Source organism: Nioella sp. MMSF_3534 (genome assembly GCF_030732985.1).
Lineage (GTDB): Bacteria > Pseudomonadota > Alphaproteobacteria > Rhodobacterales > Rhodobacteraceae > Nioella.
In genome coordinates, this window is the sequence record NZ_JASHJX010000011.1 from 1 (window position 1) to 89980 (window position 89980).

Annotated in this window: 91 protein-coding genes; 36 read left to right on the top strand and 55 right to left on the bottom strand. The window is 64.4% G+C overall.

Annotated elements, in window-relative coordinates; translation table 11 throughout:
• A partial coding sequence (locus RBB16_RS06420) for an NAD(P)H-hydrate epimerase (RefSeq protein ID WP_306045375.1) occupies positions 1-655 on the bottom strand: 655 nt, incomplete at its 3' end.
• A 188-nt stretch (positions 656-843) separates the two neighbouring features.
• Between RBB16_RS06420 and RBB16_RS06425 the strand changes: the two genes are divergently transcribed.
• The 4 genes from RBB16_RS06425 to RBB16_RS06440 all read left to right on the top strand — a co-directional run bounded on the left by RBB16_RS06425 (position 844) and on the right by RBB16_RS06440 (position 3684).
• Positions 844-1182 carry a P-II family nitrogen regulator gene (locus RBB16_RS06425; RefSeq protein ID WP_127560277.1) on the top strand — a complete coding sequence of 113 codons (339 nt, stop codon included), beginning with the start codon at positions 844-846 and terminating at the stop codon, positions 1180-1182.
• A 50-nt stretch (positions 1183-1232) separates the two neighbouring features.
• Positions 1233-2639 carry a type I glutamate--ammonia ligase gene (gene glnA, locus RBB16_RS06430; protein WP_071692064.1) on the top strand — a complete coding sequence of 469 codons (1407 nt, stop codon included), beginning with the start codon at positions 1233-1235 and terminating at the stop codon, positions 2637-2639.
• A 146-nt stretch (positions 2640-2785) separates the two neighbouring features.
• Positions 2786-3235, top strand: a complete 450-nt coding sequence (locus tag RBB16_RS06435) for a YbjN domain-containing protein (protein WP_306045377.1) — start codon at positions 2786-2788, stop codon at positions 3233-3235.
• A 26-nt stretch (positions 3236-3261) separates the two neighbouring features.
• Complete coding sequence (locus tag RBB16_RS06440; RefSeq protein WP_306045378.1) at positions 3262-3684, top strand: hypothetical protein; 423 nt, start codon at positions 3262-3264, stop codon at positions 3682-3684.
• A gap of 39 nt (positions 3685-3723) precedes the next feature.
• Here RBB16_RS06440 and RBB16_RS06445 read toward each other — a convergent pair whose 3' ends face one another.
• From RBB16_RS06445 to RBB16_RS06500, 12 genes are all read right to left on the bottom strand, one after another.
• The gene (locus tag RBB16_RS06445) at positions 3724-4293 is read right to left on the bottom strand and encodes a hypothetical protein (protein ID WP_306045380.1); all 570 of its coding nucleotides are present in this window, start codon (positions 4291-4293) and stop codon (positions 3724-3726) included.
• 25 nt (positions 4294-4318) lie between these two features.
• Positions 4319-4915: a hypothetical protein gene (locus RBB16_RS06450; RefSeq protein WP_306045381.1), complete on the bottom strand. Its 597-nt coding sequence runs from the start codon at positions 4913-4915 to the stop codon at positions 4319-4321.
• A gap of 74 nt (positions 4916-4989) precedes the next feature.
• The gene (locus RBB16_RS06455) at positions 4990-5730 is read right to left on the bottom strand and encodes a hypothetical protein (protein ID WP_306045382.1); all 741 of its coding nucleotides are present in this window, start codon (positions 5728-5730) and stop codon (positions 4990-4992) included.
• A 95-nt stretch (positions 5731-5825) separates the two neighbouring features.
• Positions 5826-6023 carry a hypothetical protein gene (locus RBB16_RS06460; protein WP_071692070.1) on the bottom strand — a complete coding sequence of 66 codons (198 nt, stop codon included), beginning with the start codon at positions 6021-6023 and terminating at the stop codon, positions 5826-5828.
• A gap of 73 nt (positions 6024-6096) precedes the next feature.
• Positions 6097-6789, bottom strand: coding sequence for an SMC-Scp complex subunit ScpB (gene scpB, locus RBB16_RS06465; protein ID WP_306045383.1), 693 nt, complete (start codon positions 6787-6789; stop codon positions 6097-6099).
• Positions 6779-7582, bottom strand: a complete 804-nt coding sequence (locus tag RBB16_RS06470; protein WP_306045384.1) for a ScpA family protein — start codon at positions 7580-7582, stop codon at positions 6779-6781. The genes scpB and RBB16_RS06470 overlap by 11 nt, the downstream gene beginning before the upstream one ends.
• 131 nt (positions 7583-7713) lie before the next feature.
• Positions 7714-8715 carry a glycoside hydrolase family 3 N-terminal domain-containing protein gene (locus RBB16_RS06475; RefSeq protein ID WP_306045385.1) on the bottom strand — a complete coding sequence of 334 codons (1002 nt, stop codon included), beginning with the start codon at positions 8713-8715 and terminating at the stop codon, positions 7714-7716.
• A 6-nt stretch (positions 8716-8721) separates the two neighbouring features.
• A complete protein-coding gene (locus RBB16_RS06480) occupies positions 8722-9690 on the bottom strand; it encodes an SPOR domain-containing protein (RefSeq protein WP_306045386.1) in 969 nt (322 codons plus the stop codon).
• Positions 9691-9813: 123 nt separating this feature from the next.
• Positions 9814-11544 (bottom strand): arginine--tRNA ligase, encoded by a 1731-nt coding sequence (gene argS / locus RBB16_RS06485; protein ID WP_306045387.1) that lies wholly within the window; start codon positions 11542-11544, stop codon positions 9814-9816.
• Positions 11545-11822: 278 nt separating this feature from the next.
• Positions 11823-12218, bottom strand: a complete 396-nt coding sequence (locus RBB16_RS06490) for a hypothetical protein (RefSeq protein WP_306045388.1) — start codon at positions 12216-12218, stop codon at positions 11823-11825.
• 58 nt (positions 12219-12276) lie between these two features.
• Positions 12277-13419 carry a deoxyguanosinetriphosphate triphosphohydrolase gene (locus RBB16_RS06495; protein ID WP_306045389.1) on the bottom strand — a complete coding sequence of 381 codons (1143 nt, stop codon included), beginning with the start codon at positions 13417-13419 and terminating at the stop codon, positions 12277-12279.
• A gap of 93 nt (positions 13420-13512) precedes the next feature.
• Entirely contained in the window at positions 13513-14952 is a 1440-nt protein-coding gene (locus tag RBB16_RS06500; RefSeq protein ID WP_306045390.1) for a hypothetical protein, read from the bottom strand.
• 176 nt (positions 14953-15128) lie between these two features.
• Between RBB16_RS06500 and RBB16_RS06505 the strand changes: the two genes are divergently transcribed.
• Both RBB16_RS06505 and RBB16_RS06510 read left to right on the top strand, forming a co-directional pair.
• Positions 15129-15458, top strand: coding sequence for an iron-sulfur cluster assembly accessory protein (locus tag RBB16_RS06505; RefSeq protein ID WP_193600204.1), 330 nt, complete (start codon positions 15129-15131; stop codon positions 15456-15458).
• A 96-nt stretch (positions 15459-15554) separates the two neighbouring features.
• On the top strand, positions 15555-15959 hold the full coding sequence (locus RBB16_RS06510; protein WP_306045391.1) for an STAS/SEC14 domain-containing protein: 405 nt from the start codon (positions 15555-15557) through the stop codon (positions 15957-15959).
• Between the two features lie 5 nt (positions 15960-15964).
• Here the strand turns inward: RBB16_RS06510 and RBB16_RS06515 are convergent, their stop codons facing one another.
• Together RBB16_RS06515 and RBB16_RS06520 are read right to left on the bottom strand one after the other, a co-directional pair.
• The gene (locus RBB16_RS06515; RefSeq protein WP_306045392.1) at positions 15965-17221 is read right to left on the bottom strand and encodes a hypothetical protein; all 1257 of its coding nucleotides are present in this window, start codon (positions 17219-17221) and stop codon (positions 15965-15967) included.
• A 27-nt stretch (positions 17222-17248) separates the two neighbouring features.
• A complete protein-coding gene (locus tag RBB16_RS06520; RefSeq protein ID WP_306045393.1) occupies positions 17249-17377 on the bottom strand; it encodes a hypothetical protein in 129 nt (42 codons plus the stop codon).
• Between the two features lie 144 nt (positions 17378-17521).
• Here RBB16_RS06520 and xth point away from each other — a divergent pair, with 144 nt between their 5' ends.
• Complete coding sequence (gene xth, locus RBB16_RS06525) at positions 17522-18304, top strand: exodeoxyribonuclease III (RefSeq protein WP_306045394.1); 783 nt, start codon at positions 17522-17524, stop codon at positions 18302-18304.
• A gap of 64 nt (positions 18305-18368) precedes the next feature.
• Here xth and RBB16_RS06530 read toward each other — a convergent pair whose 3' ends face one another.
• The 5 genes from RBB16_RS06530 to ugpB all read right to left on the bottom strand — a co-directional run bounded on the left by RBB16_RS06530 (position 18369) and on the right by ugpB (position 23525).
• On the bottom strand, positions 18369-19376 hold the full coding sequence (locus tag RBB16_RS06530) for a glycerophosphodiester phosphodiesterase (protein WP_306045395.1): 1008 nt from the start codon (positions 19374-19376) through the stop codon (positions 18369-18371).
• Positions 19345-20397 carry a sn-glycerol-3-phosphate import ATP-binding protein UgpC gene (locus tag RBB16_RS06535; protein ID WP_306045396.1) on the bottom strand — a complete coding sequence of 351 codons (1053 nt, stop codon included), beginning with the start codon at positions 20395-20397 and terminating at the stop codon, positions 19345-19347. Before RBB16_RS06535 ends, RBB16_RS06530 begins: the two co-directional genes overlap by 32 nt.
• Positions 20398-20407: 10 nt before the next feature.
• A complete protein-coding gene (gene ugpE, locus RBB16_RS06540; RefSeq protein ID WP_071691457.1) occupies positions 20408-21259 on the bottom strand; it encodes a sn-glycerol-3-phosphate ABC transporter permease UgpE in 852 nt (283 codons plus the stop codon).
• Positions 21259-22140: a sn-glycerol-3-phosphate ABC transporter permease UgpA gene (gene ugpA, locus RBB16_RS06545; protein ID WP_127560233.1), complete on the bottom strand. Its 882-nt coding sequence runs from the start codon at positions 22138-22140 to the stop codon at positions 21259-21261. Before ugpA ends, ugpE begins: the two co-directional genes overlap by 1 nt.
• Positions 22141-22220: 80 nt before the next feature.
• Positions 22221-23525, bottom strand: coding sequence for a sn-glycerol-3-phosphate ABC transporter substrate-binding protein UgpB (gene ugpB / locus RBB16_RS06550; RefSeq protein WP_306045397.1), 1305 nt, complete (start codon positions 23523-23525; stop codon positions 22221-22223).
• 160 nt (positions 23526-23685) lie between these two features.
• On the opposite strand from ugpB, the gene RBB16_RS06555 reads away from it, so the two are divergent.
• Both RBB16_RS06555 and RBB16_RS06560 read left to right on the top strand, forming a co-directional pair.
• The gene (locus RBB16_RS06555; RefSeq protein ID WP_306045398.1) at positions 23686-24606 is read left to right on the top strand and encodes a LysR substrate-binding domain-containing protein; all 921 of its coding nucleotides are present in this window, start codon (positions 23686-23688) and stop codon (positions 24604-24606) included.
• Positions 24607-24704: 98 nt separating this feature from the next.
• Positions 24705-25703, top strand: a complete 999-nt coding sequence (locus RBB16_RS06560; protein WP_306045399.1) for an AraC family transcriptional regulator — start codon at positions 24705-24707, stop codon at positions 25701-25703.
• Here RBB16_RS06560 and RBB16_RS06565 read toward each other — a convergent pair.
• Together RBB16_RS06565 and pcaQ are read right to left on the bottom strand one after the other, a co-directional pair.
• Positions 25700-26569, bottom strand: coding sequence for a ribokinase (locus RBB16_RS06565; protein ID WP_306045400.1), 870 nt, complete (start codon positions 26567-26569; stop codon positions 25700-25702). The two genes, RBB16_RS06560 and RBB16_RS06565, sit on opposite strands and share 4 nt — an antisense overlap.
• A 103-nt stretch (positions 26570-26672) precedes the next feature.
• Positions 26673-27608: a pca operon transcription factor PcaQ gene (gene pcaQ / locus RBB16_RS06570; protein ID WP_306045401.1), complete on the bottom strand. Its 936-nt coding sequence runs from the start codon at positions 27606-27608 to the stop codon at positions 26673-26675.
• A 96-nt stretch (positions 27609-27704) separates the two neighbouring features.
• Here pcaQ and pobA point away from each other — a divergent pair, with 96 nt between their 5' ends.
• The 6 genes from pobA to RBB16_RS06600 are packed head-to-tail and all read left to right on the top strand — an operon-like array spanning position 27705 to position 32324.
• Positions 27705-28874 (top strand): 4-hydroxybenzoate 3-monooxygenase, encoded by a 1170-nt coding sequence (gene pobA, locus RBB16_RS06575; protein WP_306045402.1) that lies wholly within the window; start codon positions 27705-27707, stop codon positions 28872-28874.
• A complete protein-coding gene (gene pcaD, locus RBB16_RS06580; RefSeq protein ID WP_306045403.1) occupies positions 28874-29662 on the top strand; it encodes a 3-oxoadipate enol-lactonase in 789 nt (262 codons plus the stop codon). The genes pobA and pcaD overlap by 1 nt, the downstream gene beginning before the upstream one ends.
• Positions 29655-30032: a 4-carboxymuconolactone decarboxylase gene (pcaC, locus tag RBB16_RS06585; RefSeq protein WP_306045404.1), complete on the top strand. Its 378-nt coding sequence runs from the start codon at positions 29655-29657 to the stop codon at positions 30030-30032. Before pcaD ends, pcaC begins: the two co-directional genes overlap by 8 nt.
• A 47-nt stretch (positions 30033-30079) precedes the next feature.
• Positions 30080-30808: a protocatechuate 3,4-dioxygenase subunit beta gene (gene pcaH, locus RBB16_RS06590; protein WP_306045406.1), complete on the top strand. Its 729-nt coding sequence runs from the start codon at positions 30080-30082 to the stop codon at positions 30806-30808.
• Positions 30808-31428 carry a protocatechuate 3,4-dioxygenase subunit alpha gene (gene pcaG / locus RBB16_RS06595; RefSeq protein ID WP_306045407.1) on the top strand — a complete coding sequence of 207 codons (621 nt, stop codon included), beginning with the start codon at positions 30808-30810 and terminating at the stop codon, positions 31426-31428. The genes pcaH and pcaG overlap by 1 nt, the downstream gene beginning before the upstream one ends.
• 56 nt (positions 31429-31484) lie before the next feature.
• On the top strand, positions 31485-32324 hold the full coding sequence (locus tag RBB16_RS06600) for a 3-keto-5-aminohexanoate cleavage protein (RefSeq protein WP_306045408.1): 840 nt from the start codon (positions 31485-31487) through the stop codon (positions 32322-32324).
• A gap of 191 nt (positions 32325-32515) precedes the next feature.
• Here RBB16_RS06600 and RBB16_RS06605 read toward each other — a convergent pair whose 3' ends face one another.
• The 14 genes from RBB16_RS06605 to RBB16_RS06670 form a co-directional block, all read right to left on the bottom strand.
• Complete coding sequence (locus RBB16_RS06605; protein WP_306045409.1) at positions 32516-34084, bottom strand: acyl-CoA dehydrogenase family protein; 1569 nt, start codon at positions 34082-34084, stop codon at positions 32516-32518.
• Positions 34085-34089: 5 nt separating this feature from the next.
• Positions 34090-34548 (bottom strand): DUF3237 domain-containing protein, encoded by a 459-nt coding sequence (locus RBB16_RS06610; RefSeq protein ID WP_306045410.1) that lies wholly within the window; start codon positions 34546-34548, stop codon positions 34090-34092.
• Positions 34545-35417: an amidohydrolase family protein gene (locus RBB16_RS06615; protein WP_306045411.1), complete on the bottom strand. Its 873-nt coding sequence runs from the start codon at positions 35415-35417 to the stop codon at positions 34545-34547. Before RBB16_RS06615 ends, RBB16_RS06610 begins: the two co-directional genes overlap by 4 nt.
• Before the next feature lie 12 nt (positions 35418-35429).
• Positions 35430-37247: a feruloyl-CoA synthase gene (locus RBB16_RS06620; RefSeq protein WP_306045412.1), complete on the bottom strand. Its 1818-nt coding sequence runs from the start codon at positions 37245-37247 to the stop codon at positions 35430-35432.
• A 5-nt stretch (positions 37248-37252) separates the two neighbouring features.
• Entirely contained in the window at positions 37253-37726 is a 474-nt protein-coding gene (locus tag RBB16_RS06625) for a MarR family winged helix-turn-helix transcriptional regulator (protein ID WP_071691440.1), read from the bottom strand.
• 4 nt (positions 37727-37730) lie between these two features.
• A complete protein-coding gene (locus RBB16_RS06630; protein WP_306045413.1) occupies positions 37731-38495 on the bottom strand; it encodes a crotonase/enoyl-CoA hydratase family protein in 765 nt (254 codons plus the stop codon).
• 9 nt (positions 38496-38504) lie between these two features.
• Positions 38505-39269, bottom strand: coding sequence for an SDR family NAD(P)-dependent oxidoreductase (locus RBB16_RS06635; protein ID WP_306045414.1), 765 nt, complete (start codon positions 39267-39269; stop codon positions 38505-38507).
• Positions 39270-39367: 98 nt separating this feature from the next.
• Entirely contained in the window at positions 39368-40858 is a 1491-nt protein-coding gene (locus tag RBB16_RS06640) for a TRAP transporter large permease (protein ID WP_371931220.1), read from the bottom strand.
• Positions 40859-40860: 2 nt separating this feature from the next.
• Positions 40861-41445 carry a TRAP transporter small permease gene (locus RBB16_RS06645; protein ID WP_306045416.1) on the bottom strand — a complete coding sequence of 195 codons (585 nt, stop codon included), beginning with the start codon at positions 41443-41445 and terminating at the stop codon, positions 40861-40863.
• A 69-nt stretch (positions 41446-41514) separates the two neighbouring features.
• On the bottom strand, positions 41515-42564 hold the full coding sequence (locus RBB16_RS06650) for a TRAP transporter substrate-binding protein (RefSeq protein WP_306045417.1): 1050 nt from the start codon (positions 42562-42564) through the stop codon (positions 41515-41517).
• Between the two features lie 214 nt (positions 42565-42778).
• Positions 42779-43999 carry a 3-hydroxybenzoate 6-monooxygenase gene (locus RBB16_RS06655; protein ID WP_306045418.1) on the bottom strand — a complete coding sequence of 407 codons (1221 nt, stop codon included), beginning with the start codon at positions 43997-43999 and terminating at the stop codon, positions 42779-42781.
• A 108-nt stretch (positions 44000-44107) separates the two neighbouring features.
• Complete coding sequence (gene maiA, locus RBB16_RS06660) at positions 44108-44758, bottom strand: maleylacetoacetate isomerase (RefSeq protein ID WP_306045419.1); 651 nt, start codon at positions 44756-44758, stop codon at positions 44108-44110.
• On the bottom strand, positions 44755-45453 hold the full coding sequence (locus RBB16_RS06665; RefSeq protein WP_306045420.1) for a fumarylacetoacetate hydrolase family protein: 699 nt from the start codon (positions 45451-45453) through the stop codon (positions 44755-44757). The genes maiA and RBB16_RS06665 overlap by 4 nt, the downstream gene beginning before the upstream one ends.
• Positions 45450-46487: a cupin domain-containing protein gene (locus RBB16_RS06670; protein WP_306045421.1), complete on the bottom strand. Its 1038-nt coding sequence runs from the start codon at positions 46485-46487 to the stop codon at positions 45450-45452. The genes RBB16_RS06665 and RBB16_RS06670 overlap by 4 nt, the downstream gene beginning before the upstream one ends.
• Before the next feature lie 104 nt (positions 46488-46591).
• Between RBB16_RS06670 and RBB16_RS06675 the strand changes: the two genes are divergently transcribed.
• Together RBB16_RS06675 and RBB16_RS06680 are read left to right on the top strand one after the other, a co-directional pair.
• Positions 46592-47059 (top strand): MarR family winged helix-turn-helix transcriptional regulator, encoded by a 468-nt coding sequence (locus RBB16_RS06675; protein WP_306045422.1) that lies wholly within the window; start codon positions 46592-46594, stop codon positions 47057-47059.
• A 68-nt stretch (positions 47060-47127) separates the two neighbouring features.
• A complete protein-coding gene (locus tag RBB16_RS06680) occupies positions 47128-48069 on the top strand; it encodes a formylglycine-generating enzyme family protein (protein ID WP_306045423.1) in 942 nt (313 codons plus the stop codon).
• 93 nt (positions 48070-48162) lie between these two features.
• Here RBB16_RS06680 and nadC read toward each other — a convergent pair whose 3' ends face one another.
• The 9 genes from nadC to RBB16_RS06725 form a co-directional block, all read right to left on the bottom strand.
• Entirely contained in the window at positions 48163-49011 is an 849-nt protein-coding gene (gene nadC / locus RBB16_RS06685) for a carboxylating nicotinate-nucleotide diphosphorylase (protein WP_306045424.1), read from the bottom strand.
• The gene (locus RBB16_RS06690) at positions 48984-50567 is read right to left on the bottom strand and encodes an L-aspartate oxidase (RefSeq protein WP_306045425.1); all 1584 of its coding nucleotides are present in this window, start codon (positions 50565-50567) and stop codon (positions 48984-48986) included. The genes nadC and RBB16_RS06690 overlap by 28 nt, the downstream gene beginning before the upstream one ends.
• 4 nt (positions 50568-50571) lie before the next feature.
• Positions 50572-51624, bottom strand: a complete 1053-nt coding sequence (nadA, locus tag RBB16_RS06695; protein ID WP_306045426.1) for a quinolinate synthase NadA — start codon at positions 51622-51624, stop codon at positions 50572-50574.
• 146 nt (positions 51625-51770) lie between these two features.
• Positions 51771-51974 (bottom strand): formate dehydrogenase subunit delta, encoded by a 204-nt coding sequence (locus RBB16_RS06700; RefSeq protein ID WP_306045427.1) that lies wholly within the window; start codon positions 51972-51974, stop codon positions 51771-51773.
• Positions 51964-52782, bottom strand: coding sequence for a formate dehydrogenase accessory sulfurtransferase FdhD (gene fdhD / locus RBB16_RS06705; protein WP_306045428.1), 819 nt, complete (start codon positions 52780-52782; stop codon positions 51964-51966). Before fdhD ends, RBB16_RS06700 begins: the two co-directional genes overlap by 11 nt.
• A gap of 5 nt (positions 52783-52787) precedes the next feature.
• A complete protein-coding gene (gene fdhF, locus RBB16_RS06710; RefSeq protein WP_306045429.1) occupies positions 52788-55688 on the bottom strand; it encodes a formate dehydrogenase subunit alpha in 2901 nt (966 codons plus the stop codon).
• Positions 55689-55784: 96 nt separating this feature from the next.
• The gene (locus RBB16_RS06715; RefSeq protein WP_306045430.1) at positions 55785-57302 is read right to left on the bottom strand and encodes an NADH-quinone oxidoreductase subunit NuoF; all 1518 of its coding nucleotides are present in this window, start codon (positions 57300-57302) and stop codon (positions 55785-55787) included.
• Positions 57299-57775, bottom strand: a complete 477-nt coding sequence (locus RBB16_RS06720; RefSeq protein ID WP_306045431.1) for a formate dehydrogenase subunit gamma — start codon at positions 57773-57775, stop codon at positions 57299-57301. The genes RBB16_RS06715 and RBB16_RS06720 overlap by 4 nt, the downstream gene beginning before the upstream one ends.
• Before the next feature lie 89 nt (positions 57776-57864).
• The gene (locus tag RBB16_RS06725; RefSeq protein WP_306045432.1) at positions 57865-58740 is read right to left on the bottom strand and encodes a LysR family transcriptional regulator; all 876 of its coding nucleotides are present in this window, start codon (positions 58738-58740) and stop codon (positions 57865-57867) included.
• A gap of 259 nt (positions 58741-58999) precedes the next feature.
• Between RBB16_RS06725 and RBB16_RS06730 the strand changes: the two genes are divergently transcribed.
• From RBB16_RS06730 to RBB16_RS06755, 6 genes are read left to right on the top strand one after another with little or no spacing between them, the layout of a single operon-like run.
• On the top strand, positions 59000-60301 hold the full coding sequence (locus RBB16_RS06730; RefSeq protein WP_306045433.1) for an amidohydrolase family protein: 1302 nt from the start codon (positions 59000-59002) through the stop codon (positions 60299-60301).
• A 36-nt stretch (positions 60302-60337) separates the two neighbouring features.
• A complete protein-coding gene (locus RBB16_RS06735; RefSeq protein ID WP_071691418.1) occupies positions 60338-61321 on the top strand; it encodes a BMP family protein in 984 nt (327 codons plus the stop codon).
• 13 nt (positions 61322-61334) lie between these two features.
• Entirely contained in the window at positions 61335-62693 is a 1359-nt protein-coding gene (locus RBB16_RS06740) for an amidase (protein ID WP_306045434.1), read from the top strand.
• Complete coding sequence (locus RBB16_RS06745) at positions 62690-64210, top strand: ABC transporter ATP-binding protein (RefSeq protein WP_306045435.1); 1521 nt, start codon at positions 62690-62692, stop codon at positions 64208-64210. The genes RBB16_RS06740 and RBB16_RS06745 overlap by 4 nt, the downstream gene beginning before the upstream one ends.
• Positions 64200-65243, top strand: coding sequence for an ABC transporter permease (locus tag RBB16_RS06750; protein WP_306045436.1), 1044 nt, complete (start codon positions 64200-64202; stop codon positions 65241-65243). Before RBB16_RS06745 ends, RBB16_RS06750 begins: the two co-directional genes overlap by 11 nt.
• Positions 65240-66181 carry an ABC transporter permease gene (locus tag RBB16_RS06755; protein WP_306045437.1) on the top strand — a complete coding sequence of 314 codons (942 nt, stop codon included), beginning with the start codon at positions 65240-65242 and terminating at the stop codon, positions 66179-66181. Before RBB16_RS06750 ends, RBB16_RS06755 begins: the two co-directional genes overlap by 4 nt.
• On the opposite strand, the gene RBB16_RS06760 is transcribed toward RBB16_RS06755, so the two are convergent.
• Entirely contained in the window at positions 66178-66834 is a 657-nt protein-coding gene (locus RBB16_RS06760; protein ID WP_306045438.1) for a GntR family transcriptional regulator, read from the bottom strand. The two genes, RBB16_RS06755 and RBB16_RS06760, sit on opposite strands and share 4 nt — an antisense overlap.
• Positions 66835-67093: 259 nt before the next feature.
• Between RBB16_RS06760 and RBB16_RS06765 the strand changes: the two genes are divergently transcribed.
• The 10 genes from RBB16_RS06765 (at position 67094) to RBB16_RS06810 (ending at position 79198) form a co-directional block, all read left to right on the top strand.
• A complete protein-coding gene (locus RBB16_RS06765) occupies positions 67094-68170 on the top strand; it encodes a Gfo/Idh/MocA family oxidoreductase (protein WP_306045439.1) in 1077 nt (358 codons plus the stop codon).
• A gap of 118 nt (positions 68171-68288) precedes the next feature.
• The gene (gene dctP, locus RBB16_RS06770; RefSeq protein ID WP_306045440.1) at positions 68289-69302 is read left to right on the top strand and encodes a TRAP transporter substrate-binding protein DctP; all 1014 of its coding nucleotides are present in this window, start codon (positions 68289-68291) and stop codon (positions 69300-69302) included.
• Positions 69303-69341: 39 nt separating this feature from the next.
• Entirely contained in the window at positions 69342-69905 is a 564-nt protein-coding gene (locus RBB16_RS06775; RefSeq protein WP_306045441.1) for a TRAP transporter small permease, read from the top strand.
• Positions 69902-71197 carry a TRAP transporter large permease gene (locus tag RBB16_RS06780; protein WP_306045442.1) on the top strand — a complete coding sequence of 432 codons (1296 nt, stop codon included), beginning with the start codon at positions 69902-69904 and terminating at the stop codon, positions 71195-71197. The genes RBB16_RS06775 and RBB16_RS06780 overlap by 4 nt, the downstream gene beginning before the upstream one ends.
• Positions 71198-71208: 11 nt before the next feature.
• Positions 71209-73101 (top strand): bifunctional sugar phosphate isomerase/epimerase/4-hydroxyphenylpyruvate dioxygenase family protein, encoded by a 1893-nt coding sequence (locus RBB16_RS06785; RefSeq protein WP_306045443.1) that lies wholly within the window; start codon positions 71209-71211, stop codon positions 73099-73101.
• Positions 73098-73979 carry a shikimate dehydrogenase gene (locus tag RBB16_RS06790; RefSeq protein ID WP_306045444.1) on the top strand — a complete coding sequence of 294 codons (882 nt, stop codon included), beginning with the start codon at positions 73098-73100 and terminating at the stop codon, positions 73977-73979. The genes RBB16_RS06785 and RBB16_RS06790 overlap by 4 nt, the downstream gene beginning before the upstream one ends.
• A gap of 12 nt (positions 73980-73991) precedes the next feature.
• Positions 73992-74804: a citryl-CoA lyase gene (locus RBB16_RS06795; protein WP_306045445.1), complete on the top strand. Its 813-nt coding sequence runs from the start codon at positions 73992-73994 to the stop codon at positions 74802-74804.
• A 299-nt stretch (positions 74805-75103) separates the two neighbouring features.
• Positions 75104-76027, top strand: coding sequence for a sugar phosphate isomerase/epimerase (locus RBB16_RS06800; protein ID WP_306045446.1), 924 nt, complete (start codon positions 75104-75106; stop codon positions 76025-76027).
• Positions 76008-77417 carry an aldehyde dehydrogenase family protein gene (locus RBB16_RS06805; RefSeq protein WP_306045447.1) on the top strand — a complete coding sequence of 470 codons (1410 nt, stop codon included), beginning with the start codon at positions 76008-76010 and terminating at the stop codon, positions 77415-77417. Before RBB16_RS06800 ends, RBB16_RS06805 begins: the two co-directional genes overlap by 20 nt.
• Complete coding sequence (locus RBB16_RS06810) at positions 77417-79198, top strand: thiamine pyrophosphate-binding protein (RefSeq protein WP_306045448.1); 1782 nt, start codon at positions 77417-77419, stop codon at positions 79196-79198. Before RBB16_RS06805 ends, RBB16_RS06810 begins: the two co-directional genes overlap by 1 nt.
• Before the next feature lie 58 nt (positions 79199-79256).
• On the opposite strand, the gene aroQ is transcribed toward RBB16_RS06810, so the two are convergent.
• From aroQ to RBB16_RS06825, 3 genes are all read right to left on the bottom strand, one after another.
• Positions 79257-79703, bottom strand: a complete 447-nt coding sequence (aroQ, locus tag RBB16_RS06815; protein WP_306045450.1) for a type II 3-dehydroquinate dehydratase — start codon at positions 79701-79703, stop codon at positions 79257-79259.
• Positions 79704-79790: 87 nt separating this feature from the next.
• Positions 79791-80168 carry a carboxymuconolactone decarboxylase family protein gene (locus RBB16_RS06820; protein ID WP_306045451.1) on the bottom strand — a complete coding sequence of 126 codons (378 nt, stop codon included), beginning with the start codon at positions 80166-80168 and terminating at the stop codon, positions 79791-79793.
• An 8-nt stretch (positions 80169-80176) separates the two neighbouring features.
• Positions 80177-80998, bottom strand: a complete 822-nt coding sequence (locus tag RBB16_RS06825; RefSeq protein WP_306045452.1) for a TauD/TfdA family dioxygenase — start codon at positions 80996-80998, stop codon at positions 80177-80179.
• Positions 80999-81147: 149 nt separating this feature from the next.
• Here RBB16_RS06825 and RBB16_RS06830 point away from each other — a divergent pair, with 149 nt between their 5' ends.
• Positions 81148-82071, top strand: a complete 924-nt coding sequence (locus tag RBB16_RS06830) for a LysR substrate-binding domain-containing protein (RefSeq protein WP_306045453.1) — start codon at positions 81148-81150, stop codon at positions 82069-82071.
• Here the strand turns inward: RBB16_RS06830 and RBB16_RS06835 are convergent.
• The 6 genes from RBB16_RS06835 to RBB16_RS06860 are packed head-to-tail and all read right to left on the bottom strand — an operon-like array spanning position 82052 to position 88242.
• Positions 82052-83737 carry a thiamine pyrophosphate-binding protein gene (locus RBB16_RS06835; RefSeq protein ID WP_306045454.1) on the bottom strand — a complete coding sequence of 562 codons (1686 nt, stop codon included), beginning with the start codon at positions 83735-83737 and terminating at the stop codon, positions 82052-82054. The two genes, RBB16_RS06830 and RBB16_RS06835, sit on opposite strands and share 20 nt — an antisense overlap.
• Positions 83738-83759: 22 nt before the next feature.
• On the bottom strand, positions 83760-84554 hold the full coding sequence (locus RBB16_RS06840) for an alpha/beta fold hydrolase (protein WP_306045455.1): 795 nt from the start codon (positions 84552-84554) through the stop codon (positions 83760-83762).
• Positions 84555-84557: 3 nt separating this feature from the next.
• Complete coding sequence (locus tag RBB16_RS06845; RefSeq protein ID WP_306045456.1) at positions 84558-85154, bottom strand: amino acid synthesis family protein; 597 nt, start codon at positions 85152-85154, stop codon at positions 84558-84560.
• A 34-nt stretch (positions 85155-85188) separates the two neighbouring features.
• The gene (locus tag RBB16_RS06850) at positions 85189-86223 is read right to left on the bottom strand and encodes an LLM class flavin-dependent oxidoreductase (protein ID WP_306045457.1); all 1035 of its coding nucleotides are present in this window, start codon (positions 86221-86223) and stop codon (positions 85189-85191) included.
• A gap of 10 nt (positions 86224-86233) precedes the next feature.
• Positions 86234-87709: an aldehyde dehydrogenase gene (locus tag RBB16_RS06855; protein ID WP_306045458.1), complete on the bottom strand. Its 1476-nt coding sequence runs from the start codon at positions 87707-87709 to the stop codon at positions 86234-86236.
• A complete protein-coding gene (locus tag RBB16_RS06860; protein ID WP_306045459.1) occupies positions 87709-88242 on the bottom strand; it encodes a flavin reductase family protein in 534 nt (177 codons plus the stop codon). Before RBB16_RS06860 ends, RBB16_RS06855 begins: the two co-directional genes overlap by 1 nt.
• Before the next feature lie 112 nt (positions 88243-88354).
• Between RBB16_RS06860 and RBB16_RS06865 the strand changes: the two genes are divergently transcribed.
• Together RBB16_RS06865 and RBB16_RS06870 are read left to right on the top strand one after the other, a co-directional pair.
• Positions 88355-89185 carry a LysR family transcriptional regulator gene (locus tag RBB16_RS06865; protein WP_306045460.1) on the top strand — a complete coding sequence of 277 codons (831 nt, stop codon included), beginning with the start codon at positions 88355-88357 and terminating at the stop codon, positions 89183-89185.
• 75 nt (positions 89186-89260) lie between these two features.
• The coding region (locus RBB16_RS06870) for an MHYT domain-containing protein (protein WP_306045461.1) at positions 89261-89980 on the top strand (720 nt) is incomplete at its 3' end.

The following is an 89980-nucleotide window of genomic DNA, read 5'->3' on the forward strand; positions in this document are numbered from 1 at the left end:
GCAGCCCGATATCGGCGACCACAACCGCCCCGCAGGCCGCCGGGCCGCTGGCCAGGTAGTGCCCCGGCCGGGCACGGTGGAAGGTCACCGTGAGGTCGGCATTGGGCAGTCCGGCCTCGCTGTCGACCAGCACGCGGCCGCTATCCATGCACAGCCCCGTGGGACTATCGACGGCAAGCTTGCGGCAGCTTCGCCCGCGATGCCCCATGCCGATCACCATGGGCGAAACGATCTCATGCGGCACCGGCCGGGTCAGGCCCGCGCCGAACACCGCATCGACAACCAGATCGGCCCGTGCCCCGGCAATCGCCTCGCCATCCCAGGGCCGCACCTCGCCAAGCGCCTGCCAACGGCTGCAATTCAGCGCGGCATCCGGCGGCAAGCGGTCGGGATCACCGAAAAGATGCAGCGTGACCGTCCAGCCCGCCTGATGCAGCAGCCGGGCAATGACGAACCCGTCGCCGCCATTGTTGCCGGGACCACAGAGCACCAGCGCCCGGAACGACCCCGCCCGAAGCTCGGGCCAATGGGCAAGCAGCGCCGCGACAACCCCTGCCCCGGCGCGTTCCATCAGCTCCTGTCCGGTGACCGGGCCGGTCTCCATCGCGGCGGTTTCCAGGCTCCGCATCTGTGCGGCGGTCAGCAGCTCGGTCATGCCGGTATGGCCCCTTGGCGATCATGAGTTTTCACAGTGCACATTTTTTGTGCGCATTGCGTTGATATTGGGCGGTCGCTGCGGATTCCCGGACAGCAAGCCCCCCTGTGTCACGCTACCCGATTGCGACCCCATCGGGAAAGTGGTGTCACGGGCCTGCAATACTCGGGCCAGAGGAGTCGGCAGACATGAAAAAGATCGAAGCCATCATCAAGCCGTTCAAACTGGACGAGGTGAAAGAGGCCCTTCAGGAGATTGGCATCCAGGGCCTCAGCGTCACCGAGGTCAAGGGTTTCGGACGTCAGAAGGGCCATACCGAGCTGTATCGCGGCGCGGAATATGTGGTCGACTTCCTGCCCAAGGTGAAAATCGACGTTGTCCTGTCCGATGACATGGTTGACGGCGCGATCGAAGCGATCGTGGACGCAGCCAAGACCGACAAGATCGGCGACGGCAAGATTTTCGTCTCGTCCGTCGAACAGGCGATCCGCATCCGCACGGGCGAAAGCGGCGAAGACGCTCTCTGAGCGGCGCTTTCCCCTTACCAACAGTCAACTACTCTCAAGGACACTTGGACATGAGCAACGAAAACGTTCTGAACCTGATCCGGGAAGAAGACATCGAATATGTCGATATCCGCTTCACCGACCCGCGCGGCAAGCTGCAACACGTCACCGTGATGGCCGATCAGGTCGATGAGGACTTCCTCGAAGAAGGGTTCATGTTCGACGGCTCCTCCATCGCTGGCTGGAAGTCCATCGAACAGTCGGACATGAAGCTGATGCCCGACACCGACAGCGCCTATATCGACCCGTTCTACGCGGAAAAGACGCTGTGCATTCACTGCACCGTGGTCGAGCCCGACACCGGCGAGCCCTATTCCCGCGACCCGCGCGGCACCGCGCAGAAGGCCGAAGCCTACCTGATCTCCTCGGGCATCGGCGACACCTCCTATTTCGGTCCCGAAGCGGAATTCTTCCTGTTCGACGACGTGCGCTTCTCGGTCGAGATGAACAAGGTCTCGTTCGAGGTTGACGCACAGGACGCGGCCTGGAACTCGGACAGCGAATACGAGATGGGCAACATGGGCCACCGCCCCGGCATCAAGGGCGGCTACTTCCCCGTGAACCCGACCGACGCGGCGCAGGACCTGCGCTCGGAAATGCTGTCCACCATGAAGCGGATCGGCATGAAGGTCGACAAGCACCACCACGAGGTGGCGTCCTGTCAGCACGAGCTTGGCCTGATCTTCGGCTCGCTCACCAAGCAGGCCGACGAGCTGCAGAAATACAAATACGTGATCCACAACGTGGCCCACGCCTATGGCAAATCCGCCACCTTCATGCCCAAGCCGATTTCCGGCGACAACGGCACCGGCATGCATGTGAACATGTCGATCTGGAAGGACGGCAAGCCGCTGTTCGCGGGCGACAAGTATGCCGACCTGTCCGACGAAGCCCTGTACTTCATCGGCGGCATCCTGAAGCATGCCAAGACGCTCAATGCCTTCACCAACCCGTCGACCAACTCCTACAAGCGCCTGATCCCCGGCTTCGAGGCCCCGGTTCTGCGTGCGTATTCGGCCCGCAACCGGTCCGGCTGCGTGCGTATCCCGTGGGCGGAATCGCCGAAGGCCAAGCGCGTCGAGGCCCGTTTCCCCGATCCGGCCGCCAACCCCTACCTGTGCTTCGCGGCGCTGCTGATGGCTGGCCTCGACGGGATCGAGAACAAGATCCATCCGGGCGAAGCGTCCGACAAGGACCTCTACGACCTGCCGCCCGAGGAACTGGCCGGCATCCCGACCGTCTGCGCAAGCTTGCGCGAAGCCCTGGAAAACCTGGAAGCCGATCACGACTTCCTGCTGAAAGGCGACGTGTTCACCAAGGACCAGATCGAGGGCTACCTGGAGCTGAAGTGGGACGAGGTCTACGCCTTCGAACACTGCCCGCACCCGATCGAGTACAAGATGTACTACAGCTGCTGATCGCGGCAGACAGAACAACGAAAAGGGCGCCCGCGTGGCGCCCTTTTGCTTTTCCGGTCCGGGTTCGGGAATTGCGTTTTGACAGGCCAGCGGTCCGGGCCTACCCTTGGCGTATTGAGTTTCACGTCATAGCCAGAGGATTGCCCATGAGACGCATGTTTGCCGCCACCGCCATAGCCATTTCACTCGCCGCCCCGGCCCATGCCCAGATGTTGGGCAACACCCCCCAGGATATCATGAGCGTCGCGCAAGGTTTCGGCCCGGCGCAGATGGAAGCCTCGAACAACGGTCAGCCGATGATGACCGGCACGATCGAGGGCAACAATTATGGCATCCTGATGTATGGCTGCGAGGACGGGGCCTGCGATTCCCTTCAGTTCTTTGCGACCTTCACCACCGAACGCAACGGGTTGACCCTGCTGAACCAGTGGAACGAGGATCAGCGGTTCGGCGCGGCCTATGTGGCCCGCAGCGGCAGCGTGATCCTGCATTGGAGCGTCAACATAGACTTCGGCGTCACCCGGCAGAACTTTGCGGACAGTTTCGACATCTGGCGGCTGACTCTGGCGGAGTTCAACAGCCACCTGACGCAGTGACACCCGAACACAAAGGGAGATCAGAGATGATGCGTATCTGGATTGCAGGGCTGGCCCTGCTGGCGACACCGCTGTCGGCACAGACCGCGCCGGGGGATCTTCTGGGTCAGGCGATGCTGCTTGGCCCGGCCCGGATGGAGGATGCGGGCGGCAGCCTGACCATCTTCGGCGAGGCTGGCACCGCAAGCTATGTCGCCATGGCCTCCGGCCCCGATTGCAGCAGCAGCGGCAGCAATTGCAGCACGCTCAGCTTTCAGGCCGTGGCCCCGCCGCCTTCGGGTGGCGACGCCGCAGCAGACTGGCAGGCCGCCGGTCTGGGGGGCAGCGTCAGCGTCGGCGGTGATGGCTGGCTTGTGCTGAGCCACAGTGCCCCTGCCGCCGATCCCGCCGCCGCGTTTCAGGCCTGGGGCGGGATGATGCAGGAATTCAGCGCCCGGTTCGGAAACTGAAGGATCGCGGCCCGGTCAGGGCCGCTTTCCCCTCTGGCCCTATGGGCAGGACTGGAACACGCCATCCACCGGCACCGTGGTCCAGCAGATGATGCCGCCCCAATGGAACCCGCCCGCGCCTTCCATGTCGCGCACCTCGAACCAGGGGTAGCCGTTCATCATCACGCCGGTATTGGCAACGATCATCAGGTCGTCGCCCTCCGCGAAGCTGCCGATGCGGTCATATTCCATGCCCGGCCCCACGCGCACATTGCCGCCCCAGGACCGCGCCTGCACCGGGAAGGCCCCGCCGCCCGCGCTGACCGTCTGGCAGACCAGCATCATGTCCTCGACCTGAAGCTCGGCCATATTGCCCTGCCCGCGCAGTTCCATATTGGGGCCCACATAGCGAAAGCCCGATCCGGTCGGCGCGGCTGTCAGCAGCGTGGCCGGGCTGGTGGCGCCACCGCCAGAATCCATGCCCATGGTAAAGCGGGCCTCTGCCCGGTCCGCCATGGCCGGATCAATGGTGACGATATAGCTGCCATCGCCAAGCGGACCGCAGTCGAACCGGGTTTGTGCAGCCGCTGGCAGGGCCAGCATCACCAACGCCGCAACGAGAGGGATCAAGCGCTTTCAGAATGTCCTTTTCAAGTCATTGATCGCAGGAGGGCAGCGCGCCATCCAGCGGTTCGAAACCGGGGCAAATATCTCCGCCCCACACATACCCTGCCGGCCCGGTCGGGTCGTAGAGTTCAAACCAGGGATATCCGTCGGTCTCGTCCTCCGAGCGGGACCGGAGGTAGAGCCGGGTTCCCGTTGCTATCTCAGCCAATACGGGCTGATCCGCTTCGGGGCCTGAATGCACGGCTCCGCCGACAGAGAGCGCTAAAGCCGGGTAGTCGCCGCGCGGGTGTTCCTGTGGCAGTTCAAGCATCGTACAGGGGAGGACCGTATCCCCAACCTGCAACGAAGTATCCTCGGCCGCGAGGTCCAGCGACAGATCACCCGCGTGATAGCGGATCTCGCCCGAGGCAGTCTCACCGATCCAGAGCATGTCATGCTCCCGCCGCGCGCCGTCATGGGCGGGGGGATAGAGAAACCGTGCCTCGGTCTGATTGGGCGACATCGGCCCCACACGGATATAAGGGGGCGACTGGTCGTCAATCATGCAGAAGAAATAGACGCGCGGGAAGGCCGCGGCGGGGCTGGCGAGCGCCATGGCAGCCGCCAGCAGGGCAAATCGAAACATGGTGAATTCCTTTTCCGTCATAAAACACGGAAAAGTTGCGCCGGAACCGGGCCCCGGCGCAAGGAGTTTCTGCCCTATTCAGTGGCTTCGCCATCTTCGTCCGCACCCACTTCGGGCTGCGGCTCCGGCTCGGCGGAAATGCCATCCTCGGGCGCACAGGGCCCGGCGCGCAGGTCATTGATCGTGGCCAGCGCCGCATCGGCGGCCTCCGGGTCCAGGGTGATCTGCATCGGCGCGACCAGCGGGTAGATCAGCTCACCCCGGTCGCCGCGCATCTGCAGCACATGGGTACGCGCCATGACGGGACCGAAATTGCCAAGCACCGCATCGGCCGAGAACATGCGCTGCGCGCGGGTGCGCAGGGTGCGGGCACCGTTGATCGCGTCGGGGTTTTCCTGATCGCCCTGTTCAGCGGCGGCGGTGCGCATATCCGAGAAGATGCCACCGGCGGTCTGGATCGCCTCCCACGCGGATTGCGAGGGCATCAGCATCACACGGGTATGGCCATTCACCGTGTCTTCGGCGGGCAGGATGCCGGTCAGCGGATCAAGGTCGCGCAGATCCATGCGCAGCACCTGAACGCCGACCGGGCCGCCCAGAGTATAACCCTGGTTGGTCATCAGCGTCTGCACGATCCGGCAGCCCTGAAGCTCCAGTTCGATGGCGGTATACTCCCCGGTCTCCTCGTTCACGATGACGCCGGGGGACGCGGCGCGGATCGCCAGTTCCTCGGGCGTGGGTTCCTGCTGAGCGAAGGCAGGTGCAGAGGTCAGAGACAGAAGGGCAATGGACAGGTAAAAATGGGGCCGGAGCATAAGGGATCTCTCCTGTTAGAAAGGCGCGGCGGCACAATGGCACGCAGCGCCCGAGGGCGCCAGCACCAATGCACCGAATAAACGATAGAAATAGGTCAGAGACGGGTCATCCGGCTGGCCAGCCGGGTTGCCTGACGCGCGCGCTGCGTGTTGCGCTGGATGGCCTGGCGCTGATCGGGGGTCATCTGATCGTCATCGCGGTTGCCGAAGGCGGCATTCACCCCGGCATCGACGCCGCGATTGATCACGCGCCGGAGCAGGCGGTTGAGGATCATGTTGATGATACGGTCCATGGGTCTGCCTCGAATCTGGTTGTTTTGTCCAGCCTGGCACGATTCCATGGCAGAATTGGGGCAATCCGGACGTTCAGGGGCCGAACATGTCCTCCTGCCCCGGACCTGGGTCCAGTGCATCGTCTTCACCGCTGTCATCGGGGCCGGGAAACATGCCGGGTGGCGGGCGGTTGTCCAGAAGGCCCGCTTCGCGCAGCTCTTTCAGGCCCGGCAGGTCGCGGGTGGTTTCCAGCCCGAAATGATCGAGGAACTGGGGTGTCACTACATAGGTCACGGGCCGGCCCGGCGTCATCTTGCGACGGCCGAAGCGGATCCACTCCATCTCGATCAGCTGGTCGATGGTGCCCCGGCTGACGGACACGCCCCGGATTTCCTCGATCTCGGCGCGGGTGCAGGGCTGATGGTAGGCGATGATGGCCAGCGTTTCGATGGCCGCCCGGCTGAGCTTGCGGGTTTCCACCGTCTCGCGGCTCATCAGGAACGAGAGGTCGGGCGCGGTGCGAATGGCCCAGGCATCGCCCACGCGGGCCACGTTGACCCCCCTGCCCTGATAGCGGCGGCGCAGCAGCACCATGGCCTCTGCCGCGTCGCAGCCATGGGGCATGCGGTCCTGCATGGCGCGGGTGGTCAGCGGCTCGCTCGACGCAAAGAGCATCGCCTCGACCATGCGTTCCTGTTCCGCGAGCGGCGGGGCCTGAAAGAGGCTGTCTTCCTGCTCCTCTTCAATCGGGGTGTCCCGCTCGATATCCGGGTCCTCAGCGGTCATCGGGGCCTCTTGCTTTCAGGTGGATCGGCGCGAATGTCTCGGTCTGGCGAAGGGTCGCCTTGCCCGCCTTCACCAGCTCCAGCGAAGCGGCGAAGGTCGAGGCGGTGGCAGAGCGGCGTTTCATCGGGTCGCGCCGCCAGCCATCGGGAATGAAGGTCGAGATATCGACCCAGTCCCCGGAAAAGCCGATCATGCCCCGCATCCGGTCCAGGGCCGCCTCCATGGTGAAGATGGATTCGCGGTCCAGCACGAAGGGGCGGAAATCATCGCGGGTGCGGGTGCGGGCATAGGCCTGCATCAGGTCCAGCAGCGAGGCGGTGAAACGCGTCCTGCGCGCGGTTTCCACCCGCTCGGGCAGGCCGCGCACGAAGCGGTCCTTGCCAAGCTGATCGCGCGCCATGATCCGCGCGGCCCGGTCGCGCATGGCTTGCAGGCGTTCGAGCTGGAAGGCCAGATGGGCGGCCAGTTCCTCGCCGGTCGGGCCCTCCTCGGCAGGGTCGGGGGGCAGCAGCAAGCGGGATTTCAGGAAGGCCAGCCAGGCCGCCATCACAAGGTAATCGGCGGCCAGTTCGATACGAAGCGAGCGGGCCTTTTCGACGAAGGCCAGGTATTGCTCGGCCAGTTTCAGAACCGAGATCTTGCGCAGGTCCACCTTTTGCGTGCGGCTCAGCGTCAAGAGCACGTCGAGCGGGCCTTCAAAGCCGTCGACATCGACGATCAAGGCCTCCGCCGCGCGCCGTTCGGCGACGGTTTCCCAAAGATCCTCTGGCTGGCGATCTGTGCTGTCTGACATCCGGGGCGCGGTCCATGGTGAAGGGGGATAAAGTCCGGGGATGGCAGGGGAATGTCAAGATCGGGCATGGGGCGCGGGGACGCGATTTCGAAATCGCGTTTTCCGCCGGAACGGGTGTGTCAGGCCAGCCCCTATGCCAGAAGCGCTGACAGCTCTGCCAGTGCCTCCGCCTCGGACAGATCACTGGCGTGGCGACGGCTGCCAAGGGCGCGACCAAGCCGCTTCGAAGCGGCTTCCCCCAACCGCCCCGTCGCCGCGACGACCTGATCCATCTCCTCGCGCTTGCCGTTGCAATGCAGCGCCACGTCACAGCCTGCGGCTATCGCCCCGGCCGCCCGGTCGCCGATCCCGCCCGGCAGCGCGTTCATCGACAGGTCGTCGGTCATCAGCAGCCCGTCAAACCCGATCTCCTCGCGGATCAGCCGGATCATCACAGGGCTGAGCGTTGCGGGGGCATCGGGGTCGATCCGGTCAAAGACCAGATGCGCGCTCATGCCCCAATGCAGATCGTTCAGCGCCCGGAAGGCGGCAAAATCCGTCCTGTCCAGCGCCTCTCGCGCGGCGGTCACATGCGGCAACTCATGATGGCTGTCGAGCGTTCCCAGCCCATGGCCCGGCATATGCTTCATCACCGGAAACACCCCGGCATCCGACAGTCCCTCGGCCACGGCGCGCGAAATTTTCACAACGGTTTCAGCATCTTCCCCGTAGCAGCGATTGCGCAGAAACGGGTGCGTCTGGTCCCGCGCGATATCCGCACAGGGCGCGCAATTGCCGTCGATGCCAAGCGCCAGATGTTCCCGCCCGATAAGATAGCTGCGCAGATACATCGACCGCGCCGCGCGCTCCGGTCCCGCCTTGGCCACCTGATCCAAGGGCGGCAGCCATTCGCGCCAATGCGGCGCGCGCAGGCGCTGCACCCGGCCCCCTTCCTGATCGACGAAAATCGGCGCATTCCAGCCCACGGCGTCACGCAGATCGCCGGTCAGCCGCCGCACCTGATCCGGCGTGTCCACGTTGCGGGCAAAGAGGATGAACCCCACCGGGGCCACATCCGCGAAGAACGCCGCCTCCGCACGCGACAGGCGCGGGCCGAGACAGCCGAGGATCGTGGCGCTTTTCGCGGCGTGCACGGGGGCTTAACGCACGGTCACGGGGATACAGGGCGCGCCCTGCGCATTCAGAGCCGTGCAGAAACGGCGGGCATCCGACAGGTCATCGAACCCATGCGCGCGCAGGCGGAAGAAGGCCCGCCCGCCCGACACCGCCCGCTGCACCACCCGATCCTTGTCGCGGAAGAAATCCGGGTAAAGCCGGGCCAGCCGTGCCCATTCCTCGCGCGCGGTCTCCGCATCGTCAAAAGCCCCGAGCTGCACCAGCCGGGTGCCCGTCGCCAGCCCTTCCGGGTCAAGCTCGGTCACATCAGCGGACGCGGATGGCGTGGCCACGGGTGCGGCCGGGTCCAGCGACGCCACAAGCACCACTTCTTCCGGGCGGCTCAGCGGCCTCAGCGAACGGCTGACACCGGGGATGGAGGCGGAGATCACCTCGATCACCGGGCGCGGCGACCCCGCAAGCGCCTCTGCAACGGCGGCCTCCACCGGGTTTTCGGCTGCGGCAACCTCGGGCTCGGCCACGGGGTCAAGCGGTTCCAGCGGCGTGGCCTCTTCCAGAAGCCGGTCGATCAGCGCCAGCGTTTCCTCGCCCGCGCTGTCTGCAGGCGCGGTGCTGTCCGCCGGAAGGCTGGCAGAGCTCAGGTCGATCTCTTCGATATCCAGCGGCGCCGGGGCCAGCACGATCCGATCGGCGGCCGGCGCGGCCTCCGCCCCTTCCGTAATGCGGTTCACCGCCAGCCCCTGATGGTCTGCCACGGTGCCGCCGGGGTTTTCCGGGGCCACCCGCATCGGCCCTTCCAGCGCCCGGATCACCGGCACGCCGGAGACATCGCGCACCGTCAGCTGCCAGGCCCAGATCGCCAGCCCGACGATCAGCGCCACCGACATCAACGCGCCGATCCAGTTGACGATAATGGACATGCCCGACGCGGCGGTTGCGCCCTCGGTGTCATACCGGGACGCGGGTTCATCATAATACTCAATATCTGCCATGCCTGCCCTCGCTTCCCGGCATGGGCAGTCCGCAAAAGGCGCGGCATACCGGGTATTTCATAGCCTGCTCGATCCCCGGCCTTCGCTTTTTCGATGAACGCCCCGTTATGTTCGGGGCTGCCCTCAGCGCATTTCTTCGACCGGTGTCACGCCCAAGATACCAAGACCGTTGGAAATAACAACCTGAACGGCACCGATGAGGGCAAGTTTTGCTTTCGATGCAACAGGGTCTTCCTCCTGCAGGAAGCGCAGGGCCGGTTCGGCGTTCCCCTTGTTCCACAGCCCGTGGAACTCGCTGGCCAGGTCATAGAGGTAGAAGGCCACCCGATGCGGTTCGTGGCTGGTGGCCGCAATCTCCACCAGGCGCGGCCATTCCGCCAGCTTCGCCGCCAGTGCAAACTCTGCCGGATGGGCGATGGAAGACAGGTCGGACGCATCGGCGGCAATCCCGGCCTCTGCCGCCTTGCGCTGCACCGAACAGATCCGGGCGTGCGCGTATTGCACGTAGAAAACAGGGTTATCCTTGGATTGCTCGCGCACTTTATCCAGGTCGAAATCCAAGGGCGCGTCGTTCTTGCGGGTCAGCATGACGAAGCGCGTCACGTCCGCCCCCACCAGATCGACCACATCGCGCAACGTCACGAAGGTGCCCGCGCGCTTGGACATCTTGAAGGGCTGCCCGTTCTGGTAGAGCTTCACCAGCTGCGTCAGCTTGATATCCAGCGGCACCCGCCCCGACGACAGGGCCGACACAGCCGCCTTCATCCGCTTGACATAGCCGCCATGGTCGGCCCCGAACACGTCGATGAGTGCGTCGAAGCCCCGTTGCACCTTGTCATAGTGATAGGCGATGTCGGGGGCGAAATAGGTCCAGGCCCCATCCGATTTCATGATCGGCCGATCCACGTCATCGCCGTAGTCGGTCGATTTGAACAGGGTCTGTTCGCGCGGCTCCCAATCCTCGGGCGTCTTGCCCTTGGGCGGCTCCAGCACACCCTTGTAGATCAGGCCCTTGCCGCGCAAGTCTTCAATAGCCGCTTCGATCCGGCCAGTCCCGTAAAGCGACTTCTCGGAATAGAACAGGTCCATCTTCACGCCGAGCGCAGCCAGATCCTCGCGGATCAGCTCCATCATCGCAACGGTGGCATAGTCGCGCACCGGGACCAGCCAATCGGCCTCGGGCTTACCCACATAAGCGTCGCCCACCCTGGCCTTCAGCGCCTCGCCCACCTCGATCAGGTAGTCACCCGGATAGGTGCCATCCTCGAACGCCACCTCCTGCCCGTGGGCTTCGAGGTAACGCAGGTAGACGGAGCGTGCCAGCACATCGACCTGCGCGCCACCATCGTTGATGTAGTATTCGCGCGTCACCTCGTGACCGGCGAAATCCAGCAGGCTCGCCAGCGCATCTCCAAACACCGCGCCGCGCGTATGGCCCACATGCAGGGGCCCGGTCGGGTTGGCGCTCACGTATTCCACGTTGACCTTCTGTCCCTGCCCCATGCCGGAGCGGCCATAATCCGCGCCCTGCGCCAGCACACCGGCAATGACGCCCCGCCAGGTCGCCTCCGACAGCCGCAGGTTCAGAAAGCCTGGCCCCGCCACCTCTGCCGTCTCGATCCGGTCATCCGCCGACAGCTTGCCCGCCAGAGCCTCGGCAATGTCTCGCGGCTTCATGCCCGCAGGTTTCGCCAGCACCATCGCCGCATTCGTCGCCATATCCCCATGCGCCGCATCGCGCGGCGGTTCCACGGCGACGTTCTTCATGTCGAGCCCGGCGGGTAGCGCCCCGTCCGAGGCCAGCGCCTCAAGGCTTTCGATCACAAGCGCACGGATATCGGCGAAAAGGGTCATGTCACGGGTCCTGTCTGATTGGGCGCGGGTTTATCACGGGCACCGCCAAGGTCAATCACCGAGCCACCCCGCCCTTTCATCTTGGCAAAAATACCTCGGGGGAGGAGCGAAGCGACGGGGGCAGCGCCCCCTGCTACCCGCGCCACAGACGGCACCGTCCACCCCTGCACCGCCCTGGCCACATTCCCGTGGCAACACGGCCTGACGAGGCCTCCCGCGAAGCGGGAGGTTGAGGAAGGCCGTTCCCCGGTCGACGCGCGATGCGCGGCGAAACCGCGTTACTTGCTGGCCCCGCCCGGTGCAGGCGGTTCCGGCTCGTATGACGTCACCGGCCCGCAATAGGCATAGACCCCGGCCCAGTGCTCCTGCACGAAGACCACGTCATTCTCCCAACCCGGCATGATCAGGTAACGCGCGGTCCAGGTCTCACCTTCGCCCGAACATTGAGCGTCATAAAGCCAGGCCCCTGCCATCCCGCGCACCGCTTCCGGGTTCGACACGGTACAGGCGCTTTCATAGAACAGGATCTGAAGCCCGTTCAGCTCCATCCCGCCATCGGAATAGGGGTTGCCGCTGCAACTATTCAGCTCGTAGCGGCCCTGCGGCAGGTTCTGGGCCATGACAGCACTTGCAGCCAGCGACAGGACACAGACCGATGCAATCATCCGGATCATCGAAAACTCCTTTCGGGACAACTCTTGCCAAGAAGCAGAGCACGCCCCGCGCCGCCTGTCACGTGTTTCCGACAAGATCTCCATGCTGCTGCAGCGCAAATCGGTCGGTCATTCCGGCGATATAATCCGCGACCAGCCGCGCGCGGGCGGTCTCGTCGCGGGCCGCTTCCACGTCCTGCTTCCACTCCTCTGGCAGGAGTTCGGGCCGCGCCATGTAAAGCGGGAAAAGCTCCTCCACCACCCGCGTCACACGGCTACGCATCTCAACCACCGAGGGCGCGCGATACATGCGCGAGAACAGGAACGCCCGGATCTCCTTCAGATCGGCAAAGAGCGCCTCCGAGAACCGCACCATGGGCCGCCCTGCGCCGCGAAGCTCTTCGACGCTTTGCGGGGCCGTTTCTGCCAGCCGCGCCCGCGATGTGTCGATCACATCAGACACCATCACCCCGAAGACCCGCCGCAGCGCCTCGGCCCGGCGGCGTTTCCTGTCCAGCCCCGGCCAATCCCGGTCCACCTCTGCATAGGCCGCGCCCACAATGGGCAGCTCCGCCGCCTCGGCATCGGTAAAGAGGCCCGCGCGCAGCCCGTCGGCAAGGTCGTGGTTGTTATAGGCCACGTCGTCCGACACGGCGGCGACCTGCGCCTCGCCGCTGGCATGGGTGTGCAGTTCCAGATCGTGACGGGCGTTGTAGTCAGCCAGCGCGAAGGGCAGCGGCGCGGGCACCGGGCCATTGTGCTTGGCGATCCCTTCCAGCGTTTCCCATGTCAGGTTCAGCCCGTCAAAGCCTGCATAATTCCGCTCCAGCGAAGTCACGATCTTCAGCGCCTGCGCGTTGTGATCAAACCCGCCATAGGGGGCCATCAGGGCGTTCAACGCATCCTCGCCGGTATGGCCAAAGGGCGTGTGACCCAAATCATGGGCCAGCGCCACCGCCTCGGTCAGGTCCTCGTTCAGCCCAAGGGCGCGGGCGATGGTGCGCGCCACCTGCGCCACCTCGATCGAATGGGTCAGGCGGGTGCGGAAATAGTCGCCCTCATGTTCCACAAAGACCTGTGTCTTGTGCTTGAGCCTGCGAAACGCGCCCGCATGGATGATCCGGTCACGATCCCGCTGAAAGGGCGAGCGAAAGGCGCTCTCCTCCTCTGTGAACAGCCTGCCACGGCTTTCATCCGGGTTGCAGGCATAGGGTGCTGCCATCGCCCCTGCCTCCTTTATTCCTGTTGTCCCCGCGGCTTTGCCCGCCGCATTTATCCACAGGCTATAGCAGTGGCCGCCATCGCTGACGAGGGGTCACTCGGTCGAGAACCAGCCGATCACGGTCGAGACCAGCGGGCCGATCACCGGCAGCTGCGCGACCGTGCTTTCCAGAAAGCCCTGTGCGGCTTCCGCCACGAAAGCCCGCCCCTGCAACATGCGCTCCAGCTCGCGCGAGCAGTCGGCGCTGCCGGTGACGGACTGATCGTCATTGGCAATGGCCGCATTGAGCAGTTCGAGACAATCGGCCGCCTGATGGATGCCCGCTGCGCTTTGCCCTGCCAGCCCGGAAGCAGCCCCGAAAGCGCCCGCGAAGATCGCCGTCGGCGGGCGTTGTCCGGCCAATGCAACGGCGCTGCAGACCTCCGACATGATAGCGCGCAGTTCCCGGACTTCCGGCACCGCATCCTCGCTGACACCAAGCGTCAGCAGGCTGGCATGCAGCACGGACACGAAGCGCAGCGCCGGCGAGTTGGGCCGCGTCGGGTCGATCAGATCGTTGCGCAGGCGGATCAGGCGACGGGCCTGCGCCAGAAGCGTGGCGATCACCTCCTCCTGCTCCTCCTCTCCGGCCACGGCAGCGGCTCCGGCGGCCAGTCGGGTGTCGTGCAGCAGGTGATAGGTCAGCCGGTCCTGCGCGCGGGCCAGCAGGTCCGCACGGGCGGGGCTGTCATCCGGCAGCGCCTCGGCCTCATCGAGGATCGCGGAAACCGGCTGACGCAGCAGATCGGTACGGGTCTCCAACAGCTCGATCAGCTCCTCCAGCGCATCGGCGGCGGCGGGATCGGTCAGGCGGATCAGGGCCGCGGTGCTGGCCGCAAGACGGCGATGGTCCTCGGGCGCGGCATGTGCAACGGCCCGCGCCAGCGCCGCGGCCTCCGGACGCGGGTCGAGGGGGCCGTCTTCGCGTGGGAAGATTTCCAGCCGTCCGATCAGGGCATAGTCCGGCCGGTCCAGCGCGGGCAGAACCGCGCGCGCGGCCTCCCACTGATGCAGGCCATTCAGATGGGCGCTGACGGCGCGGGCCTGTGCCTCGGCCTCCAGCCAGTCGCCGATCTGGCCATGCAGCGTTTCGAACCGGTCAAGGGCGGGGCGCAGGATCGCCTCGGCCTCATCCGTGGTGTAGCGCCCGGCACTCACGGCGCGCACCCATCCCGACAGGGTGCGGTCAGCGCTGCGATAGAGCGGGCGCAGATGCGACCAGGACTGGAACAGACCTCCGGCAGAGGATGAGAGGTAATCGTACCCCTCCTCCGTCACGCCCTGCCGATCGAAGACCGCCCGCAGGGTGTCGTCGGATACGTCGAGATCATACAGCCGGTCATGGGCCTCGTAGAGCAGCGCAACACGGTCCCGGATCGCCTGAATCGGCAAGCTGTCGGTCTGAGCAGCGGCTGGCATGGTCAGGGACAGGACCGCGACCAGAGCGGACAGGACGAAATGGACGAGGGTGGATTTGATGCGGTGCGGGTGCATGTCGGACCTTTCCTCGCGTGACCAGACCAACGGATCATTCCCAGCCTGGCTGCCCATATGTCGCCCCGTCGGTCGCCTGGGTTCAGGTTGTGAACGTCACTCTCTTGTGAGTGGATGTTACACGCCCTATTTTTGTATCACACGACCAGATTCAATCCGACCCCGGGACCCTGCCCATGCTGACCCTGCCCCCGAAAGTCACCGACCGCGCCTTTGCCCGGATCGCCGAAATCAACGCGGCCTCGGGTGAGGAAAAGGCCCTGCGCGTCGCCGTCGAGGGCGGCGGCTGTTCCGGGTTCCAGTACGAGATCACCCTCGACGCGCCGTCCGAGGATGACCTGGTTCTGGAAGGCAGCGGTCAGAAGGTGGTGGTGGACAGCGTGTCCCTGCCCTTCCTGTCGGATGCGGTGATCGACTTCACCGAGGAACTCATTGGCGCGCGGTTCACCATCGAGAACCCGAACGCCACCTCCTCCTGCGGGTGCGGCACCTCTTTCTCGATGTAGGTGGCGGGCGGGCAACCCGGTCACGGCTTGACACCGATCAAGGCCCGACATGCCCAAAGCGCGCAGCATGGGGACAGCCGATAAAGGAGCTGTCCGATGACCCAACCCACATTCACCGCAACGCTCGACGCCCCGAACCTTCTGGTCATGGACGTCACGGGACAGATGGATTCCGTGGCAATGGAAATCGCGCTCACCATGCTGGTGCCGGTGGTCAAGGACATGCGCCATGGCGGGGCGCTGCTGCGCGCCAGCGGGGTGGAATGGCCGACCCTTGGCGCGATCGGGGTCGAACTGCGCCACTGGGGGCAACTGATGGCGATGATCCGCAAGGTCGACAAGATCGCGGTGCTGACCGATCAGGGATGGGTCAGGAACCTTGCCGCCGTGGAAAGCCTGCTGGTCCCGAACCTCGAAATCCGCTCCTTTGCGCCTGATGCAGAGGCCGACGCGCGGGCCTGGCTGACGGGAGGCGCACCGCAAGCCGGGGGCACGCCGTAACTTGCCTACTCCGCTTCGGGCAACAGGGTTTCCACAAGGCCGAGCGATGTGCCCGATCCGATCAGCGCATCGGCGCGTTCGGCCATGTCGGCGATGCTGACATAAAGGCTGATATCCCCTGCCCCGGAACCAGCGTGCAATAGCGCGGCAAGGGCCTCATCCACCAGGTCCGCAGCCTCCGCATCCGAATTGCGCGCGGCCTCCGGCAGGGGCGCGGGTGTGGGCATGGTCGAGGGCGGGATCACCGGGGACGCTGCGGAATATCCGCTGCTGGACGCTGTCATCTGGCGGGTCGGGCTGGCATCGGCGGTGACCATACGGTCGAGCGCGCCCCCTTCGGCCTCGGCCCCGGCGCGCAGGTGGTCGGCGCGGCTGTCCAGCCGGGCGGCGGCATGGCCAAGCAGCAGGTCGCGCAGCGGCCCCGGTTCGGTCAGGGCGGCCATGCGGATTAGCGGCGCAACCGGCTGCGCGGCAAAGCCCTCGCGGGTCGCCAGCGTGGTCAGGCTGCGTTCCAGTTGCACGTCACCGGGCAGGCCGAACAGCTCTTCCAGCAGACGCGCCTCGATCAGCAGAGCCCGGCGGCGGGCGGGGCTGGCCGCCCCATCGGCCACAAGGCCCTCGGCCCGCGAGGCAAGCCAGGCGAAGGCCATGTCGGCGGTCGTCGCATCGGGGCTGTCGGGCGTTGGCACGGCGGGGATGATCTGCAAGGCGGCAATCGCCGACGGATCGGGGCTAAGCGAGACGCCCCAGACCGCATCGGCCTCGGACAGCGCATGGTAATAGAGCGCATCGCAACAGCCGATCTCCTGCGCCAGATCGGTCCACAAGCCACGTTCGGCCATACGCGCGACATCGTCTTCCAGCCAGTCGGGGATATGTCCGGCAATCACCGCGACCTGTTCCATGGCGGGGGCCAGCGCGGCCTCCGCCTCTGCGCGGGTAATGCGGCCTTCGGTCAGCGCCTCGTCCCAGGTATTCAGGGTCTGAAGCTGGGTGGAAAAGAACGTATCATGCTGCGCCCAACGGTCCTGTAAAAGCTGGCTCCAATTGTCGAGATAGCGGCGGGAAAAGACGATGTCGCTTTCGATGAAGGCGCGGCTGAGCTGACCCCGCACGATGCCGAGCGCCGGGGTTGACGCAGCCGCTTCGCGCAGCGCGGTCAGCTCGGCGCGGTAGCCTGCGACAAGCGAATCCTCCTGCGCCCGCGCGGCGAAGGGCAGCGCGAGCAGGATGGCGATGATAAGGACGGTCTGTCTGATCATGGGTCTGGTCGCTCGATATTATTGTTATTATTGTTGTGCCGAGATCTCCACGCCGGTGACCAGCGGAGCAATTTCTGCCGCCGCGTCATCATCGGCCATGACCCGCATCGGCAGGAGCAGGAAGATCACGAACAGGACAGTCAGGAAATTACGCATGGGTCTGGTCCACTCTATGGGTCACATCGCTTGAATTAATAGTGTCACATTGACACTTTAATGGCAACCCCTCTTGGCTTTGCGGGCCAGACCGGCAAAAATGAGTGCAATATCTGTACATTGAACACGAACAGGACCCGCGCCATGAAGATCGCCACCTTCAACATCAACGGAATCAAGGCGCGCTATCCGGCGCTGTGCGACTGGCTGGACGAATCACAGCCCGACGTGGCGCTGCTGCAGGAGATCAAGTCGGTGGATGAAAACTTCCCCCGCGAGATGTTCGAGGAACGCGGCTATAACGTGGAGACCCACGGGCAGAAGAGCTTCAACGGCGTGGCGATCCTGTCGAAACTGCCGCTGGAGGACGTCACGCGCGGCCTGCCCGGCGATGAGGCGGACGAACAGGCTCGCTGGATCGAGGCGACGGTGGTGGGCGAGGCCCATGCGGTGCGGCTCTGCGGGCTGTACCTGCCCAATGGCAACCCCTGCCCCGGCCCCAAATACGACTACAAGCTCGCGTGGATGGCCCGGATGGAGGCGCGGGCGCGGGCGCTGCTGGCCGAGGAAATGCCGGTGGTGATGGCGGGCGATTACAACATCATCCCGCAGGACGAAGACGCCGCCCGGCCCGAGGCCTGGAAAGACGATGCGCTGGCCCGGCCCGAAAGCCGCGCCGCCTATCGCCGCATTCTGAACCTCGGCTTCACCGAAGCGTTTCGCGCGCGTGTGGCGGGACCGGATCACTATTCCTTCTGGGACTACCAGGCCGGCGCGTGGCAGCGCAGCGATGGCATCCGTATCGACCACCTGCTGCTTAGCGCACAGGCGGCGGATCTGCTGGAGGAGTGCCAGATCGACAAGGACATCCGCGCGCGGGAAAAGCCCTCGGATCACGTGCCGGTCTGGATCGAGCTGGCGGCCTGACCCGGCCAGGAGGATTCACCGCCTTCGGGCGCGACACCGGCGATCAGATCGAGGAAATGGACCCTCAGCCCGTGGCCCGGATTGGCTGGACATCTTCGCGCCAGCTCAGGCCCCGGTCGAGCAACAGGCGCTGCGCGCGGGCCGGGTAGTCGGTGATGATCCCATCAACGCCCGCGTCAATGGCACGATGCATGTCCTCGGGGCTGTTGACCGTCCAAGTGTTGACGATCAGTCCCAGATCATGGGCCAGCGCCACCGCCTCTTGGTCCAGATCCTCATGATAGGGACACCAGAACATCCCGCCCATCTGCGAGATCATGCGGGGCAAAGACCCGTCGAACCGCGCCCAGGGGGCCGATCCGATCCAGGGCGAGCCGTCGAACACATTCGCATCCATCGGCGGATTGGGACGCGGCAGGTAGCTGAGATAGGAGCGCGGCAGATCGGGCGCCTTGCGCGCCACCTCCTCCAGCACCCGCCAGTCGAAGCTTTGCAGGATTGCCCTGCCTTCCAGCCCGTGCGCGCGCAGGACCGACAGCACCGGGGCGACATAGTCGGGGATCGGCGGCGTGAATTCGGGATGGTCCGGGTGGCTCTTGATCTCGATATTCAGCCAGATCTCCCGATAGGCGGGTTCTGCCAGTATCCGCGCGAGATCTTCGAAACGTGGAATCCTCAGGCCGTTCAGAAAGGCCTGATCGGGATAGCGCGCGGCATAGGCTGTGCCCGCGCGCAGCCCGCCCACATCGTATCGGCTCAGCTCTTCATAGCTCAGGTCATGGATACGCGGCCCCTCCCCCGACAGCCAGTTGCCCTCCGCGTCGCGGGTCGAGGCGGACATGAGCCGGGGATTGTGGGTGATGACCGGAATACCGTCGCGGGTGGAGAGGATATCCAGCTCCACCACCTGCACGCCGATATCGAACGTGTTGCGAAAGGCCAGCAGCGTGTTTTCCGGCAAGACCCCCCGCGCGGCCCGATGCCCATGGAGCCGCACGATGCCCGGGGCCCGGCGCAGAGGGGAGAGCCGGTCCACCATCTCAGCCGATCCGCCGGTCGGTCTGGGCGTCAAAGAGATGCACCAGCTCAGGCGGCAGCGAGAACCGCAGCCTGTCACCGATCTGAACCTCGGAAATGCCCTCCAGGCTGATCACCATCTGCTGATCCGTGCCCTGAAGCGGCCCATGCAGCAGGGTGACGCCGCCCAGATGTTCCAGAAGTTCGACCTCCATTTCGATGGGGCCGGACGGGTCGCGTACAAGATGCTCGGGCCGCAATCCGCAGATCACACCGCCGCGCGCGGATTGAGCCGTGGGCACCACCGCGCCATTGGGAAGCGTGACAGAGAGACCATCGGCGGTCGCGCGGAAGAAATTCATTGCGGGGCTGCCGATGAAGCCCGCCACGAAGACGGAAGCGGGGCGTTCATAAAGCTCGATCGGAGTGCCGAACTGTTCCACATAGCCGCCGTTCAGAACCATCAGCCGGTCGCCAAGCGTCATTGCCTCGACCTGATCGTGGGTCACGAAAATCGACGTCACCCCAAGCCGCTTTTGCAGTTTGCGGATCTCCAGCCGCATCTGCACACGCAGCTTGGCGTCGAGGTTGGACAGCGGCTCATCGAACAGGAACACCTGCGGGTCGCGCACGATGGCGCGGCCCATGGCCACCCGCTGCCGCTGACCGCCCGACAGCTGCCGGGGCTTGCGGTCGAGATACTGCGCGATTTCCAGGATCTCGGCCGCTTCCTGTACGCGGCGGTCGATCTCGGCCTTTGGCATTTTGCGGATCTTGAGCCCATAGGCCATGTTCTGGCGCACGGTCATATGCGGGTAGAGCGCGTAGTTCTGGAACACCATGGCAATGTCGCGGTCCGCCGGTTCCAGCCCGTTGACCATCTTGTCGCCGATAAACACCTCGCCCGAGGTGATGCTTTCCAGCCCCGCGATCATCCGCAGAAGCGTGGACTTGCCGCAACCCGAGGGGCCAACGATGACGACGAACTCGCCATCTTCGATGTCCGCGCCGATGTGATGCAAGACCTCGGTCGGCCCATAGGATTTCGTAAGGGAGTCGAGCGTAATTCCAGCCATTTGGCGCGTCCTATTTGTCGGTCTCGGTCAGCCCTTGCACGAAGAGCTTTTGCATGGCGATCACCACGAAGATCGGCGGGATCATGGCCAGAAGGGCCGTCATCATGATGATGTTCCACTGGGGCGACTGTTCTGCCGCCTCCAGCATCTGCTTGATCGAAACCACGATGGTCATCATGTCGGTGTCGGTGGTGATCAGAAGCGGCCAGAGATACTGGTTCCAGCCATAGATGAAGAGGATCACGAAAAGCGCCGCGATATTGGTGCGCGACAGCGGGATGACGATGTCCCAGAAGAACCGCATCGGCCCCGCCCCGTCGATCCGGGCACTTTCCAGCATCTCGTCGGGGATGGTCAGGAAGACCTGCCGGAACATGAAAGTGGCCGTGGCCGAGGCAATCAGCGGCACCGTCAGGCCCCAATAGCTGTTCAGCATGCCAAGGTCCGCGATCACCTCGAAGGTGGGCAGGATGCGGACCTCGACGGGCAGCATCAGGGTGATGAAGATCATCCAGAAGAACCCCATGCGGAAGGGGAACTTGAAATAGACGATGGCGAAGGCCGACAGCAGCGAAATGGCGATTTTGCCGATGGCGATCATCAGCGCCATGACCATCGAGTTCATCAGCATCATCCACACGGGCGCGGTATTGGTGCCTTCCAGCCCCGATCCCCACAGCGTCTGGCGCAGGTTCACGAAGAACTGGTCGCCGGGCAGCATCGGGATGGGCGTTTGCAGCATCCGCTCGGCCTCATGGCTGGCGCCGACGAAGGTGATCCAGACCGGCAGCGCTACGATGGCAACGCCAAGTAGCAGCACGATATGGGCCAGGATCGACAGGAGGGGACGATTTTCAACCATCAGTACTGAACCCTCTTTTCGATGAAGCGGAACTGGATCACCGTCATCACGATGACCAGGAACATCAGGATGACCGACTGTGCCGCCGATCCTCCAAGGTCGAGGCCGATGAAGCCGTCGTTATAGACCTTGTAGACCAGCGTCGTGGTGGAATTGGCGGGGCCGCCTTGCGTGACCGCATGGATGATCCCGAAGGTTTCGAAGAACGCATAGACCGCGTTGATGACCAGCAGGAAGAAGGTGGTGGGCGAAATCAGCGGGAAGATGATCGTCGCGAACCGGCGAATCGGGCCTGCTCCGTCGATGGCCGCGGCCTCGATGATCGAGCGTGGGATCGACTGCATGGCGGCAAGGTAGAACAGGAAGTTATAGGCCACCTGTTTCCACGCGGCAGCGATAATCACAAGGAACATCGCCTGACTTCCATTCAGGTAGTGGTTCCAGTCATATCCAACCATTTCAAGCAGATAGGGGAAGATCCCGATGGTTGGATTGAACATGAACAGGAACAGCGCCCCGGCCAGAACCGGCGCCACCGCGTAGGGCCAGATCAGAAGCGTGCGGTAGGTGGTCGATCCGCGGATCACCCGGTCGGCAAAGCCCGCGAGGATCAGCGCGAAACTCATCGACAGGAACGCGACGGCGGCGGAGAAGAAGATCGTCCGGCCAAAGCTGTCGCGGTAATGGTCGTCCTGCAGCAGGTATTCGAAATTCTCGAACCAGACGAATTCCGTCGAGAAACCGAAGGCGTCCTCGATCAGGAAGGACTGGTAGACCGCCTGGCTTGCAGGCCAGATGAAGAAGATCAGCGTGATGATGACCTGCGGCGCGACCAGTAGATAGGGCAGCAGGGACGCCGGGAAGTGAACGCGCTTGAGCATCGGGAAGGAACCGGGTGCGGAAGGGAAAGGCCCGGCGGCTGGATGAAGCCGCCGGGCGTTCTCGCGTCAGCTGGACGCGATCAGTTCACGGACCGCTCGAAGCGGCGCAGCAGCTCGTTGCCGCGTTCAACCGCATTGTCGAGCGCTTCCTGGGCGGTCTGGTCACCGGCCCACAGTGCTTCCAGCTCTTCGTTGATCACATCCCGCACCTGCACGAAGTTGCCGAAGCGGATGCCACGGGAATTCGGGGTGGGGGCGTTCAGGCTAAGCTGCTGGATGGCGGTGTCGGTGCCGGGGTTTTCCGCGTAGAAGCCCTGCTCCTGCCCCAGCTCGTAGGCTGCCGTGGTGATCGGCACATAGCCGGTTTCCTGGCTCCACCAGGCCTGCACCTCGGGCGAGGACAGGTAGGTCATGAACTGGGCCAGACCCTCGTATTCCGCCGCATCATGGCCACGCAGCGCCCACAGGGTCGCGCCACCGATGATCGAGTTCTGCGGCGCATCCGCAAGATCGGTGTCCAGCGGCAGCATGGTCTGACCGAACTCGAACTCCGCCTGTGCGACCATCGACCCATAATAGGCCGAAGAGTTCATCCACATGCCGCATTCGCCATTGGTGAACATCGGCAGCGAGTCACCGCGACGACCACCATAGACGAAGAGGTTGCCCTCCTGCATGTCGGCAAGACGCTGAAGACGGTTTGCAACGGCCTCGGTGTTGAAGGTGAACTCGGTGTCAAACCCGGCAAAGCCGTTTTCCTGCGTGCCCATGGGCATGTCGTGCCAGGCCGAGAAGTTCTCGATCATCACCCAGCTCTGCCAGCCGATGGCAAGACCGCAGGCCATGCCGTTGTCGACCAGGGCCTGCGCGACGGCTTCCACGTCATCCCAGGTGGTGGGCACATCGACGCCGGCGGCGGCCAGTGCGTCTGCGTTATACCACATCACCGGGGACGAGCTGTTGAAGGGCATCGACAGCAGCTCGCCTTCCGGGGTCTGGTAATAGGACACAACGGCGGGCAGATAGGCGTCGCCATCGAAGGGCTCACCGGCATCGGCCATCATTTCCTCGACCGGGTAGATCGCGCCCTCTGCGGCCATCATGGTGGCGGTGCCGACCTCGAAGACCTGCACCAGATGCGGCTGCTCACCGGCGCGGAAGGCGGCGATGGCGGCGGTCATGGTCTCGGTGTAGTTGCCCTTGTAGGTGGGCACGATCACGTAGTCGGACTGCATGGCGTTGAACTCGGCGGCCATACGGTCGATGCGCTCACCGTTGGCGCCGCCCATGGCGTGCCACCAGTGAATCTCGGTCTGTGCGGCGGCAGCCCCGGCCATCAGGCCAACGAGGGCGGAACTCGCCAATAGCGTCTTGGTGAAGGTCATTTCTTCTCTCCCTGACAGAAATGCAGCAGTTATGCGCGGCAGCTTTCGGGAGAGACGGAAATAATTCAAGTGAATTTTTTATGTCCCATTTCATAACATTGTATTATATTCTGCGTTTGAAAACAGTCGCTTTCGCAGCAGCAGAAAGAAAGATAACCCATTGAAATTTCAGCTCAGACAACTGGAAGCCTTCCGCGCTGTGGCGGAAACGGGCAATGTCACAAAGGCCGCTCAGGCGCTTGGGGTGTCACAACCCGCTGTCAGCCGATTGCTGTCGGATTTCTCCAAATCCATCGGCTTCGAGCTGTTCGAACGCCGACAGGGGCTGCTGCACCCGACAAGTGAGTCGCGCTACCTGCTGACCGAGGTGCGCCGGGTACTGGACGGGCTGGAGCATCTCGAAGACCTGCGCCGCGACCTGACCGAGCGCACCGCCGGGCACATCCGCATCGCCTGCCTGCCGGGGTTCGCCACCAGCCACCTGCCCGGCGTGTTGATGCGCTTTCTGGCGGACCGGCCCGGTGTCACGGTCACGCTGGAACCCGACCGGCCCGAACGTATCCTCGAATGGATCATCGGCGAGCAATATGATTGCGGCATCACCGACGCCTTTCCCGGCCACCCCGCCACGGAAAGCAGCGATGTGCTGATCCGGTCGGTCTGCATCCTGCCCAAGGGGCACCGGCTGGCCGCGAAAAGCCACATCACCCCGATTGATCTGGCCGAGGAAAAGATGATCCACACCCGCCGCGACAGCCGCTTCTTTCACCGGCTAAGCCGGGCGTTCTCCAATTACGGGGTCGAGATCAATTCCTGGATCGAGGTGCGCCAGTTCACCGCCGCCTGCACCATCGTGGCCGAAGGCATGGGCGCGTCCGTGGTCAGCGCATTGGATGCCGCGCAGTTCGAAGGGCAAGGCGTGGTGATCCGGCCCTTCACGCCGCCCATCCATCACCGGCTGACCATCCTGCGCCCCGCCACCGGCAGCCGCACGCCCATTGTGCTGGATTTCATCGACGCCTTCACCCGCAGCCTGGAGCCCTATCTGGCCAGCGCAGGCAGCGGCGGCGATCCGGGCTGAGGCGACACTGGCAGGGTTCGCAACCGGATTGGCAGGATTTGCAAGTGCCCCTGAGGGCCTGCGCCCCTATACTGGCCCTGCCAATCCCGGAGCCGCCTATGTCCACCCCCGACCGTTTCCCCATAGCCAAGCATATGGAGCGTCTCTGCCTCGGGCTGAAACTGCCCTCCGACCGGGTGCTGGCCCGCGCCGGTCTGCCAACCGATTTCTTCGCCAGTGAGGGGCGCGGCGCGACGGCTGCTCAGGTCTTTGCCCTGTGGCGGGCGGCAGAGACGGAACATGGCAGCGCGGAGATGGCGTTCGACCTTGCGATGATCTCTGCCAAGGGCCAGTTCATCCCTGCCCTCTTCGCCTTTTCCTGTAGCCCGACCGTCGAGATCGGCTTTCAGCGGCTGTCGCTGTTCAAACCGCTGGCGGGGCCGTTCCGACTGACCCTTCAAAGCGACCTCGACGGGCTGTCCCTGCGCTTTGCCTCGCTGTCGCCCCATGATCCCCTGCCCGACAGCCTTGCGGCCTTCGAGCTTGTGTTCCTGGTCAACATTCTGCGCAACCTGACCGGCGAACAGGTGGTGCCCGACCGGGTGGACCTGCCCGCCTATGAGGGCGACCGCGCGCGGCTGGACAGTTATCTCGGCACCCCGGTGCGGTACGGGCATGGCTCGGGCCTGCGCCTGGCGCCACGGGATGCAAACCTGCCGCTCATCAGCCATGATGACGACCTGTGGCAGATGTTCGAACCGCGGCTGCGGCGGGATCTCGTTGCGCTTGGTGCGCGGCAGGCCTGCGCGGACCGGGTGCGGGCTGCGCTGATCGAGATGCTGCCAGCGGGCCGCGCCACGGCGGATGCGGTCGGCAGCCATCTGGGCCTGTCCACCCGCAGCCTGCACCGGCGGCTGAGCAGCGAAGGCACCAGTTTTCAGACCATCCTGAACGCCACGCGCACGGAACTGTCGCTGCATTACCTGCGCCGCGAGGATGTGAGCATCGAGGAAATCTCGTATCTGTTGGCCTTCCGCGACCCCAATTCCTTCTACCGCGCCTTTCGGGGCTGGACCGGCATGACCCCACGCGAGGCGCGGGACCAGCCCCACCCCTAGCCGCGCTCTGCCAGGAACCTGTCCACCTCACCCCCCATGGGAATGGCCTCTGCCGCACCGGGGCGGGTGACCTGGATGGCCGCCGCCGCCGAGGCGCGGGTCAGGGCAACATCCAACGGCTGGCCCGCATCTATCCCGGCCAGCGCGTAACCCAAAAAGGTATCGCCCGCGCCGGTGGTGTCGACGGGGACGACCTTGAAGGCATCGACCCGCGTTGCCGCCGCGCCCGCGATATAGGCCGCGCCCCGGCTGCCATAGGTCACCAGCAGGTCGATCCCGTCGAGCGCGCCTTGCGGCAGGGCGGTGCGAAGCTGTGCCTCCTCCACCTCGTTGACGGAAAGAAGGTCGGTAAACGGCAGGATGTCGCGCACCGCCTCCGGGTCAAAGGGGGCGGCGCAATAGCAGACCTTCAGCCCCCTGCCCCGCGCCAGCCGGGCGGCCTCGACCCCCGCGCTTGTTTCGTTCTGCAAAAGCAGCCAGTCGCCGGGCTGAGCGCTGCCAAGCGCCGTTTCCACCTGATCCTCTGTTACCTGCCGGTTCGCACCGGGAAAGAGGATAATGGCATTCTCCGCCGCGTCATCGACCGCGATAATGGCATGGCCCGTCGGCACCTCGCCCTGCACCACACAGGACACATCCACCCCATCCGCCGCCAGCCGGTCCACCGTCCACTGCCCTTCCGGCCCGATGGCGCCGATATGGCGCACGGACCCGCCCGCGCGGGCAATGGCGATGGATTGATTGGCCCCCTTGCCGCCAAGCCCGGTCTGAAGCGCCCGCGCCGCGATGGTTTCGCCGGGCGCGGGAAGATGATCCATCCGGTAGGAATGGTCGATGTTGATCGAGCCGAGATTGTAGATCGTCATGGCACCTGTCCGCCTGCCTGAAAGTCAGAGACTAGCGCCTCTCCCGCGCACCTGTCAGCCCTGTTTCGCCACTCGATCCGCATTGCAGAGCCGCGCAAGAAGATCAGCCCGCCAGCCCCATCTGGGCGATGGTCCGGGTCAGGGCGGTGACGAACAGCCCTTCTTCTGCCCCCGGTTCCGCATCTTCACGGCGCAGCAACCCGACCGGCCCCCGCGTCATCCCGGTCTCAAACGGCAGCCGCACCAGCCGCCCCTCTGCCAGTTCGTTCCAGACCACCCCGCGAGAGATGATCCAGACCGCATCGCTTTCGCGGGTATAGACCCGGCCAAACGCGCCTGAGACGGTTTCCAGCGCCTTCGGCGGCGCACCGATGCCATGGCCGATCAGAAACCGTTCCACCAGCGGCCGGATCGCGGCGGCGGCGGGCGGGTAGATGACCGGCCAGTTCACGATATCCTCCAGCCGGGGGGCATCGAGCAGCGGATGGCCGGGGCGCACCACGAAATCCACCTCTTCCTGATAGAGCTGCGTAAAGCTCAGGTTCTGCATGATCGACGGATCGCCAAGCCGCCCGATCACCATCCCCACGGCACCGCTGCGCAGTTGGTCCACCAGATAGGCAATCGGCCCGTCCAGAACGCGCAGCGACGCGCTTGGCGACAGGCGTTCGAACTCTGCCACCGCACGGGGCAACAGGGCCGCCGCGACGGAAGGAAGCGCGCCGATGCTGATCTCGGCGCGCTTTCCCGTCGCATCGAGCTGCGCGATGCCATCGAGCCCATGATCCAGCGCCGAGAGGCTCATATCCGCGAAATGCGCAAAGACCTGCCCCGCATCCGTCAGGCTGACCCCGGCCCTGCTGCGCAGAAGCAGCGTCTTGCCGAGGATCTGTTCCAGCTCCTTCAGGGTCTTGGAAATCGCGGGCTGTGTCAGGCTCAGCCGCTCTGCCGCGCGTTTCAGGCTGCCTTGCCGCACGGTCTCGGTGAAGCACTGGATATGGCGCAGCTTGATGCGGCTGCGGATCGCTTTGTTATCCATTTGGGAAAGCATAATGCCCAACATGTCATTTTTCACGCATAAACAGTTATGCTAAATCCGGTTCAACAGGTCTAGTCTGATTTCTGGGAGGATCTCATGCGCAGTCAGGTGGTGATTATCGGGGGCGGTCCGTCGGGGCTGTTGCTGGGGCAGCTTCTGCATCGCAAGGGCATCGACGCGGTGGTTCTGGAACGCAAGACACGCGACTATGTGCTTGGCCGCATCCGCGCGGGCGTGCTGGAAACCGGGCTCGTGAGCCTGATGCGCGAGGCGGGCGTGGCCGAGCGGATGGATGCCGAAAGCATCATCCATGATGGCACCGTCATCGCCTATGGCGAGGATCAGTTCCGGGTGGATTTCGTCGGCACGACCGGCGAAAGCGTCTTGGTCTATGGCCAGACCGAACTGACCCGCGATCTCTATGATGCGCGCGCGGCCTGCGGGGCGAAGACGTTGTTCGAGGTGGACAACGTGGTGATCAACGGGGCCGACAGCGACGCGCCCTACGTCACCTTCACCCATGAGGGCAGCGAAAAGCGCATCGACTGCGATTTCGTGGCGGGCTGCGACGGGTTTCACGGGGTCAGCCGCCAGACCATCCCGCTGACCGTGCGCACCGAATACGAGAAGGTTTATCCCTTCGGCTGGCTTGGCCTGCTGTCCGACACGCCGCCGGTGCATGAGGAGCTGATCTATTCCAACTCCGAACGGGGCTTCGCGCTCTGTTCGCAACGCAGCTGGACGCGCAGCCGCTATTACATCCAGTGCTCGCTGTCCGATCATGCCGAGGACTGGTCCGACCAGATGTTCTGGGACGAGCTGCGTCGCCGCCTGCCAGCGGAAACCGCCGAAACGCTGGTCACCGGCCCCTCGATCGAGAAAAGCATCGCTCCTCTGCGCAGTTTCGTGACGGAACCGATGCGGTGGGGCCGGCTGTTTCTCTGCGGCGACGCCGCCCATATCGTGCCGCCCACGGGCGCCAAGGGGCTGAACACGGCGGCCTCGGACATCCATTACCTCTATCACGGGCTGATGCAGTTCTACGAGGAGAAGGACAGTGAGGGGATCGACCGCTATTCCGAAAAGGCTCTGGCGCGAATCTGGAAGGCGGAACGCTTTAGCTGGAACACCACGATGATGCTGCACCGCTTCCCCGACATGAACGGGTTCGACCTGAAGATGCAGCGCGCCGACCTGGAATTCCTGCGTGACAACGCCGATGCGCAGAAGGTCTTCGCCACCAATTACGTGGGGCTGCCCTTCTGATGCGCGTCCTCAGGGCAAATGGCGTCAAGCTGAACTGGCGCGAGGATGGCGATCCGGCGGGAGTGCCGGTGGTCTTCGCCAATTCGCTCGGCACCGACCTGCGGCTGTGGGACCAGATCCTGCCGCTTCTGCCCTCTGGCCTGCGGATCATCCGCTTCGACAAGCGCGGGCATGGGCTGTCGGACTGCCCCCCTGCGCCCTATGCGATGGCGGATCTGGTCAGCGACGCCGAGGCGCTGCTGGACGGGTTGGGCATTTCCGATTGCGTTTTCGTGGGGCTCTCCATCGGCGGCATGATCGGCCAGGGGTTGGCCGCGCGCCGGCCTGACCTCATTCGCGCGCTGGTCCTGTCCAATACCGCCGCGAAGATGGGCGAGGCCGCCATGTGGCAGGCCCGTATCGACGCGATCCGCGCGGGCGGGATCGAGGCGCTGGCCGATGCGGTGATGGAACGCTGGTTTTCCCCCGCCTTCCTCGCCCGGCCCGAGCTGAGCGCCTGGCGCAACATGCTGACGCGCACCCCGGTGGAGGGCTATATCGGCTGCTGCCACGCCATCGCGGGGGCCGATCTGACCGAGAGCACGAAGGCCCTGACCCTTCCCACGCTGGCCATCGCGGGCAGCGATGACGGGGCCAGCCCGCCCGATCTGGTGCAGGGTACCGCCGCGATGATCGCAGGCAGCCGCTTTACCGTGATCGACGGCGCAGGCCACCTTCCATGCGTCGAGGACCCCGCCGCCTACGCCGCCCTGCTGACCGATTTCCTGAAGGAGCACGCCCATGTCTGAGCGTTTTGAAACCGGCATGACCGTGCGCCGCAAGATCCTTGGCGATGCCCATGTGGACCGGGCCGAGGCCGCCAAGACCGACTTTGACGCGCCCTTCCAGACCCTTATCACCGAAGGGGCCTGGGGCACGGTCTGGGCGTCGGACGGGATCAGCGACCGGGAACGGTCGATGCTGACGCTCGCCCTGCTGGCCGCCCTTGGCAATTTCGAGGAAATCCCCATGCATATCCGCGCCACCGCGCGCACCGGGGCCAGCAAAGAGGACGTTCTGGAAGCCTTCCAGCATGTCGCCATCTACGCCGGTGTGCCGCGCGCCAATCACGCGCTGAAACTGGCCAAGCAGACCTATGACGAAATGGAAAAAGAGTAATCCGGGAAACGCGCGATATTTCCCAGCCTTGAAGGAGGAGCGCCGCAATGACCAAGCCAGGCGAATACTATCAGCGGGACCGGATGTGGCATCCCCCCGCCTATGACAAGGACTACAAGACCAGCGTCACGCGCAGCCCGCAATATTCGCTGATCTCGCTACAGAACTCGGTCAGCGAGATCACCGGCCCGACCTTCGGCCACAACGATGTGGACCCGCTCGATAACGACCTGATCAAGAACTACGCACAGCCGGGTCAAAGCCCCATCGGGGAACGGATCATCGTCCATGGCCGGGTGCTGGATGAAAACGGCCGCCCCGTGCCGAACACGCTGGTCGAGGTCTGGCAGGCCAATGCGGGCGGGCGCTATCGACACAAGAAGGACACCTATCTTGCGCCGATCGACCCGAATTTCGGTGGCTGCGGGCGGACCCTGACGGATGAGAACGGCTATTACTTCTTCCGCACGGTCAAGCCCGGCGCCTACCCGTGGCGCAACTGGGTCAATGACTGGCGACCGGCACATATCCACCTGTCGATCTTCGGTCACGCTTTCGCACAGCGGCTGATCACCCAGATGTATTTCGAGGGCGACCCGCTGATTGCCACCTGCCCCATCGTGAACACGATCCGCGACAAGGCCGCCATCGGGCAGCTGATCGCGGCACTCGACAAGAATGCGTCGGTGCCGCTCGATTCCATCGCCTACAAGTTCGACATCGTGCTGCGCGGACGCCGCTCGACGATGTTCGAGAACCGGCTGGAGGGGAACTGATGACCCAATCGCTTGACTACCTGAAGGAAACCGCCTCGCAGACCGCTGGTCCCTACGTTCATATCGGGCTTGCCCCCGGCGCGGCGGGCTTTGACATCTACAGGCAGGAACTGGGCTGGGACATCGCCGGACCCAATGCCAGGGGCGAGCGTATCCGCGTTGAGGGTATCGTGATCGACGGCACCGGCAGCCCGGTCAAGGATGTGCTGCTGGAGGCCTGGCAGGCCAATGCCGATGGCATCTATGCGCATCCCGAGGGCGGCGGCGAGGTGGAAGAGGGCTTTCGCGGTTGGGGCCGCGTGATCACCGATTTCGCCACTGGAGAATGGGGGTTCGACACGGTCAAGCCGGGCTGCACAAGGGGCCGCAATGTCGGAACCCAGGCCCCGCATATCAACCTGTGGATCGTGGCGCGCGGCATCAATATCGGGCTGAATACGCGGCTCTATTTCGAGGATGAGGCTGAAGCCAACGCCGCCGATCCGGTGCTGAACCTGATCGAATGGGAACGCCGCCGCGCCACGCTGATCGCCAGGCGCACGGAACGCGACGGGCAAACGGTCTATCGGTTCGACATCAGGCTGCAGGGCGAGGAAGAAACCGTCTTCTTCGACATTTGACGAATGCCCGGCCCGGCGGCAGGATCGGCGGGCCTTTCAGAATGGAAAAACACGACATGTCAAACCCTTGCATCATCTGCGTGGCGATCACCGGATCGGTCCCCACCAAGGCCAACAATCCTGCGGTGCCGATCACCGTTGCGGAACAGATCGAAAGCACGCAAGAGGCGTTCGAGGCGGGCGCGACCATTGCCCATTGCCATGTCAGGAACGATGACGGGACGACCACCAGCGACCCCGAGAAATTCGGGCGCCTGATGGAAGGGCTGCACGCACATTGCCCCGGCATGATCGTGCAGCTCTCGACCGGCGGCCGGTCCGGCGCGGGACAGGCGCGGGGCGGGATGCTGCCGCTGCGCCCCGACATGGCGTCTCTGTCGGTGGGGTCGAACAACTTCCCCACGCGGGTCTATGAAAACCCGCCCGATCTGGTCGCATGGCTGGCCTCGGAGATGATCAAGTACAACGTGAAGCCCGAGATAGAAGCCTTTGATCTGTCGCATATTTTTCAGGCCAAACTGATGCAGGACCGGGGCGAACTGCAAGGCACGCCCTATGTGCAGTTCGTCATGGGCGTGAAGAACGCCATGCCGGTGGACCGCGAGGTGTTCGACTTCTACATCCGCACCGTGAAGCGGCTCTTTGGAGAGGACGCGCCCTGGTGCGCCGCCGGGATCGGACCCAACCAGATCGTGGTAAATGAATGGGCGATTGCCGCGGGCGGCCACGCACGCACGGGGCTGGAAGACAACATGCGGCTCGACCGCGAAAGGCTCGCCCCTTCCAACGCGGCGCTGGTCGCGCGGGCTGTGGAGCTGTGCGAGAAATACGAGCGTCCGGTGGCCAGCTGGCAGCAGGCGCGGGCGATTCTGGGGCTGGCTGCACCGGCGAATTGAGGGGGGCACCACGCGTACACCCCCCGTACACCCCCTGTACACCGGTCGTGCAGATGAAACCGCGATTTCGCCGTGCCTTCGGCACGTCGACCCGCGCGGCCCTTGCGGGCCGCGATTCTGTTCAGCAAGGGGGCTCCGCCCCCGTCGCCTGTCGGCGACTCCCCCGAGGTATTTTCACCAAGCTGAAAGGGTCAGAGCCCCAGCCTGGTGGCATGCGCCGGGGCAAAGCAGCGGGCGGTGCGGATCCCTTCGTCGGCCAGCCGCCTGATCCGCGCGGGGTCGGGGTGATGATCCGCGGCCTTTGCGATCCGGGCGAAGAGCGCCGCCAGAAGCGTCTGGATCGTGAGCGCCATGACATCATGGGCCAGCGGCGTCGGGTCTTCCGACTTATGCAGATGGTCGCGGGCCCGCTGCCAGAGCGGCAGCAACCCGCCATGATCCTCGCCTTGCAGGAAGGCATCAAACGCCGCCCCCGGCGCACCGGTCAGAAGCCGGGTGGCGAGCATCCGTTCGTGGATGGCGTTCGCGCCCTCATAGATCGCGGTGATGCGCGCGTCGCGATAGGTCTGTTCCAGCCGGTATTCGGACAGGTAGCCATAGCCGCCAAGCACCTGCATCCCCAGTTCGGCGGCGCGCATGCCCCCCTCGGTGCAGGCAACCTTGGCCACAGGCGTCAGGATTTCGACCAGATCGGGCGCGTCGCCCCGTTCCATCGCAACGCAAGCCAGGTGGCAGATCGCGCGCCCCCCCATGGCCAGCGCGTCGATCTCGGTCAGGAGGCGCTGCACATCGGCGTGATCGGCGAGCGTTGCGGGGCTGCCGTCGGGTGTGCGACCTTGCTGGCGTTCGGCGGCATAGGCGCTTGCCACATCATAGGCACGCGCGGCATGGGCCACGCCTTGCAGCGCCACGTCGGCGCGGGCGTGGTTCATCATGGTGAACATGGCCATGAGCCCCTGCCCTTCGGCCCCGATTAGCTCCGCCTCGGCGCTGTCGAAGGCCAGCTGACAGGTGGGCGAGGCGTGAAGCCCCATCTTCTCCTCGATCCGGGTCACGGTGACGGTGTTGCGCGTGCCGTCTGCCTTCGTGGACGGGCAGAGGAAGAGCGACAGGCCTTTCACGCCATTATCCGAGGTGCGGGCGAGGACGAGGTGCAGGATCTCCTCGCTAATGTCCTGATCACCGCCGGAGATGAAGATTTTCTCGCCGCTGATCTGCCAGCCATTGCCCCTCTGCGCGGCCCGGCAGCGGATGCGGCTGAGGTCCGATCCCGCGCCCGGTTCCGTCAGGCACATGGTGGCGAGTGTCTCGCCCGAGGCAAGGCCCGGAATATGGCGGGCCTGTTGGTCGTCGGTGCCGAAGCGGGTCAGCACGCGCACCGCGCCGGGCACAAGGCCGGTGACCATCTGCAAGGAATGGTTCGCGCCGGAGAAGATTTCCGATGTGATCGCAAGCATGAGCGCGCCCATGCCCTGCCCGCCATGCACCTCGGGCGCGGTGAGGCCAGGCCAGCCCTGTTCGGCATAGGATTTGTAGACCGCGCCGAAGCCGTCAGGCATCCGCACGCGGCCATTTTCAAGGCGGCAGCCCTGCCGGTCGCCCGGTTCATCGAGGGGCGCAATCTCGCCTTCCGCGAAAGCCGCGAAATGGCTTCCGATCTCGCGCGCCATGTCGGCATCCCAACCGGGGGCGCTGTCCGCGCCCGCCACATGGGTCAGCGTGAACAGGATGTCGTCCAATGGGGCGGTGAAGGGTTTCATCCGGGTTACTCCACGGCGAAAAGATGCATCTCGACGCCCGCCGCGCCGCGCGCCCCGTTTCCGACGAGGATAAGGTGATTGACCCATTGGTAACGCGGGTCGCCGCTTTCCAGCCTTGCGGTGGTGCGGAAATAATAGTCGGCGGGGTCCACGGCCTCGCCCTTCGCCAGCCGGTCCATCACCTCCGCCGGGCCGTGGCGAACGCCTTTGTTGACGATCTCGATCAGCGCGCCGTCATCGGTTTCCATCGCGTATCGCGTGTCGATATCGGCGGCCCCGTCGGCAAAGATCGTCTGCCAGTCCGCGCCGAGATTGAGGATAGCGCCTTCGATGCGCCCCGTGACCGTGCCGCCCGTGATCGGAATGATCCGCCGCTGCCCAGCGCGGCCCGGCCCCATTTCCTGCAGGGGGCCAAGCTCGACATGGAGCGTGCAAAAGGGCGTCAGGCGCGGGGGCTCCATCATTCCAGCCCCAGAAGCCGCGCGGCATTGCCCTTGATGATGTCCGGGCGCAGCTCTTCCTTGATGGCGATCTTCTCGAAATCCGCAAGCCAGCGTTCGGGCGTGATCATCGGCCAGTCGGAGCCGAAGAGCACCTTCTTGCGAAGGATCGAGTTGCAGTATTTCACCAGGATCTCGGGGAAATACTTCGGCGACCAGCCCGACAGGTCGATATAGACATTGGGCTTGTGCTGCGCGACGGCGAGCGCCTCCTCCTGCCAGGGGAAGGAGGGGTGAGCGAGGATGATCCTGAGATCGGGGAAATCGACCGCCACGTCATCCATATACATCGGGTTGGAGTATTTCAGCCGCATCCCGTTGCCGCCGGGCATGCCGCTGCCCACGCCCGTCTGCCCGGTGTGGAAAAGGGCGATGCCGCCTTCATCCTCGATCGCGCGGTAGAGGTCATAGGCGATGCGGTCATTGGGATAAAAACCCTGCATCGTGGGGTGAAACTTGAACCCCTTGATACCGAAATCGCGCATCAGGCGTTTGGCTTCGCGCACGCCCATCTTGCCCTTCCACGGGTCGATGGAGGCGAAGGGGATCAGCACGTCGCTGTTCTCGGCGGCCAGCTCCGCCACTTCCTCGTTCTTGTAGCGCCGGTAGCCGGTCTCGCGTTCCGCATCGACGGGGAAGATCACCGCGGCGATGTTCTGTTCGCGGTAATGTTGGGCCGTTTCGGGCACGGTCGGCGGGTGCTGCCACGGGGCGCGGAAGTATTGAGCCATGGTGGCCTGCAGGTCGTCATAGCCGTCATCGGCATGGCAGCCGCAGGGTTCCTCGGCATGGGTGTGGATGTCGATGGCGCGGATTTTGGTCAGGTCTACCATGGGTTTGGCCCTTCAGATCGTGGTGACGCAAGCGTCGCTGTCCGCGTAAAGCCGGGCCAGCAGATCGGCCCGCCGGGTCAGCACCTTGCGGAAATTGAGGTTGCCCTTGGCGGTCATCTCGCCCTCGGGCATCGATGGCGGTTCGGCCAGAACGATGGCGCGGGCGACGCGGGTGGAACTGCCGCTGATCTCGCGGGCGCGTTCGGCCAGACGGCGGTGGATCTCGCCAAGCAGCGCCTTGTCCGACAGCGCGCCGCCTTCAGCGGCATCCGAGAAGCCCTCGGCCCGTAGCTCGCCCATGTTGGGGAAGATCATGACCCCGATCTCGTCGCGATCCGCCCCGGTGATCACGAGATCAGCGGCCAGCGGCGACAGGCAGGCCAGCATGTCGATGCGTAGCTGTGCCGCGCGCACCCAGGTGCCCGTCAGCAGCTTGAAATCCTCGGAAATGCGCCCGTCGAACTTCATGCCCTTGTTGGGGTCGTCGGGGTCCACGAAGACCATCGCATCGCCGGTCAGGAAGAACCCGTCCTCATCGAAGGCCTCCGCCGTTTTCTCGGGCGCTTCGAAATAGCCGGGCATCACATTGGGCCCCTTCACCCGCACCTCGCAGCGCATATCGCTGTCCGGCAGCAGCTTCACCGTGCAGCCCGGCAGTGGCACACCGACAACGCCCGAGCGGTCAATCGGCTCATGCTGCAGCATCACGGCGGGCGCGGTTTCCGTCAGGCCCCAGCTGGTGGTGATCAGCGGCACCTCGCCCTTCACCTCCATCGCCATCGCCTCGAAGCCCTGCCAGACCTCCTGCGGCAGGGACGCGCCGGCATAGAAGATCAGGTCGAGATCCTCGAAGAAGCGGCGGCGCAGCGCCTCGTCGGCCTTCAGCGCCTTGAGAAGCATCCCGTAGCCCACGGGCACGTTGAAGCTGAGCGTTCCGGTCATCAGGCGCAGGTTTTCCACCGTCCGCTCAAAAAGCCCCGGCACCGGCTTGCCGTCGTCGATATAGAGCGACCCGCCATTGGCCAGCATCATGTTGAAATTATGCGAGCCGCCGAAGACATGGTTCCACGGCAGCCAGTCGACGATGCGCGGCGGGCGGGTGCGCAGCATCGGAAGGGCGTCGGCCAGCTGTGTCTGGTTCACGCACATCATGCCTTGGGTCGTCAGCACCCCCTTGGGCGAGGAGGTGGAGCCCGAAGTCATCAGGATCTTGGCGACGGTCGCGGGCGTCACCGCGTCGAAAGCGGCGTCGATATCGGTGCTGTCATCGCCCTGCAACAGCGTCTCGAACGCCGTCACGCCGGGGCGGCCATGGGTGTGGCTCGCGACAATCTCCACCCCGTCGAAACAGTCGAGCTCCAGCGCCTCGCCATACTGCGCCGCATCGACGGTATAGGCCATGGCGGGGCGGACAAGGTCGACCGCGTGGCGCAGGCGGCCATGGGCGCCGTGGATCAGCGAATATTGCTCGGCCACCGGCACCGTGGGCACACCCGCGTATTGGCCAGCCAGCGACAGCAGCCCATGATCCACCCCATTGCCGGACAGGATCAGGATCGGGCTATCCTGGTCCAGCCCGCGCGCCAGCAGGCTTTCGGCCAGCGCCCTGACCTGTTGCAGCGCCTCGCGATAGGTCACGGTCCGCCAGCCCGCGCCGCTGCGCTCGGCCAGGAACACGCGGTCGGGCGCTTCGATGGCCCAACGGTGCAGCCAGTCACCGGTGCGCCGCATCACCGGCCCAAGCGGAATGTCCGAATGCAGCAGGATCGACCCATCGGCCCGCACGGTTCGCGTCACGGCATGGGGCAGGAAATCGGTTGTGCGCTTCATGGCAGTCATTCCTTTGTGCCTTTGGCCTCGATCCGGCGCAGAACGTCCAGAACCTGCGCGTATTCCGTCATGCCCACCCCCTGAAGCAGCCGCGCCTCATGGGATTTCACCGCCTCGATGGCGCGGGCGCAGAGCTGCCGTCCGGCCAGCGTCGGCACCAACGCATAGGCGCGCCGGTCGGTCGGCACCTTCTCTCGCAGGATCAGGTCGCGGCGCTCCAATTCGTCGATGATGACGACGAGGTTGGGCCGCTCGATATCCATCGCATCCGCCAGTTGCGACTGGCGCAGGCCGGGATTGTCGACGATCAGGACAAGCGCCGAATAGGTGATCATGCGCAGGTCGAAGGGTTTCAGCGTCGTGGCCAGATCGGCCTGCACCACGTTGAACGCGCGCTTCATGTGGTAGCCGACGAAGCCGCGCAGTGTGGCGTCGGATACGCGGGTAACGACAGGTGGGGCGGGGTTGGGCTTGCTCATGGCCTTATCCGAACTTCGGGTCGCGTTTTTGCAGGAAGGCCTGAAGGCCCTCCAGCGCATGCGGGCTGGTCTGGGTCAGCGCCGCGCAGAGGCTTTCGGTGAAGAGCCCGTCGGCCTTGGCCATATCCTCGATACGGGAAATCGCCTGGATCATGATGTAATTGGACAGGGGCGCGTTGGACGCGATCTGCTTGGCCAGCCTGCGCGCCATGGGCAGGGCCTCGCCTTCCCCCACGCTGTAATGGGTGAGGCCAAGGGCCAGCCCTTCGTCCGCGCTGTATTTGCGGCCCGTCAGCATCATCTCGACCATGCGGTCGGCACCGAGGATGCGCCCGACACGCACGGACGCGCCGCCCCCCACATAGATGCCGCGCTTGCCTTCGGGCAGTTGGAAGATCGTCGACGGCTGGGCAATGCGCACATGGGTCGAGGTGGCCAGTTCCAGCCCGCCGCCAATGACCGCGCCGAACATGGCCGAAACCACCGGCAGCCCGCCATACTGGATCTTGTCCATGATCGCGTGCCAGCCGCGCGAATGGCGCATGGTTCCTTCGGCGTCGCGTTGCTGGTGCTCCGACAGGTCAAGGCCAGAGCAAAAATGCCCTTCGGTCCCGGTCAGGATCACCACCTTCACCGCCTCGGGCGGGGCCGAGAAAAAGGCGTCGATGGCGTGCAGCAACTCATCGCACATGGCGTTGCGCTTGCCGGGGCGGTTCATTGTGAGGGTGGCGATGCCCTCCTCGATCTCGATCTTCAGAATGTCGGACATGGGGAACCTTCAGCGCGGGGGCAGCCGGACCGCGCCATCGAGGCGGATCGTGGTGCCGTTGAGATAGGGATTTTCGATGATCTGGGCGGCCATCAGCGCATATTCCTGCGGCTGACCGAGCCGCGCCGGGAAGGGAATGTTCGCGGTGATCTGGGCGGTGACCTCTTCCGGCAGGCCCTCCATCATCGGGGTGTGGAAAAGCCCCGGTGCGATGGCCATGACGCGGATGCCCTGCTTGGCAAATTCTCGTGCGGCGGGCAGGCACATGGCGGCAATCGCGCCCTTGGAGGCCGCGTAAGCCGCCTGCCCCACCTGCCCGTCCTGATAGGCAACCGAGGCGGTGTTGACGATGACACCGCGTTCGCCGGTCTCGGTCGGGTCAAGGTCGGTCATCAGCCGGGCGGCGTGGCTCATCACGTTGTAGGTGCCGAACAGGTTGACGCGCAGGGTACGTTCGAACACGTCGAAGGACAGCTTGCCCTCGCGCCCGACGATCCGCGCCGCAAGGCCCACGCCGGCGCAGTTGACCGCGATCCGGGCGGCTTGGCCGAGTTGCTCCGCCACCTGCTCCACTGCCGCGCCGACGGCGGGTTCGTTGCCCACGTCAAGCTGCACGGCGATGCCGCCGATCTCTGCCGCGACAGCCTCGGCCCGCGCGCCGTCATAGTCGAGGATCGCCACCTGCGCCCCCTGCCCGGCCAGGTGCCGCGCGGTTGCAGCCCCGAGCCCCGATCCGCCACCCGTGACGATGGCCACCTGATCCTGAATGCGCATGGGCGTTGCCTTTCTCTTTCATTCCATAATAGTTATGTCACATAACGATATGCGACACAAGAACCCCCGGCACCAGGGAACCGGGGGTCCGAGACCGCCTAAAGCGGCAGCAAAAACAGCGTGATCGCCGGGAACAGCACCAGGATCACCACGCGCACCAGGTCGGAGGTGACGAAATACATCACCGCCTTGTAGGTCTCGACCATCGGCGTTTCCCGGTCCATTGCGTTGATGATGAAGAGGTTCATGCCAACCGGCGGGGTGATCAGCCCGACCTCGACGACGATCAGCACGAGGATGCCGAACCAGATCGCGGTTCTGGTCGTGGCCACGTCCTCCAGCTGGTATTCGGTGACCGGGCGCATGCCCAATTCGCGGAACTGGTCGCGGGTCAGCTCGGTCCCTGCCGCCAGCAGATCCTGCGCCTGTCGTATCAGCTCTGGCGCCGCATCCAGCCCTTGGGCTATCGCCGCCTCCAGCCGGACGGTTTGCAGGCCGATCATGTCGACAAGGCCGAAATCCAGAACCGAGATCACCGGGAAGAAGATCGGGATCGTCAGAAGGATCATCGACAGCGAGTCCATCAGGCAGCCGAAGACGAGGTAGAAGATCAGGATCAGGGCAAGGATCATCCAAGGCGAAAAGCCCTGCGCCAACACGAATTCCGACAGGGTCTGCGGCACCTGGCTGAGCGCGAGGAACCCGTTATAGAGATGCGCGCCAAGCACGATGAAGAAGATCATCGCGGTGCCGATGGCGGTGGCAATGATGCTTTCCTTGAACACTTTCCATGTGAGCGTGCCGTTGAAAAAGGCAATCAGCCCGGTGCCGAACGCCCCGACGGACGCGCCCTCGGTCGGGGTGAACCAGCCCAGATAGATGCCGCCCACCACAAGTCCGAAGACAAGGATCACCGGCCAGACATCCAGCATCGCACGGATGCGCTCGGCCATGGGCACGGGCGGGCGGGTGCCTGCGGCCTTGGGGTTCACCCGCACATAGATCGAGATCGTCAGGATATAGCCAAGCGCCGCGAGGATGCCGGGCACCAGAGCCGCGAGGAAGAGCGAGGCGATGTTCTGTTCCGTCAGGATCGCGTAGATCACCAGGATCACCGAGGGCGGGATCAGAATGCCAAGCGTGCCGCCCGCCGCCAGCGTTGCGGTGGAGAAGCCGCCGGAATAGCCGTAGCGCTTAAGCTCGGGCAACGCCACGCGTCCCATGGTGGCGGCAGTGGCCAGCGACGATCCACAGATCGCGCCAAACCCCGCGCAGGCCCCGACCGAGGCCATGGCAACGCCGCCCCTACGGTGACCAAGCCAGCTTTCGGCGGCCTTGAACAGCGACGTGGACATGCCCGACAGGGTCGCGAACTGCCCCATCAGCAGGAACATCGGCACGATGGACAGCGAATAGCTGGAAAAGGTGGTGAAGGTTTCCGTCTTCAGCCGCGCCATGAACATCGAGGTGTCGCCGGTGGCCATCCACAGCCCGCCGACGCCCGCAAGGAACATCGCAAGGCCAATGGGCATGCGCAGGAAGATCAGCAGAAGCAGGACGGGGAAGGACCAGGCCCCAAGCTCGAACATCGTCAATGGACCGCCCCCCCGGAGCCAGGAAGAATGGCGCGGCCGCTGAACAGCTCGATCACGCGGGCCACGGCGCAGTAGAGGCCGACCAGAGAGGTCACGATGGCCGCGACGAGGCTGGCAGCGTAGGCCCACCAGACCGGGTATTGCAGCAGGAACGAGGTCTGCCCGTTATGGTATTTGTCCATCATGCCTTCATAAAGCTGCACGGTGATCAGGATTAGGACGCCCGTCAGAACGACTTCCCACAGGGTCTGGAGGAACTTGTTGAAGCCCGTGGGCATCAGCGAGGTGAAGACATCCACCGCCGCATGGCCGCCGTAAAGCTGGCAGATGGGCAGGAAGCAGAAGATGACGAAGGCAATGCCGGATTCGACGACCTCGAAATCGCCTTCGATCGGGCCGACACCGGTGCCGATCAGCCACTCGGCAAAGCCGCCCGCGACGCCGGTCAGCCAGTCGGAATTGCCGAACGTGTTCAGCCCGCGCCCAAGGACGCTGACGAAAACGAGGATCACCAGAACGGTCAGGATCATTCCACCGAGAACGGCCATGCCACGGGCCAGCCGGTCCACCAGATTGGGCATCTCACCCCCCCATCATTGCAGATAGAATACGGCCCCCGCGTGCCTTCAGGCATACGGGGGCCGGTTCGATCAGGCGCTGTATTCCGCGATCAGCGCGCGGGCCTCGGCCAGAAGGCCGGTGCCGTCCATGCCGGCTGCGTCCATCTCGGCGACCCAGTTGTCAATGGTGGGCTGCGCCGCTTCGCGCCACATGTTCACCTCGTCCTCGGTCAGTTCGATGATGTTGTTGCCACGGTCTTCTGCGGCCATGCGCGAGGGCTCGTCAAACTCCTGCATGGTGCGACCGGCCCATTCGGACGTGTCCGCGCCCGAGTTGGCGTCGATCACCGCCTGAAGGTCGGCAGGCAGCGCGTCATAGGAGGCCTGGTTCATGCCGAAGATGAACGAGGTGGTGTAGAGCGAGGCATTCGGGAAGATGGTGTGGTTTTCCACCAGTTCCTGAACGCGCAGGATGCCCACGACCTCCCACGGGATGACGGTCGCATCGACCACGCCGCGCGACAGCGCTTCCGGGATTGCCGGAACCGGCATGCCGACGGTGGTGGCGCCCAGGTTCGAGAACATGGCGTTGGTCACGCGGGTCGGTGCGCGCAGCTTGACGCCGTTGAGGTCCGCAGGGGTGCGGATCGGGTCGGCGGAGTGGATCAGGCCGGGGCCATGGACCCAGACGGCGATCGGTTTGAAGGCTGCGAAATCGGCATCCATCATGTGACGCTCGGCCATGGTCCAGTAGGCGCGGCTGGTCGGCCCTGCGCTGGTCATCATGAAGGGCAGTTCGAACACCTCGGTGCGCGGGAAGCGGCCAGGGGTATAGCCCGCCACGGTCCAGACCACATCGGCAATGCCGTCGATGGCCTGGTCGATCAGATCGGGGGGCGTGCCGCCGAGCTGCATGGAGGGGTAACGTTCCACGGTGATGCGGCCGCCGGACTGTTCCTCGATGGCGTCGGCCCAGGGGTCCAGCACCTGCGCGGGAATGTTTGCCTGCGCGGGCAGGAACTGGTGCAGGCGCAGGGTGAATTCGTTGGCGCGCGCTGCCTTGGGCAGAACGGTTGCGCCAATCACGGCCATACCGGCGGCGCCGGTGGTCTTCATCAGGTTACGACGAGTGATGGTCATTATCGGTTTCCTCCCTTTTGACCGAAGCGTAGCCGCAATTTCGCACGGATACACATGATTCTATCTCGAACAGGTCTTCCTCCGCCAATTTAGATATATGACATAACTATTCATGTCGATACCATTTAAATCGGCGCTTATGCTCTCCCAATTTCGTTTCAAATAAAACGACCAACCGTTCGGTAACCTAATTTTCTGTCTCGCGCAACGGGTTTCATGCACACCTGTTGCGCAGGGTTTCCGACGACACCGCCCCATCCAGCCCGGTGGAGCCGTAAAGCCAGGCGATCATGTCGTACCATTCCTCGGGGCTGCGGGCGCTCATCACCGCGTTGCGCAGTTCCGCATGCGCGCCGGAGGCGTGGTAGATATGGTCCCCGATCTCGCGCGATTGCAGCTGAATGCGGGCGGTGCGCAGGCGGCGCATCTCCTGATAGGCGGGGAAAGCGCGGGTGGCGTCGCCGGAACAGGCCTCCATCTGGTGGGCCAGCGCCACGGCATCTTCCATCGCCATGCAGGCGCCTTGCGCGAAATACTGCAACTGCGGGTGGGCCGCATCACCAAGCAGCACCACGCGCCCGTCCTGCCAGTTCATCACCGGATCGCGGTCGCACAGAACCCATAGCTTCCAATCCCTGCCCTTCTCGATGATCTGCCGCGCAACCGGGTTCACATGCTCGAAGCCCCGGCGCACCTCGTCATGGCTGACAGGCTTGCCCGCCACAGGCTCCGGCGCGTCGTTGTGATAGGTGACCACGAGATTAAAGAGCTTCCAGCCAGACAGGGGGTAATGCACGATATGGCATTTCGGCCCGGCCCAGAGGGTGGCGGCGTTCCAGCGCAGATCCTCGGGCATGTCCTCGACCGGGATGACACTGCGATAGGTGGTGTGGCCCGATACGCGCGGCTTGCCGTCGCCCACCACCCGCTTGCGGATATTGGACCACAGACCGTCCGCCCCGATCAGCGCGCTGCCCGTCACCCGTTCGCCGGTCTCAAAGATCGCCGTTGCGCTGTTTTCATCCTGTTCATAATCGGCAACGCCCGCATTGGTGCGCAGTTCCACCAGATCGTGCTCGATACAGGCGCGCAGGAAGACGCCATGCAGATCGCCGCGATGCACCACCGCATAGGGGTTGCCGAAGCGGGTGCGGAAAGCATCGTCCAGCGGAATCCGGGTGATCTCATTGCCGCTGATCGCATCCATCAGGCGCAGATTGTCGATATAGACCGCCATGTTGCGGGCCGCGTCGCCGACGCCGAGATAGTCGAAGGCGTGGAAGGCATTGGGGCCAAGCTGGATGCCTGCGCCGATCTCTCCCAGTTCCGGGGCCTTTTCCAGCACCAGCGAGCGGATGCCCTTCTGCGCGAGCCCGATGGCCGTCGCCAGCCCGCCAATGCCGCCACCGGCGATGATGATCCTGTCTTGTGCCATGTCGTGCACTCCTTCTCGAAGCATGACTTTCCGGTTCGCCCAAGTAAACTGACAGTTTGGGCGGGATGGTTTCCGTTTCGGGAAACTGATGTGATCTGTGGCGGGGCCCTACGGCTCCGCGTCGGGTTGCCGGCCGGGGGCCGCGTCGGCGAAGGCGGGAAGCGCCTGACAGGCGTCATGGACCGCGTTCACCCGTTTCAGATGGCTGATATCAAGCTTGAACCGCGCCGCAGAAAAGACCTGTGGGACAAGGCAGATATCGGCAAGCCCCGGCGTATCGCCAAAGCAGAAGGCCCCGCCGTGGCTCTGTTTGGCCAACAGCGCCTCGCACGCCTCCAACCCATCCCCGATCCAGCGCTGGCACCAGGCGTCTTTCACCGCCTGATCGGCGCCGAATTGCTGTTCCAGATAATCCAGCACCCGCAGATTTTGCAGGGGATGCACGTCGCAGGCGATGACCTGGGCAAAACCCCTGACCTGCGCGCGCAGATCCTTGTCCGATGGCAACAGCGCGGGGTCTGGATAGGTCTCGTCCAGCCATTCCACGATGGCCAGCGACTGCGTCAGGACCAGCCCGTCGGCCTCCAACGCCGGGACCAGCGCCTGCGGGTTCAGCGCCCGGAAGGCAGGGCTTTTCTGCTCCCCCCCGCCCCGGCGCAGATGCACCGAGGTAAAGTCATGCGCAACGCCTTTCAGGTTCAGCGCGATGCGCAGCCGGTAGGCAGAGGAGCTGCGGAAATATCCGTGAACGTGGATCATTCCGGCGCGCCGATGGTGAGGGAAATCGGGTCGAGCCCGTCCACGCCGCCGGTGATGACGTCGCCCGCCACCACGGGGCCGACGCCCGCGGGCGTGCCAGTCATGATCACGTCGCCGGGGGCGAGGTGGTAGAACTTGGACAGATCCGCGACGATCTCGGCCACGCCATGGATGAGATCGGACAGCAAAGCGTCCTGCCTGACCTCGCCATTCACCTCCAGATGGATGCGCTGCGGGCCGATCTCGCCCATCTCCTCCGCCTTGGTCAGACCGGTCAGCACGGCAGAGCCTTCCACATCCTTGCCCAGATCCCAGGGCCTTTGCTTGGCGCGGGCCGCCAGTTGCAGGTCGCGGCGCGTCATGTCGAGACCGCAGCCATAGGCGTAGATCGCTGATGCCGCCTCTTCGACCGAGGCGCAGAAAACCGGCTTGCCGATGACCAGCACCAGCTCCATCTCGTAATGGAAATTCCCGGTCCCCGGTGGGTAAGGCAGCGTCGATCCGCTGGCCAGAACCGCCTGCGGCGACTTGGTGAAGTAGAAGGGCGCCTCGCGGTCGACCTCCACCCCCATCTCGGCAGCATGGGCGGCATAGTTGCGGCCCACGCAGAAGATACGGTGCACCGGGTATTGGGCCACCTCCCCCTTTACGGGGATGGACTGCACCTTGGGGGTGTCGAAGAGATAATCGGTCATCGCGCGCGTTCCTCGTAGTAGCCTAGCTTTTCCTGAAGCGGGCGGTCATGGACGCGCACCAGATAGGCGTCTTCCCCCGCTTCATGAGTGATCTCGGCGAAGACCGGGGCGGTGAAGGTATCTTTCGGACCCCACTCGATGGTTTCGCCATTGATGGTGGTTTTGCCCCGTCCCTTGACCACATGGAAGGCCGCAGAGGAACTGCGCAGCGGCGGCGCATGGCGCTGGCCCGCCCCGATCCGCATGGCGGTGAAGCCCATGGTGGGCAGCACATCGACCCCGGTTTCGGGGTTCACATAGTCCAGTTCGGCGCAGTCGCCATCGGTATAGGCGGCCATTTCATTCAGCGCGGCCTCGGTCCGGCCCCAGGGGTAGCGCATCATCGGGTAGCGGCGCGCGCCGGTGCCCAGTTTGCGGCTCGGCGCAAGGCCCGAGGACAGGTATTCCACCTGGCTGGCATCCGGACGGTTTCGCTGCGCCTGAAGCGGGCCTTCGGTGGCGTAGGAGCCTTCGAGATAGACGAAAAGCGGCAGGTCGAGCGCGTCGAGCCAGACCACTGGCTCGGTCCCTTCATGTCCGTGATCATGCCATTCGCCGCCGGGGGTCAGGACCAGATCGCCCTCCTCCATCGGCAGCTTTTCCCCGTCGACCACGGTGTAGCCGCCCTTGCCTTCGACCACGATCCGCACGGCAGAGGGCGTGTGCACATGCGCCGGTGCGGTTTCACCCGGCAGCAGCAGTTGCAGCCCCAGATAGATCGAGGAGGTCGCCTGCATCGCCCCTGCCCCGCGACCGGGATCGGAAAGGACCAGAACCCGACGTTCGGCTTTTTCGACCGGCGTCAACTCGCCCGCACGCAGCAGCAGGGGGCGGACGGCGGCATAGCTCCAGTGGCCCGGCCTGGTCACCGGGTTGGGGGCGCCATGGGGCAACACGTTGCGCATCATCGGCCAAAGCGGCGCAACCCCCGCTGCGGTCATGTCATCACGATAGTCCTGCGGCAGCTCTTCCAACGTGCCCAATTGCTCGCCCATGGCGTCCTCCCTTGGATTCGATATACTAAGCATGCTGATTATTAGCATGCTTGTCAACTGGGCCCGCAATTGCCTATCCTGCGATTGGAACAAGAGGGTCGAAAATGGTCGAGATCTACAACATGGCGGGGCATCTGGTGCGCAGGCTGAACCAGATCTCGGTGGCGGTCTTCGCGGACCGGATGGCCGCCGAAGGGGTGGAGCTGACCCCGGTGCAATTCGCGGCCCTGTCGGCGATCGATGCCCGCCCGGGCATCGCGCAGGCCGCGCTTGCGGGCGCGATTGCCTATGACCAGACGACGCTTGGCGGCGTGATCGACCGGCTGGAACAGAAGGGGTTCGTTGCGCGCCAGGTCAGTTCGCGGGACCGCCGTGCGCGGGTACTGACGGTCACACTGGCCGGGCGGGACCTGCTGGCGCGGGTGCGGCCCGTGGTGCGGGATCTGCAGGGGGATATCCTGTCTGGGCTCGACGAGGATGAAAAAGCGCAGCTTCTGGCGCTGCTGAAAAAGACCACCGATGCCGGCAATGACAAAAGCCGCGCTCCGCTGACCCCGCGCGGCGGGATATAGCGACAGCCGGGCTGGACGCGCGCGGTCATTCCCGCCATGACTTCGGCCAGCGACATGCGAAGGCCCCGATGACCGATCCCGAAACGCCCAGATCCTGCTGCGCCCCGGCCCGAGACGGCGATGCGCCCCCTGCCCCGGCCCAGACGCCCGGCACCGGGGACAGCGGCAAGGCCGAGGCGGTCCCGATTCCCGGTGGCACCGCATTGGTGGGCACCGCCCGCCCCGGACTGCCGATGGATGGCGAAAGCCCTGTCAAACGCAAACGGATAAAGCCTTTCGCAATCGATGCCGCCACGGTCACCAATGCCCGATTCGCCCGGTTCGTCGCCGAAACCGGATATGTCACCGAGGCAGAGCGCTTCGGCAATTCCTTCGTCTTCTTCAGCTTCTTGCCGCCGGACGCGCCCCCCACACAAGGGGTCGTCGGCACCGAATGGTGGCGCATGGTCGACGGGGCCAATTGGCGATTGCCGCACGGGCCATTGGTGCCGGAGGCCTATCACGACGATCACCCGGTCGTGCAGGTCAGCTGGACTGACGCGCAGGCCTTTGCCACCTGGGCCGGTGGGCGGCTGCCGAGCGAGGCCGAATGGGAACACGCCGCGCGCGGCGGGCTTGGCGATGTGCGCTTTCCCTGGGGCGACGCGGAGCCCGACGACACGACGTTTTTGCCCTGCAATATCTGGCAGGGTCAGTTCCCGCACCGCAACACCGGGGCCGACGGGTTCATCGCGACCGCGCCTGCCCGATCCTTTGAGCCTAATGGCTATGGGCTTTTCAACATGGTCGGCAATGTCTGGGAATGGACGGCGGAGCCGTTTCGGGTGAAGTCGCTCAAGAAGGCGACACAGGCGGCGCATCGGGGCAAGGATGGCTACAAGCTTCAAAAGGGCGGCTCGTTCCTGTGCCATATTTCCTATTGCTACCGGTATCGCATCGCGGCCCGTCATGGGAATGCGCCGGACACGGCCACGCCGCACCAGGGGTTCCGGTTGGTTTACGACCTCTGACCAGGGCGTGAAAAATCTTCCGGAAGATTTTTCCGCCGGGCGCGCGCGCATTCGAAAAGTTTTCTGGAAAACTTTTCTCTGCGTTCCGGTTGGTCAGAAATCCAGACCGAGATCCAGCGTCTTGGCGGAATGGGTCAAGGCACCCGAGGATATGTAATCCACCCCGGTTGCAGCGACCTCGGCAATGCGTGGCAGGGTCATGTTGCCCGACGCCTCGGTGACCATGCGACCTGCAACCATCTTCACCGCCTCGCGCAAGCTCGGTGTGTCCATGTTGTCGAGCAACACCACGTCGGCCCCGCCCTCGTCCAGCACCTCGGCCAGCTGATCGAGCCTATCCACCTCGATCTCCACCCGCATCATGTGCGACGCGCTGGCCCTCGCCGCCTGCAACACCGCGCGCACGCCTCCGGCGGCAGCGATATGGTTGTCTTTTATGAGAATGGCATCCGACAGGCTGAAGCGGTGGTTGAAGCCGCCGCCATGCAGTACCGCCTGTTTTTCGACGATCCTGAGGCCCGGCGTTGTCTTGCGGGTGCAGGTGATGCGCGTCGCGGTGCCCTTTGTTTCCTTGACGAATTGCGCGGTCAACGTCGCGATCCCCGACAGCCGGCCCGCGAAGTTGAGCGCCACCCGCTCACCCGAGAGGATCGAGGCGGCGCTGCCCTTGATGGTCATCAGCGTGTCGGCGGGGGCGCAGGGCGAGCCGTCGGGTTGCAGCACCTCCACCTTCAGCGTCGGATCGACCAGATGAAAGGCCAGCCGCGCGATCTGCATGCCGGACACGATGCCCTCGGCCCGCGCATTCAGCCGGGCGTCATAGGTCACACCGGCGGGAATCACGGCGCGGGTGGTCACGTCGCCATAGGTGCCGAGGTCTTCCATCAGCGCCGCGCGTAACAGCGATTCGAGGATCAGGTCGGGCAGTTCAGCATGCTGCATTGCGGGGCATCCTTTGCGGCGGCGGTCCGGATCGCCAGTGCGTCCGGCAGGTGGATCAGGGAGCGATGCGCGAGATCGGGGTTGGGCTCGGGAAAGTCATCGCGCCAGTGGCCGCCCCGGCTTTCCTCCCGCGTCAGCGCAGCGGCGGCGATCAGCGTGGCGGTGGCGGTCATGTTGAGGAAGGAGGGATCGTCCGCGTGGTCCGCTTCCAGCCGGGCGATGGTGGCGAGCGCGGATTTCAGGCCGTTGGCCGTCCGGCGCACGCCGACATGGGTCGTCATCGTCTGGCGCAGGAGCGCCACCGCGTCGGGGTCAGGGATGCTGCCGCCATCGGGGAAGCGGATGGTCACAGGGGCCGCTTCGGTCAAAGGCAGGGTCCCCGCGATATCGCCAGCGGCATTGCGCGCGTAGACCAGCGCCTCCAGCAGCCCGTTCGAGGCGAGCCGGTTGGCGCCGTGCAGGCCGGTCGACGAGGCCTCGCCGCAGACCCAGAGCCCTTGCAGGCTGGTGCGCCCGGCCTGGTCTGCGGCCACTCCCCCCATGTGGTAGTGAGCCGCGACAGCCACAGGGATCGGGTCGGCCACCGGGTCGATCCCGGCGCGGGCGCAGGTTTCGGCGACCGAGGGGAACAGGGTCAGCACCTGCGCCCCGAGGGCCGCGCGCGTGTCCAGCATCGGGCGGTTCCCGGCCTGGGTCTCGGCAAAGATCGCGCGGGCGACGATATCGCGCGGGGCCAGTTCGGCGTCGGGGTGCACGTTGAGCATGAAGCGTTCGCCCGCCTTGTTGATGAGCGTGGCGCCTTCGCCGCGCAGGGCCTCGGTCGCGAGCGGTGCGGGGTCCTCGCCGATGTCAAAACCGGTCGGGTGGAACTGCACGAACTCGGGGTCGGCCATCAGCGCCCCGGCGCGGGCGGCCATGCCGATCACCTGCCCGCGGATGCGCGGCGGGTTGGTGGTGTGGGCGTAGAGCCCGCCCGATCCGCCCCCGGCCAGCAGCACGGCGGGCGCTTCGATCAGAACCTCGCCGGACGGCGCGTGCGCAGAGGTGATCCAGACGCCGGTGACGCGGTCACCTTCCGACTCCAACCGGGTGGCAAGCGCCCCCTCGATGACCTGAACGGACGGCGTGTCCCGCAACGCGGCGATCAGTGTTTCCATGATCTGCCTGCCCGCCTGATCGCCCTGCACCCGCACCACGCGGGCGGCGGAATGGGCGGCCTCGCGGCTCATGACATAGCCGCCTTCGGGGTCTCGGTCGAAGGGGGTGCCAAGGCTGGTGAGGTCGAGGATATGGTCGCGTGCCACGCGGGTCACCATTGCGGCGACCTCGGCATCCACGGTCCCCGCCCCGGCCTTCACCGTGTCGGCGGCATGGGATTCGGGGCTGTCGCTGGCCGCCATGGCGGCGGCAACACCGCCCTGTGCCCATGCGCTAGACGCCCCGTCGCCCAAAGCCTCGGGCGAGATCATGAGAACCGGGCGCGGGGCCAGTTCCAGCGCGGCGTAGAGCGCACCAAGGCCCGCGCCCACGATGACGATACGGTCCGTGCGGATCACCGCTTCAGATCCCCAATTCGCGGCTGAGGTCGATCATCCGCTGCACGGCGAGGCGGGCTTTCGCCGCGACCTCTTCATCCACATGCACCTCGGGCGACATGGTGTGAAGCGACCAGAGCACCTTTTCCAGCGTGATCTTCTTCATGTAGGGGCACATGTTGCAGGGGCCGACAAATTCGACCTCGGGCAGCGCGTCAGCGATATTGGACGCCATCGAGCATTCCGTGAGCAGCATCGCGTTTTCGGGCTTTTCGCGCGACACGTAGTCGATGATGCCCTTGGTGGAGCCGGAGAAATCAGACGCGTCCACCACCGATGGCGGGCATTCGGGATGCGCGATGATGCGGGTGCCGGGGTTCCATTCGCGGAAATCCTTGATGTCTTCCGCCGTGAACTGTTCGTGCACGATGCACGACCCTTCCCACCAGACCACGTTTTTCTGCGGCACGTCGCGGGCGACGTTCTGGGCGAGGTACTGGTCGGGGGTCATGATCACCGTGTCGCTGTCCATCGCGGCCACGATTTGCGCGGCGTTGGAAGACGTGCAGCAAATGTCGGAGGCGGCTTTCACCTCTGCCGTGGTGTTCACATAGGACACGACCGGCGCGCCGGGATATTTCGCGCGCATTTCCGCAATGCCTGCGGCGGTGATGCTTTCAGCCAGCGAACAGCCCGCCTCCATATCCGGCATCAGCACGCGCTTTTCGGGGCTGAGGATCTTCGACGTCTCGGCCATGAAATGCACGCCGCATTGCACGATCACCTCGGCATCAGTGCGCTGCGCCTCCATCGCCAGTTGCAGGCTGTCGCCCACGAAATCGGAAATCCCGTGATAAATGTCCGGCGTCATGTAGTTATGCGCAAGGATGACGGCATTCCGTTCGCGCTTGAGCCGGTTGATTGCGGCCACGTATGGCGCGTGACGCACCCAGTCCACTGGGGTCACCACGCGGTCCATCTTGGCATAGATCGGGGCCAGTTCCTCGGCCAGGTCTGCATTGGGCGCGAGGTCATAGGCCTCTGACAGGCTTTCGCGCATGGCAGTGATATCGAGCATCTCAGCCCTCCAGGTGACGACCCCCTGCACGGATCGGGTGGCGTCTTCTGTCATGACGTGTGGGCAGCTTCAAGCCATTGCAAGGCCGCAGGGGGGTAACCTGCGACCTGTAAAGGATAATTTGATGCCGAAAGGCGTCATAAATGTCAGATCTTCTGCGCCGCTTCCAGCACCAGCGCATCCAGCCCCTTGCCGCCCTCGGAGACATAGGATTGCAGCTGCGCGCGCATGCGCGGGTCCCAGAAATCGCTCAAATGGGCGGCGATCCGGTCGGACTGGTCGGTACCGGGCTGGGATTTGAAGAAGGTGGCGATCTGATTGGCCATGGTGACCATTTTTTCAGGGGACATCGGGCGTCTCCGTCGTGATGCGAGAGGCATGGGAATAGAGGTCGAAGCCACCGCCACGAGCAAAGGCGGCGACGGTGATGCCTGCCTGATCGGCAAGGCGAAGGGCATGGGCCGTGGGGGCAGAGACGGCAATGAGCACCGGACAGCCCGCCATGGCGGTTTTCTGCACCAGTTCCACGGACACGCGGCTGGTCAGGACGAAAGCTCCGGTTGCGGGGTCGATCCCCTGCAGGGCCAGCGCGCCGATAAGCTTGTCGAGCGCGTTGTGACGGCCGACATCCTCGCGGGCAAGAACAATCCCCTGCCCCGGCAGCAGGAACCCCGCCGCGTGAACGGCATGGGTCTGGTCGTGAAGCGGCTGGTTCGCGCGCAGTTCATCCGTGGCATGCGCGACCTCGCAGGCGGCAAAGCGCGGCTCGGCGGTGACGGTCGGCAACGCGCGGGTGGCTTCCTCAAGGCTGTCGATCCCGCACAGGCCACAGCCCACGGGACCGGCCATCTTGCGTCTGCGGGTTTCCAGCGCCTTGGACCGGTCGCCGGTCAGCCAGAAGCGGGCCTCGATCCCGGCCTCATGCTCCACCACCTCGAAATCCTCGACCTGGTCGAGCCGGGTGATGAATCCCTCAGACAGCGCAAAACCATAGGCGAAATCGGCGATATCGCCGGGGCTGGCCATCATCACGGCCTGGGTGGTGCCATCGAACACCACCGCGACCGGCACCTCTTCGGGCAGGTTGCGACGGACGGACAATTGCCCGTCCGCCTGCACCGAGAGGCCCGGCAAGGACCGTGACAGGGGCCGTGCCATGGGCGTTACTCCGCCGCCGGCAGGATGCGCCGGGACTGAGCCGCCTGCGCGTTGTAGTCCTCCTGCCATTCCGACGGCCCGTTCGAGGGCGCGACCTGCACCGCCGTCACCTTGTATTCCGGGCAGTTGGTGGCCCAGTCCGAGAAATCGGTGGTGATGACGTTGGCCTGCGTGTCGGGGTGGTGGAAGGTGGTGTAGACCACGCCGGGGCTGACCCGATCGGTGATCTTCGCCCGCAGCGTCGTTTCGCCGGAACGCGACGCCAGCCGCACCCAGTCCCCGTCATTGAGGCCGCGGTTTTCCGCGTCATGGGGGTGAATCTCCAGCACGTCCTCCTCATGCCAGACCGAGTTCGCCGTGCGCCGCGTCTGCGCGCCCACATTGTACTGAGACAGGATGCGCCCGGTGGTCAGCAGAAGCGGGAAGCGCGGGCCGGTCCTTTCATCGGTTGCCACGTATTCGGTGACGATGAACCGCCCCTTGCCGCGCACAAACCCATCCACGTGCATCAGCGGCGTGCCATCGGGAGCGCTGTCATTGCAGGGCCACTGGACCGAGCCGCGCTCTTCAAGCATGTCATAGGTCACGTTTGCGAAACCGGGGGTGGTCGCCGCGATCTCTTCCATGATCTGGGAGGGGTGGGTGTAGTGCCAGCCCGCACCCATGGCGTTGGCCAGAAGCTGCGTCACTTCCCAGTCGGCATAGCCATTGCGCGGCGCCATCACCTTGCGCACGCGGTTGATGCGGCGCTCGGCATTGGTGAAGGTCCCGTCCTTTTCGAGGAAGGTCGAGCCGGGCAGGAAGACATGCGCGTAATTCGCGGTCTCATTGAGGAAGAGATCGTGAACGATGACGCATTCCATCGCCGCGAGGCCCGCCGCCACATGCTTGGTATCGGGGTCGGACTGAAGGATATCCTCGCCCTGGCAATAGAGCCCCTTGAAGGTGCCATCGACGGCGGCGTCCAGCATGTTGGGGATGCGCAGACCGGGTTCGGGGTCGATCTCCACGCCCCAGGCCTTCTCGAAGATCTCGCGCACTTCGGGCAGCTTCACATGGCGATAACCCGGCAGTTCATGCGGGAAAGAGCCCATATCGCAGGAGCCTTGCACGTTGTTCTGCCCGCGCAGCGGGTTCACGCCCACGCCCTTGCGCCCGATATTGCCGGTCAGCATGGCGAGGTTGGCGATGCCCATCACGGTGGTGGAGCCCTGGCTGTGCTCGGTCACGCCAAGCCCGTAATAGATCGCGCCATTGCCGCCGGTCGCAAACAGCCGCGCGGCCTTGCGCAGCTCTTCCGCCGGAACGCCAGTCAGCATCTCGTTGGCTTCGGGGCTGTGGCGCGGGTCGGACACGAATTCCGCGTATTCCTGGAATTCCTCCCAGTCGCAACGCTCACGGATGAAGGCCTCATCCATCAGGCCCTCGGTTACGATCACATGCGCCAGCGAGGTCACCACGGAGACGTTGGTGCCCGGACGCAGCGGCAGGTGATGGGCGGCCTTGATATGGGCCGACTTCACCAGATCAATCCGGCGCGGGTCGATGACGATCAGCTGTGCCCCGGCCCGCAGGCGCTTTTTCAGGCGGCTGGCGAAGACCGGGTGGCCATCGGTCGGGTTCGCGCCGATCACGATCACCACGTCGGTATGTTCGACGCTGTCAAAATCCTGTGTGCCCGCCGAGGTGCCGAAGGTCTGGCCAAGGCCATAGCCCGTGGGCGAGTGGCACACCCGCGCACAGGTATCGGTGTTGTTGTTGCCAAAGACGCCGCGCGCCAGTTTCTGCACGAGGTAGGTTTCCTCGTTGGTGCAACGGCTGGAGGTGATGACGCCGATGGACCGGCGGCCATAGGTTTCCTGCAGGCCCCGCATCTTGGTCGCGGCGAAGCTCAGCGCCTCGTCCCAGCTGACCTCTTTCCACGGCTGGTCAATCGAGTCGCGGATCATCGGGTTCAGGATGCGGTCGCTATGGGTGGCGTAGCCATAGGCGAAGCGGCCCTTCACGCAGGAATGGCCCCGGTTCGCCTTGCCGTGCTTGTAGGGCACCATGCGCACCAGGTCGTCGCCGTTGAGCTCCGCCTTGAAGGAACAGCCCACCCCGCAATAGGCGCAGGTGGTGACGACCGAGCGTTCGGGCGTGCCCAGTTCGATCACGGATTTTTCCTGCAAGGTCGCGGTCGGGCAGGCCTGCACACAGGCGCCGCAGCTGACGCAGTCGGAAGTCAGGAAGCTATCATTCGCTGCACCCGCCGACACGCGGCTGCCGAAGCCCCGGCCCTCGATGGTCAGCGCGAAGGTGCCCTGCACTTCCTCGCAGGCCCGCACGCAGCGGCTGCAGACGATGCATTTCGCCGGATCATAGGTGAAATAGGGGTTTGAATCGTCCTTGGGCAGCCATTCGGCATTGGCCTCGCCCGAGGTGTTGCGCGCCTCGAAATGGTTGGCGAGCCCGCCCGTTTGCGGCGCCTCGTAGCGCACGTCGCGCAGGCCGACCATGCCGGCCATATCCTGCAGCTCGCAATCGCCATTGGCCGCACAGGTCAGGCAATCCAGCGGGTGGTCGGAGATGTAAAGCTCCATCACCCCCTTGCGGATCTTCTTGACCTTCTGGGACTGGGTGTGGACCACCATGCCCTCGGCCACCGGCGTGGTGCAGGAGGCAGGCGTGCCACGACGGCCTTCGATTTCCACCACGCAAAGACGGCAGGAGCCGAAGGCTTCAAGGCTGTCGGTCGCGCACAGCTTGGGGATCTGCATGCCGGCCTCGGACGCGGCGCGCATGACGGAGGTGCCCTCGGGCACGGTCACCTCGAAGCCGTCGATGGTCAGGGTGACGGGCTTGCCTTCCTTGGCGGGGGTGCCGAAATCGCGGTCGGCGTCCCAGGGAATGATCAAGTCTTTCATGCCAAAACCTCCATCGCCTTCATCTTGGCGAAAATACCTCGGGGGGTCCCGGGGGCTGGTCGACGCCGAAGGCGGCGAAACCACTCATGGAACAGCTCATTCCGCAGCCTCCTTCTGGCGCGCGAAATCATCGGGGAAGTGGGTCAGCGCCGACATCACCGGGAAGGGCGTGAAGCCCCCAAGCGCGCAGAGAGACCCGTCCTTCATGGTCTCGCAGAGGTCCGTCAGCAGCCCGATGGCCGACGCATCGCCTTCCGCGATCCGGTCGATGGTCTCGACGCCGCGCACCGCGCCGATCCGGCAGGGGGTGCATTTGCCGCAGCTTTCCACCGCGCAGAACTCCATCGCGAAGCGCGCCATTTTCAGCATGTCGGCTGAGTCATCGAAGATGACGACACCGGCATGGCCGATCAGCCCGCCCGCCTGGTCGAACTCCTCATATCCAAAGGGCGTATCGAACTGGTCGGGATGCAGGTAAGCGCCCAGAGGCCCGCCCACCTGAACCGCCTTCACCGGACGGCCAGAGGCGGTGCCGCCGGCGACCTCGTTTACCAATGTGCCGAGCGGCATGCCAAAGGCGGTCTCGAAGAGGCCCCCGAATTTCACATTCCCCGCGATCTGGATCGGCATGGTGCCTTTCGACCGGCCCAGGCCAAAGCCCGCGTAATGCGCCGCGCCCTTCTCGAAGATCACCGGCACGGTCGCCAGCGACAGCACGTTGTTGACCACCGTGGGCTTGCCGAGGAAGCCTTCCAATGCGGGCAACGGCGGCTTGGCGCGCACGATGCCGCGCTTGCCTTCGAGGGAGTTCAGAAGCGAGGTTTCCTCGCCACAGACATACGCGCCCGCACCGACGCGGATTTCCATGTCGAACGCCTTGCCCGACCCCAGAACATCCGCGCCCAGAACACCCGCCGCACGCGCCCGGCGCACGGCCTCTTCCATCACGGCAATCGCATCGGGGTATTCCGAGCGCAGGTAGACATAGCCCCTGGTCGCGCCCACGCCGAGGCCCGCAATCGCCATGCCTTCGATCAGGCAGAAGGGGTCGCCCTCCATCACCATGCGGTCGGCGAAGGTGCCGCTGTCGCCCTCATCGGCGTTGCAGACAATGTATTTCTGGTCAGCCTCGGCCCCCAGAACCGTGTTCCATTTGATCCCCGTGGGGAAGCCCGCGCCGCCCCGGCCGCGCAGGCCGGAGTCGGTCACTTCCTTGACGATCTCGGCCCCCGTCATGGCAATCGCGCGGCGCAGACCGGCGAGGCCGCCATGCGCCTCGTAATCAGTAAGGTCCAGCGGGTCGATCACGCCGACGCGGGCGAAGGTCAGGCGGGTCTGTTTGGCGAGGAAGGGGATGTCTTCAACGGGACCGAGCGAGGCGAGTTTGCCGTCGAGCAGCGCCGGAACGTCCTCGACCGCGACCGGGCCATAGCCCACACGGGTGCCGTCCTGTTCCAGTTCCACCAGCGGCTCCAGCCAGATCATGCCGCGGGTGCCATTGCGGATCACCTGCACGTCGAGGCCACGGGTGGCAGCTTCGGACATGATGGCGTCTGCCACTTCATCCGCGCCGAGCGCCTTGGCAGCGCTGTCGAGGGGGACGTAGATTTTCATGCGCCTGCCTCCGCCAGAAGTTTCGCCATTTTCGCGTCATCGACGCGGCCCACCACCTTGTTGTCAACCATCGCGGCGGGGCCGCAGGCGCAAAGGCCAAGGCAATAGACCGGCTCGATCGTCACCGCGCCGTTGGCGGTGGTGCCGTGCCATTCGGTGCCAAGCTTTTCCAGTGTGCGCGCGGCCAGCGCGTCGGCACCCACGGCCTGACAGGCCTCTGCCCGGCAGATCTTGACCACGTGACGCCCGGCGGGAACCTCGCGGAAATCGTGGTAGAAGCTCATCACCCCGTGCACCTCGGCGCGGGTGATGTTCAGCGCATCGGCGATCACCGGCAGCGCGCCTTCCGGCACACAGCCGAACGCGTCCTGCAACGCATGAAAAATGGGAAGAAGCGGTCCTTCGAGATGCAGTTGAGAGGCGACGATCTCGCGGATCTCCTCTGCACTCGGGGCGGGCTTGGAAAGGGACATGGCTGGCTCCGGTCTTGTCGGGGCCGTAATCACCCGCGCGACCTTCGTGATTCAATATCGCTTTTCCGTCAGTCGATAGGGATTTTCTATCAACGAACCTCCGACATGCGCCGTGCTTCCGCCAGCAATGCCTCCAGCACCGGGGTATGGGGTTCGCGCCATGGCGCGACCAGCCCCACGCCCGCCCCGGAAAGCGGAATGATTTCAAGGGGTTTCCCCCCGGTCAGGAAGCGCGCCATATCGGCGGGCAGCACCGTCAGAAAGCCCCCTTCCAGCACATTTGCCACCAGAACGACCGTGGAATTCGACTCCACCGTCGCCTCCGGCACCACGCCCGCGCTCTCGAAGTTTTTATTGATGATCCGCCGGTTCTGCATGTCCGGCGTCAGAAGGCACAGTTTTTGGCCGTCCAGATCACGCCAGCGCACCTCTTTTCGCCCCGCGAAGGGGGAATCGTTGCGGCAGACCAGCATGTAGCGTTCCTCATAGAGCGGCTCGGTGCTGACGCGGCCCGTGGGTTCATTGTCGAGATAGGAAATGCCTGCATCCACATCGAGGTTCTCGATCATCGTCAGGATCTCGATCGAGGTGCGCGACAGGATCGTGAAGCGCACATTGGGGTGCTTTTCGGTGAACCGCGTCGTCAGCTTGCCCGCCCAGGTCAGCGCCGTGGGAATGACCGCGATGCGCAGCTGCCCCGCCAACCCGTGCCGCGAAAACCGCATTTCCTCGCGCAACTGACGCGCATCGCCCACGATCTTGCGCGCCCAGACCAATGCGCTCTGCCCTTCCGGCGTCAGTCCGCCGTAGCGCGAGCCGCGAAAGATCAACTGGACACCAAGCTGTTCCTCCAACTGCTTGATCCCCGCCGACAGCGTCGGCTGCGTGATCCCGAGGCTTTGCGCGGCGCGGCCGAAATGGGCCTCTTTCGCCACCGCGATGAACATCTCCAGCTTGTCGAGCATAATAGAGGATTCCTATCGAATGCAGGAATATTGATAGACCGCCCCCGCCACTCTGAAAAGAGCGCATGCGAATCTGATTCGGCGTTTCTATTGGGGATGGTCTTGGCAAAGCTTCCCCAACGGCACTTTTTTGCAGGCAATCGCCGTCAGTAAGTGCCGGAAAATGTGACAGAAGCGTTTTTTCGGGGCAAATTCCACGAAAGGTTTGGGGATTTTGCGAAATTTATTTACCATATAGTCAAAAATCGGGAGATGGGGGATGCTGGACATCATCATAAGGCAGGCAAACCTGCCGGACGGACAGGGGCCGGTCGATATCGCCATCCAGGGCGACAAGATCGCAGAGATCGCGCCCCGGATCGACGCCACCGCACGGGAGGAGATCGACGCCACGGGCCGGCTCGTCTGCCCGCCCTTCACCGACCCGCATTTCCATATGGATGCGACGCTGAGCCTTGGCCTGCCGCGCATGAATGTCTCGGGCACGCTGCTGGAGGGCATCGCGCTATGGGGGGAGTTGAAGCCGCTTCTGACGCCTGAGGCGGTGATCGAACGCGCGCTTCGCTATTGCGACCTTGCGGTGTCGCAGGGCCTACTGGCGATCCGGTCGCATGTGGACGTGTCGACCGCGCCGCTGGTGGGGGTCGAGGCGCTCTTGGAAGTGCGCAAGCAGGTTGCGCCCTATATCGACCTGCAACTGGTGGCCTTCCCGCAAGACGGGCTCTACCGCGCGGAAAAGGCAGAGGAAAACCTGATACGCTCGCTCGATATGGGGGTCGATGTGGTGGGCGGCATTCCGCATTTCGAACGCACCATGGCCGATGGTGCGCGGTCGGTCACGCGGCTGGCCGAGATCGCGGCGGACCGGGGCCTGATGCTGGATCTGCATTGCGACGAAAGCGACGATCCGATGTCGCGCCACGTGGAAACGCTGGCCTATGAAACCACGCGACTCGGGCTTGGCGGGCGGGTCACGGCCAGCCACGTCACCGCGATGCATTCCTATGACAACTATTATGCGTCCAAGCTCATCCCCCTGATCGCGGAAAGCGGCATGAACGTGGTGCCCAATCCGCTGATCAACATCACCCTTCAGGGCCGGTCCGACACCTATCCGCGCCGTCGCGGCCTGACCCGCGTGCCGGAACTGCGCGCGGCGGGCGTGAACGTGGCCTTCGGGCAGGATTGCACGATGGACCCTTGGTATTCGCTCGGGTCCGCCGACATGCTGGAAGTGGCGCATATGGGCGTGCACGCGGTGCCCATGACCTCACGCGAGGCGATGGACTGGGCCTTTACCTCGGTCACCCAGAACGGTGCCAAGGCCATGGGCCTGCCGGACCCCACGATCCGGCCAGGCGGCCCGGCCAGCATGGTCGTGCTGCAGGCCAAAGACCCGATCGAGGCGGTGCGGATGAAAGCCACACGGCTGGCGGTTCTGAAACACGGCAAGGTGCTGTCGCGCACTGCGCCGCGCCTGGCCACGCTGTCCCTGCCCGGCCGCCCGGAAACGCTCGACCCGGCGGACTACGCGCCGGTCTCGGCGGAAAACCCAACATAAAAAACCAAAACCGAACTCAACAGAGAGGATTAACCCATGAAACTCACCACCACCCGCCGTCAGCTGATGATCGGTGCTGCCGCAACGCTCGCCACACCTGCCTTCGTGCGCCGCGTGAACGCGCAATCGGCTGTGCGCATCGCAGGCGTCCACATGTCGCCCGTGGAAAACGCCTGGAACAGCCGCATCCACCTGGCCATGCAGGAGGCCGCGGCCTCTGGCCTGATCGAGTATGAATTCTCCGAAGGCGTGGCCCCCACCGACTACCCCCGCGCCATGCGCGAATATGCCGAGGGCGGCGCGCAGATCATCTGGGGCGAATCCTACGCCGTGGAGCGTGAGGCGCGTGAAGTGGCGGGCGACTATCCCGAAACCGCGTTCCTCATGGGCTCCTCCGGCGGGCCGGATGGTGACAATTTCGGCGTCTTCGGCACCCGCAACCACGAGGCGGCCTACCTGGCGGGCATGCTGGCGGGCCATATGTCCGAAAGCAATGTCTTCGGCTCGGTCGGCGGTTATCCGATCCCCGAGGTGAACCTGCTGATCAACGCCTTCCGCATGGGTGTGGCTGAGGTGAACCCCGACGCCACCTTCCTCAACGGCTTCATCGGTGCATGGTTCGACCCGGCCCGCGCGCAGGAAGCCGCGATTGCCCAGATCGACGCGGGCGCGGATATCCTCTTTGGTGAGCGGATCGGCACGGCGGACGCGGCGCAGGCGCGGGGCGTCAAGGCCATTGGGTCGCTGATCGACTATACGCCGCGCTACCCCGGCACCGTCTTCGCCAACGCGATCTGGAACTATGGGCCCACGATTGAGGCCATCGTGGCAGACGTGCAGGCGGGCAACCCCACTGGCCGGAACTACACGGAATACTCCTTCATGGCCCATGGCGGGAACGAGCTGATCTACGTGGCCGACGAAGTGCCCGCCGAGGCGATCCCGGCGATGGAGGCCAAGCAGGCGGCCATTGCGTCTGGCGAATGGGACGTTCCGATCGACGAAAGCGAACCGGCCTGATCGGGGCGCTGACGTGACCGACGCCACGGCCCTTGCCGCCGCCATTGCCGAGGGGCAGGTTTCTGCCGCCGACGTGATGGAGGCAAGCCTTGCCGCCTGCCACGCGCAGGGGGCTTTGGGGGCCGTGGTGCATCTGGATGAAGACATGGCCCGCGCAGGCGCAGCGGCGGCGGACAAGCTGCCGAAAGATCAGCGCGGGCCGTTTCATGGCGTGCCTTTCCTGGTGAAGGATTTGGGTGGATTTGCGAAGGGGTTGTCCCCTGCTGCGGGCTCCGCTGCCATCCGCGCACAGGCGCGCAGGCCAGAGGCCGACAGCCACCTGTTGCAGGACCTGCGGCGCACAGGGCTCATTCCCTTCGGCATTACCGCAACGCCCCCGTTCGGCCTCTCCCTGACCTGCGAACCGGAAGGGCTGCCCGCCACCCGCAACCCATGGAACCCGGACCTCACCCCCGGCGGATCGTCCGGCGGCGCGGCGGCGGCGGTTGCTGCCGGGATCGTCGCCATCGCCCATGCCACCGATGCCGCCGGGTCCATCCGCGTCCCCGCCGCTTGCTGTGGCTTGACCGGCTTGAAGCCCTCTCGCGGCGCAGTTCCGGGTGGTCCCGACTTTGCCAATCACCTGATGGGGATCGCGTCGGAACTGGTTCTTGCGCGATCGGTGCGCGATGTGGAAGCAGCGTTCGGAGCCGTCTACCAGCCGCTCGCCCCCTATCACCTGTCAGACCGGCCCCGCATTGCCCTCGCCCTGCCCGACCGCTGCGGCCCAGACCAGAAACGGGCCGCAAAAGACGCCGCCGAGGCGCTGCGCGACGCGGGCTGCGAGGTGCATGACGTGCCCGCCCCCGACCGTATGGGGGCCGAGGCCCATGCCATCGCCCGCACGATCCTGTCGGTGTCGCTGGCCGAGTGGCTGGCCGCGCTGAAGATCCCCGACGATCAGGTGCCGCCCCTTGCCGCCGCCATGGCCGCCGAGGGCCGCGCGATGCCCGCCACCGCGCTTTTCGCCGCCTCCCGGCAACTGGCACGGCTGACCAACCGCGCCCGTAAACTCTTCGTCGCGGCGGACGCGGTGCTGATGCCGGTCCTGTCCTCAGCCCCCCTGCCCGTCGGCGCGCTTGACCTGTCGGGCAGCGACCCCGAGGCGCATATGGCGGCGCTGGAGGCCTTCGCCCCGAACGCGGCCCTGGCCAATGTCGCGGGGCTGCCCGCGCTGGCGCTGCCCTTCGGCATGGCAGTCGGCCTGCCCCTTGGCGTGCAACTGATCGGCCCGCAGGGATCGGACTTCGCGCTGCTCTCGCTGGCGGCCATGCTGGAACCCCGCGCCCCCGCCCTTCCCTTCCCCTTCCCAATCGCAGGCCTGCCCGTATGACCAAGGTTCTGGAGCTTCACAACATCACCAAGCGGTTCGGCGCCCTGACCGCCAATGACGACGTGACCCTTACGCTCGACCAAGGCGAAATCCTCGCGCTGCTTGGCGAAAACGGCGCCGGGAAAACGACGCTGATGAACATCCTTTTCGGCCATTACGCCGCCGATGAGGGGCATGTGAAGGTCTTCGGGCAAGAACTGCCCCCCGGCCTGCCGCGCGCGGCCATCGCGGCGGGTGTGGGCATGGTGCACCAGCATTTCACGCTGGCGGGCAACCTGACGGTTCTGGAAAACGTGATGCTGGGGTCGGAGCCGCTGACCCGGCTGACATCGGCGCGGGGGGCCGCACGAAAGAAGCTGATGCAGATCGCCGACCGCTTCGGCCTGCCGGTGAAGCCCGAGGCGAAGGTCAGTGCGCTGTCCGTGGGCGAACGGCAGCGGGTGGAGATCCTGAAGGCGCTCTACCGCGATGCGCGGGTGCTGATCCTCGATGAACCCACGGCGGTGTTGGCCCGGCCCGAGGCGATGCGGCTGTTCGAGACCCTGCGCGACATGACCAAGGAGGGGCTCTCGCTCATCTTCATTAGCCATAAGCTGCATGAGGTCATGGCGGCCTCCGACCGGGTGGCGGTGCTGAGGGGCGGTAAAATGGTGGCCGAACGGCGCACCAATGACACGAACCCCGGCGAGTTGGCGGAGCTTATGGTTGGCCGCAAGGTGGAACGGCCCGTGCGCCATGACCACCAGATCGGCGCGCCGGTGCTGGTGGCGGACAAGGTGCGGGTGGCGGATGGCGGGGAAACCCGGCTCGATGACGTGTCCTTCACCGTCCATGCAGGCGAAATCCTGGGCATCGTCGGTGTCTCCGGCAACGGTCAGGCCGCGCTTGGCGCGCTTCTGTCGGGGCTGGCGCATCCGGCCTCTGGCTCGCTCACGCTCGCGGATCAGGATGTGGGCCATCTGGGACCGCGCGGCATGATCCGGGCGGGCGCGGGCCGGGTGCCGGAGGACCGCCATTCGGAGGGCGTGGTGGGCGAGCTTAGCCTTTGGGAAAACGCGGTTCTGGAACGGCTGCGCACGCCGGAGTTTTCGCGCCGGGGCTTCGTGCGGCAAGGCGCGGCCAGAGCCTATGCGAATGACCTGATCAAGCGCTTCGACATTCGCGGGGCGGCCCCCGACACGCGGATCCGGCTGCTGTCCGGCGGCAATATGCAAAAGCTCATCCTTGGCCGCGTCCTGTCCAACGGGCCGCGTTTCGTGCTGGCGAACCAGCCCACGCGGGGCCTCGACGAGGGTGCGATTGCCGCTGTCCATGCCGAGTTGCTGGCGGCACGGGCCGAGGGCGCCGCGATCTTGCTGATATCGGAAGAACTGGAGGAAGCCGTGGCCCTGTCGGACCGCATTCAGGCCATTGTGAAAGGCCGCCTGTCGGAACCAATCTCGGCGGACGAGGCCGACCCGCAGCGATTGGGCCTGATGATGGCCGGTGTCTGGACGGAGGACGATCATGCGGCTTGAACGACGCGCCCATGTGCCCCTGCACCTTGTCATTCTCGCGCCGCTCGCGGCCATCTTCGCGGCGCTTCTGCTGGCGGCGGGGCTGATTGCTGCGGCGGGGGTGAACCCGCTGACGGCCTATGGCGAGATGCTGACCGGCGCGCTAGGCTCGCGGCTGTCGATCACCGAGATGCTGACGCGGGCAACGCCGCTCATCTTCACCGGGCTTGCCGCCGCCGTCGCCTTCCGCGCGCGGCTGTGGAATATCGGTGGCGAGGGACAGTTCTTCGTCGGCGCGCTGGTCACCGCGTGGATCGGCCATTCCCTGGGCGTGCCGGGCTGGATCGGCATTCCGCTGCTGATGCTCGCGGGCATGGCGGCGGGCGCGGCGCTGCTGGCGGGGCCTGCCTTCTTGCGGCTGCGCTTTGGCGTGGATGAGGTGGTGACCACCTTGCTGCTCAATTTCATCGTGATCCTCTTCGTGGGGCTGATGATCGAAGGCCCGATGCGTGACCCGCTGGCCTTCGGCTGGCCCTCTTCCGTGCCGGTGGATGGCGATTTCCGCCTGCCCGATCTGGTGCCGCGCACGCGCCTTCACATCGGGCTTCTCTTCGCCATTGCCGCCGCCGGGGCCGTCTGGCTGGTGCTCGCGCGCACCGTCTTCGGGGCGGAGACGCGGGCGGCTGGCCTCAATGCCTCGGCCGCCGCCTTCGCGGGCATTTCCCTGCCCAAGACCATCATGGGCGTGGCGCTGCTCTCTGGCGCTTTGGCTGGCCTCGCCGGGTCGGTCGAGGTGATGGGCGTCACGGCGGGTGTCACCACCACGATGAGCCCCGGCTTCGGCTACGCGGGCATCGTCGTGGCCATGCTCGCCGCGCTTCACCCCGCGGGGGTCGTCGCGGCTGCCGTCTTCGTCGCCACGGTCTTCGTGGGGGCCGACGCCATGAGCCGCGCGACCGGCGTTCCCAGCTTCATCGCCGATGTGATCGTGGCGCTGTGCCTGCTGACCATGATCGTGGCCCTTCTCTTTACAACCTACCGGGTGCGCCGATGAGTGACGCGATTGACCTTCTGATGAACACGAGCCTCTGGGCGGCGGTCCTGCGTATTGCGACGCCGCTGATTTTCGGGGTCCTCGGGGCGCTGCTGTGCGAACGTTCGGGCGTGCTGAACCTGGGGATCGAGGGGATCATGACCATGGGCGCGATGAGCGGCTGGCTCGCCGTCTATATGGGCGCGCCATTGCTGGTGGGGCTGATGGTGGCCGCGATCTGCGGGGCGTTGATGGGGTTGATCCATGCGGGGCTGACGGTGCCACTTGGCCTGTCGCAGCATGTATCGGGGCTTGGCATCACGCTCTTTGCGTCGGCGCTGGCCTATTACCTCTACCGGCTGATCGTGGTGGTGGGTGAAACCCCGCCCGCAATCGAGGCGTTTCAGCCTCTGGATCTGCCTGTCCTGTCGGACCTGCCCATTGTCGGACCGATCCTGTTTTCGCAAAGCGTACCGACCTATCTGGCGCTGCTGTCGGTGGCGGTCATGGCTTATGTGCTGGCGCGCACCCCGCTTGGGCTGGCCATTCGCATGACCGGTGAAAACCCCCATGCGGTCGAGGCGCAGGGGCTGAACCCGATCCGCATCCGCATTGGCGCGGTGGTGGCGGGATCCGCCCTGATGGCGGTTGGCGGGGCCTTCCTGACGACGGCGGCGTTCAACAGCTTCTTCCCCGGCATGGTGCAGGGGCGCGGCTGGATCTGCATTGCTCTGGTGGTGTTTGCCAGTTGGCGGCCGGGCAAGGCGCTGATCGGCGCGCTGCTGTTTGCCTTCTTCGACGCCTACCAGTTGCGGCTGCAAACGGCGATTGAGGGCGTGCCCTATCAGCTGTTCCTGATGGCGCCCTACGTGCTGTCCATCGTGGCGCTGATCCTGGTGGCGCGGCGCGCGGAAGTGCCCGCCGCCCTGATGGCCCCCTACCGCCGCGGGGAGCGTTAGGAGAACGCAGCCATCGCGTGGGACAGGCCGTTGCGGATATGGGTTTCCAGAATGGCCTGGGCCTTCGCAGCGTCCCGCGCGAGCGCCGCTTCGAACATCGCCCGGTGTTCCTGTGCCGCGATCTCCCCCCGATGGGTCAGCACGAGCATCTGGTAGCGCAGATACTTGTCAAACAGCGTGGCGTGAAGCGACAGAAGGTTGCGGGAATTGCAAGCCTGGATCATCGCCAGGTGAAATTCCCAGTCATAGCGCTTCCACTGTTCCTTGTTGGTCTCATCCCCGGACAGCATCTGCTTTTCCATCAGGTGCAGCTTGTGATGGGCAGCCACGAGGTTGCCTTCCCAATCCGCGTCCCCGTTCTCGATCGACACCTTGAGGGCGGAGCATTCCAGCAGCACCCGCAGATCGGCGATCTCGATCAGATCCTCGCGCGAGACCGGGGTCACGAAGAACCCGCGCTGTTCCTCGGCGGCGACAAAGCCTTCGCTGGCCAGCCGGTTCAGGGTTTCGCGCAAGGTGGACACGCTTGCGGCATAGCGCGATTTCAGCGGCTCCAGCTTCAGCTTCGATCCCGGCGCAAGCCGCCCGAAGATGATATCGCGTTTGATCGCGTCGTAGGTGGTTGAGCCTACTGTGTTCAGTGTCTTGATCATACCGATCTCCTGCCCGGTATTCCTTCGTTTTCCTGACAAGTAGCAACTTGTCCGACAAGCTTCAATCTAGCAGGATTTTTTACGTTTTTCAAAATATCCTATATTATTGATTTTATCTGCTAACACCTCTATCGTCGATTCGACAAACAAGAACAGGGCGCAATGCCCCTGCGACAGACCGGAACAGAACAGACGTGACATCAGCGGACGACATGACACCCACACGCAGAGATTGCCCTGACACGGGACGCGCAAAGCCATGAATGGCCCGACACGCATTGCGATTGTCGGCGCGGGATTGGTCGGCCGGCGTCACGCAGAGGCCATCTGGCGCAATCCGGGCGCGGATGTCTCCGCTATCGTCGACCCGAGTGACGAGGCCCGCCAGTATGCTGCACAGCACGGAATTCCCTGCCACGGCAGCCTTGCGGAGCTCTTTGCCTCCGACCATCCCGATGGGGTCATCCTGTCCACCCCGACCCTGATGCATGTGGATCAGGGGCTGGAGTGCATTCGCAACCGCTGTGCCGTGCTGGTCGAAAAGCCGATCTCCGCCAGCGCCAAGGACGCCATGCAACTGGTACGGGCGGCAGAACAGGCGGATGTGCCGTTGCTCGTCGGCCATCACCGCCGCCATAACCCGCTGGTCCAGAAGGCCAAGCAGATCATCGACAGCGGGGCCGTCGGCGCGATCCGCGCGGTGCATTCGCAATGCTGGTTCTACAAGCCCGACCACTATTTCGACATCGCCCCCTGGCGGACCCGCACAGGGGCCGGGCCGATTTCGGTCAACCTGGTGCATGACATCGACCTTCTGCGCCATCTTTGCGGAGAGATTGTCAGCGTTCAGGCGCAGACCGCCCCGTCGAGCCGCGGTTTCGAGAACGAAGAAGTGGCCGGTGCGGTGATGCGGTTCGAAAACGGCGCTATCGGCACGGTGACCCTGTCCGACGGGATCGTTGCACCCTGGAGCTGGGAACTGACCGCGCGCGAATACCCGGTTTATCCGGCCACGTCGCAAAGCTGCTACCTGATCGGTGGCAGCGAGGCGTCGCTGTCGCTGCCAGATTGCACCTTGTGGAACCAGACCGGCAGACGTGACTGGTGGGAGCCGATCAACGCGACCACTGTTTCCCGCCCCTCCTCCGATCCGCTGGAAAACCAGATCGCGCATTTCCTGTCGGTCATCGCCGGAGAGGCGGAGCCGCTGGTCTCTGGCCGGGAAGGCACCCGGACGCTCAGCGTCATCGAAGCCATCCAGAAATCCGCGCTGACCGGACAGGCGGAGGTGCCGGAAACCTTTGCGGACACGCCCTCTGTCGGGTTGGCCATATGACGAGAGACAGCAGGCAAGAGACATTCACCACGCCCCTTACGCACAGCCAAGGTTGTTGCGGGCGGCACTACCCAAACCGCTGACCATCCAGCAAAACTCGTGTCAGGGAGGACACATCATGAAACTGAACTTCACACGCAGAGCCGCCATGTCGGCAACTCTTGCCGCGGGCCTTCTGGCCAGCGCATCGGGCGCCGCCTTCGCGGATGGCCACATGATCCAGCTGCGGCTGTCCATGTCCGGATCGGAAACCGACCAGCGGTCCGTTGCCATGGCAGAGGTCTTCGGCCCCGCCGTGTCGGGCTTTGCCAGCTACGAACCCGCCTATAACGCGACACTCTTCGCGCAGGGCACCGAGCTGGAGGCGATCAGCCGCGGCAACCTTGAGATGACAATCTCCTCGGCGCAGGAACTGGCGCAGTTCTTCCCCGAGTTCTCGATCTTCACCGCAGGCTATGTCCATCAGGACGCCGCCCACCAGGTTGCCGTCTTCAATGACCCGCTGTTCGCGCCGTTCCAGCAGCGCGTGATCGACGATCTTGGCGCGCGTCTTCTGTCGGTGATGTATCTGGGCCGCCGTCAGGTGAACCTGCGCCAGTGCCCCGATGAGCTGACCGTCAACACCCCGGCCGATCTGGAAGGCGTGAACCTGCGGATGCCCGGCACCGATGCCTGGCAGTTCCTGGGCCGTGCGCTTGGCGCAGCGCCGACGCCGATGTCCTTCTCTGAAGTCTACACCGCCCTTTCAACCGGCGCCGTGGACGGGCAGGACAACCCGCTGCCGACCGTGGTTGACGCGCGCTTCTACGAAGTGACCTGTCAGATCGTGCTGACCTCGCATCTCGTCGACCTGAACTACATCACCATCTCCGAGGCCGTGTGGCAGAGCATGGATGCGGAACAGCAAGCCATCGTCCAGCAGGCCGCCGATGACGCCGCCGAACTGGGACGCCAGCGTCAGCTTCAGCTGGAGGACGAACTGGTCGCCTTCCTCGAAGAGCAGGGCATGACGATCTACGAGCCCGACACCGCCGCGTTCCGCGAGGCGGTGCAGGCGGCCTATCTCGACAGCGAATTTGCCGAGACCTGGCCCGAGGGTGTGCTTGAGCAAATCAACGCTTTGGGCAACTAATCGTCCCCAACCACATCATTCCGTTCCGGAGGTCGTCTCATGCTGAACAAGCTTCGCAAGTGGTTCACCCACGGAACGGAATTCATCGCCGCGATGATGCTCGCGGCGATGTTCCTGACTTTCCTGATCCAGATCTTTTCCCGTTACGTGATGCTGAACCCGTTCGGCTGGACGCTGGAACTGTGCCTTATCCTTTGGGTCTGGATCGTCTTTTTCGGCTGCGCCTTCATCGTGAAGGAACGCGACCACGTGACTTTCGACATTTTCTACCTCGCAGGCGGGCACCGCGTGCGTCAGGTGCTGGCGCTGGCCGCCGCCGCGGCCATCGTCATCGGCATGGGCATCTCTTTCCTGCCGACATGGGACTATATCGACTGGATGCGCATGCGACGCACCTCGACCGTGGAAAACCCCTTCACCGGTGACCGCATTCCGCTGCGCACGATCTTTTCCGTCTACGCCATCTTCATGATTGTCATCATCGCCCGCTACGCCTGGCGCTTTGTCGACGTGCTGCGCAATGGCCCGCCCGACGACGACCACGAGATTCCGGGCCACGACCCCGAACCGCCCCATATCCGCCACGGGGAGGACGCGACATGAGCTTTGAGCTTGCATCCTGCCTCGTCACGCTCTTCGTTCTGGCCGGGATCGGTACGCCGATTGGCTATGCGATCATCCTCGCCTCTCTCGTCTATCTGGGCTTTGCCGGGCTGGACCTCGCGCTTGCCGGTGAGAAGATCCTGCAAGGGCTCTACCGCAGCTTTATCCTGCTCGCTGTGCCGCTTTTCATCGTTGCCGCCAATATCATGAATGCGGGCACCATTTCGGACAGGTTGCTACAGTTCTGTGTGGCCGCCGTGGGCCGGTTCCGGGGTGGGCTTGGCCATGTGAATGTGGTGGCCTCGCTGATCTTTTCCGGCATGTCCGGCTCCGCTGTCGCGGATGCCGCCGGGATCGGCAAGATCATCATCCAGATGATGACCAAGGGCGGCCGCTACGCCCCCGGATATGCCGCCGCGATCACCGCTGCCTCGGCCACGATCGGCCCGATCATTCCGCCGTCGATCCCCATGGTACTCTATGCGCTGGTGTCCAACTCCTCCATCGGGGCGCTGTTTCTGGCGGGGATCGTGCCGGGGTTGATCATGGGCGTCGTGCTGATGGCGATGAATTACTACATCTCATCGAAGCGCGGCTTTGCGCTGGAAGAACCGGTGCCGCTGAAGCAACTGCCCCGGCATACTGCCAATGCCTTCCCTGCCCTTCTGATGCCGGTCATCCTGCTTTACGGCATCTATGGCGGGGTCACGACCCCGACCGAGGCCGCTGCCGTCGCCGCGCTCTATGCGCTGCTCTTGGCCGGGCTGTTCTACCGCGCCCTGTCGCTGCGCGCGCTTTACAACATCTTTGTCGAAAGCGCCCGGTCCTCTGCCGCTGTTGGCCTTGTGATCGGTGGCGCGCTGATCCTGAATTTCGTGGTGGTCTCGGAAAACATCCCCGCCATGGTCGCCAATTCGCTGGTCGGCATCGACATTCACCCGCTGGTTTTCCTGCTGCTGGTGAACCTGCTGATTCTCGCCCTAGGCTGTGTGCTGGACGCCACGACGATCATCCTTGTCATCGTGCCGCTGTTCATTCCCGCCTGCCGGGAACTTGGCATCGACCTGGTGCATTTCGGAGTTCTGGTGGTGGTCAATTCCATGATCGGGCTGATCACGCCGCCCTATGGCATCCTCCTGTTCGTGATCAACGCCGTAACGGGCATCGCGCTGAAAGAGATCATCGGCGAGATCTGGGCCTTCCTCGCTGTTCTGATCGGGGCGCTTCTGCTGCTGATCCTGTTCCCCGATCTGGTGTTGTTCCTGCCACGCTTGCTTGGATACGGAGGCTGAGGGGCCACGCCATGCCACTGACAATTGCCACCTCTGCCGTCCCCGGTGACGTCCCGCAGAAACTGAAGGCCATCGCCGAGGCCGGTTTCAATGGCATCGACCTGTCCGAGCCGGATTTCACCGGTTACGAGGGCAGCGCCCGCGATCTGGCCGGGCTTGCCACCGACCACGGGCTGACCATCTCGGCGCTATTGGCCTTCGACGGGTTGGAGGGGTTGGACGGTCCCGCGCGAGTTGCGGCCTTTGACCGGCTGGAGCGTGTGTTCGACCGGATGGGCGCGCTTGGGACGGATCTTCTGGTGGTCCGCGCCTCCTCCTCATCCAAAGCCAACCCGGAACGGGATCGGATTCTAGAAGACCTGAGTGAACTTGCCGCGCGGGCCGAAGCGCGCGGGGTGAAAGCGGCTTTTCAGGCGTTGCCATGGGCACGCACCCTGACCCGAGAGGATGATGCGGCGGAAATGATCGCAGAGATCGGCAGCAAGGCGCTCGGGCTTGGGCTGAACAGCCTCAATTCCCTCGCCGATGGCTCCCGCCCTGCCCGGTTGGGCGGCCTCAACGGCGCGCAGGTCTTCCATGTGCAGCTGTCCGACGCCCCGAAACTCGATATGGGCCTGCAATATCTCGCGCATCACTACCAGATCCTGCCCGGTCAGGGGGATCTGAACCTTGCAGGCTTCGTCCGGGTTCTGGCGCGGGCAGGCTATTCCGGCCCCTGGTCCATCGCCACCGCCAATGACGTCGCAACGAGGAACGGCCCCGCTGCCGTGGCCTCCGACGCCTATCGCGCCCTTCTGAACCTGCTGGACGAGGTGGACAGCCCCGAGCCGGGAATGAATTTCGACATCCCCGCCCTGCCAAAACGGGTCCGCGCAACCGGGTTCGAATTCATCGAGTTTGCCGCCGATGAACGCAGCGCCGACGACATGCGGAAAACCCTGAGATCCATGCGGTTCCGGCGCGAACGCCAGCACCGGACCAAATCGGTCGAGCTGTGGCGGCAAGGTGCGGTGAATATCGTCATCAACACCGAACGAAGCGGCTTTGCCCATTCCGCTTTCCTCGCCCATGGCCCAACCGTCTGCGACATGGGTCTGCGGGTGGAGGATGCGACGCTGACCGCCAAACGGGCAACGGGACTTGGCGGGTCGCTGTTCTCTCAGCCCGTGGGCGCGGGAGAGCTGGACATCCCCGCCGTGCGCGGCGTCGGCGGAAGCGTCGTGCATTTCATCGACGAGAAATCCGACCTGCACCGGGTCTGGGACATCGAATTCCTGCCCGTCCCCCGCACCGAGACCACGCAACCCGCGGGCCTGCGCAGGATCGACCACGTGGCGCAGACCATGCGCCACGAGGACATGCAGAGCTGGCTGCTGTTCTACCTGTCAACCTTCGACATGCGGAAATCGCCCGTTGTGGATGTGCACGACCCGGCAGGCCATGTCCATTCGCAGGCGATCCAGACCCCAGAAGGCGAGATCCGGCTCAACCTGAACGGCACCGAACCGGGACAGACCGTGGCCGGTGCCTTCATCGCCGACAAATTTGGCGCGGGCGTGCAGCATATTGCGCTTCTGAGCGACGATATCTTCGAAACCTCCGCCCTCTTGGCCGCGTCCGGTTTTCAGCGACTGGCCATTCCCGCCAATTACTACGCTCATATCCAGTCAACCTACGATCTAGACGCGGCCATGGTGGCGCGCCTCAAGGACGGAAACATCCTGTATTCCCGCACTGACGGCGGAGAGTTCTTTCAGATCTACAGCCTGCCGATCCTTGGCGGGTTTTTCTTCGAGATCGTTGAACGCCGGAACGGCTACACGGGCTATGGCGCGCGCAACGCGCCTGTGCGCATCGCGGCGCAAAGCCGTTTGCTGCGCCCCGCCGGGATGCCCCTGAGATGAGCCCAAAGCACGCCATGACGGCCGGGTTGATCGGGCACGGAATCGCGGGGTCGCTCACGCCGTCGATGCACGAGACCGAAGGGCGCGCCCATGGCCTAGACTACCGCTACGCCCGGATGGACACCGCCCTGCCCCCCTATCGCAGCCAGAGCCTTGCCCAGATGATCGACGCCGCGGAACAGGCAGGTTTTCGGGGCCTCAATATCACCCATCCGTTCAAGGTGCAGGTACTGCCCCTGCTGGACCAGCTCTCGCCGGAGGCCAGGGCGATTGGCGCGGTGAACACCGTCCAGTTCCACAACGGCAGCCGGATCGGGCACAACACCGATATCAGCGGCTTTGCCACAGCCTTTCGCGCCGCTTTGCCGGGTGCGGGAATGGATCATGTCCTGCTGCTTGGGGCTGGCGGCGCGGGGGCCGCGGTGGCCCATGCGCTGATTGCGCTTGGCGTGCGGGCGCTGTCCGTTTTCAGCAAGGAGCCAGACCAGACGCGGGCATTGCTGAACAGGCTTGCGGCGCAATACCCCGCGTGCCGCCTACGCGCGCCCGACACGCTTGACCTTGCGGCGCTGCGCGACGTGGGCGGTGTGGTCAATGCCACGCCCATGGGAATGGACGCCTATCCCGGCACGGCGATTGCCGTCGACTGTCTGCGCCCCGATATCTGGGTGTCGGATATCGTGTACTTCCCCCTGGAAACCGAGCTGCTACGGATTGCGCGGGCCATGGGATGCCGCACAATGACCGGGGCCGGCATGGCCATTCATCAGGCCGCACAGGCCTTTCAGATCATCACCGGTCAGCAGGCGGATGCCGACCGTATGGCCGCTGAGTTCGACAGGCTGACCGCATCTGATATGGTTTCAGCAGATTCTTAAGGATACCCCCAGATGACCGACGCAGACGAGATCCGCCATTGGTGGCGCACTTCCATCATCGACATGGAGCCGGGGAAGATCGCCTTTCGCGGGCACCCCATTCAGGACCTGATCGGGACTGTCAGTTTCCCGCAGATGATCTGGTTGATGCTGCGCGGCGACTTGCCGTCACCAGAGCAAGCCGCGCTGTTCGAATGCGCCCTCGTGGCGGGGGTCGATCACGGGCCGCAGGCCCCCTCGATCGCTGCCGCCCGCATGGCCGCGACCTGTGGCGTGGGGCTGAACAACGTGATGGCCACGGGTGTGAACATGCTTGGTGACGTGCATGGCGGCGCGGGGGAACAATGCGCCGTGCTGTACTATGATATCGCTGCCAGGATTGATGCGGGCGCGGGTCTGGATCAGGCGGTTCGCGACGGGCTCGATGTCTGGCGGGCCGAGTATGGCAAGATCGTCTCGGGCTTTGGCCACCGCTTTCACAAACCCGTCGATCCACGCGCGCCGCGCCTTATGGCGCTGGTGCGTGAGGCTGCGGCCGCAGGCACGGTCAACGGTCGCTTCGCCGTGATCGGCGAGGCCGTGCAGGACGAGCTTGGCCGCCAGCGCGGCGGGCGTCCGATTGCGATGAACATCGACGGGGCCACGGCGGTGATCTTCTGCGAACTGGGATTTCCCCCGCCCCTGTCGCGCGGGCTGTTCTGCCTGTCGCGGTCCGTCGGTGTGCTGGCCCATGGCTGGGAACAGATGCAGCAAGGTGGCCGCAACAAGGGGCCGATGCCGCCGAAATTCCTTCCGGAATACCAGCCCAAGGACGTCACCAGCTAACCGCAGCCTCCCTGCGAAGAGGCCAGATCGACCGCATGCAGCCGCGCCCTCACCGCGCGCGGCCTTCGAACAGTTGCGCGATCTCAACGCGATCCGATGTTGCTCGAAGCGCTGTCGCGCCCGTCGCCACAAGTCGGATGGCGCGCAAACAACGCCTCCCAACTCATTGTAAATAATGCGCAAAACAAGCGGGCAAAGATTTGCCCTCGCAAAATGATTGATGATTTTAAAAATGTCATATATTTTTCTTTTCACCACATATATACAATCCTGTATCATGATTCCGCGGAGCTTCAGCGATGGCGACGACAGACCAAACGCCCCGGCCAGAGCCGCTTTATTCGCTGGCCCATCTGACGCTGATCGACTGTTCCGCGCCCGAGCTGGTCTATATCGCGGCGCGGGCGGGATATGACGCGGTCAGCCCGCGCTTCATCCCCATGCATGTGCCCGGCGAGTTTGCGAACCGGCCCGAGGACAAGGCGCTGGTGGCGGCCACCAAGCTGGCGCTGAAGACGACCGGGCTTAAGGTTCTGGACATCGAGCTTGCGCGGATCACCGACGACTGCGACCCCAAAAGCTTTGAACCGTCGCTGGAACTGGGTGGCGAATTGGGGGCCAAACGCCTGATCATGAGCGCCTGGACCAGCGACCGCGATGACCGGAACTTCCTGGTCGAGTGCTACGGGGAAACCTGTGATATCGCCGCGCAATACGGGCTGAGTGTCGATCTGGAGTTTCCCTCCTTCTCGCGGCTCAGAACCCTGGATGAGGCGCTCGATATCGTGCGGGCAGCGGACCGGCCCAATGGCGGCATTCTCGTCGACACGCTCTACCTGCATCTCAGCCGCGTCGATATCGGCGAGCTGCTGCATGTGCCGAGCGAGCTGCTGCATTTCCTCCACATCTCCGACTGCCTGCCCGGCATCGCCGACACGCGCGAGGGCATGATCCAGCTGGCCCGCGATGCGCGGCTTTATCCCGGCGAGGGCTGGATAGACTTCACCGGCATCATCGAACGGATGCCTCCGGTCGACTACTCCATCGAACTTCCCAATCAGAGCCGCGTGGCCGAGCTCGGGCTCGAAGAACACGCCCGCCGCTGTCTGATCCAGGCAAAACGCACCTTCGGGACAGCCCGGTCGAAACGGCTGCACCCCGATCCTGTTCTGGCGCAAGCCAACACACACAACGAGGGCCATCATGGGCAAAGACCTGACTGAAGACGACCGACAGCTTGTGGCTGACATGCTATCGCGCGCCCGTGCGGCAATGGCAGAGATCGAAGACTGGAGCCAGAAAGACCTGGACCGCTTGTCTCAGGCGATTGCATGGTATGCCGGAAACGAGAAGACCTTTACCCGGCTGGCGCAGCAAGGGGTCGATGAAAGCGGCATCGGCGACCGCGACGGGCGGCCCGCCAAGCGGTTCAAGATCCACATGGTGTTGCGTGACGTGCTGCGCACCCCTTCGACCGGCGTCGTGGAGGTGGACGAGGCCAGAGGGCTGGTCAAATACGCAAAGCCTGCCGGGGTTATTGCCTCGCTCATCCCGATGACCAACCCGGCAATGACGCCTCCGGTCACGGGCGTGTCCTCGGCCAATGCCCGCAATGCCGTCATCTTCAGCCCCCACCCCCGCACCGCTCAGACGACCTATGAAATGGTCGAGGTGATGCGCGCCGCCTGCCGGGCCGTGGGCGCACCCGAGGACCTGTTCCAGTCGATCCGCAAGCCTTCGATCCCCATGACCCAGCATCTGATGGAGGTCTGCGACCTGACCCTTGCCACCGGTGGCAAACCGATGGTGAAGGCCGCTTATTCCTCTGGCCGTCCGGCCTATGGCGTCGGCGCGGGCAATTCCTCGATCGTCATCGACGAGACGGCGGATATCGAGATTGCCGCGGCGAACACCCGGATTTCCAAGACCTCCGATTTCGGGTCCGGCTGTTCGGCGGATGGCAACATCATCATCCAGCGCTCGATCTATAACGCCATGGTCAAGGCGCTGGAGGCCGAGGGCGGGTATCTGTGCAACGCGCAGGAAAAGGCCCTGCTCGAGGCGGCCATGTGGGACGAAAAGGGCAACCGCACCTTCCCCACCATCGCTTGCCGCCCGCAGCAAACCGCCGAGGTGGCCGGTTTCTCGATCCCCGAGGATCGCAAGTTCCTGATGGTCGAAAATCAGGGCCAGATCGGGCCGGAACACAAGTTTTCCAAGGAGAAGCTGACCACACTGATGGCGCTTTACCACTTCGAGACCTTCGATGACGCGCTGGAAACCGTGCGGGCCATCTACGAGACCGGCGGCAAGGGCCATTCCTGCGGCATCTACAGCCACAATGACGACCATATCGACGCGCTGGCCCGTCTGGCCCCTGTCAGCCGCATGATGGTCCGCCAGCCGCAATCCAAGGCCAACGCGGGTGCCTGGACAAACGGGATGCCGATGACCTCCAGCCTTGGTTGCGGAATCTGGGGCGGCAACATCACCAATGAGAATGTCACCATGAAACACATGATGAACTACACTTGGGTCAGCCGCCCGATCCCAGAGGATCGTCCCTCGGAGGAGGAACTGTTCGGTGAGTTCTTCGGGCAGGAGGTCGCGTGATGGACGGCACAGCAGTTGAGCACAAGACCGTCGCCGAACATATCGTCGACTTTCTAGAACGGCGCGAGGTGCGCCATGTGTTCGGCCTCTGCGGCCATACCAATATCGCGGTGCTGGCGGCCCTCGCCGAAAGCCCCATCGACTTCGTCACCGTGCGCCATGAACAGATCGCGAGCCACGCGGCGGATGCTTATGCGCGGGTGACGGGCAAGGCCTCGGTGGTGTTGTCGCACCTGTCGCCGGGGTTGACCAATTGCGCCACCGGGGTCGCCAATGCGGCGCTCGACTGCATTCCCATGGTGGTGATCGCGGGCGATATTCCGACCCACTACTATGGCAAGCACCCGCATCAGGAGGTCAACCTGCATGCCGATGCTGCCCAGTGGGAAATCTATCGCCCCTTCGTGAAACGCGCCTGGCGGGTGGACCGGGCCGACCTGATGGCCGAGATCCTCGAAAAGGCGTTCCATCTGGCCGAAAGCGGCCAGCCCGGCCCGGTGCTGGTGAATGTTCCGATGGACATCTTCAGCCAGCGCATCCCGGCGGACAGTTTCGACCGGATCAGGGACAACACCCGCGCGCTTGTGAAACCCTCGATCGACGATGACACCGCGCGGTCGATTGTCGAACGTCTGGCCAAGGCGGATCGCCCCGTGGCCTATGTGGGCGGCGGCATCCTGCTGGCCAAGGCGAGCGAGGAGTTGCGGGAGTTCGTGGAGCATATGGGCCTGCCCGTGGCGCATAGTCTGATGGGCAAAGGCGCGCTGCGCGACGATCACCCCTTGGTCATGGGCATGACCGGGTTCTGGGGGACGGAACTGGTGAACCAGTCCTGCCTGAATGCAGACTATGTCTTTGCCGTCGGCACAAGGTTCAAGGAGGCCGATTGTTCCAGCTGGTATCCCGGCTACACCTTCAACATCCCCGGCTCGAAGGTCATCCATATCGACATCGAACCGCAGGAGATCGGCCGCAACTACCCGACCGAGATCGGCGTGGTGGCCGATGCCAAGGCGGCGCTGCGGGTGCTGACGCGCGTGGCGAAAGAGATGTATCCTGACGGGTTTGCACGACCCGAAAAGAAGGCCGAAATCGCCGAGTTCCGCACCGCCTTCAAGGCGTCGAACGCCGCTATGGCAGAGAGCCCGGCTTTCCCCATGATGCCCGAACGCATTCTGGCCGACACCCGCAGGGCGCTGCCCGAAGATGCGATCATCACCACCGATGTGGGCTGGAACAAGAACGGCGTGGGTCAGCAGTTCGACATTCTGACGCCGGGCACGATCCTGACGCCGGGCGGCTTTGCCACCATGGGATTTGGCCCGCCCGCCGCCATCGGCGCGAAACTGGCCGCACCCGACCGGGTGGTTCTCAGCCTCGTGGGCGATGGCGGGTTCGGGCAGAACCCCTCGATGCTGGCAACGGCGGTGGAGCTTGATCTGGGCATCATCTGGCTGGTGATGAACAACAACGCGTTTGGCACCATCGCGGGGCTGCAAAAGGCGCATTACGGGCTGACCTATGGCACCACCTTCCCCGGCACCGCCGCCGCGCCCACGAACGGGCCGGGCTACGCCGAGATTGCACAAGCCTATGGCGCGGAAGGGGTGCGGGTGACTTCAGCCGATGAGCTTTTGCCCGCCCTTCAGGCGGCGATTGCCAGCGGCAAACCGACGGTTCTGGATGTGGCGATGATCAACAACCCGACACCCACGACCGGGCATTGGAACATCCTCGACATCTACTCGCCCGACAAGGATGTGAGCCACGTCTCGACCTGAACCGGCATTCACGCCGCAAAGAACTGCATCCCCTGCCCTCGCGGGGGATGTTTACGCCCTACTTCTTGCCCGTCAGCATCTCGCACAGATGGCGCACCGCCAGCGTGTAGCCATTGATGCCGAACCCCATCAGAACCGCATCCGCCCGCAGGCCCACATATGACGTGTGGCGAAAGCTTTCGCGCTTGTGGATCTGGCTGACATGGACCTCGACCACGGGGCCCTCGAACGTGTTCAGCGCATCCATGATGGCAATCGACGTGTGGGTATAGGCCCCGGCATTCAGCACGATTCCGGCGGCCTGGTCACGCGCCTCGTGGATCCAGTCGACCAACTGGCCCTCGTGGTTCGATTGCATTTGCCTGACCTCGACCCCGAAGCCCGAAGCCTCTGCCGCACAATTGCGTTCCACATCCTGCAGCGTGTCATGGCCGTACAACTCCGGCTGTCGCTGGCCCAACAGGTTCAGGTTGGGGCCGTTCAGGATGTAGATGGTCTGGCTCATATCGGGTCTTTCCGGGGCATGAGGGGCGGCGTTCGCCTTCTAATGGCAGCGAAACCGCCTTCTATCAAGCTTTTGCACCCGGAAGTGTCAGAACGAGGCCTCTTCCTCGAACTTCGCCAGCTCCTCCTCAAGGATCGGGGTGGACATGGTCATGGCGTGAATGCCCATGATGGTGGTCAGCTGGATCACCTCCATGATTTCCGCGCGCGTGGCCCCTGCGCGCAGCGCATTCTGGATGTGCCGCCGCACGCCCGGCGCCCAAAGATGCGTTGTCGCCGCGTTGATCGCGATGAAGATCAGTTCCTTGTATTTCTGCTCCAGCGGCCCGTGGTTCTGCGGGACAGACCGGAAATGCAGGAAGCCTTCCAGATACTCCGGGTCCATCTCGGCCATCTTGTCCCAGACCGGGTTCCAGTCATCGGATTGGCGTTGCGCTTCGGTGTAGAGATATTTTTTGTCAGTCATGGTCTTTCTCAGTCCTCCGGGGCTCGGGCGTCGCGTATGACGGTCACGCGGTTCATGCAGCGATAGGCGGGAAGGTAATCGGCCACCGCATAATGCATGGTGCAGCGATTATCCCACATAGCGATGTCACCGGCCTGCCAGCGCCAGCGCATCTGATCTTCGGGTTTGTTCATGTGATTGGTCAGCCAGGTCTTGAGGGAATTGGCGGCGTTCGTTGGCAGATCCAGGATATGCGTGACAAACGCCTCGTTGAAGTTGAGGAACTTGCGGCCGGTCACCGGATGCCTGCCGATGAGGGGCCGGATCATATGGCCAAAGCGCGGCAGGGCGCTGTCAAGCTGTTCCTTGGAGGGGAAAGAGTTGCGGAAATCCCCCATGTCGTGGATCGCCTCCAGCCCCTCCAGATCCTGTTTCATCCCCTCGGGCAGGCGGTCATAGGCGGCGTAGCAGCTGGACCACATGGTATCGCCGCCCACCTCCGGCACGACCCGCGCCACAAGGATCGAGGCAAAGGGCTGAACCCGTTTGAAGGTCAGATCGGTGTGCCACGTGTTGGTATCGGGCGGCGCGCCGCTGTCGTTTTCAAGTTTCACGATCCGCTCATATCCTTCCACATGCGGATAAAGCGGGTGCGGCTCGTCCAGTTGGCCAAAGCTTTCGGCAAGCTTCAGATGCGCGGCAGGCGAAAGATCGGTGCCACGCAGGAAAATCACCTGATGGTCCATCAACTGCGCGTAAAGCGCATCCGCCATGGCCTGCGTCAGCGGGGCAGACAGGTCGACCCCGGTCAAGACTGCGCCAATGGCCGGTGTGATTTTCGCGACATCCATAGTCGGCTTCTCCCTCAGCTTGATCATGTCCGTTGCCCGGATACCATCCGTTGCGCAGATGGCCGTTCCCGACAACTTTGTTGAAAGCTTAGGGACAGGGACCCAGCATTTATATTGAGGAATTCTGTCAAACTGCATTACCAAATGTTATGAGAAAATATCGCCGACTCCTGCCCTCCACGTCCCGGCTTGTCGCCTTTGTGGCGGTTGCGAAGACCGGCAGCATTACCGCTGCCGCTGACGCGCTTGGCCTGACCCAGGCCGCCGTCAGCCGCCAATTGCGAGAGCTGGAGGACTTCCTTGGGCAAAACCTGGCAAACCGCACGCCCAAGGGCATTGTCCTGACCTCGGCAGGGCAACGCCTGATCGCGGACCTGCCGAGCGCGCTGGACATGATCTGCGATGCGGTCGAGGCCACGATACACGAGGGCAGAACCCCAAGCGTCACGGTCTTCTGCGACCACAGCCTGACGACCAGCTGGCTGAATCGCAGGGTCATGGAGTTCGAAGGCGAGCATCCGGGGATCAATGTTCAGGTCCTGTCGTCAAACCGCCCACCCGAAACCTTTGCCGGTCAGTTCGATGTCGCGGTGCAGCACGGGCGCCCCGAAACGCAGGGGCAGGAAAGCTGGCTGATTGCCACGGACCGGGTATTTCCGGTTTGCGCGCCGTCGATGCTGCAACGCCTGCCCCCGCAGCCAGACCTGCGCGACCTGCTGGATTTTCCGCTGCTGGAATTCGCGCCCACGCGGCGCGACTGGTTGCACTGGCCGGATTTCCTGAAGGCCCATGGCATCGACACGCCGCCAAAGCCGAAAACAACCTTCGACAGCTATGCCATCGCGATCGAGGCCGCCCGGCTTGGGCAGGGTATCCTGCTCGGTTGGGAAATCGTGGTCGCTCCGCATCTGGCCAGCGGGGCTCTGACAGCCATCGGCCCGTGGGACATGGACGCCCCCGGTGGCCTGCGCGTCCATTTTTCGCCACCTGGGCTGTCCGACCCTGCCCGGTCCTTTGCGCATTGGCTTAGGCATCCCGACCCGTCCCAGTCCCTCACCCTCCCCGGTGTTTGAAGCTGTCGCGGCGGAAGGAATAGAGCGCCGCCGGGTCAACCGACACGTCAATGACGGCTGGCTTTCCGCAGTCCAGAGCGGCCTTGATGCAATCGGCGGTTTCGTCCAGCGTTTCCGCCTTGAAACCGCGTGCGCCGTAAAGCTCCGCCAGCTTGTCAAACGGCGGGCTGGAAATATCGGCGCCGATATAGCGCTGGCCGAAGAAATCGCGCTGATAGGCCTTTTCCGCCCCCCAACAGCCGTTGTTCATGACCACGGTCACGGTGTTGATGCCGTAATCGACGGCGGTGGACAGTTCCGACACCGTCATGCCGAAACCGCCGTCGCCCATCAGGCTGATGACCGGCCGGTCGGGCATGGCCAGTTTCACGCCGAGGCCGGCAGCGAAGGAAAAGCCGACAAGGCCGAAATCGAGCGGGGTGAAGAGGCTTTTCGGCTGCCAGTAGTTCATCGCGTCGGTGGCCTGCAGACACAGCGTGCCCGCATCCATGGTCAGGGCGCTCTCTTTCGGCAGCACGTCGCGCAGCGTCTTGAACAGGCCCGAGGGCTGAATGGGCAGCGTCGCCACATCCGCATCCGCGTCGCGCTTCGTCAGATAGGCCTGTCGCTCGGTCTTGTAAGCCGCCGTCCAGTCCTCCGCCAGTTTGCGGTCGTCGATCCTGGCCAGCGCCGCCACCAGTTGCCGCGCGGCTGTTGGCGCATCGGCCAGGATGCCAAGGGTCGAGGGGAAATAGCGCCCGATCGCGGTCGCTTCCTGCTCAATCTGGATGATCGCAGCGTCGCGGTTGATGTTGTCGTAGCTATAGAAGGTGGAATTGAAGCCAAGCCGCGTGCCAAGCGCGAGGATCACGTCGGCCTCTTTCACCAGCCTTGATGCCACCGGGTTGCCACGCGGGCCCATCTGGCCGGCGTTCAGCGGATGGCCGAAGGGTAGTGCGTCGCCATGGCCGGGCGAGGTCACGATGGGACAGCCCGCCACCTCTGCCAGCGCCAGCGCTTCGTCGGTCGCCCCGGTCATCTTGATCCCGCCGCCTGCGACGATCACCGGGCGTTCGGCCCCGCGCAGCATGGCCGCGGCCTTGGCAATCGCGTCGTCCGATCCGGCGGCGGGGGAGTGAGCATAGGTCTCCGGCCCCGGCATCGGGTCGAAATTGGCCTCGCCCGACAGCACGTCGCGCGGCAGGTTCAGCTGCACCGGCCCCTTGCGGGGCGCCTGCGCCACGCGGAAGGCCTCGCGCACCATTTCCGGCACCCGGTCGGTGCCGGTCGCGGTCCAGGTCTTCTTGGTGATGGGCGCGAACAGCGCCTGCTGGTCGACCTCCTGAAAGGCATCGCGGTAGATATGGCCAGAGGAGAGCATCCCGGCGATGGACACGACCGGCGAATAGGCCGCCTTGGCCTGCGCCAGACCGGTCACGAGGTTCGTGGCCCCCGGCCCGTTCTGGCCCGCCAATACCACACCCGCCTTGCCGCTGGCGCGGGCAAAGCCATCGGCCATGTGGGTGCCCGTGCGTTCGTCATGCACCCCGATAAAGTTGATCTCGGGCGCATCGTAGAGCGCATCGAACATCTCCATCGTGGCCGAGCCGATGAGCCCGAAGATATGATCCACCTTCTCGGCCTTCAGCGCCTCGACCGCCGCCTGTCCGCCTGTCAGTTTCGTCATTGTCCTGTGTCCTTTCCTGTCCTCACCCCGCGTGGCGGATGAGGAAATCCCTTGTCGGGCCGGTGAAGAGCCCGGGCCGTTCCAGAAGGCCCAGATGCTGCAAGCGCGGCACGATGATGGTCTCTGCGCCTTCGATCTCGCTCGCGATGGCGTGGCCCATGGCCGGTGTGCTGCCCGTGTCATTCTCGCAGGTCATGACCAGCGTGGGGTGGGTGATGGGCGGTGTGGGCCGGATCAGTTCGGTGACGCCGCCGGCCAGCACGTAGCGATGGCCGGTGTAATTGTCGGGGTCATTGGCCAGAACGGTGTCCCGCACCCAGTTCACAGTATCCGGGTCGCTGTCCAGAAACCCCGGCGTGAACCAGCGTCTGAGCGTCTCCTCGATGGTCGCGGCAGGCCCCCCTGCCCCGGTATCCCGCGCGCGCTGTTCCACCAGCGCCTGCGCCTCGGGGCTGCGTTCATGCGGCGAGTTCTGGATGACCAGCGCCGTAGCCCGTTCGGGATGATCCATCGCGAAGCGCCGGTTGATCATGCCGCCGAGGGAAAAGCCCACGAGCGCGGCCTTTTGGATGCCCAGATGATCCAGCAGCCGGACGATCTGTTCCGACAAAACCGTGAGGCTCGGGGTTTCAACCGGTAGGGCGCTTTCCCCATGGCCGCAAAGGTCATAGGTCAGCACCCGGAACCGGTCGGCAAAGGCAGGGACGTGATCCTTCCACGTCGCCCGCGTCAGCCCCAGACCGTGGATCAGCACCACCACCGGCGCGCCTTCGGGGCCCGTCAGGTCATAGGCGGTACCATCAGGTGCGATTGCCATCGCTTACACCCCCGCCGGATTATCGACGGAGCGGCCCATTTCCTCCAGATCCTCATATCGGTTGCCGATCCGGTGATGGGGATGTCCGCCGAGGCTGCCGCCAAGTGCCACGATGATCTCATCCTCCGCAGGCGCATCTGGGATCGTGGTTTGCAGCGTCTGGTAGTGGGACCGCCGCCCGCCATCGTCCTTGTCCATCATCGGGATAGTGATGGTGCAGCCCGCCGCGCCTCGGGTGTTCGAAAACACCAGATAGGTCTTGGCATCGATCGCCTCGCGCAGCTGGTTGCCGAACCACAGCGAATGGGTCAGCGCCTGCGCGTGCTCCACCTCACCACCCATGCCCACGATGGAGGCCTTGCCGACCCCTTCGATGGACCCGCCCGACAGGCGCAACAGTTCCTCGGTCAGAAGCTTGCCGATGACGGGGCAGTGTTCGCGGATCTCGGGCTTCATGTCCTCCACGAAGCCGCGCCCGAACCACGGGTTGCGGATCACGGCCATCGCGGCAAACATGCGCGTGGGCTCGGGAACTTCGCGGCCCTCTTCCACATGGGTCAGTTGGGTCAGCGTGAGCACACGCCGGATTTCTACAGCCATTTTCTCTGGTCCTGTTCGCGTTCGTTTCTGGGGGTCAGGCGTAGGCCGGCATGACCTTGTCGATGAAGAGCCTCAGGCTCTCCTTCTGCTGGTCCATGTCCATGCCCATGGAGGCGTAATAGATGAAGGCATCGACGCCGAGCGCCTCGTAGAGCTTGAGCTTCTCGATGACGGTCTCGGGCGTGCCGAACATCAGGTTTTCTTCCAGCATCACCGGATCGACGCGGAAATTGCCCTCCAGTTCTTCCGCGTTCACCGTGTCGGGGAAGCCGTTATGCACTTCGCCGGTCTTGGTCATGAGATTGCCGAACATGGCCAGTTGCACCCGGACGGAATCGAGCGCACGCTGGCGGTCTTCCTCGGTCTCATACACCGCCGTGTGGCGCATCATCGCCCAGGTCCCGTTGAATTTGCCGCCATTCCTGGCGATGGCGTCATCGAGACGCCCGCGATAGGTTTCCGCCTCGCTCATCGGCATGGTCAGCGGCCAGCTCATGATGTTGCAATCATGCTCAACGGCGTAATCGAAGGTAATGGGCGCGCGGGCGGCGACCCAAATCGGCACGTCCTGCTGCAGGGGTTTCGGGCAGGAGGTCGATTTGGGGAAGTTCCAGTAGGTGCCGTTATGCTCGTAATCGCCCTTCCAAAGCTCCTTCACCACCGGCAGCATTTCCTGCATGTAACGCCAGCCATCTTTCTGATCGAGGCCGGGGAACATGCGGTCGAACTCCCGCTGATAGGCGCCCGATCCGATGCCGAACTCCAGCCGCCCCTCGCTGGTGAGGTCGAGGAACGCCGCTTCGCCCGCCAGATCAATCGGGTGCCAGTAGGCCGCGTTCACGACACCCACGCCAAGGCGGATGTTCTTGGCATGCTCGCCCCACCAGGTCAGGATCTGGAAGGGGTTGGGCGCGATGGTCATTTCCAGCGCGTGGTGCTCGGCGGCCCAGGCAATCTCAAAGCCCGCTTCGTCGGCCATCTTGACCATGTCCAGCGTGTGATCGCGGACCTGACGGATGTCGGTCTCAGGGGTCATGCGTTCGAGGTTGATCGCGAGGTGAAATTTCATGGGGTGATCCTCAACGGGGTTGGAAGGGGCTGGCGATCGGGTCTTCGGACATGTTCATCCAGACAGTCTTGGGACGGGTGAAATCCCACAGCGCCTGAAAGCCGCTTTCGCGCCCGTAGCCAGAGTTTTTCATGCCGCCGAATTCTGCAATCGGGGAAATCGCGCGGTAGGTGTTGACCCAGACAATGCCCGCCTTGATGCGCTTGGACATGCGCAAGGCACGGGCGTTGTTGCGGGTGAAGATACCGGCGGCGAGGCCGTGGACCGTGTCATTGGCAAGCGCGAGCGCCTCCTCCTCGGTGCGGAAGCGCTGCACCGCAAGCACCGGGCCGAAAAGCTCGGTATCGACAATGGTCAGGTCATTGCGCGGGCAGTCGATGATGGTGGGTTGGAAGTAGAGCCCCGCCAGCCCCTCGGGACGTTTGCCACCGACCAGAACCGTGCCGCCCTCTTCCTCAGCCAGCGCCACCTGCCGCGTGATGTGGTCGAGCTGCCCTTGCGTGCAGAGCGGCCCCATCTCGGTTTCCTCGGCCTGCGGGTCACCGATGCGAATGCCTTGGGCGATCTTGACCATGCGGGCGAGGAAGTCGTCCGCGATATCCTCGTGCAGGTAGAGCCGTGATCCAGCGACACAGCTTTGCCCCGAGGCCGCGAAGATGCCCGCGACCGAGCCGTTCACGGCGCTGTCTATATCGGCGTCGTCGAAGACGATGAAGGGGGATTTGCCGCCCAGTTCCAGCGACACTTCCGCGAAGTTTTCCGCCGAATTGCGCACGATATGGCGTGCGGCCACTGGCCCGCCGGTAAACGCGATCCGCGCCACCAGCGGATGTTTCGTCAGCGCCTCGCCGCAGGCGATGCCGCCGGTGACGATATTGACCACGCCATCGGGAATGCCCGCCTCGGCCACCAGCTTGCCGAACTCCAGCAGGGGGGCGGAGGCATGTTCCGACGCTTTCAGGACAATCGTATTCCCCGTGGCCAGCGCCGGGCCGATCTTCACGGCACTGAGGAACATCTGCGAATTCCACGGGATCACGGCGGCGATCACGCCAAGCGGTTCGCGGTTCGTGAAAACGAACATGTCGGGCTTGTCGATCGGCAGGGTCTCACCGTGGATCTTGTCGGCAGCACCTGCATAGAACCGCAGGAATTCCGCGATGTAACTCGCCTGCCAGCGGGTTTCCTTGAACATCTTGCCGGTGTCGCGGGTCTCGATCCGGCCGATATGTTCGGAATTCTCTGCCAGCAGATCCGCCAGCCGACCGAGGCATTTGCCGCGCTCGGTCGGTGTCATCTGTCCCCAGGGGCCATCCAGCGCCGCATGGGCCGCGCGCACCGCGCGGTCAACGTCTTCGGGTGTCGCCTCGGGGATCTCGCACCAGTCCTCGCCGGTTGCCGGGTCGAAACTGGTGAAACGCGCGGCATCCGTGGCCTGCACCCAGTCCCCGCCGATCAGCATGTCGTATCGTTGCAAAGCGCCCATCAGTTGACGGCCCCCATGGTTTGAACGGTTTTCGGTGTGACGCGGTGATAGGCGCCGTCGAGATAGGTCAGCGGTTCGCGGTCGCCATGGCCCACGGCCTCGACCCGGCCGAAGACCACCAGATGACTGCCGGACTGCACCACATTGTCGATGGTGCAGGCGAAACTGGTCGCGCCATCGATCTGCGGTGGCATGCCCTTGTCACCTTGACAGGGGATCCCTGTGAACCTGTCCGCGATCTCGCGGTCATGGGCCCCGGCAAAGCGGTCGGCAATGCTGTCGCTGTGATCGGGCAGCACGTTGACGCAGAAGCGCCCGTTTGCCTCGACCGCCGCCGCGATGCGGCTTTTGGCATGCAGACAAACCAGAACGGTCGGCGGGTCGGCGGAAACCGAGGAAAAGGCGCTGACAGTCGCGCCGTGACGGCCTGCGGTGCCATCGGTCGTGACCACTGTCACGCTGGCGGCCACGCGGCGCATGGCGGTGATGAAATCCGACCGCGCGACGGCGGATGATGGGGGCGTTCCCTGCATCGCAACCTCCCTTGCTCTGCTGTTTCGCGTAAGGGGAGAGTTGCAGATTCCATCATATTTGTATAACGAATTATTTTAAGCGATAAATTCAACTATCTTGAAGTATAGCACCGTGAACCTCGCCGCCCTGCAAACCTTTGTTGCCATCGTCGAAACCGGATCGCTCGTGCGCGCCTCGGAACGGTTGCATGTGACGCAATCGACCGTGACCATGCGGCTGAAGGCGCTGGAGGCAGACCTGGGCCAGACGGTGCTGAACCGACAGAAATCCGGGGTGACCCTGACGCCTGCGGGCACCAAGCTGCTGAACTACGCCCAGATCATGATCGGGCTGTGGCGTCAGGCCAAGCTGGAGGCCGGACTGCCCACGGGCGTCAACATGATCTGCAACTTCGGCTGCACGCCAGAGCTCTGGCCGATTGGCGGAAAGCGCATCTTCGACATGATCCGCGCGCGTCAGCCAGATATCGCCCTGTCCGTCTATCACGGCAGCCCCGAGGTGCTGGACAGATGGACCGCGACCGGCCAGATCGACCTGTGCCTGACCCGCGACCCGGTGGCGCGCAAGGGCCAGACGGTGCTGCCCCTGCCTGCCGACGAACTGGCGCTTTATTCCGACCGGCCCGATACGCCCGTTCGCAGCGGGTCGAATTACATCTTCGTGGACTATGGCGAGGATTTCCGCCGCAGCCATGGCGAGGAATATCACGACGCAGGCACTGCCCGGACCACCTTCAACGCCGCCAGCGCCGCGCTGGACTACTTGCTGGAAGTGGGCGGATCGGTCTATCTGCCCCGGTCCCTGGTCGCGGTCCGAACCGATGCCACGGGGCTGTATGAAATCGCTGATGCCCCGCTCTTTTCCCTCGGCACATATTTGCTGATGCCAGAGTCCGCGAAAAACACCTGGGACTGGATCGCCGGGGCATTTGCGCAAGGCTGACTCCATCTGGCAAATTGCGCGCCCCCCACCAGTTTGCTAGCCTGCCGCCAGCACCGGGGAGGGTGCAGGGACATCATGCTCGACTACACACATAATGGCTGGCTTGTTGCGGCCTCTCTGGCCGTGGCCCTGATGGCAGGCTTCACGGGGCTGTCCCTGACCCATGGCGCGTCGCGGCTGGACCGGCCAAGGCGCAAGATCATCGTGGCGCTGGCAGCAGTGGTTCTGGGCGGCGGCATCTGGTCGATGCATTTCGTGGCGATGCTGGGGCTGCAACTGCCGATCCTGTTCTATTATGACGCGCTGATCACGCTCGCCTCGGCCCTGATCGCGATCCTGATGGTGGGGCTGGCGCTGCTGTTGCTGCATTTCCGCGCCCGGTCTTTGCCGGTCATAGTCGGTGCGGGCACGATCGTGGGGCTGGGTATCGTGGTGATGCATTACGTGGGAATGGCCGGGATGCAGCTGTGCAGGCCGGTCTACACGGCTGTGGATGTCGCGATCGCGACCGTGGCATCGGTCTTGCTGTCGGTGCTGGCGATCTGGGTGGCCTATGACAGCCGCACGCATCGCAACATCCTGCTTGGCACCGCCTGCTTCGGGCTGGCGGTCTTCACGATGCATTTCGTGGCGACGGGCCTGACCGGGTTTACCGCCGCTGATGCAGGGGGCGGGGCCGGGCCGACGCTGAGCAACCAGGTGCTGGCCATGGGCGTCACGGTCTCGGCCTTCCTGATCTGCGGGGCCTTCCTTCTGACCGGCATCACCTTCATAGAGCCTGCCCCCAGTGCCACC

Bases quoted from the DNA above. Each gene is read 5' to 3' on its own strand.
- RBB16_RS06425 (WP_127560277.1), top strand. From the start codon at position 844: ATGAAAAAGATCGAAGCCATCATCAAGCCGTTCAAACTGGACGAGGTG.
- glnA (WP_071692064.1), top strand. From the start codon at position 1,233: ATGAGCAACGAAAACGTTCTGAACCTGATCCGGGAAGAAGACATCGAA.
- RBB16_RS06435 (WP_306045377.1), top strand. From the start codon at position 2,786: ATGAGACGCATGTTTGCCGCCACCGCCATAGCCATTTCACTCGCCGCC.
- RBB16_RS06440 (WP_306045378.1), top strand. From the start codon at position 3,262: ATGATGCGTATCTGGATTGCAGGGCTGGCCCTGCTGGCGACACCGCTG.
- RBB16_RS06450 (WP_306045381.1), bottom strand. From the start codon at position 4,915: ATGTTTCGATTTGCCCTGCTGGCGGCTGCCATGGCGCTCGCCAGCCCC.
- RBB16_RS06455 (WP_306045382.1), bottom strand. From the start codon at position 5,730: ATGCTCCGGCCCCATTTTTACCTGTCCATTGCCCTTCTGTCTCTGACC.
- RBB16_RS06460 (WP_071692070.1), bottom strand. From the start codon at position 6,023: ATGGACCGTATCATCAACATGATCCTCAACCGCCTGCTCCGGCGCGTG.
- scpB (WP_306045383.1), bottom strand. From the start codon at position 6,789: ATGACCGCTGAGGACCCGGATATCGAGCGGGACACCCCGATTGAAGAG.
- RBB16_RS06470 (WP_306045384.1), bottom strand. From the start codon at position 7,582: ATGTCAGACAGCACAGATCGCCAGCCAGAGGATCTTTGGGAAACCGTC.
- RBB16_RS06480 (WP_306045386.1), bottom strand. From the start codon at position 9,690: ATGGCAGATATTGAGTATTATGATGAACCCGCGTCCCGGTATGACACC.
- argS (WP_306045387.1), bottom strand. From the start codon at position 11,544: ATGACCCTTTTCGCCGATATCCGTGCGCTTGTGATCGAAAGCCTTGAG.
- RBB16_RS06490 (WP_306045388.1), bottom strand. From the start codon at position 12,218: ATGATCCGGATGATTGCATCGGTCTGTGTCCTGTCGCTGGCTGCAAGT.
- RBB16_RS06495 (WP_306045389.1), bottom strand. From the start codon at position 13,419: ATGGCAGCACCCTATGCCTGCAACCCGGATGAAAGCCGTGGCAGGCTG.
- RBB16_RS06500 (WP_306045390.1), bottom strand. From the start codon at position 14,952: ATGCACCCGCACCGCATCAAATCCACCCTCGTCCATTTCGTCCTGTCC.
- RBB16_RS06505 (WP_193600204.1), top strand. From the start codon at position 15,129: ATGCTGACCCTGCCCCCGAAAGTCACCGACCGCGCCTTTGCCCGGATC.
- RBB16_RS06510 (WP_306045391.1), top strand. From the start codon at position 15,555: ATGACCCAACCCACATTCACCGCAACGCTCGACGCCCCGAACCTTCTG.
- RBB16_RS06515 (WP_306045392.1), bottom strand. From the start codon at position 17,221: ATGATCAGACAGACCGTCCTTATCATCGCCATCCTGCTCGCGCTGCCC.
- RBB16_RS06520 (WP_306045393.1), bottom strand. From the start codon at position 17,377: ATGCGTAATTTCCTGACTGTCCTGTTCGTGATCTTCCTGCTCCTGCCG.
- xth (WP_306045394.1), top strand. From the start codon at position 17,522: ATGAAGATCGCCACCTTCAACATCAACGGAATCAAGGCGCGCTATCCG.
- RBB16_RS06535 (WP_306045396.1), bottom strand. From the start codon at position 20,397: ATGGCTGGAATTACGCTCGACTCCCTTACGAAATCCTATGGGCCGACC.
- ugpE (WP_071691457.1), bottom strand. From the start codon at position 21,259: ATGGTTGAAAATCGTCCCCTCCTGTCGATCCTGGCCCATATCGTGCTG.
- ugpA (WP_127560233.1), bottom strand. From the start codon at position 22,140: ATGCTCAAGCGCGTTCACTTCCCGGCGTCCCTGCTGCCCTATCTACTG.
- ugpB (WP_306045397.1), bottom strand. From the start codon at position 23,525: ATGACCTTCACCAAGACGCTATTGGCGAGTTCCGCCCTCGTTGGCCTG.
- RBB16_RS06560 (WP_306045399.1), top strand. From the start codon at position 24,705: ATGTCCACCCCCGACCGTTTCCCCATAGCCAAGCATATGGAGCGTCTC.
- RBB16_RS06565 (WP_306045400.1), bottom strand. From the start codon at position 26,569: ATGACGATCTACAATCTCGGCTCGATCAACATCGACCATTCCTACCGG.
- pcaQ (WP_306045401.1), bottom strand. From the start codon at position 27,608: ATGGATAACAAAGCGATCCGCAGCCGCATCAAGCTGCGCCATATCCAG.
- pobA (WP_306045402.1), top strand. From the start codon at position 27,705: ATGCGCAGTCAGGTGGTGATTATCGGGGGCGGTCCGTCGGGGCTGTTG.
- pcaD (WP_306045403.1), top strand. From the start codon at position 28,874: ATGCGCGTCCTCAGGGCAAATGGCGTCAAGCTGAACTGGCGCGAGGAT.
- pcaC (WP_306045404.1), top strand. From the start codon at position 29,655: ATGTCTGAGCGTTTTGAAACCGGCATGACCGTGCGCCGCAAGATCCTT.
- pcaH (WP_306045406.1), top strand. From the start codon at position 30,080: ATGACCAAGCCAGGCGAATACTATCAGCGGGACCGGATGTGGCATCCC.
- pcaG (WP_306045407.1), top strand. From the start codon at position 30,808: ATGACCCAATCGCTTGACTACCTGAAGGAAACCGCCTCGCAGACCGCT.
- RBB16_RS06600 (WP_306045408.1), top strand. From the start codon at position 31,485: ATGTCAAACCCTTGCATCATCTGCGTGGCGATCACCGGATCGGTCCCC.
- RBB16_RS06605 (WP_306045409.1), bottom strand. From the start codon at position 34,084: ATGAAACCCTTCACCGCCCCATTGGACGACATCCTGTTCACGCTGACC.
- RBB16_RS06610 (WP_306045410.1), bottom strand. From the start codon at position 34,548: ATGATGGAGCCCCCGCGCCTGACGCCCTTTTGCACGCTCCATGTCGAG.
- RBB16_RS06615 (WP_306045411.1), bottom strand. From the start codon at position 35,417: ATGGTAGACCTGACCAAAATCCGCGCCATCGACATCCACACCCATGCC.
- RBB16_RS06620 (WP_306045412.1), bottom strand. From the start codon at position 37,247: ATGAAGCGCACAACCGATTTCCTGCCCCATGCCGTGACGCGAACCGTG.
- RBB16_RS06625 (WP_071691440.1), bottom strand. From the start codon at position 37,726: ATGAGCAAGCCCAACCCCGCCCCACCTGTCGTTACCCGCGTATCCGAC.
- RBB16_RS06630 (WP_306045413.1), bottom strand. From the start codon at position 38,495: ATGTCCGACATTCTGAAGATCGAGATCGAGGAGGGCATCGCCACCCTC.
- RBB16_RS06635 (WP_306045414.1), bottom strand. From the start codon at position 39,269: ATGCGCATTCAGGATCAGGTGGCCATCGTCACGGGTGGCGGATCGGGG.
- RBB16_RS06640 (WP_371931220.1), bottom strand. From the start codon at position 40,858: ATGTTCGAGCTTGGGGCCTGGTCCTTCCCCGTCCTGCTTCTGCTGATC.
- RBB16_RS06645 (WP_306045416.1), bottom strand. From the start codon at position 41,445: ATGCCCAATCTGGTGGACCGGCTGGCCCGTGGCATGGCCGTTCTCGGT.
- RBB16_RS06650 (WP_306045417.1), bottom strand. From the start codon at position 42,564: ATGACCATCACTCGTCGTAACCTGATGAAGACCACCGGCGCCGCCGGT.
- RBB16_RS06655 (WP_306045418.1), bottom strand. From the start codon at position 43,999: ATGGCACAAGACAGGATCATCATCGCCGGTGGCGGCATTGGCGGGCTG.
- maiA (WP_306045419.1), bottom strand. From the start codon at position 44,758: ATGATCCACGTTCACGGATATTTCCGCAGCTCCTCTGCCTACCGGCTG.
- RBB16_RS06665 (WP_306045420.1), bottom strand. From the start codon at position 45,453: ATGACCGATTATCTCTTCGACACCCCCAAGGTGCAGTCCATCCCCGTA.
- RBB16_RS06670 (WP_306045421.1), bottom strand. From the start codon at position 46,487: ATGGGCGAGCAATTGGGCACGTTGGAAGAGCTGCCGCAGGACTATCGT.
- RBB16_RS06675 (WP_306045422.1), top strand. From the start codon at position 46,592: ATGGTCGAGATCTACAACATGGCGGGGCATCTGGTGCGCAGGCTGAAC.
- RBB16_RS06680 (WP_306045423.1), top strand. From the start codon at position 47,128: ATGACCGATCCCGAAACGCCCAGATCCTGCTGCGCCCCGGCCCGAGAC.
- nadC (WP_306045424.1), bottom strand. From the start codon at position 49,011: ATGCAGCATGCTGAACTGCCCGACCTGATCCTCGAATCGCTGTTACGC.
- nadA (WP_306045426.1), bottom strand. From the start codon at position 51,624: ATGCTCGATATCACTGCCATGCGCGAAAGCCTGTCAGAGGCCTATGAC.
- RBB16_RS06700 (WP_306045427.1), bottom strand. From the start codon at position 51,974: ATGTCCCCTGAAAAAATGGTCACCATGGCCAATCAGATCGCCACCTTC.
- fdhD (WP_306045428.1), bottom strand. From the start codon at position 52,782: ATGGCACGGCCCCTGTCACGGTCCTTGCCGGGCCTCTCGGTGCAGGCG.
- fdhF (WP_306045429.1), bottom strand. From the start codon at position 55,688: ATGAAAGACTTGATCATTCCCTGGGACGCCGACCGCGATTTCGGCACC.
- RBB16_RS06715 (WP_306045430.1), bottom strand. From the start codon at position 57,302: ATGAAAATCTACGTCCCCCTCGACAGCGCTGCCAAGGCGCTCGGCGCG.
- RBB16_RS06720 (WP_306045431.1), bottom strand. From the start codon at position 57,775: ATGTCCCTTTCCAAGCCCGCCCCGAGTGCAGAGGAGATCCGCGAGATC.
- RBB16_RS06725 (WP_306045432.1), bottom strand. From the start codon at position 58,740: ATGCTCGACAAGCTGGAGATGTTCATCGCGGTGGCGAAAGAGGCCCAT.
- RBB16_RS06730 (WP_306045433.1), top strand. From the start codon at position 59,000: ATGCTGGACATCATCATAAGGCAGGCAAACCTGCCGGACGGACAGGGG.
- RBB16_RS06735 (WP_071691418.1), top strand. From the start codon at position 60,338: ATGAAACTCACCACCACCCGCCGTCAGCTGATGATCGGTGCTGCCGCA.
- RBB16_RS06745 (WP_306045435.1), top strand. From the start codon at position 62,690: ATGACCAAGGTTCTGGAGCTTCACAACATCACCAAGCGGTTCGGCGCC.
- RBB16_RS06750 (WP_306045436.1), top strand. From the start codon at position 64,200: ATGCGGCTTGAACGACGCGCCCATGTGCCCCTGCACCTTGTCATTCTC.
- RBB16_RS06755 (WP_306045437.1), top strand. From the start codon at position 65,240: ATGAGTGACGCGATTGACCTTCTGATGAACACGAGCCTCTGGGCGGCG.
- RBB16_RS06760 (WP_306045438.1), bottom strand. From the start codon at position 66,834: ATGATCAAGACACTGAACACAGTAGGCTCAACCACCTACGACGCGATC.
- RBB16_RS06765 (WP_306045439.1), top strand. From the start codon at position 67,094: ATGAATGGCCCGACACGCATTGCGATTGTCGGCGCGGGATTGGTCGGC.
- dctP (WP_306045440.1), top strand. From the start codon at position 68,289: ATGAAACTGAACTTCACACGCAGAGCCGCCATGTCGGCAACTCTTGCC.
- RBB16_RS06775 (WP_306045441.1), top strand. From the start codon at position 69,342: ATGCTGAACAAGCTTCGCAAGTGGTTCACCCACGGAACGGAATTCATC.
- RBB16_RS06780 (WP_306045442.1), top strand. From the start codon at position 69,902: ATGAGCTTTGAGCTTGCATCCTGCCTCGTCACGCTCTTCGTTCTGGCC.
- RBB16_RS06785 (WP_306045443.1), top strand. From the start codon at position 71,209: ATGCCACTGACAATTGCCACCTCTGCCGTCCCCGGTGACGTCCCGCAG.
- RBB16_RS06790 (WP_306045444.1), top strand. From the start codon at position 73,098: ATGAGCCCAAAGCACGCCATGACGGCCGGGTTGATCGGGCACGGAATC.
- RBB16_RS06795 (WP_306045445.1), top strand. From the start codon at position 73,992: ATGACCGACGCAGACGAGATCCGCCATTGGTGGCGCACTTCCATCATC.
- RBB16_RS06800 (WP_306045446.1), top strand. From the start codon at position 75,104: ATGGCGACGACAGACCAAACGCCCCGGCCAGAGCCGCTTTATTCGCTG.
- RBB16_RS06805 (WP_306045447.1), top strand. From the start codon at position 76,008: ATGGGCAAAGACCTGACTGAAGACGACCGACAGCTTGTGGCTGACATG.
- RBB16_RS06810 (WP_306045448.1), top strand. From the start codon at position 77,417: ATGGACGGCACAGCAGTTGAGCACAAGACCGTCGCCGAACATATCGTC.
- aroQ (WP_306045450.1), bottom strand. From the start codon at position 79,703: ATGAGCCAGACCATCTACATCCTGAACGGCCCCAACCTGAACCTGTTG.
- RBB16_RS06820 (WP_306045451.1), bottom strand. From the start codon at position 80,168: ATGACTGACAAAAAATATCTCTACACCGAAGCGCAACGCCAATCCGAT.
- RBB16_RS06825 (WP_306045452.1), bottom strand. From the start codon at position 80,998: ATGGATGTCGCGAAAATCACACCGGCCATTGGCGCAGTCTTGACCGGG.
- RBB16_RS06830 (WP_306045453.1), top strand. From the start codon at position 81,148: ATGAGAAAATATCGCCGACTCCTGCCCTCCACGTCCCGGCTTGTCGCC.
- RBB16_RS06835 (WP_306045454.1), bottom strand. From the start codon at position 83,737: ATGACGAAACTGACAGGCGGACAGGCGGCGGTCGAGGCGCTGAAGGCC.
- RBB16_RS06840 (WP_306045455.1), bottom strand. From the start codon at position 84,554: ATGGCAATCGCACCTGATGGTACCGCCTATGACCTGACGGGCCCCGAA.
- RBB16_RS06845 (WP_306045456.1), bottom strand. From the start codon at position 85,154: ATGGCTGTAGAAATCCGGCGTGTGCTCACGCTGACCCAACTGACCCAT.
- RBB16_RS06850 (WP_306045457.1), bottom strand. From the start codon at position 86,223: ATGAAATTTCACCTCGCGATCAACCTCGAACGCATGACCCCTGAGACC.
- RBB16_RS06855 (WP_306045458.1), bottom strand. From the start codon at position 87,709: ATGGGCGCTTTGCAACGATACGACATGCTGATCGGCGGGGACTGGGTG.
- RBB16_RS06860 (WP_306045459.1), bottom strand. From the start codon at position 88,242: ATGCAGGGAACGCCCCCATCATCCGCCGTCGCGCGGTCGGATTTCATC.